A 115,343-nucleotide genomic window follows, 5' to 3' on the forward strand; every position below is an offset into this window, starting at 1 on the left:
GGCAGGCCACGCAGGATCTCGGTTTCTGGAGCCGTCTGAATCTGCGCGGGAAAACGTCTGAATACCTGAGCCGTACCTCCATGGCGCAGGGCACCCCGTCCTATACTCAGGTCGATGTTGGTTTGCGCTATTATGCAAACAAAGATCTGCTGATGACCGCTGGCGTGTATAACGTGCTGGATAAGCAAATCGATTACGATACCTACGACACTGTTCTCGATGGTCGTCGTTACACGGTTGGCCTGACTTACAGCTTCTAAGTCTGGCGCAATAAAAAAACCCCGGCACTCATCATGCCGGGGTTTTTGTTATGCTTTTTATACTGTTATTTCTTCACGCGATCCGGGAATTTCATTTCGCTGTAGCGCACAAAATGAGTTCCTTTCGCCAGCTTATAGCCAAACCAGATAATCAGGAACAGCGGGATACCGATATAGGTTGCCATCACGCCGCCCCAGTCAATGCTATCTTTCAGGAACGCTTCGTAGTTCTGGCCCAGAGTGATAATCAGGCACAGCACAAAGGCGAAGATCGGACCCAGTGGGAAGAAGCCAGAACGGTACGGCAGATCCTTCACATCGCGCCCCTGCAGCACATAACCGCGACGGAAGCGATAGTGGCTAATCGCGATCCCCAGCCAGGCGATAAAGCCCGTCATCCCGGAGGTGTTCAGCAGCCAGAGGTACACGGTCTGGTTACCAAACATAGAGGTCAGGAAACACAGCCCCGCCACCACAGTCGTCGCATACAGCGCGTTACGCGGTACGCCGCCACGAGACAGTTTGCCGAAAATACGCGGCGCTTTACCGTCGCATGCCAGGGTGTAAAGCATACGCGTGGAGGCATACATCCCGGAGTTACCCGCTGACAGTACCGCCGTCAGGATAACCGCGTTCATTACTGCTGCGGCTGACAGCAGACCCGCATGCTGGAATACCAACGTGAACGGGCTAACGCTGATGTCTTTCACATCGTTGCGCAGCAGGCTCGGATCGGTGTATGGGATAATCAGGCTGATAATCAAAATCGCGAACACATAGAACAGCAGGATTCGCCAAAACACCTGACGCACCGCACGTGGAATGTTCTTTTCAGGATCTTCAGATTCGCCTGCCGCGATACCGATCAGCTCAGTTCCCTGGAAGGAGAAGCCGACGATCATCGCCACACCAATCATAGCGGCAAAACCCCCGGCAAACGGTGCATCACCGGTCGTCCAGTTGCTCCAGCCCACTGGCTGAGTGCCTTTGAAGATACCGAAAATCATCATCACGCCAACCACGATGAAGATAATTACAGTGGTAACTTTGATCAGCGAGAACCAGTATTCCGCTTCACCAAATCCGCGAACGGAAATGTAGTTCAGCAGGAAGATAACGCCGAGGAACAGTGCGCTCCAGATCCAGCCCGGCGTGTCCGGGAACCACCAGCTCATCACCAGCTGTGCGGCCACCAGGTCAACGGCAATCGTTACCGCCCAGTTGTACCAGTAGTTCCAGCCCAGCGCGAAGCCAAAGCCTTCTTCTACGTAGTTTTGACCGTAAGTGGAGAACGAGCCGGAAACCGGCATATAGGCAGCCAGTTCACCGAGGCTGGTCATCAGGAAGTACACCATCAGACCGATCAGGATATAAGAGAACAACGCGCCGCCAGGACCCGCCGCAGAAATAGTTGCACCAGATGCAACGAAAAGACCTGTACCGATGGAGCCTCCAATGGCAATCATCGTCAGGTGACGCGCCTTCAGTTCACGACGTAGCGTGGGCGCTTCTGTGGTTTTAGTTTCGGAAACCATGTGAAAATGCTATCCATCCAAAAAATGAGGCGCGATTGTAGCAGACGAAATGGCATTCTTCCGGCACAAATGCGCTGTTATAAGAGACCTTCATGACTGGCCGCGGATTATAAGTAAAGCAGAAAACGGGCGGCACAAGGCGGTTAAGACGTAACAGCCATTATGGATAGGGTGGCCTGACGAGAGTTAGCGCGCTATTCGCCCTACTCAACCTGGTCGCTGTAATATAAAAAACGCGTAATGGCATTGGAGATATGTTTTTGCCGGTGATGAACGCGCCAGAGAGTGCGCACTAAACGCGGCAGTGGCACGGTAACTTCGCTCAGCGTCCCTGCCTGTAACTGCTCCGCAATGACCCGACGCGACAAACAGCTGATCCCGAGACCATGGCGCACCGCATGCTTAATGGCCTCGGAGTTCCCCAACTCCATCGCCATCTGAAATCTTGGCAGATGAGACAACAGCAGGTAATCCACCAGTTCACGCGTACCCGATCCTCGCTCACGCAGGATCCACGGCGAAGCAGCCAGCTGTTCCAGCGTAACGGGCCCCTTTGTGAGTGGTGACGACGGTGCGGCAAACACCACCAGTTCGTCCTCCAGCCACGGTTCAGAGATGATTTCCGTACTGTGACACGGCCCTTCTATCAGCCCGATGTCTACCCGAAAATCCAGCACCGCATTGATCACGTCCTGGCTGTTGCCCACGCTAAGTTCCAGCGGCAAATCGGGGAAGTCCTGGCGATAACGGGCGATCATGGCGGGCAGAATATAATTACCGATGGTGCTACTGGCATAGACCCGAATGGCGCCATTATCTTTGCGAAAAAGCTGTTCGATTTCGGTCGTTTGCTCAAGTAACGCCAGCGCGCGCGGATAAAGCAAGCGTCCGTGTTCGTTAACCACCAGCCGTTTGCCGACACGGTCAAACAGCTGCACGCCAAGTTGCCCTTCCAGATCGGTAAGCGCCGCACTCACCGCCGACTGCGACAATGCCAGCATGACAGATGCCTGGGTCGTTGAGCCGCTTTTTAGTACCTCAGCAAACACTTCAAGTTGTCGCAGGGTGATATGCATAGTCGTTTTCCACCGGATAGCCGTTACTTATACCCTAAATAATTCGAGTTGCAGGAAGGCGGCAAGAGAGAGCATCCCCCGGAGCGTACTTAAGTACGTGACTGGGGTGAACGAGCGCAGCCAACGCACATGCAACTTGAAGTATCACGGGTATACCACTTATATAGATTAATTATAAATATATAATCAATTTTATTTTTAAACCACTTCGCCTTACTCTTTTACCCAGATAAAGGAGAAGGATATGACAGAACTCACCTTACAGACTCATCGTCGTACAGCGTGGCATTTTATTCCGGGGCTTGCCCTGAGTGCAGTTATCACTGGGGTCGCCTTATGGGGAGGATCCATTCCCGCCGTCGCAGGTGCCGGGTTCAGCGCCCTCACCTTAGCCATCTTATTGGGGATGATTCTCGGCAACACCGTCTATCCGCACATCTGGAAAAGCTGTGACGGCGGCGTGCTGTTCGCGAAACAACATTTATTACGTCTGGGGATTATCCTCTACGGTTTCCGCCTCACCTTCGCGCAAATTGCTGACGTCGGCGTCAGCGGTATCGTGATTGATGTGTTAACGCTAAGCAGTACCTTTATGATTGCCTGTTTCCTGGGGCAGAAAGTATTTGGTCTGGACCGTCACACCAGCTGGCTGATTGGCGCGGGGAGCAGCATTTGTGGTGCCGCCGCCGTGCTGGCAACCGAACCAGTGGTAAAAGCAGAAGCCAGTAAAGTGACCGTCGCTGTCGCCACCGTGGTTATCTTCGGTACTATCGCTATCTTCCTGTATCCGGCGATGTATCCGTTGCTTTCACACTGGTTTAGCCCAGAAACCTACGGCATTTACATTGGCTCCACCATGCATGAAGTTGCACAGGTTGTGGCTGCCGGGCACGCCATTAGCCCGGATGCGGAAAACGCCGCGGTTATTGCCAAAATGCTGCGCGTCATGATGCTGGCACCGTTCCTTATCCTCCTGGCCGCACGCGTTAAACAACTGTCTCCGGCCACGGGCTGTGAGAAGAGCAAAATAACCATTCCATGGTTTGCCATCCTGTTCATTGTGGTCGCAATTTTTAACTCGTTCCACCTGCTGCCACAGTCAGTAGTGAACATGCTGGTAACGCTGGACACCATTTTGCTGGCAATGGCGATGGCGGCCCTGGGGCTGACCACGCACGTTAGCGCGCTGAAAAAAGCCGGTGCCAAACCGTTACTGATGGCCCTGCTGCTGTTTGTCTGGCTGATTGTGGGTGGCGGTGCGATTAACGTCGCTATCCACGCGCTGATGGCATAAACGATCACGACTCACCTCTATTAACCCGCTATACTCTCCCTTTTTGTATTTGAGTATGGCGGGTTAAATTTATGAAATATATCGGAGCGCACGTAAGCGCCGCTGGCGGTCTGGCTAACGCCGCTATTCGAGCCGCAGAAATCGAAGCGACCGCATTCGCCCTGTTCACCAAAAATCAGCGCCAGTGGCGTGCCGCGCCGCTGACCACCGAAATCATTGATGATTTTAAATCTGCCTGCGAGAAGTATCATTATACTGCCGCCCAGATCCTGCCTCACGACAGTTACCTGATTAACCTCGGTCATCCGGTTAGCGATGCGCTGGAAAAATCACGTGATGCGTTTATAGATGAAATGCAGCGCTGTGAACTGCTGGGCTTATCCTTGCTGAACTTTCACCCGGGCAGCCATTTGATGCAGATCCCGGAAGATGAATGTCTGGCGCGCATTGCCGAATCCATCAACATCGCCCTTGCTGAGACCCAGGGCGTTACGGCAGTTATCGAAAATACCGCCGGACAAGGCAGCAACCTTGGATTTAAGTTTGAGCACCTTGCCGCCATTATCGACGGCGTCGAAGACAAGTCCCGCGTCGGCGTCTGTATTGATACCTGCCATGCCTTCGCGGCCGGTTACGATTTGCGCTCCGTCGAGGAATGCGAAAAGACGTTTGCGGAATTTGAACGTATTGTCGGCTTCAGGTACCTACGCGGTATGCACCTGAACGACGCCAAGAGCGCATTTGGCAGTCGCGTTGACCGTCACCACAGCTTAGGTGAAGGCAATATTGGCCACGATGCCTTCCGTTGGATCATGCAGGACAATCGTTTTGACGGCATTCCGCTGGTGCTGGAAACGATTAATCCGGATATCTGGGCAGAAGAGATTGCCTGGCTGAAAGCCCAGCAAACAGAAAAAGCGGTGGCATAATCATGAACGACAGGGAAAAGCAGATCCTTAAGATCCTGCGTCGCAATCCATTGATTCAGCAGAATGAAATCGCCGATATTTTGCAGATCAGCCGTTCACGCGTTGCTGCGCATATTATGGATTTGATGCGTAAAGGCATGATCAAAGGTAAAGGTTATATCCTTACCGAACAGGATTATTGCGTGGTTGTCGGGGCGATCAATATGGATATTCGTGGTGTTGCTGACATCCACTATCCTCAGGCTGCCTCTAACCCTGGTAACATTCACTGCTCGGCAGGCGGCGTGGGACGCAACATCGCCCACAACCTGGCGCTGCTGGGCCGTGACGTCCACTTAATTTCCGCTGTTGGCAGTGATTTCTATGGCGAAACATTGCTGGAACAAACGCGTCAGGCCGGTGTTAACGTTTCCAGTTGCATACGCCTGCATGGACATAACACCTCAACTTACCTGTCGATCGCTAATCAGCAGGAAGAGACCGTACTGGCAATTAACGATACCCATATCCTGCAACAATTGACGCCGCAGTTACTGAACAGTTCGCGAGATTTGATCCGCCATTCCGGTGTCGTACTGGCAGATTGCAATCTGACTGCCGAAGCCATTGAGTGGGTCTTTACTATTGCTGATGATATTCCGGTATTCATTGACACCGTTTCAGAGTTCAAAGCGGCAAAAATGAAGACCTGGTTTACGCGTATTCATACGCTAAAACCAACGCAGAAAGAGCTGGCGATTTTGTGGGGTCAACCTATTCATTCAGATGCCGATCGCGTACTGGCCGTTAATAGTCTCCATCAGCAAGGGGTAAAACGAATCTTTGTTTGCCTGGAAGATGAATCCGTTTTTTGCAGCGAAAAGGACGGAGAACAGTTTTTACTGACGCCTCCTGAGCATACGGTTGTAGACAGTTTTGGCGCCGACGATGCTTTTATGGCGGGATTGCTGTACAGCTTTCTGGAAGGTAGTGAATTTCGTGAAAGCGCTCACTTTGCCATGGCCTGCGCGGCATTATCGCGAGCCAGCGTCAGCATCAACAACCCAACCCTCTCAGCAGATAACGCCTTGTATTTGCTGCAAACTGCTTAAATGTAATGCCGGATGGCGCTACGCGTATCCGGCATTATTTTCGCTATGCCAGCCCGATAAAGAAACCGGCTATAGTGGCGCTCATCAGGTTTGACAACGTTGCTGCTGCCAGCGCGCGCATGCCAAGCTGCGCGATTTCCGGGGCACGCTGTGGCGCTATCGCCGAAAATGCCCCGACGACAACGCCAATCGAACCAAAGTTAGCGAAACCGCACAGCGCAAACGAGATAATCGCAATGGTCTTCACATCCAGCGTTCCACCCGTTTGCAGATACGGCGAGAAGTTGAGATAAGCGACAAACTCATTAATCGCCAGCTTCTGTCCGATCAGGCTGCCTGCCAGCGTCGCATCGCCCCAGTCCACACCCATAATCCACGCCAGCGGGGCTAGCGCATAGCCAAAGATCCCTTCCAGAGTGGCATGACCATAGCCAAACCACCCACCAATTCCGCCAATAATGCCGTTAATCAGCGCGATAATGGCAACAAATGCCATTACGACCGTCGCCACGCCAGCAGCAATTTTCAGCCCGGTCATCGCTCCGCTCGCCGCTGCTTCGATGATGCTTTTCGGTGGCGTTTCAGTAAATGACAGGTTCTCAAAGGTGACGCGAGATTCTTCAGTAGCCGGACTCAGCATACGCGCGAACAAAATACCGCCAGGGATTGCCATCAACGATGCCGCCAGCAAATAGTCAATCGGAACGCCCATTCCGGCGTAACCAATCATCATTGAGCCAGCAATCGAGGCCATCCCGCTACAAATAGCGGTAAACAGCTCATTGCGATTCAGGCGGTCAATAAACGGCTTCACGATCGCCGGGATCTCGTTTTGCCCGAGGAAAATCGTCGTTACGGCGACAAATGACTCGATCTTACTGATGTTCAGCGCTTTCTGGAAAATACCGCCGAGGATGCGGATCAACAGCCCCATCACGCCAATGTAGTAGAGAAGACTGATCAGTGCGGTCACAAAAATGATGGCCGGAAGCACCCGAAAAGCAAAGATAAACCCGGCTCCGTCAAACAGCACATCCATTTTTGGCCCTACCAGGGAGCCAAAGATAAATGCGCTTCCCGCGTCACTGTATGACATTACCTTGTGGACACCGAGCGCAGCCTGTTCAACCAGCCATTTTCCCGGCGGGAAGTACAGCATAATGCCGCCGATTGCGATTTGCAGTACCAGTGCAGCCCCGACCGTGCGCAGACTGATACGTTTTTTATTTACTGACAGCAGAAACGCGATGGCCAGTAATACCACCATACCCACAACACTTCTCATTATATCCATAATGAAATTCCCTTCATGCCAGGAAACCCGGCGTTATCGCCAGGTTTTGGTAGGTTTGATATTCGCGGGCGACCGCATTCTGCCCGGGAAACTCTGTCAGACGAGGCGCTGATACTCCTTCGCAATTTCACAGGCCAGTACCGCATTGTTGAACACCAGCTGAATATTTGATTTCAGGCTGTCACCACCGGTCAGCTCTGCAACCCGCGCTAACAGGAACGGCGTACTCTCTTTGCCCACGACGCCCTGATCTTCCGCTTCTTTTACCGCCCGATCGATTGCCGCATTAATTTTCTCTTCGGCCATCGCAAACTGCTCTGGGATGGGGTTCGCAACAACCAGACCGCCGTCGAGACCCGTTTGCCATTTCACCGCCATGGCACGGGCAATCTCTTGCGCACTGTCCAGACGGATACTGACCTCAAACGGACTGGTACGGCAGAAAAATGCTGGCAACGCGTTGGTTTGATAACCAATTAACGGCACACCAAAGGTTTCTAAATATTCAGTAGTTAAGCCGAGATCAAGAATAGATTTCGCCCCGGCACAAATTACCGTGACATTGGTATGCGCCAGTTCTTGCAGATCCGCGGAAATATCAAAGGTATGTTCAGCACCACGATGAACCCCACCTATTCCCCCTGTCGCAAATACTTTAATTCCCGCCAGGGCGGCAATAATCATGGTTGAGGCAACAGTCGTTGCACCATTTTTTCCTGCCGCGACCACAAACGGCAAATCACGACGACTTACTTTCGTAACGCTATGACCTTCTCGCCCAAGCAGCTCAATTTCATCTTTGCTTAAACCAACTTTCATTATTCCGCCAATAATAGCAATGGTCGCAGGAACAGCACCGTGTTTACGAATAGTTTCTTCTACTTCAATCGCTGTCTGGGCATTCTGCGGAAATGGCATACCATGAGAAATAATGGTTGATTCAAGTGCAACAATCGGCTTCTTACTGTTTAATGCTTCCTGTACTTCTGGAGATATTTGTAATAATTCAGAGGAAAGAGTTAATTCAGACATTCTGTGTTCTCCACTAATGAGCTTACATTCGCAACAGACAAATCAGGGTTATTGGTATATTCACAGGCTAACGCCATTGATGAACAACCCTGCGCAAATCGAACCGAATCAATAAAGGGCATGCCGTCTACCCAGCAGGAAGCCAGTCCAGCCATCATCGCATCGCCAGCCCCGGTAACATTAATGACGTGAGTTTTAATCGGCAGCGACCAACCACGACTTCCCGCAATATCACTGTAATAAACACCGTCACCGCCCATGCTGAGCACCAGCCTATTTAAGCCGCGATCATGAAACCAGGCGGCGACTTTACCCACGTCATCACGCCCGGAAAGCGCAATACCGCTTAGCGTTTCGGCTTCAAGCCGGTTGGGTTTAAGAGTGTGAATTTGTCCAAGCCGCTCGCGAATTTTGACGCATTTCCATGCCGATACCGGGTCAACAAACACCGGAACCTCTCCGGCATTTTCCAGCACCCATGCCAGGGCATCTTCGCTGATATTGCAATCGGCGACGATGACTTTCGCCTGCCGAATAAAATCATGATGCTGTGATAAAAAATCTGCTGAAATATGTTCGGTAATGCTCATATCATTAATGGCAACCAACATTTCACCGGTGTTATCAAGCAATGATAAATAACTGGACGTATTCTCTCCGGGAACGATAAGACACTTATCAACATGAACTCCGGATTGATTGGTTTGCGCCAATAACGATTGTCCATAAAAATCATTACCAACCGCCGTCAGTAACCATGAATTTTTCCCCAGCAGCGCGAGATTATGTGCAATGTTACGTCCAACTCCGCCGGGGGTGAATTTTATCTTTCCTGGATTCGAATCCGCATAATTTAGAGAAGCATGCGAATACCCAGCAACATCCATATTGGCCGAGCCAATAGTTACTATGTATTCCTTTTCACGCATAGCACGTCCCCTGGCAATTAACTTGCCACAAATGAGTTCGTTAAAAATAACCAACGCCACACATCAGGTTATTAGAGCACATGTTCACTATCAAACATGTGTTCATAGTAAGCGTGTTTTTGACAAAGTAAATCCATATTCAAGATCTAAACTCAATAGATATGAACAGAATCACAATTTTTTATAGATACAGTCTGTAAAGGAAAGAGAAAATGAGAGGTAGTACACAATTCAAGCAGTCTAAAGAGTTTAACTCCGGCATAACCGGAGATTTTTCAGATGCGACAGGCGATCCGGTTCGTATCAACTGAGCGAAACAAGGTCCTCTGGCATATGGTTGTACAAAATCCGCCAGAAGTGCTCAGCCGTTTTATTCAACCGGGTATCCATTCGGTAAATGTAAGCCTGAATAGGCACCATCAGTTCCGGCGTCTGCAGACAAACCAGCCGCTTTTCGCGCAGTTCGTTTACGATTGTCCACGCCGGCAGCCAGGCGATACCATGCCCATCCAATGCCATATTTTTTAATAACTCACTCATTGAAGACATAAACAGCGTACGGGCTGAAATGCCACCTACTTCCGCCAGATGACGGTTTACCAATCTTCCCATGTAGGATGTGCTGGTATAGTTCAGAATCGGCGCCTGCGACTGATAGATATCAAACAACGCCTTACCCTGCGCATCAGCAGCACACACGGGGTACAGTTCAGACTCAAAAACCTTCAAGCCGCAGAAAGGTGACTGCATTAAGTCTTCATCCCGAAAGGAGATAATAAAATCGCTTTTACCCTCGCGCAGAGTATTCACCGCCTGAACAACATCAATAGCTTCAACGTGATAGACAAACTCCTCACCCCAGGCCGCCATTGAGTGCACCAATCTGGGCAACATCGTCAGCGACAGAGAATGTGCCGCCGCTATTTTGATATTGGGTACACCCAGTAAATTGTGGCCGCTTAGCTCATCCAGATTACATTCCAGCTGTTGCAACAAACTACGGGTTTGCGAATGAAATAGCTTGCCCTCCTCCGTGAGTTGCAGTGGGCTCGTTGTGCGATCAAAAAGCAGCACACCCACGGCTGATTCGAGCGCCTTGATCCGCCGACTAAATGCCGGTTGGGATATGTTGCGCTCCTCAGCCGCCTGGGAAAAATGACGGCATGCCTCCAACGTCAGAAAGTCATATAACCATTTTGTCTCAATATTTTTCATGCTTATCACGCGGATATTTAAATATGCCTATTAGCCTTAAAGCATCATGCCTGAATAGTTCCGAAGATGACATTCATCATTAGCGCCTGGTGATTCGTTTTTTGCATCAAGGCTTCATTTTTAACATTAACATACTTCTCTCCCTATCGGTTACGACCGCTTGTCCGCCGCGTAACGCGGAGCCTCTGGCCGAATACCGGCCTGCTGAGGTTACACAATAAACCACAGTCATGCGGTTTTTGCATTGAACCATACATTATTGCATTTCTCCTCACCTCTCACTGCTGTTAAACATTATCAGCAGACACAACCCGGCTCTGAATATTAATCATCGGTGAATTGAGGTATATATCGTGAAAGGTTTAATTGGCGTGCTTGGTGGTATGGGACCTGCTGCAACGGTCGATCTGTTTAATAAATTCGTCACTTTTACCGCTGCGCAACGTGACCAGGAACATATCCCCTTAATTATTTCATCTATTCCTGACATTCCTGACAGAACCGACGCGTTAATGCATCATGGTCATTCCCCACTTCCGGCAATGCGCGATTATATGCATAAACTCGAAGATGCTGGCGCCGAGTGTATTGTGATCCCCTGTAACACCGCCCACTTTTGGTTTAATGAATTAAAAGCGTGCTGCCATACAGAGCTGCTCAGTATCGTTGAAACGACCATCAATGAAGTTAAAAACTGCGGGAAATCGCAAATCGGATTACTCGCCACCAACGCCACTTTATACATGGGCCTCTATCAAAAAGGCATAGAATCTCTTGGGTTAACCTGCATCAGCCCTGACTCATCCAGTCAGGAAAAAGTGATGGAAAGCATCTATTGCTTAAAAGCTGGTGATGCTAACCGGGCGCAAACGCTGATGAATGAACAGGCTGAAGCACTCTTCTCACGCGGGGCACAAGTCATCGTGCTCGGATGTACTGAAGTTCCTGTCATTCTTGCTGAAGCCGTCAAAAAGTCACCTGAAAAATATATTGATTCAACCGGTTCGTTGGTTCGTGCCGGTATTAAATGGTACGAGAAACGCGTGGGTAAAAATCACCTTTTAGCACAATGAATGTCCATACCAGTTTAATTGTTGCATTAAATAAAAATCCATTTTAATTACAAATTACTCTCTGGCGGAGGCCATTATGATTTGGCTAGAAATTATCGTAGTGTTGGGCGCAATATTTTTCGGTATCCGCCTTGGCGGAATTGGTATTGGTTTATGTGGCGGGCTGGGGCTGGCTATTTTAACGCTGGGATTTGGGCTGCAAATTGGTTCACCACCCGTTGACGTTATTCTTATTATTATGACGGTGGTGGTGGCGGCATCGGCGCTACAGGCCGCCGGAGGCATGGATTATCTGGTTCGCATTGCCGGTAATTTTATGCGCCGTAACCCTAAATATATCAATATTATTGCGCCGATTATTACCTGGTCGATGACGATTATGGCGGGAACAGGGTTCATCGTCTTTTCTACTCTGCCAGTGATTGCCGAAGTTGCCAAAGAGTCAGGTATTCGCCCTTCCCGTACGCTCGCAGGCTCCGTAGTCGCTTCTCAGGTGGCGATATCCGGTTCGCCGATCAGTGCCGCAATGGCCGCTATGCTGACTATTATGGAAGGCAACGGTATCAGCTTTATTCAGGTCATGGCGGTTTGTCTGCCTGCCTCATTTGTCGCCGCGATGGTCGCCGCTTTTATCGCCTCACGTCAGGGATGTGAGCTACAGGATGATGAAGTCTATCTGGAACGCCTGCAAAAAGGACTGGTGCGTAAATATGCAGGGCAAAACAGCACAACGCCAGGTGCCAGACTGTCAGTCGCCCTGTTTATGCTGGCAACGGTGGTCATCGTTATTCTTGCCGCATGCCCTCAATTGCGCCCTGGATTCGATGCAGGTAACCCCATGAATACCCGGGATATTATCATTATCTGCATGCTAGCTGCCGCGTGTCTGATGGTGGTGCTATGTAAAACATCAACAGACGCGATTGTCCTGACATCCACGTTTCGGGCGGGTATGAGTTCGTTGGCAGTGATTCTGGGTATTGTTACGCTGGGCACAACTTTCATTGATGCCCACTTAACGGGGATAAAGGATATCGCGGGCGATATTCTACGGGCTTATCCGATGCTGTTGGCGCTGGTGCTGTTTGGTACCTGCGCGCTTCTCTATTCGCAGGGAGCCACCACGCCGCTGATTATCCCTCTTGCCGTCGCGCTCGGCGTACCCACATGGGCCATTCTGGCTTCCTATGTCGCAGTGACCGGCGTGTTTGTTCTGCCAACTTATCCGACTTCGCTGGCGGCAATGGAGTTCGACACCACCGGGACAACGCGCGTGGGTAAGTATGTCTTAAACCATCCGTTTATGTTGCCAGGGCTTGGCGGGATCATTGCTGGCGTTGCCTTTGGTTTTATCATCGCGCCAATGATTGCCTGAACCGGTTTAACACTACCAGGCAGATCTTATGGATAAAAAAAGGGGCAGAGAAATCTCTGCCCCGGATGTCAGCGTTAAATCAGGCCGCCTTTGCCACAACCTCTGCTTCCGGGCGTTTCAGCACCGCGTAGGAGAGACCGGCTACCAACGTACCGGCAATAATGGCCAGCAGGTATCCAACCACCGGAGTGATTGCGCCAGGGATTAACAGCACGAACAGACCGCCGTGCGGCGCCATCAGCTTAGCACCCACCGCCATAGAGATAGCCCCGGTAATCGCGCCGCCAACGATACAGCAAGGCAAAACGCGCATCGGGTCACGGGCAGCGAATGGGATAGCCCCTTCGGTAATAAAGCACAGGCCCAGTACCAGCGCAGCTTTACCGCCTTCCTGCTGCGCTTTGTCGAACTTACGACGCGCCACCAGCGTTGCCAGCCCCAGGGCCAGCGGAGGCACCATACCCGCCGCCATAATCGCCGCCATCGGCGCATAGGTTTGCGTACTAAGCAGCCCCACACCGAAAGCATACGCCGCTTTGTTAACCGGACCGCCCATATCGGTACACATCATGCCGCCCAGAATCGCCCCAAGCAGCACCGCGTTCGCGGTTCCCATTGTTTGCAGCCAGTGGGTCAGACCTTCCAGAATGCCCGCCACTGGTTTACCGATCAGGTAGATCATGGCCAGACCAACCACCAGGCTTGAGAGCAGCGGAATGATCAGGATCGGTTTCAGCGCTTCCATACTCTGCGGGAGTTTCAGCTTCGTGCTGATGAGCTTCGCCACATAACCGGCAAGGAAACCGGCAATAATCCCGCCAATAAAGCCGGAACCGGTGCTCACCGCCAGCATACCGCCGATAAGACCAGGCGTCAGACCCGGACGATCAGCGATGGAAAACGCGATGTAGCCCGCCAGAACCGGCACCATCAGCGCGAAAGCTGAACCACCGCCAATCTGCATCAGCGCGGCCGCCAGCGTACCCTGCTCCTTGAACGCTTCGATACCAAAAGCGAATGAGAGTGCAATACACAGACCGCCAGCAACCACCATCGGCAGCATGTAGGATACGCCCGTCAGCAGGTGACGATACGCGCCAGCGCTCTCTTTCTTACCTTCAGTGGTTGCAGACTGCGCTTTGCCGGCAGGCTGGTACGGCGTTGCTTCTTCCAGCGCTTTATCCAGCTCCTGCTTCGTTTTCTTCAGCGCAAGGCCAGTAGAAGTACGGTACATTGGTTTTCCGGCAAACTTCGCCAGATCAACTTCAATGTCAGCCGCCACAATCACCAGATCCGCCTGAGCCACCTCTTCCGGCGTAATGGCATTGCCTGCGCCAACAGAACCACGGGTTTCAACCTTCACCCACCAGCCACGTTTTTTCGCTTCCGTTTCAATAGCTTCAGCGGCCATAAACGTATGGGCAACGCCAGTTGGACAAGCCGTCACCGCCACCACGCGTTTTGGACCACTACTGGCCACGGACGCTGTCGCAACCGGAGCGCTATAAGGTTTTGCGTGGCCTTTCGCTTCGCTGAGGAAAAGTTCAGGATGCGCAACCGCACGACCAATATCGCCCAGCCAGACTTTTTTGCCGTTCAGCGAACTGTCGGCAGGCAGCGTGTCGCCCAGAACAATTGCCAGTTCGGCATCATTAGGATTATCAATAATTTCCAGATGTGCTTTCTGCGCCGCCGCTCCAAGCAGGGTTTTCGCCATATAAGCGCGAGCCTGGCCGAGATTAGCGTCAATAATCAGCAGCGTTTTCATTATGCCTCTCCTGCTGTCAGTTAAACGGTTTTAAGTCGACACGCGCCATCATTGCGGCCAACTGAGGACGATCGGTAATGCCCACATTGCTTTGGCTTACCGCCAGGGCGGCAACAGCGGTTGCCAGACGCAGGGTGTGTTCACTGGATTCACGCATCAGCAGGCCGTAAATCAGGCCACCAACCATTGAATCACCCGCGCCTACGGTGCTTACCACCTCGACTGACGGCGGTTTAGCAATCCACTCACCCGAAGCGTTAACCCACAGCGCACCTTCCGCGCCAAGTGAAATCACCACGTGAGCAATACCCTGCTCGCGCAACGCATGTGCAGCTTCAATCACATCTTTCATTTCTGGCAGCTTACGGCCTGCCCAGATTTCCAGTTCACGACGGTTTGGTTTCACCAGCCACGGTGCCGCTTTCAGACCGGCCACTAATGCTTCACGACTACTATCAAAGATAATGCAAGGACACTGACTGCGCAGGCGCGTCATCCAGTCGGTGAATGCTTCCGGGCTAACGCCGGTCGGCAAACTGCCGCTGACGCACACCATGTCGAACTGGCCCAGCCAGCTCAGCGAGTCATTCACAAAGCGTTCCCAGTCAGCCGGGGTGACTTCAAAGCCGGAGAAATTGAAATCGGACACTTCGCCGTCTTTTTCGGTCAGCTTGACGTTGATACGCGTACGCCCCTGTACAACCTGAAAACGGTTGGCGATACCCAGCTCGCTGAACAACTGCTGAAAACCATCCTGGTTGTCTTTACCGAGGAAACCGCCCACCGTTACATCGATACCTAAATCTTTCAGAACCTTAGCGACGTTAATCCCTTTCCCTGCCGCGTGCAGACCGGTCGTTTTAACCAGGTTCACTTCACCGCGTTCAATTTCAGGGCAGAAACCCACCAGATCGTAGGCTGGGTTAAGGGTGATAGTAGCAACACGTCTGCTCATTACGCGCCCTCCCCAAGACCCGCCGCGATGGCTTCGCCAATCGCTTTCAGCGCCTGTTCAGCATCTTCACCCTGGGCGGTAAAGCGCAGGTGATGTCCTTTCTTCACGCCTAATGCCACAACTTTCATCAGACTGCGTCCATTCGCCGGCTTGCCGGTTCCATCAAGATTTGTCACGGTAATTTCACTGTTAAATTGTTTAATCGTATTCACCAGCATGGTGCCCGGGCGGGCGTGTAAACCATGCTCATTGCGCACAATAAATTCGGCGCTCAGTACATCATCAGTTAAGGCATCATCGCTGGTCAGCAGCGCCAGCACCGTTGCCGCATCGGCTTTCAACAAACGGTCAGCTTTATTATTCAGCAGCAGATCGCCAAGGCGCTTCAGCACCGCAACCGGTTGTTCGTCATTCATGGCGACGGTCACCAGCAGGGCTGCCGCTTCACCTTGTACATCGAACGCTGTTGCTGCGCGGCTGACCGCAACGGCGCTGCGCACATTGCCTTCAGCACAGTCATTCAGCCAGATCCCCTGACCGAGATTCATCGGTTGCTCATTAATGGCTCTGGCCACAAAGGTGGCGTCAACCGCGCCGACCTCTTTCAGCCGTGCGGCGTTGAGCGCCTGCAGCGTGACCAGCGAGTTGGCAACGACGTCCAGCGACAGCGTTTCGTTATCAAGCTTCAGCTGTTCGCTTTGCTTTTCCCCCATCAGCAACGCGCGCAACTCTTCCGCCGTGGTCGCAGATTTCAGCTGTTCAGCGACGGAGTCATCGCTCAGCACATGCGTCAGCTGACGCAGTAAACCGAGGTGCTCATCAGAGCTGGCGGCGATGCCGATTGCCACATAAGCAACCTGCCCTTCACCCCAGATCACACCCTGCGGAAACTGAAACACCTGCACGCCGGTTTTCAGCACCCGATCGCGCGTGTCCGTCGTACCGTGAGGAATAGCAATACCGTTGCCGAGGAACGTGGACGTCTGTTGTTCACGCGCCAGCATGCCATCGACGTAGCCTTCCGCTACGTTACCTGCCAGCACTAAGGCAGCGGCAACCTGGCGAATAGCCTCTTCTTTATTCCCGGCCTGTTCGCCCGGGTGAATATCCTGAACAGATAACTGGAACATGGTTCTCCTCTCCCGCTGATTTGAAACGATTCAGCTAACATGAGAAAAAAGGCGTCACCTGACTCAATCAGTTATGGCGAGATGACGCTGAAACGTTTCAAGAAGTCTTGCTCTTTTTTCTTCAGCACACAAGTAAAGTTGACAAATTACTTGCTGAATTTAGAGATAACGCACATTTTTTCCGCGGAGGAGAAAAAATTGCTGACGCAAAAACGGCGTCAGCCTGTCAGATTCAGCAGCGTCAGCAAACTGCTTTCTCTGACTGAAATGCTATTTTGATTTTTGATGCCGATTTTGATTTGGCTCCCTGTTTATTTTCTGACAAGCAGCGTAAACTCCGCGTCTCTTCACATTATTGATATCAAAACATGCACAACCCCCCCGTAGCCGCCACACCCAAGGCGTTTGATTTAACGTCTTCGGCGTTCCTGCTTGTCGCATTTCTGACGGGTATCGCCGGTGCGTTGCAGACGCCAACGCTCAGCCTTTTTCTGACGGATGAAGTCCATGCCCGTCCCGGCATGGTCGGGTTCTTTTTTACCGGTAGCGCCGTGATCGGCATTTTGGTGAGTCAGTTTCTGGCCGGACGTTCAGATAAAAAAGGCGATCGCAAAAACCTGATTGTGTTTTGCTGCGTGCTGGGGATGTTGGCCTGCGTGCTGTTCGCCTGGAACCGTAACTATTTTATTCTGCTGTTTGTCGGGGTATTCCTCAGCAGCTTCGGTTCGACCGCCAACCCGCAAATGTTTGCTCTCGCCCGCGAGCACGCCGACCGTACGGGTCGGGAAGCCGTCATGTTCAGTTCAATATTACGTGCGCAGGTTTCGCTGGCCTGGGTGATTGGCCCGCCGCTGGCCTACGCGCTCGCCATGGGGTTTAGCTTTACGGTGATGTACCTCAGCGCGGCGGTGGCGTTTGTTGTCTGCGGCGTAATGGTCTGGCTGTTCTTACCCTCGATGAGTAAAAACGTGCCTCTCGCGACAGGCGCGGTAGAAGCCCCGCGCCGCAATCGACGCGACACGCTGCTACTGTTTGTTATCTGCACATTAATGTGGGGGACTAACAGTCTCTATATCATTAATATGCCGTTGTTTATTATCAACGAACTGCATCTGCCGGAAAAGCTGGCGGGCATCATGATGGGAACTGCCGCGGGGTTGGAAATCCCAACCATGTTGATTGCCGGATACTTCGCGAAGCGTCTGGGCAAACGCCTGTTGATGAGAATCGCCGTTGTCGCCGGATTTTTCTTTTATGCCGGCATGCTGTTGGCCCACTCTCCGGCGATATTGCTTGGGTTACAGCTGCTGAACGCGATTTACATCGGCATCCTCGGCGGGATTGGCATGCTCTATTTCCAGGATCTGATGCCGGGACAAGCGGGTTCAGCCACAACTCTTTATACAAATACCATTCGCGTGGGCTGGATTATTGCCGGATCGTTGGCGGGTATTGCCGCTGAAATCTGGAACTATCACGCGGTATTCTGGTTTGCGTTGGTGATGATCGTCGCCACCGTCGCGTGTCTGACGCGCATCAAAGACGTTTAAGGTGCGGTCAGCGCCTCGAGCTCGATGAGATAGACCATGGCCTGGTGCGTCGTCTGTCCGCACATTTCCGCACTGGGCTGTAAACCGGCGCACACTTTTGGCCGCAGAGGCGAAGCAAAAATTTTACAGCGCAGGGATTCATCCAGCTGAACGCATGGTGTATTAGCGGGCTTGCCATCAGGCATGCCGGGGATGGGACTGGAAATTGAAGGCGCGGTGCAACATGCACCACAATCCGGACGGCATTCCATACAGTACTCTCTTTATCGTAAACCATCGGATTGTGCAGGAAGCGCACAGTAACACCTTTTGGGCACCAGCAAAAGCATCAATTCCGCTTGCCTGAATGCCCCGGCGCGAGTAGTTTTACGCGATATTTTAGACACTCCTCATTACAGGATTTTTTCGATGCCAAGAGCGAACGAAATTAAAAAAGGTATGGTACTGAATTACAACGGCAAACTGCTGATTGTAAAAGATATTGATATTCAATCACCAACCGCACGTGGCGCCGCCACGCTGTACAAAATGCGTTTTTCTGATGTTCGTACCGGTCTGAAAGTTGAAGAGCGCTTCAAAGGTGATGACATCGTTGATACCGTCACCCTGAGCCGTCGTGGCGTTGATTTCTCCTATGTCGATGGCAACGAATACGTCTTCATGGATAAAGAAGACTATACCCCGTATACCTTCACCAAAGACCAGATCGAAGAAGAATTGCTGTTCATCCCGGAAGGCGGAATGCCGGATATGCAGGTACTGACCTGGGACGGCCAGCTGCTGGCGCTTGAACTGCCGCAAACGGTAGACCTGGAAATCGTTGAAACGGCACCAGGCATTAAAGGCGCGTCAGCAAGTGCGCGTAACAAACCAGCGACCATGAGCACCGGTCTGGTTATCCTGGTTCCTGAATATCTGAGTGCAGGCGAAAAAATCCGTATCCATATCGAAGAACGTCGCTACATGGGCCGCGCAGACTAATTTTTCTGCTGCGACAGCGGTGAAAAGGGACAGCATTTGCTGTCCCTTTGTTCTTTTCAGCCCTGGCTGCTGAGGTAAAAATCATCCACCAACAGAGATTCCAGATACAGCTCATCCTCACGCATAAAATGCGTTATGACGTTAACCGCCTGAGGATAAACCCCCTCTTCGTCCCGCTGTAAACAACTTTCCCGTAGCAGGGGTGCCCAGCACATAATGTGATGATGCAAAAAGTAATATTGCGCCGATAACGTCTCCTTTTTGGTAACCATTCTCGCCATCAGTGCCAGCTGTACAGCAATATGGTCGGCAGGCTCGTTGTCCTGCGGGGTCAGCCCATACTCGACTAACAGCACATTCATTTCCTTGCGTTCATCAGGCGCGGTCGTATGCGGATAATGCCCCGCATAGGGAGAAACGCCGCCGGGAGGTGCCAGCAAAAACAACGAGGCATAGTCCGCCGCCAGCTCCAGCTGTCGGCTTTCACGGCGCAGCGCCCGAACGAGACTACGTTCCAGGTTTTTGACATCAACGGATAACCCAGGGATAGCCGTCAACGACGCCAGCCACTTTCGGCTTTCCCCACTTTCAAGGCGGATGAGTTGCTCCTCGTCCAGCTCACGGAACAGCAGTTGCGAAAACCACTGGTACACCGCCGCCCGCTGTCGATGAATATGATTATGCTGCACTTGCCCCCTCCTCTTTCACAACCTCCGGCCCGCCAAAGCCCGTGACCTGTGGGGCATTCTCCTGGTACCGCTCCACCTCGACCAGCACCGTATGCGCCGAAGGCCCCTGCGCCAGTTGCGATGTACCGATATCCGCACTCAGCACATTCGGATCGCCATAAGTGCATAGTGTGCCCGCTTTCCCACCTTCCTGCGGCGAATACCACGCGCCTTCATGAATCCGGACGACGCCAGGCGCGTAATCCGGACTGATCACCACCCCGGCCAGCACCTGGCCTCTGGCGTTAAACACGCGCGCAATATCCCCGGCTTTCAGGCCACGTGCGCGGGCATCCGACTGGCTCATGTACAGCGGCTCTCTTCCTGCCACCGCATAGGTGTTGCGAAACGCCTCGCTTGAGCACAGCTGGGAGTGCAGACGTTTATCAGGATGGCAGGACTGCAGATGCAGCGGATATTTATCTGTTTTGCTGCCATGGGTACGCTCAAAGGGTTCCATCCACACCGGATGCCCCGGGCAGTCCTCGTAGGCAAAGCCCGCGATGGTTTTGCTGTAAATTTCAATCAGACCAGAGGGTGTTCCTAACGGGTTGATATCCGGCTGTTCGCGAAATTCTCCATGACGCACCCACGGCTTCCCGGCAGGATATTCAATGTATCCTTCGCCCTGCCAGAAGCTCTCGAAGTTCGGCATACTCACGCCAAGGGACGCTCCCGTTTTCGCGCCCTCATCATAAATGGCTTTTATCCACTGCATTTCATCCCGCTTTTCGCGGTATGTCTCTTCCTGACCAAAGCGTTTGCACAGACCGGCAAAAACATCAAAGTCATGTCGCGCTTCAAACTGCGGTTTAACCACCTGATGTATCGCCATCAGCCCTTTATTCGAGTGTGTACCGAACTGCTCAATGTCATTACGCTCAAAGCGCGTGGTCACAGGCAGGACGATATCGGCAAAACGACAGGATGCTGTCCACAGATGATCCAGAACGACCACGGTTTCCAGCTTCTTCCACGCTTCGATCATGCGGTTACGATCCTGCTGCGCATGGAACGGATTGGCGGCGCTGAAAATCGCCATTTTGATATCAGGGAAAGTTAATGTTTCACCGTTGAAAGCGATCTTTTTGCCTGGCGCCAGCAGGCAATCGATCATCCGCGAGGTAGGAATATGCTCTGAAGCGCCGCGGAAATCCGCTTTGTATTTCGCGGCCGGGGGATTGTTGATGCTCCCGAGGCCGGACAGGACGGGACCGCCAGAGGTGACCGTCCCGCCGCCGTTATAGTGCCAGCCAAACCCTACTCCGCCGCCCGGCAAGCCAATTTGGCCAACCATGCTGGCCAGCACCACCAGCATCCACGGATACTGCTCGCCATGGTGCATACGCTGCACGCACCAGCCGCCCATAAACTGTGTCCGGCCTTTGACCAGCAGGCGGGCGAAGTCGCGGATCTGCTCCGCCGTCAGGCCGCAGATTTCCGCCGCCCATTCGGCGTTTTTCGGCTGCTTGTCGCTTTCCCCAAGCAGATACGGCAAGAACTGTTCAAAGCCCACGGTATAATCGTTAGTGAACGCCACGTCATACAGTTTTTCTTCGTACAGGGTATGCGCCAGCGCCAGCAATAACGCGACATCCGTTTGCGGTCGCAGCGCCAGCTGCTCACAGCCAAGATAGTTTTGCGACTTGCTACGCACCGGATCAACGCTGATAACGCGCATCTTACCCTGCGCAACCGCTTCTTTAATCTGCTGCCAATAACCAAACGCATCGTGATCGGGAACCAGGAACTCGATCTGCAGATTCTTGATAGGATCGCAGCCCCACAGCACGATGGTTTGGGTATTTTCGATAACCAGCGGGAGTGACGTTTGCTGCTCATAAACTTCCAGCGAACCAATCACATGCGGTAAAATCACCTGCGCTGCGGCTGCCGAGTAGTCGCCGACGGTCGTTACATAGCTACCGTGCAAGCCGAGTCCCCGATCCATCGCGCCGCCGGCCTTATGATATTTGCCAACAATTTGCCAGTCCGCCAGCCCGGTAAAGACACCAGAAGATCCGTAGGTCTTTTGTACCCGCTCCAGCTCTTCATAAACCAGATCCAACGCCTGATCCCAGCTCACACGGACAAAGCGATTATCGCCGCGCTGGTTGCGATCTGACTTTTCACGCTTGCGCAGCCAGTCCAGCCGCACCATCGGGTAGCGTACGCGCGATGGGTTGTAGACCACTTCACGCACCGCATTCAGCATATCGCAGGGGTATTTGTCATGTTTGAAGGGGCGGGTATCGACCCATTCACCGTTCACGACTTTGGCTTCAAAAGCGCCAAAGTGCGAGCCAGACTGGATCCATTGCTCCGGGTTTTCACCCGCTGCCCAGACCTTTGAGATCAGTGGATTTGGCCCTAAAGCGCTGACGGCACCGACTGCCAGCATTCCGCTTAAAAACCGTCGACGTGACGGATTAAAATCATGAATATCCATAAATTATCCTTTTGAATTGTTAGGTTGAGGTATATCGCTGGCGTGAGTCTGGAGATATTTCAACAACGTACGGTCTTCCACCGGATTAAGCCGGTAGTAGGTGGACATGGATTTCAGTCCGGCGATCCAGCCATTCGCGGAATAACGAGTCGGCGGCGGCGTGCTGTGGCAAGCGCTACAGGTGGATTGCAACATCTGATCGGCGTATTGCCAGAGGGGGTCAATATTGTCGGTAAACCCCTCCGCTGAACTCCAGGCCATCACGCTTACCTGCTGCCACTCCTGATGTGACTCAGGATCAACCTGTGTTTGCTCAACCTTCACATTGCTCATCAGCGAGGCATCTAATACGGCAGCAAAAACGCGTTTACCCATATACTGGGTAATCACCCGTCCACGTCCTTTGCTTTCCCGCCAGCCGGTCAGCTCTATCTGAACGTTTTTTCCTTCTTTTTTCAGCACACGCACTTGCGTTGCCGGGTACAGCATGGCTTTACCTGCCGGGCTCTCTGCTGTCGCAGTCAGTGATTTTTCGCCTAACGAATACAGCGTCGTCGCCGTGGGTAACTGCTCTCCCTGACGCTGCAACTGCTTGTAACGATCGCGAAAACCGCTGCTCATATCGGGTTTGTGATGGGCAATGCCTTTGTGACAATCGATACAGTTACTGTCTTTTGCCGCCGCCGCGGTCATTTGCTCCGCTGCATTTGCCGATTGCTTGCCGTGATCCATCGCCTCGTAGCTATGGCAGGATTTACACGCCGCTGAATTATTCGCGCTCATGCGCGCCCATTCTCGCTGGGCCAACTCCGCCCGCTTTGCGGCAAATTTTTCCGGGGTATCGATCGAAGGAGAGATAAAGGTGTGGTAGAGGTCGTTTAAGGCTTGCGTTTTACGAACCAGCGTTGGGACGATGCCTGGCGGAATATGACAATCCTTACACTCCGCACGCACACCAGAAGCATTACGAAAATGCACGCTGGTTTTATACTCCTCGCCAGATGTGCGCATCGAGTGACACGATAAACAAAACTCGGTAGAACTGGTGTAATGAACGCCTTGCCACGTTCCCCAAATAGCCAGGGCCATTGCTACCGCCCCGGCGAATGCGCACCATAGTGCGTTTTTTCTTATCCACGACATGCTTGCCTCCATTTTTTTAATAGCGACACGCTAAGGGATAATAAAAATCAAAAATAGAGACAGCGAAGGCAGATTATAGGAACAGCATCCACTCTATGAGGTTCGTCAAATAGTAAAGAGCAGAAGTCCGTAATATAATTACCATCTATAAATAAGGAATTTATCATGCTCAAACTGACTCTCGATAGAGAAAGCCGGACTCCGCTGCAGTTGCAGATATTTCAATTTTATTTACAGGCCATTCAGCGGGGTGATTTGCTGTGTGGAGATAAACTCCCCTCTATTCGCGAGCAGGCTCAGGCATTGAACATTGCCAAAATAACGGTAGTGATGGCCTATGATAAGCTGATGGCGGCAGGATTAATTAAGAGCCGACACGGCATTGGCTATGAGGTGATATTCACCACGCCTGTACGTGTAACCCCAGCGCATGTGTCCGTACCCCAGGGCTCTCCGCCAGTAACACCAAAAGCGGCCGGGGTCTCTACCGATGTTTACGCAGAGCCTGGGCGGGAGTGCTACTGCCGGATGGGCGTCCCCGATCCCAATGCTTTTCCCTGGGCAAGCTGGCGAAAATGGAATAACGCGCCAAGCGTGCTTAAAGAGCAATTGTTTACCCGATATCATTCATCAAATGGATTATTTTCACTGCGTGAGCAACTAGCCAGGTACCTTAATTTATCTCGCGGCATTAATACCCGGGCGGAGAACATCATCATTACCAATGGGATTCAGGAAGGATTGTCGCTGCTCAGTCAAATATTTATTGTTCATCATGCCGTCAGTCAGAAAAAAAAGTGCCACGTTGTGGCCGAATCCCCTTGCTATTCTGGCGCATGGCATCTGTTTAATTATTACGGTGCAGACATTACGTCAATTGCTGTAGATAACCACGGGCTGCAAACAGATAAATTACCCGAATATGAAACCCAGCTTTGCTATGTGACTCCGGCTCACCAGTATCCAATGGGAAGCGTCCTTTCGCTGGAGCGCCGTCAGTCATTATTGACGTGGGCGCAGCGCGTCGGCGCTTATATCCTTGAAGACGACTACGATGCTGTTTTTACTTATGGCGAGAACCCCCTTCCTGCCCTGAAAGCTATGGATTATCACAACCGGGTTATCTACATGGGGACATTTTCCAAAACGCTGGGGCCGGGAACGCGTCTTGGCTATCTCATTTGTCCTGATGAACTGCTCCCGGCAGTAAAGAATATGAAAGCGCTCAACAACAACGGCAGTCAGTGGCTATTGCAGCAATTTTTAGCCGAATTAATGCAAAATCAGGTGTTTTATTCGCACATCAGCAAGCTGGCCTGCAACTATGCGGCGCGCCTCAATCTGTTACGTGATGGCCTTTCTGTTCTGTTTCCGTCAGGGAAAATCGCTGGCGCAACGGCGGGTCTGCACCTCTCGTTACGCGTTGACAGACACCCAGATATGATAGCCAGGCTGCAACAGTGCTGCCTGCTGGCAGGGATCCGCTTTGACACTCTGCCAGATATAGAAAATGGCTCAGGAGCCGCATGGCGTCGGGAGAACAGCGATGCTGTTATGTTTTTCGGGTTTGGCGGATTGCAGATACAGCAGATCAAAAAGGTGCTGTCGGTACTGGAGCAGGCGCTAGCGCAGCCTTGATGAATTTCAGGGATCGCGCCTGCGGCACAATCCCTGTTGTTAACCTTACAGCAGATCGCGGAACTGCGTTTGTTTTAACGCCAGTTCAACGCCGCGAACTTCCGCCAGCCCTTTCAGGCGACCAATCGCGGAGTAGCCTGGGTTGGTTTTCTTGTGCAGGTCGTCAAGCATCTGGTGTCCGTGATCCGGACGCATCGGGATAGGACGCAAATCGCCCGCCTTTTTACGGCGCTGTTCTTCGCTCAGGATGGCAGCAACCACCGATACCATATCCACATCGCCTTGCAGGTGCGCACCTTCGTGGAAGGTTTTCGGGTTATCTTCACGGCAGGTGGAGCGCAGATGCGTGAAGTGGATTCGATCGCCAAAGGTTTCGATCATTTTCACCAGATCGTTATCGGCGCGCACGCCGTAGGAACCGGTGCACATGGTGAAACCGTTATTGATGCTGTCGACGGTTTCTTTCAGCCACTGCATATCTTCGATAGTCGAAACAATGCGCGGCAGGCCGAGGATCGGACGCGGCGGATCGTCAGGGTGGACAGCCAGACGCACGCCGACCTCTTCCGCCACAGGCACAATCGCCCGCAGGAATACCGCCATATTATCGCGCAGATCGTCTTTGCTGATGCCGTCATATTCAGCGAGGCGCGCACGGAACTGATCCAGCGTATAGCCCTCTTCCGCACCGGGCAGGCCGGCAATGATATTGCGGGTCAGCTTTTCGATATCGGCATCGCTCATAGCATTGAAGTAATTCAGCGCCTGGCGTTGTTCTTCTGCGGTGTAATCCGCTGCGGCGCCAGGGCGCTGAAGAATATGCAGTTCGAAGGCTGCAAAAGCAATCTGGTCAAAACGTAGCGCTTTGGAGCCGTCCGGCAGCTGATATTCGAGATCGGTACGCGTCCAGTCGAGGATCGGCATGAAGTTATAGCACACGGTATCGATGCCGCAGGTCGCCAGATTACGGATACTCTGCTGATAATTGGCAATCCACGTTTGGTACTGGCCTGAACGCGTTTTGATATCTTCGTGGACAGGAATACTTTCCACCACCGACCAGGTCAGCCCTTTTTCAGCCAGAATAGCCTGACGCTGTTGAATCTCTTCTACCGGCCACACTTCACCGTTGGGAATGTGGTGCAAGGCGGTCACAACACCCGTTGCGCCAGCCTGACGCACATCATCAAGCGATACCGGATCGTTAGGTCCGTACCAACGCCAGGTTTGTTCCATTGTTTCACCTCACAAGTTGTTATACCAAATTAAACTACCTGAATGACGACTACCATACAGCCATCCCGTAGATGTTCAACAGATGGCCTATCATTGATTGATCCAGCTCACATTCCCCGGATAAATGAGGCACACCAATTCAATTTGCTGTCATATAACTTTATACTGCCATTGTTAATTAATGGTTAATCAGGTGTATTTAATGAAAACTATTGCCTCAGCGCCACTGGCGGAAAATGTCATGATGCCGCAGTACGACCGCCAACAATTAAAAACGCGGATTGTACATTTTGGTTTCGGTGCTTTTCATCGCGCCCATCAGGCGTTATTAACCGACAGGGTGCTGAATGCGCAGGGCGGAGACTGGGGAATTTGCGAGATCAGTCTGTTCAGTGGCGATCGGCTGATGCGTCAGCTTCGCGAACAGGATCATTTATTTACCGTGTTAGAAAAAGGGGCTAACGGCAACCAGCCTATTGTTATCGGTGCCGTTAACGAATGCCTGAACGCCACGCTGGATTCGCTGGCGGCCATTATTGAAAAATTCTGCGAGCCTCAGGTCGCGATTGTCTCGTTAACCATCACGGAAAAAGGCTACTGCATCGATCCGGCAACGGGTTCGTTAGATCTCTCTAATGCGCGTATTATTCACGATCTGCAGACACCGGCTGAACCGCACTCCGCCCCCGGTATAATCGTAGAAGCGCTGCACCGCCGACGTGAACGTGGACTGCAGCCGTTTACCGTCCTTTCCTGCGATAACATCCCGGACAATGGTCATGTGGTAAAAAATGCCGTACTGGGGATGGCGGAAAAACGCTCTCCTGAGCTGGCGCACTGGATCCAGGAACACGTCAGTTTCCCGGGTACTATGGTGGATCGGATTGTTCCCGCCGCCACCGAAGAGTCGCTGGCTGAAATCGCCCACGAGCTGGGCGTTGCCGATCCTTGCGCAATCAGCTGCGAGCCGTTTATTCAGTGGGTGATTGAAGACAACTTTGTCTGTGGTCGTCCGCAATGGGAAACCGCGGGTGTCCAGATGGTCGAAAACGTCTTGCCGTGGGAACAAATGAAACTGCGGATGCTGAACGGCAGCCATTCGTTTCTCGCTTATCTCGGCTATCTGGCCGGATTCCAGCACATCAGCGACTGTATGCAGGATAGCGCATTTCGTGAAGCCGCTTACCGGCTGATGCTCACCGAACAGGCCCCCACGCTGCAAATTACCGATGTTGATTTAAATCAGTATGCCTTAAGCCTGCTGGACCGCTTTGCCAATCCGGCGCTGAAACACAAAACCTGGCAAATCGCGATGGATGGTAGCCAGAAATTACCCCAGCGAATGCTGGAAGGGATCCGCGTGCATTTAGCACGTCAAAGCGAGTGGCCGCTGTTGGCGCTCGGCATCGCAGGCTGGATCCGCTACGTGAGCGGTGTGGATGATTCAGGCGCTACGATTGATATTCGTGACCCGCTCAGTGAGAAAATTGCCTCTCTGGTGGCACAGAGCACTGAATCAGAACGCGTCAGCGCCCTGCTTTCGCTGCATGAGATTTTCGCCGCCGATCTCGTACAGAATCCGCAGTTTGTCGCGGTCATTCAGCAGGCCTGGCAACGTATTGCCCAATACGGTGCGCATCAGGCTGTCATTGAAACGTTAAAAAATTAACGATTTCTGCCATTAAACAGGACGAAGCACGTCTTCGTCCCCTCACCCCTTCTCTTTTTCCCCATTTTTCGCCAGGATTGTTAAATGCCATTACGGTAATTTATGATTCTGGAGTAATTGTGACTAAAACCAATCTCATCACTGGTTTTCTCGGCAGTGGCAAAACCACCTCTATTCTTCATCTATTGGCGAACAAGGATCCCGCAGAGAAGTGGGCCGTGCTGGTCAATGAGTTTGGTGAAGTAGGTATTGATGGCGCCCTGTTAGCCGACAGCGGCGCATTGCTAAAAGAGATCCCCGGCGGCTGTATGTGCTGCGTTAACGGTCTACCGATGCAGGTTGGCCTCAATACGCTGCTGCGTCAGGGAAAACCCGATCGATTGCTGATTGAACCCACTGGCCTCGGACACCCTAAACAAATTCTGGATTTACTCACCGCACCGGTTTACGAACCGTGGATCGATCTGCGCGCGACCCTCTGTATTCTTGACCCCCGGCTGTTACTGGATGAAAAAAGCGTCGCCAATGACAATTTCCGCGATCAGCTGGCCGCCGCAGATATCATTGTTGCCAATAAAGCCGACCGCGCCACAGCGGAAAGCGAAAACGCCTTGCAAACCTGGTGGCAACACTACGGCGGTAATCGCCAGTTGGTTCATGCCGACCATGGGCAAATTGACGGGCAGTTACTGGATTTACCCCGACTAAACCTGGCAGAGCTTCCTGCAAGCGCAGAGCACGCCCATAGCCATGCAGACAAAAAGGGACTGGCGGCATTGAGTCTGCCGTCACAGCAGCGCTGGCGGCGCAGCCTGAACAGCGGCCAGGGCCATCAGGCCTGCGGTTGGATTTTTGACGCCGATACGGTGTTCGATACCATCGGTCTGCTGGAATGGTCCCGTCTTGCCCCCGTGGGGCGCGTGAAAGGTGTCATGCGTATAAAGGAAGGGCTGGTGCGCATTAACCGCCAGGGAGACGACTGGCATATTGAGACGCAAAACGTCGCGCCACCGGATAGCCGTATTGAACTCATCGCCGATACTGAGACCGACTGGAATACGCTACAGAGTGCATTGTTGAGACTTCGTTTAGACGCTAACGCGTAAGGTTGCCTTCGTTTTTATAGCAATGGTAAACGATGATGAAAACCCGATACCCTCTTATTCTCCTACTCAATATTGCGGGGCTGGCGCTGTTTCTGTCCTGGTATCTTCCTGCCGGGCATGGGATCTGGTCTTCATTGGATACGGGCGTTTTCCGCTTCTTTAACCAGAAACTGGTGGAAAGCCCGCAGTTCTTGTGGATTGTTGCTATTACCAATAACCGGGCATTTGATGGTTGCTCCTTGCTGGCAATGGGCGCCTTGATGCTGCATTTTTGGCTGAAAGAGACGTCGGAAGGTCGCCGACGCATTGTCGCTATTGGCCTGGTTATGCTGCTCACCGCAGTGGTATTAAATCAGTTAGGCCAGGCGCTTATTCCCGTTAAACGCGCCAGCCCTACTCTGATGCTGGATAATATTTATCGCGTCAGCGAACTGTTGCATATTCCGACTAAAGATGCGTCCAGAGACAGTTTCCCCGGCGATCACGGTATGATGCTGCTTATTTTTTCCGCATTTATGCTGCGTTATTTCGGAAAAGTCGCCGGAATAATCGGCCTTATTATCGCTGTGGTTTTTGCCTTTCCACGCATAATGATTGGCGCTCACTGGCTCACCGATATCGTGATCGGTTCCATGACTGTCGTCTTGATTGGTCTTCCTTGGTGGCTAATGACACCGTTAAGCGACCGATTAGTCACTCTGTTTGCGAATTATCTGCCCGGTAAAAACAAACATTTTTTAAACAAATAACGCACAGTAATTAACATCATCAGGGAAAACTCTGATTCCCTGATGATGCTTGTCAATATTTCATCATTCTGGCTGTCATTCTCCCGTCATCTTATTCATCTTTAAAATGATTGGGTTGCGTCTTTTTTATCCCGATTGTTCTTAATTTAGGCAATGCCGGTTATTCACTTTCTGTATCAATTTTTCTTATAAGAAATCACGTAAATTCACTCGCAATGACCGGACCGATCGGGTAATCTCGAACTCGTTTTGCCTCGCGGGATAATTATTCTCTTCAGGAATAAATTTGTGCGTTCTGCCACAGATTTGACCTTAAAGAATTGTCTCATCGTGCGATGGTAATTAGTCTCGTCACGTTTGGCATTTTTTATAACGATATTTATCGTTAAGGACTTCAAGGGAAAACAAACAAAATGGTCAAATCTCAACCGATTTTGAGATATATCTTGCGGGGCATACCCGCGATAGCAGTTGCGGTTCTGCTTTCTGCATGTAGCACAACGAACACCGCCAGGAATATGCATTCTGAGACGCATGCTGTGGGCAATGGAGATAACTCTTCACTGCAAGCCTCTCAGGATGAATTTGAAAATATGGTCCGTAATATCGATGTTAAATCACGTATTATGGACCAGTATGCTGACTGGAAAGGCGTGCGTTACCGCCTTGGCGGCAGCACCAAAAAAGGTATTGATTGTTCAAGCTTCGTACAACGTACGTTCCGCGAGCAATTTGGTTTAGAGCTTCCTCGCTCAACCTACGAACAACAGGAAACGGGTAAATCCGTTTCGCGCACTAACCTGCGCACAGGCGATCTGGTTCTGTTCCGTGCTGGCTCCACTGGCCGTCACGTCGGTATTTATATCGGCAACAACCAGTTCGTACACGCCTCGACCAGCAGCGGCGTTATCATTTCCAGCATGAACGAACCTTACTGGAAAAAACGTTACAACGAAGCTCGCCGGGTCCTGAGCCGAAGTTAATTTCGTTTGGCAGCTATCCCTTGGCTATCCTGATGAGACATTTTGAAAAGCACTGCTTCGGCGGTGCTTTTTTTTTGCTTTGTCTTGTGACTAAGAAAAATCTCACAAGGTGAGTCATTTCAGGTTATATTCATACAGAATAAGCGGTTAACTCAGGTAAACATAAGGAACTATGTTTAAACGCTCCTCTTCATCCAATCAGAAAATCCTGCTTTCCTGTATGTTAACGGGGCTTATCGTCGCGCTCCTGGTGAGTACCCTGCAATTTTTCGTGACCTGGCATAAACGAGACATTAAGTACGACACGCTCCTTTCCGATATCCAGAATTATGTCAGCAGCTACTTCGCCGATCTCAAATCCACCACAGATGACCTTCAGCCACTGGTCGCCAACAGTTGCCAACAAGTCGCTGCTCAACTGACCTCCAGCGCGGCCTTTAGCCTCAACGTTCGCGCATTTTTACTGGTCAAAAACGGCATTGCTTTCTGCTCCTCCGCAACGGGCGCAATGTTCACCCCGATTTTAGATCTGGTCCCAAGCCTCGATATCAGCAGAAATATTGATGTGGAATTACTCCCCGGTACGCCCATGATGCCGAACAAGCCGGCGATAATGATTTGGCACCGGAACCCATCGTTCACTGATAGCGGCGTGTTTACCTCACTGAATATTAATCTGGCCCCTTATCTGCTTTATACCGCCCGACAGGATGATTTTAACGGCATTGCCATAGTCGTCGGTGATAACGCGATTTCAACATTTTCATCACGGATTATTGATGCCTCCGCTCTGCCCCACTCTCACTGGCGGCAGGCGACCGTGGAAGGTATTCCGCTACAGATTCGTTTATATGCCGATGAGTGGACCTATACCGATGTCTGGTATTCGATTATGTTGGGATGCATGGCGGGGATTATTGCTGCGCTTCTTCTCTGGTACTACATCTACACCATCCGTTTACGTCCGGGCAAAGATATCCTCAACGCTATCAAACATAACCAGTTTTATGTGGTGTACCAGCCCGTGGTAGAGGTGCAGACACTGGAGGTGAAAGGTGTAGAGGTGTTATTACGCTGGAATCATCCGACAACGGGTGAGATCCCACCGGATGCTTTTATTCACTACGCCGAATCCCAGAAAATGATTGTCCCGCTGACCCAGCATCTCTTTAAGTTGATAGCCCAGGACGCACCGATGCTGCAAAAAGTGTTACCCGCTGGTGCAAAATTGGGGATCAATATCGCGCCAACGCATCTGCACGGCGAGACATTTAAAGACGACATTCATCACCTGCAGACCTCGCTTCCCGCAAACCATTTCCAGATGGTGCTGGAAATCACCGAACGGGATATGCTTAATCAACACGAAGCCACAAAGCTTTTTGAATGGCTTCATTCCGCAGGTTTTGAAATTGCCATTGATGATTTTGGCACCGGTCATAGCGCGCTGATTTACCTGGAACGCTTTACCGTTGACTACCTGAAAATCGATCGCGGCTTTATTAACGCCATTGGAACAGAGACCCTGACCTCTCCGGTTCTGGACGCCGTGTTGACACTCTCTAAGCGTCTTAATATGCTGACGGTTGCTGAAGGGGTTGAAACGCCTGAGCAAGCCCGTTGGCTGCGCGATCGTGGAGTGCATTTTTTCCAGGGATACTGGATTAGCCGACCATTAAAACTTGCTGATTTCGTGCGTTGGATGGCGCAGCCCAATAAGCCGACGTGGTGATCGCAGTATGCGAATCATATACTCTCACTCGCCGCCACATCCCTTATCTTTCAGGCATGATGCCCGTCGGGTTGTGGCAGGAAAAGGAAATCGCATTTAATGATCCCTCGCGTATTGCTGCTGTTTATCGCCCTCATCGGGTTTAGCGCCGAGGCGCAGTCCATCAAAGAAAGCTATGCTTTTGCCGTACTGGGCGAACCGAAGTACGCGTTTAACTTTAATCACTTTGATTACGTCAACCCTGCGGCCCCCAAAGGCGGGCAAATCACCCTCTCCGCCATCGGCACGTTCGATAACTTCAACCGCTATGCGATGCGCGGTAACCCCGGAGCACGTACCGAAACGCTTTACGATACGCTGTTTACTACCTCTGACGATGAACCTGGCAGCTATTATCCGCTCATCGCCGACAGCGCACGCTATGCTGATGACTATTCCTGGGTAGAAATCGCCATCAATCCGCGGGCGCGTTTTCACGATGGCTCCCCCATTACCGCCAGCGATGTCGCATTCACCTTCCACAAATTTATGACTGAAGGCGTGCCGCAATTTCGCCTGGTCTACAAGGGAACAACGGTAAAAGCGATCGCGCCATTAACCGTACGTATTGAATTAGCCAAACCGGGTAAAGAGGACATGCTCAGCCTGTTTTCATTACCCGTGATGCCAGAGAAGTACTGGAAAGATCATAAGCTCAGCGATCCCTTATCATCGCCTCCGCTCGCCAGCGGTCCTTATCGCATCACGAAATGGAAGATGGGTCAGTACATTGTCTATTCGCGCGTCAACGATTATTGGGCCGCTAATCTGCCCGTCAACCGTGGCCGCTGGAACTTTGATACCATCCGCTACGACTACTATCTGGATGACAACGTCGCCTTTGAAGCGTTTAAGGCCGGAGCGTTTGACCTGCGTCTTGAAAACGATGCCAAAAACTGGGCGACACGTTATACCGGTAAAAATTTCGCGAATCATTACATCATCAAAGATGAGCAAAAAAACGAATCCGCCCAGGATACCCGTTGGCTGGCGTTTAATATTCAGCGCCCGGTGTTCAGCGACCGACGGGTGCGAGAAGCCATCACCCTGGCCTTTGATTTTGAATGGATGAATAAAGCTCTGTTCTATAACGCCTGGAGTCGGACCAACAGCTATTTTCAGAACACAGAGTATGCCGCTCAAAATTACCCCGATGCGGATGAACTGGTAATACTTGCGCCCTTGAAAAAAGATCTCCCCCCTGAGGTCTTCAGCCAAATTTATCAGCCGCCGAAATCAAAAGGCGATGGCTACGATCGTGACAACCTGTTGAAAGCCGATGCCTTACTGGAGCAGGCCGGATGGGTACTTAAGGGACAACAGCGCGTAAACAGCGCCAACGGTAAACCTCTGAGCTTTGAACTGTTGCTCCCGGCGGGCAGTAACAGTCAGTGGGTGCTGCCGTTCCAGCACAACCTGCAGCGCTTAGGCATTACAATGAACATCCGCCAGGTTGATAACTCACAAATTACAAACCGGCTGCGCAGTCGTGACTATGACATGATGCCGAGATTGTATCGCGCAATGCCGTGGCCAAGTTCGGACCTGCAAATTCTCTGGGCCTCTGAATATATTGACTCCAGCTATAACGCCCCGGGCGTGCAAAGCCCGGTGATTGATAAACTGATCAACCAAATCATCGCGGCGCAGGGTGATAAAGCCAAACTAATCCCACTCGGTCGGGCACTGGACAGGGTATTAACCTGGAACTACTACATGTTGCCGATGTGGTTTATGGCAGAGGATCGCATCGCCTGGTGGGATAAGTTTTCGCATCCAGCTATTCGCCCCATTTATACCATTGGTCTCGACAACTGGTGGTACGACGTTAACAAAGCGGCGAAACTGCCAGCAGCCAGACGGCAGGGAGAATAAATGGGCGCTTATCTGATTCGACGTCTGCTACTGGTGATCCCAACGCTTTGGGCCATCATCACCATCAACTTTTTTATCGTGCAGATTGCCCCCGGTGGTCCGGTTGAGCAGGCCGTCGCCGCCATTGAGTTCGGGCAAAGCGGGGCATTACCCGGCGCGGGTAGTGAAGGCATTCGCGCCAGCCACGCGCAAACCGGCGTCGGCAATATCAGCGACAGTAATTACCGAGGCGGCCGTGGTCTTGACCCGGAAGTGATCGCCGAAATCACTCGCCGTTACGGGTTCGATAAGCCTATTCATGAGCGTTATTTCAAAATGCTCTGGGACTATATTCGTTTCGATTTCGGCGACAGCCTGTTTCGTAGCGCCTCAGTGCTGACGCTTATCAAAGACAGCCTGCCTGTTTCCGTCACGCTGGGGCTATGGAGTACGCTCATTATCTATCTGGTGTCGATACCGCTTGGGATCCGCAAAGCCGTTCACAACGGCAGCCGATTTGATGTCTGGAGCAGCGCATTCATTATTATTGGCTATGCCATACCGGCCTTTTTGTTTGCGATTTTACTGATCGTCTTTTTTGCCGGGGGCAGCTATTACGACCTGTTCCCGCTTCGCGGACTGGTTTCCGCCAATTTTGATTCCCTGCCCTGGTATCAGAAAGTGACCGACTACCTTTGGCATATTACCCTGCCAGTGCTGGCGACGGTGGTTGGGGGTTTTGCCGCGCTAACCATGCTGACCAAAAACTCATTTCTGGATGAGGTACGCAAACAGTATGTCGTCACCGCGCGCGCCAAAGGGGTCAGCGAGAAAAACATTCTGTGGAAACATGTGTTTCGCAATGCCATGTTGCTGGTAATCGCTGGCTTCCCGGCAACGTTTATCAGCATGTTTTTTACCGGTTCGCTGCTGATTGAAGTGATGTTTTCACTTAACGGTCTGGGACTACTGGGTTATGAATCCACCGTATCACGTGACTACCCGGTAATGTTTGGCACGCTCTATATCTTCACCCTGATCGGTCTGCTGCTGAATATCCTCAGCGACATCAGCTATACGCTGGTCGATCCCCGTATTGATTTTGAGGGACGCTAATGTCGCGATTAAGCCCCGTCAATCAGGCCCGCTGGGCGCGTTTTCGCCATAACCGTCGCGGCTATTGGTCGCTGTGGATTTTTCTACTGCTCTTCGGCCTTAGCCTGTGTTCAGAACTGATTGCCAATGATAAGCCGCTACTGGTGCGCTACGACAGTAGCTGGTATTTCCCCCTGTTCAAAAACTACAGTGAAAGCGACTTCGGCGGACCATTGGCGACCCAGGCTGATTATCAGGATCCGTGGTTACAGCAGCGCCTGGAAAACCGGGGCTGGATCCTGTGGGCGCCGATACGCTTTGGAGCCACCAGCATTAACTTTGCCACTGATAAGCCCTTCCCTTCCCCGCCTTCTGCACAAAACTGGCTGGGAACGGACGCCAACGGTGGTGATGTGCTGGCACGGATCCTCTACGGCACACGTATTTCTGTCCTGTTCGGATTAATGCTAACCCTGTGCTCCAGCGTGATGGGGATCATGGCTGGCGCAATCCAGGGCTATTATGGCGGCAAGGTGGATCTGTGGGGGCAACGATTCATTGAGGTTTGGTCAGGTATGCCAACGCTGTTTTTGATCATACTGCTGTCGAGCGTGGTCCAGCCAAACTTCTGGTGGCTACTGGGCATTACCGTGCTGTTTGGCTGGATGAGCCTGGTTGGCGTGGTACGCGCGGAATTTTTACGTACCCGAAACTTTGATTACATTCGTGCCGCTCAGGCGCTTGGCGTGAGCGATCGCAGTATTATTCTGCGCCATATGCTGCCCAATGCGATGGTCGCCGCCCTGACCTTTTTACCGTTTATATTATGCGCCTCGATCACCACTCTGACCTCGCTGGATTTTCTTGGCTTCGGCTTACCGCTTGGCTCGCCATCGCTGGGAGAACTCCTGTTACAGGGTAAAAACAACCTGCAGGCACCGTGGCTTGGCATCACCGCGTTCATCTCCGTTGCCCTGCTATTATCGCTACTGATATTTATTGGTGAAGCGGTACGCGACGCGTTCGATCCCAACAAGGCGATTTAAGATGACACAACCACTGTTAGCTATTGAAAATTTATCGGTAGGTTTTCGCCAACAGGAGACCGTGCGCACCGTGGTCAATACCCTCTCACTGAGGGTTGAAGCCGGGCAAACTCTGGCGCTGGTGGGCGAGTCCGGTTCGGGTAAAAGCGTGACCGCACTTTCTATTCTACGGTTATTACCGACCCCTCCCGCAGTCTACCTTTCCGGCGACATCCGTTTTCATGGTGAATCATTGCTTCATGCCGATGAGCAGACGCTTCGCGGCGTTCGCGGGAATAAAATCGCCATGATTTTCCAGGAACCAATGGTGTCGCTAAACCCGCTTCACAACCTGGAAAAACAGCTGTATGAAGTGCTGTCGCTGCATCGGGGAATGCGTCGGGAGGCCGCGCGGGCAGAAATACTGACCTGTCTGGATCGGGTCGGCATCCGTCAGGCGGCCAAACGTCTCGCAGACTATCCGCACCAGCTGTCCGGCGGCGAACGCCAGCGCGTGATGATCGCCATGGCGCTGCTTACGCGACCGGAGCTGCTTATTGCCGATGAACCGACCACCGCGCTGGATGTCTCCGTACAGGCGCAAATCCTACAGCTGCTGCGGGAGCTACAGCGCGAGCTGAACATGGGATTACTGTTTATCACCCACAACCTCAGCATTGTGAAAAAACTCGCCGATACCGTTGCGGTGATGCAAAACGGCCAGTGCGTTGAGCAAAATCGAGCAGCACAGCTGCTCACTGCGCCAACACATCCCTACACGCAGAAATTGTTAAACAGCGAACCTTCCGGCGATCCGGTGCCTGTACCTGCCGGGCAAGCGCCATTGCTGGAAGTGGAAAAACTCTGCGTTGCCTTCCCCATCCGTAAAGGTATCCTGAAGCGCGTGGTGGACCATAACGTTGTGGTTAACAACGTCAGTTTTTCCCTGCGGCCCGGTGAAACGCTGGGGCTGGTCGGGGAGTCAGGATCGGGGAAAAGCACTACCGGGCTGGCGCTACTGAGGTTAATCACCTCACAGGGAAGCATTGTGTTCGATGGCCTGGCGCTGCATACCTTAAATCGCCGCCAGCTGTTACCAGTACGTCACCGCATTCAGGTCGTGTTTCAGGATCCCAACTCCTCGCTGAACCCGCGCCTGAGCGTGCTACAGATTATTGAGGAGGGACTGCGCGTTCATCAGCCAACCCTGTCAGCCGAGCAGCGCGAAGCGCAGGTGAAAGCGGTAATGGCGGAAGTGGGACTGGATAGCGAAACGCGGCATCGTTACCCGGCGGAGTTTTCCGGCGGTCAACGTCAACGCATAGCCATTGCCAGAGCCTTGATTCTCAAGCCTTCCCTGATCATTCTGGATGAACCAACATCGTCGCTCGACAGAACCGTACAGGCGCAAATCCTGACGTTGTTAAAGTCTTTACAGGAAAAGCATCGCCTGGCTTATATCTTTATCAGCCATGATTTGCACGTAGTACGCGCGTTATGCCATCAGGTTATTGTGCTAAGGCAGGGAGAGGTCGTGGAGCAAGGACAATGCGAGCACGTATTTAACGCGCCACAGCAGGCATATACGCGTCAGCTGCTCGCGCTAAGCTGACGCTCAAAACGGATTGTTATTTGAAAACGGCTCTGCGATGGCCACGCCGAAGTTTTTCAGTCTGCAGGTCGCGGCAAATTCATCCTGACGATTCACAAACAGGCACGGCTCCCCTTCGCATTCCAACACGGAACAAGGTACCTCAATGTCGCTGAGGGCCTGGCTGAGTTTATGCATGACTGACCACGCGCTGTCACCATCAGGGCTAAGCAATTTGAGCGCCACCAGGCTGTTCTCATTGCTCTGACCGTTTTGCGGAATCGGTTCAACCTTTGAACCTGCGAAACCCACCGACCAACGATAGCACTGTGGCAGACGATGAACGATTGAGAGTTGTAATGTCATCACTTTCTTTCCCTGGAAGTACAATCACTTCACAATTATTTTACATCAATATTAACACATCATTGACAATACGTCTTTAAACAGTTCGTAAACGTTTACACCCTGACTTTATGCCACTTTCCGAACCAAATATTTAAATTTATTCAACGGTTCTGGCATATTTCCGCGCTATATGTACTCGTTTCTGCGATCTAACTCAACCTTTTTAACTACAATGATGTGACTTTTTACATAAATTGATTTTACATAAAATAAACATAAACGGGGAAATTGATAGATTTTCGGTTGATGTACATCAACTCTGGAGGCCCTATCGCCCCCAGGTTGTGTAATAGATCACCGTTTTTTGGCGCGGCTGGCGTAGAGATAGAAGAGAATTGAGCAGGTAGCGCAAAATGCTATCGACCAGATCATCGGCCAGGCCGAGTTAAAGGTCGCCAGTGACAGCAGCGCCCCAACGATGGCGCCAATGCCAAAACGGAACGTCCCTGCCAGCGATGACGCCGTTCCCGCCATATGCGGAAATTCATCCAGAATGACCGCCATGGCGTTGGATGACACCATCGACACGCAGCCAACAAACGCCGCAACGCCCACCACCAGCGCCCAGAAACCAACCCCGAACAGCGCGCTAAAGACCATCCAGCCCGCCATCACGAACTGGATCCACAGGCCAGTACGGAACATATTCAACGCCCCAACCCGACGAACAAAGCGGCTGTTGATGATGGTCATCACGAACAGGAAAACAATGTTCAGCGCGAAGTAATAGCCGAAATGCTGCGGTGAAACGTGGTTAATCTCAATGTAAACAAAAGGTCCGGCGCTCAGGAACGAGAACATCCCGGCAAAACTAAACCCACTGGCCAGCATATAGCTCAGTACACGCTTGTGGCGAAACAGCGAGGCAAAGTTGCCGAGAGTAGTACGCAAGCGAAACGGCTGGCGGCGCTCAACCGGCAAGGTCTCTTTGATCAGCGTAAAGCTCATCACCGACGCCAGAATAGCCGCCACGGCGAGGATCCAAAAGATGTAGTGCCAGCTCAGCCATACCAATACCCAGCCGCCCACGATGGGTGCCAGTAAGGGTGCAATTGTCGTGACCAGCATGACAAAGGACATCATGCGCGAAAACTCTTCCTTCGGATAGATATCGCGCATCAGGGCGTTGATAACCACGCTCGCCGCTGCCGCAGCCAGACCATGGAAGAAACGCATCACGATCAGTTGATCGATAGTTTGTGCCAGCGCACAGGCAACTGCCGCCGCCGCAAACACCAGCGTCCCGCCCAGAATCACCGGCTTGCGCCCAATGCTGTCAGCCATTGGACCATAGAGTAACTGCCCCACCGCGAACCCAAGAATATAGGTACTGAGGGTCATCTGCGCGCTACCTGCAGGCACACCAAACTGTTCAGAGATAACAGGTAGCGCCGGAAGATACATATCAATCGACAACGGCATCAGCATGGCTAACAAGCCAAGGATAAAGACAATGGCAATTGACGAGTTCTGCCGGGTGGTCACATTTAGCTCCTGAAATTAACGCGGGGTTAAGTTAACGCTGGCGATTTCTTCTTCGGTCAATGGACGGTATTCACCCGGCTCCAGATCCTCATCAAGCTTGATGTCACCAATCCGTTCACGGTGCAGTTCCACAACGTGGTTACCGACGGCGGCAAACATACGTTTAACCTGATGATAGCGCCCTTCGCTGATGGTCAATCGCACCTGAGTTGGCGTAATAACCTCCAGCACGGCCGGTTTGGTCAGGTCTTTCTCATTATGCAGTTGTACGCCATGGGCAAACTGTTCGGCGGTGTCATCTGCCACCGGCGACTCCAGCGTCACCAGATAGGTTTTCTCACAATGGTGACGTGGCGAAGTGATGCGATGCGACCACTGTCCGTCATCGGTCATCAGCACCAGTCCGGTGGTGTCGATATCCAGGCGCCCTGCCGCATGCAGTTTGTAGGCAACCGGCTCATCAAGGAAATAGAGCACTGTCGGGTGATCCGGGTCATCCGTTGAGCAAACATAGCCCTGAGGTTTATTCAGCATAAAATAGCGCGGGCCATTTTGTTGAATCAGGGAATTGCCGTCATATTCTACGTCGTGTTCTGGCAGCAGCTTAAAGGCACTGTTTTTGACGATTTCACCGTCGACGGTAACGCGGTTAGCACGGATCTCACGCCCGGCAATAGCGCGGCTGACGCCGAGTTGCTGAGCGATAAATTTATCAAGTCGCATGAGTGTGATTTTTGCCTGTAAAAAACAAGAAGCGGGATTGCGCCCGAAAAGTGGGACGATTATCCGCCCAGTATAGCGGCGTTACACCATCCCTCAAGGGAAATGATTCATGGCATACTATACATTGTTGCTGCTTACCTTAATGAGCCCATGATTTTTACTCTTCGCCCGTACCAAAAAGAAGCCGTGGATGCCACGCTCAACCATTTCCGCCACCACCGCACGCCAGCGGTTATCGTCCTGCCAACCGGTGCGGGAAAAAGCCTGGTGATTGCTGAACTGGCCCGCGTGGCGCGTGGTCGCGTGCTGATACTGGCGCACGTTAAAGAACTGGTCGCGCAAAACCATGCCAAATATCGCGCGCTGGGGCTGGAAGCCGATATTTTTGCCGCAGGTCTGAAGCGTAAAGAGAGCCACGGGAAAGTGGTATTTGGCAGCGTACAGTCGGTGGCGCGTAATCTTGACGCCTTTCAGGGAGAGTTCTCGCTGCTTATCGTCGATGAATGTCACCGTATTGGTGATGATGACGAGAGTCAATATCAGCAAATCCTCACTCACCTGACCAAAGTAAATCCCCACTTACGCCTGCTCGGGCTTACTGCCACTCCTTTTCGTTTGGGCAAAGGCTGGATTTATCACTTTCATTATCACGGTATGGTGCGCGGCGATGAAAAAGCGCTGTTTCGTGACTGCATTTATGAATTACCGTTGCGTTACATGATTAAACACGGCTACCTGACGCCGCCAGAACGCCTCGACATGCCGGTAGTGCAGTATGACTTCAGCCGCCTGCAGGCGCAGAGTAACGGCCTGTTTAGCGAAACGGATCTGAATCAGGAACTGAAAAAGCAGCAGCGAATAACGCCGCATATCATCAGCCAGATTGTCGAGTTTGCCCAGACGCGCAAAGGGGTGATGATTTTCGCTGCTACAGTGGAGCACGCCAAAGAAATTCTGGGCCTGCTGCCTGCTGACGATGCCGCGCTAATCACCGGAGACACGCCAGGCGCAGAGCGTGATGTGCTGATTGAAGAGTTCAAAGCCCAGCGCTTTCGCTATCTGGTGAATGTGTCGGTCCTGACCACTGGCTTCGATGCCCCGCACGTCGACCTTATCGCCATTCTGCGCCCGACGGAGTCAGTTAGCCTTTACCAACAAATTGTCGGTCGCGGCCTGCGCCTGGCGCCGGGTAAAACCGACTGTCTGATCCTCGATTATGCCGGTAACCCGCACGATCTTTACGCGCCGGAAGTGGGGGCGCCGAAAGGGAAAAGCGATAACGTTCCGGTGCAGGTGTTCTGTCCCGCCTGCGGGTTTGCAAACACCTTCTGGGGCAAAACAACGGCAGACGGCACGCTGATTGAACACTTTGGCCGCCGCTGTCAGGGGTGGTTTGAAGATGATGACGGCCATCGCGAACAGTGCGATTTTCGTTTTCGTTTTAAAAACTGCCCACAATGCAACGCGGAAAATGATATCGCCGCCCGCCGTTGTCGGGAGTGCGACACGGTGCTGGTTGACCCGGATGACATGCTGAAAGCCGCGCTCAGGCTCAAAGATGCGCTGGTCCTGCGCTGTAGCGGCATGGTGTTACAAAACGGCCAGGATGAAAAAGGCGAATGGCTAAAAATCACCTATTACGATGAAGATGGTGCCGACGTTAGCGAACGCTTTCGCCTGCATACTCCCGCGCAACGTACGGCTTTCGAGCAACTGTTTATTCGCCCGCACACCCGAACGCCCGGTATTCCCTTACGCTGGATAACCGCCGCCGATATCCTCGCCCAGCAGGCGCTGTTACGTCATCCTGATTTCGTGGTGGCGCGCATGAAAGGTCAGTACTGGCAGGTCCGTGAAAAGGTCTTCGATTATGAAGGACGCTATCGTCGGGCACATGAATTACGCGGTTAATCGTACTTTTGATTGATGTACCAGCCGTTTAAGTATAGAATCTCGCCCGCTTTTGCATACGCAAAGCAGATCACTTACCTGTTGCTGGGTCGCCTGTAGCAGGAATTATTAAAGAGAGATTTAAATGTTTACTATCAACGCTGAAGTACGTAAAGAGCAGGGTAAGGGTGCGAGCCGCCGCCTGCGTGCCGCTAACAAGTTCCCGGCAATCATCTATGGTGGCGCAGAAGCCCCGGTTGCTATCGAACTGGATCACGATGCAGTTATGAACATGCAAGCTAAAGCTGAATTCTACAGCGAAGTTCTGACCATCGTTGTTGACGGTAAAGAAGTGAAAGTTAAAGCTCAGGCAGTACAGCGTCACCCGTTCAAGCCGAAGCTGGCACACATCGACTTCGTTCGCGCGTAATCGCTTACAAGTTGAAGAAAACCCCGCCTCGGCGGGGTTTTTTTATGGGATTTTGTTGGCGGTAAAGATGAATCACGCAGGCCGGATAAGGCGTTAACGCCCCCATCCGGCAAACGGCTTTATTTCCCGCCCGAGGTACGACGCTGTAGCTGATCGCGCAGGTTCGGCGGCGTACCTTTGATGGTCAAAGTATCTGTGGCTGGATCCCAGAAAATACGCTCACCCAGTAACATGGCGTCGAAGTTGATGGTTAACCCGCCGCCGCTTCCGGCAAATTTGGTTAACTGGCGCAGCGTGCTGCGATCTGCCGGGAAGCTCTCTTCCAGTTCGTAGCCTTTATCAGCGGTAAATTCGCTGAAGCTGACTTCACTGACGCCGGAAAGCTCTTTGGACAGCGACTCCAACTCGATCTCTTCACCGGCCTGCAGTTGCTCGTTGCAGTAGCTGTACACCTGCTGACGCACGTTCTGGCGTTCTGCTTTATCGAGTTGCGCCTCGGCGGTAAAGTCATCGACCGCCTGCAACAGGCCGCGGTTTTGCGCTTTGGCGTTAAGCCCCTCGCTGGCACCCAGGAAGTCCATAAAGAAATCGGCGACTTTGCGCCCTACCCGCCCTTTCAGGAACGTCAGATAGCGCGTGGACTCCGGGTTGGTTTCCCACTCGGTTAAATCAATACGCGCCACGATATCCGCATGATTGATATCCAGATAGTGCGTCGGGTTGATATCCAGATTTTCATTGACGCGCATACTGCTTAAATTGTTCAGCACGGCGACCAGCAGATACTCTACCGCCAGATAGCGGTAATGGCAGAACAGGACAATGCCGCCATCGGCAAAAGGATATTTCGCCAGTTCGTCCCGCAAGCGCCCTGTCGCTGCACGACTAAAGGCCAGAAAATCCTCTTCGCCCTGACGCTGTAAACGCAGCGTTTGCGCCAGTTCACTCTCTGCGCTAAACAGGCCATAAGCTTTATTCTTGGCGCTGTACACCCGATGCAACTCAGCCATCATATCGACAACGGTCGCTGTCGGTTCCAGTAATGAATCGCGCAAGACCAGCTCAAGGTTCTGCTCGTCACGTTTGATAAGCTGGTGCAGGGCAATCTGGTTGATATCCAGACTCATGATAAACTCTCCTTTTAGACTGGGCGGTATTCAACCACCTGCCGGGCAGTGACGCAATAGAAGATAAAAAAGCAGAAAAAAAACTGTCTGTACGGTAATATGTTGCCCTTTCATGAACAGACTGATTTCGATTTATGCCACAAATTTCCCGCTATAGTGACGAACACGTTGAACAACTGCTGAATGAGATGCTCAACGTACTGGAAAAACATAAGGCGCCGACCGACCTTTCCCTGATGGTACTGGGAAATATGGTGACTAACCTTATCAATACAAGCATCGCACCGGCCCAGCGCCAGGCGATTGCCAACTCTTTTGCCCGCGCATTGCAGTCTTCGGTAAACGACGACCAAGCGCATTAAGAGCCTGCTCCGGGGAAACGAACAACAGTTTATGGTAACTCATCGTCAACGCTACCGTGAGAAAGTCTCCCAGATGGTTAGCTGGGGGCACTGGTTTGCCTTGTTCAACATTCTGTTGGCCATGGTGCTCGGTAGCCGTTACCTGTTTGTCGCCGACTGGCCGACAACCCTTGCAGGTCGTGTTTATTCCTACCTGAGCGTTGTCGGGCATTTTAGCTTTCTGGTGTTCGCCACCTATCTGCTGATCCTGTTTCCCCTGACGTTTATCGTCATGTCCCAGAGGCTGATGCGATTCTTATCAGCTATTCTGGCGACGGCTGGCATGACGCTGTTGCTAATCGACAGCGAAGTTTTCACCCGCTTCCACCTGCATCTCAATCCGATCGTCTGGGAACTGGTCATCAACCCAGACCAGAATGAAGCGGCGCGTGACTGGCAGCTGATGTTTATCAGCGTACCGGTTATTCTGTTAATTGAAATGCTGTTTGCGACCTGGAGCTGGCAAAAGCTGCGCAGCCTGACGCGTCGTCGCCATTTTGCCAAACCGTTAGCAGCATTCTTCTTCGTTTCCTTTATCGCCTCGCACGTGGTGTATATCTGGGCGGATGCCAATTTCTATCGCCCGATTACCATGCAGCGTGCGAATCTGCCGCTCTCCTACCCGATGACGGCACGTAAATTCCTGGAAAAACATGGCCTGCTGGATGCGCAAGAGTATCAGCGTCGCCTGATCGAACAGGGCAATCCGGAAGCGGTTTCCGTGCAGTACCCGCTCAGCGAACTGCGCTATCGCGATATGGGCACCGGTCAGAACGTGCTGCTGATTACCGTCGACGGTCTGAACTACTCACGCTTTGAAAAACAGATGCCTGCGCTGGCTGAATTCGCCGGGCAGAATATCTCGTTTACGCGTCACATGAGCTCAGGCAACACCACGGATAACGGCATCTTTGGCCTGTTCTATGGTGTCTCGCCAAGCTACATGGACGGCATTTTGTCGACCCGTACGCCTGCGGCGCTGATTACTGCACTGAACCAGCAGGGTTACCAGTTAGGGCTATTCTCCTCGGATGGCTTTACCAGCCCGCTGTATCGCCAGGCGCTGCTGTCAGACTTCTCCATGCCAAGCGTACAAACGCAATCTGACGAACAAACCGCAAGCCAGTGGATTAACTGGCTGGGACGCTACGCGCAGGAAGATAACCGCTGGTTCTCGTGGGTCTCCTTTAACGGGACGAACCTTGATAACAGCAACCAGAAGAACTTTGCCAAACGCTATGCCAGCGCCGCTCAGGATGTGGATGCCAATATTAACCGTATTCTTAGTGCCCTGCGCGACTCCGGTAAACTGAACAACACGGTGGTGATTATTACCGCAGGTCGGGGCGTGCCTCTGACTCCGGAAGAGAACAATTTTGCCTGGTCGCGTGGTCATCTGCAGGTTCCGCTGGTTATTCACTGGCCGGGAACGCCTGCCCAACGCATCAATAGCCTGACCGATCATACAGACCTGATGACAACGCTCATGCAGCGCCTGCTGCACGTCAGCACGCCTGCTAACGAATACTCGCAGGGGCAGGATCTGTTCAATGCAAACCGCCGCCATTACTGGGTTACCGCCGCCGACGGCAGCACGATGGCCGTTACCACACCAGAGATGACGCTGGTGCTGAACAACAACGGTAATTATCAGACCTATGATTTACGCGGCGAAAAAATAAAAGATCAGAAACCGCAGCTAAGCCTGCTGCTACAGGTTCTGACGGATGAGAAACGATTTATTGCTAACTGATTAATTATAAATCACTTAGCGATGCTTCCCCTTGCATTCGCAGCGGAAAGCAGTAGTATTAGCAGCTATAGCGTCGGCACGTAGCGCAGCCTGGTAGCGCACCGTCATGGGGTGTCGGGGGTCGGAGGTTCAAATCCTCTCGTGCCGACCAAAAATCCCAGAAAAACCAACCTTCATGGTTGGTTTTTTTATGCCCGCGATTCCACGTTCCTTATTATTACCCCGGCCTTTAGCACAGGTTTTACTACTTACCCATGCACAAATTGGGGTAAAATTTACCCTCTCATCAGCGCGATGAAACTAGACGAGTGATGCGCTGAAAACAATAATGATACTAATAAAAACTCAGGAGAATAGTATGCCTGAAGCAACGCCTTTTCGGGTGCTGATTGTCGACGACCACCCACTAATGCGGCGAGGAATTAGTCAATTATTGCAACTGGATCCCGCATTTAACGTAGTCGCGGAAGCAGGTGACGGTGCCAGCGCTATCGATCTGGCTAACCGTCTGGACCTGGATGTGATCCTGCTGGATCTCAATATGAAAGGCATGAGCGGACTGGACACCCTGAACGCGCTGCGCCGGGATGGCGTCACCGCGCAAATTATTATTCTTACCGTCTCGGATGCAGCCAGCGATGTGTACGCCTTAATTGATGCCGGCGCGGATGGTTATTTACTCAAAGACAGCGATCCTGAAGTCTTGCTGGAGGCCATTCGCAGCGGCGCCAAAGGCGGTAAAGCTTTTAGCACACGCGTCAGCGAATATCTGCGCGAACGCGATCTGTTCGGTGCACAAGAAGATCCCTTCAGCATTCTCACCGAACGTGAACTGGATGTATTGCATGAACTGGCTCAGGGGCTGTCGAACAAGCAGATTGCGTCAGTGCTGAATATTTCCGAACAGACCGTGAAAGTGCATATTCGCAACCTGCTGCGCAAACTCAATGTGCGCTCTCGCGTTGCTGCCACCATCCTGTTTTTACAAACGCGCGGGATGCAGTAATCCATGAAGAGGCCGGATAGCCCCGATATGCGAAGCGCTATCGGGGCTATTCTGGATACTTATTTCTCCTGCGGCGTTAGCTGCTCCATCGCCTGCTTAATGCTCCGTTCTATTACCGCCCGACGGGTATCGTTGGCAGGTAATAGTTTCAGCATCATCTCCCACGCCGCAACCGCCTCGCCGAAGCGCTGCTGTTCAAAGGCGTTGAAAGCGTACATGCTGAGAACCCGAACGTTGGCATGTTCGCCACGCACCAGTTGGCGTAGCAGCTCCCCTCCCCGACGGTTATCATCAGGATCGGAAGAACGGGTCAGCGCTTCCGCATAGCCCAGCGCCGCATCGCTGTTTTTAGGATCCAGTCGATAGGCATTGGCATAGGCTTCAGTGGCCGTACTGGCGTTACCGAGAACCATGCCAATGCGTCCAAGCATGATCCAGCCTTCAACATTTGCGGGATCGGCTTGTAAACGCGTGCGCAGCCCCAGCGCCAGACGCGCCATATCTTCTTCATTGAGCGGTTCCGCTTTCGGATCCAACGCCCGCTCCAGCAGCGCCGGAGCCTGAGCGGTGGCCTGCTGCCAGACCTGAACCTGCTTATAGCTGCCGATTTGGTAATAGCTTACTGCGCCAACCACCAGCGCCACCACGATCCCAGGCACAAACAACCCGAATCCACCGCGCTTGCCATTCGGAATAATATCGTCAGGAAACGCTTCCTGTTTCACCCGGACGCGTCGGCGAGTACGGGCGAAAATAATCCAGCCCCCCAGACCAATCGCTACCACCGGCATCACCCACAGCAGCACGGTGAGCGGCGTTAACGGCGGATCGTACGTGACGAAGTTGCCGTAGCGCGCCACCATGTAATCGACAATTTCTTTCTGGCTTTTTCCTTCCTGCATCAGTTCGTACACTTTCTGACGCAGGTCGGTAGCAATCATCGAGTTAGAATCGGCAATGCTGTTGTTCTGGCATTTAGGACAACGCAGTTGTTCAGTAAGCTGGCGGAACTGCTGCTCCTGCGCTTCGTCCTTAAACTGCATCACGTCGATAGTCGCAAGCGCGGATCCCGAGATAACCAGCATTAGCAGGCCCAGTAAAAATCTCATTGCGCAGCCTCCTTACTGTACTTGTCCCATAACGGTTTGATCTCGCTCTCCCACACCCGGGCGTTCAGATCGCCGGCATGGCGATAGCGAATAATGCCTTTGCCGTCGATCAGGAACGTCTCCGGAGCACCGTACACGCCAAGATCCAGACCGAGCATACCGTCGCCGTCAAACAGACTTAATGAGTAAGGATTACCCAGCTCTTTCAGCCAGACAATGGCTTTCTGACGATCATCTTTATAGTTCAGACCCACTACCCGCACGCCTTGCGCAGACAGCTGATTCAGATACTGATGCTCGGCGCGACAGGTTGGGCACCAGGTCGCCCAGACGTTCAGCAATACCGGTTTGCCCTGCGTCAGCACATCGGCCTGATAGTGCTGACCCGGATTTTCCAGTGACTCCAGGCGGAATGTCGGAACAGGTTTGCCGATCAGCGCCGATTCCAGATTAGTGGGATCGTCCCCCTGAGCGTTACGCGCGAGCTGCCACAACAGCGCCGCCGCAATGATGAGAAAAATAATAAACGGAATTAACAGTGCGTTGCGCTTCATACAGCCTCCGACGCATTTTTTTGCACCGCGGCGCGAGGTCGCGTCCGCTGGCGATAGCGTGGATCAAACAGGCAGAACAACCCGCCCAGCGCCATCAGCAATCCTCCGGCCCAAATCCAGCGAATAAACGGTTTGTAGTACAGGCGTACAGCCCATGCGCCATTATCCAGTTCTTCACCCAGCGCAGCGTAAAGATCGCGCGTGAATCCGCCGTCAATTGCCGCTTCGGTCATCATCGAACTGGTGCTGTTATAGAAGCGTTTTTCCGCATGCAGCGTGGCTTCTGGCTTACCATCTCGGGTAACGCCAATAATGGCAACGCCACCCCGGTAGTTTGGCCCGGTAATATCTTTCACTTCGCGGAAAGTGAACTGATAGTTATGGATACTAACGCTATCACCCGCTTTCATGCGCACATCGCGTTCAACGCTGTAGTTCTGGCTAAAGGCAATACCAACAATGGTAATCGCCAGCCCGACGTGACCCGATACCATGCCCCAGTAGCTTGGCGTTAGCTTTGTCCCACGGGAAATACGCAGGAACGCTTCGGACATCGCCAGTACGAATATCCAGCACGCCATCGCCAGCCCCACCACTGTCATGGCGGCAATGCGATCCTCAAGCAGCCACGGCAGCAGCAGTGACAGAACAAGGGTGGTGACAAACGCGATAAGCAATAACGTTTTCAGTTTACGCGGTCGGTCACGGCCCCAGCGCACTAATGGCCCAATCCCCAACAACAGTGCGAACGGCGCCATCAGCCAGGTGAACATGGTGTTGAAAAACGGCTCGCCAATCGAAATGCTGCCCAGCCCCAGCTGTTTGTGCACCAGCGGCAGCAGTGTGCCCAGTAGCACCACCAGCATGGCGGCAATCAGCAGGACGTTATTCCCCAGCAGCAGCGATTCACGCGACCACAGCGCGTTGTTCACCCGTGAGCGAACCTTGTGACCGCGCACCGCAAACAGCAGCAGGGAGCCGCCAATTACCAGCACCATAAAGGCCAGAATAAACATTCCGCGCGACGGATCGGAGGCGAAAGCATGCACCGACACCAGTACGCCGGAGCGCACCAGGAAAGTACCTAACAGACAAAGTGAGAATGCGCAGATTGACAGCAACAGCGTCCAGGCTTTAAAGCTGGCGCGCTGTTCGGTTACCGACAACGAGTGCATCAGCGCCGTTCCCACCAGCCATGGCATAAACGAGGCGTTTTCAACCGGATCCCAGAACCACCAGCCGCCCCAGCCCAGCTCGTAATAGGCCCAGGCCGAACCGAGCACAATGCCCAGCGTCAGAAACACCCACGCCGCCAGCGTCCACGGACGCGAAAAACGGGCGAATGTGCTGTCCAGTCGTCCGCTCATCAGCGCAGCAATCGCAAACGCAAAGGCGACCGAGAAGCCGACATACCCCATGTACAGCAGCGGCGGATGGAAAATCAGCCCCGGATCCTGCAACAGCGGGTTCAGGTCACGTCCTTCAATCGGGAAGTTCGGCAACGTGCGGGCAAACGGGTTGGAGGTAAACAGAATAAACAGCAGGAAACCGACGCTGACCATTCCCATGACCGCCAGCACGCGGGCGACGATATCCAGCGGCATGCGCTGGCTGAACGCTGCAACGGCGAACGTCCAGCCGCTCATCAGCAGCACCCACAGCAGCAGCGAGCCTTCATGCGCCCCCCACGTCGCCGCCACCCGATACCAGACCGGAAGCTGGGTATTGGAGTTGCTGGCGACGTAGGTCACGGTAAAGTCATTAACCACGAAGGCGTTGACCAGAATCAGGAACGCCCCCATCACACAGATAAACAGTACCCAGGCAAAGGGACGCGCGGAGGCCATCATCCGCACGTCGCCGCGCGCTACGCCCCACAGAGGATAGACCGACAGCAGTAATGCAACGCCAAGCGCAAGGCACAACAGCGCATTGCCAATTTCAGGCATCATGACGTTTTATCCTTATAAACACTTTCCGGGCGACGGTGGTTTTCCTGCATCGCTTTTTCGACTTCCGGCGGGGTGTAATTTTCATCATGTTTAGCAAGCACTTCTTTAGCCTGCACATGATTTCCCCCGTCCAGTTCGCCCTGAACGACGACGCCCTGCCCTTCGCGGAACAGATCCGGCAGAATGCCTTCATAGGTGACATCCACCACACCTTCGGCGTCATAGATGCTGAAATTCACCTTCAGCGACTGCGGATCGCGCTTTACGCTGCCAGGCATAACCATACCGCCCACGCGCAGGCGCTGGCCGACTTCAGGCATTTGCTGCGTTTCGCGCTTCCCGTAGAGTATCTCTCCCGGCGTATAGAACAGATCGATATTGGAACGCAGCGCGTAGAGCACCAGCGAAATGGTCAAAGCCAGACCTGCCAGGACCGCGCAGGCTATCCATAACCGATTTTTACGTCGAATATTCACGCCGCCTCCCGTTGCACTTGCGCCGCGCGCATGCGCGCTTCTCTCGCCCGCTGCTGCGCGACACCGCGTAAGATTGCACGATGCTGTAACGCAGAATGCAGCACCAGCGCCACCAGCGGGACAATGCTCATCGCCACAGCCAGCCAGACATACAAGGCGTAACCGCCCATCGCGAAAAAATCACTCCATGATGCAAATGCAGGGGTCATTGGCGGCCTCTTTTTAAGATCAGTTCGCTCACCCACGGGCGGCGTTTTTCCATCATCAAAATCAGGTTACGCATGCGCATCAGCGCCAGCGTGACAAACAGTAACAGGTAGCCGACGATCGCCAGACGCAGCGGCGCGCGCATTGCCGGATCGATACTCTGCTGCATACGAGTCGACCCCTGATGCAGCGTATTCCACCACTCGACCGAGTAGTGAATAATCGGCAAGTTGACCACGCCAATCAGCACCAGAATGCCGGCAGCGCGACCAGCCAGACGGCGGTCGTCAAAGGCATGCCACAGCGCTATGGCGCCAACGTAGAGAAACAGCAGCACCAATTCAGAGGTGAGTCGGGCATCCCAGACCCACCAGGTGCCCCACATCGGTTTGCCCCATGCAGAGCCAGTCACCAGCGCAATAAAGGTAAACACGGCACCAATGGGCGCCATCGCGGCCAGCGCCAGATTGGCCATTTTCATCTGCCAGACCAGGCCAATAAACGCGGCAACGGCCATCGATGCATAAATACCCATCGACCAGATTGCCGCCGGAACGTGCAGATAAATAATGCGATAGCTCTGCCCCTGCTGATAATCCGCAGGCGCGAAGCCAAAGCCCCAGATCAACCCGGTTATCAGTACCACCGCGCTGGCAATCGCCAGCCACGGGATAAACCAGCCGCAGATCTGATAGAGCCGAGGAGGCATCGCCAATTGATGAAGTGTTTTCCACATAGTTCAGTCACCAGACTCCGTAAATTAATATCCATTGTGCCGGAGCGCCTTGCCCGGCCTGCATATCTCAACTGCGCTACTGCACGCTTATCCGTAACGCCGCAGCTGTGGCAAACGGGCTTAGCGTGGCGCTGCCGACCAGCAACGCGCCCAGAATCGCCATGTACCCTTCAACCGGTAAATGCATGGAAGCCGCATCCATCGCCGCGGTCGCAAAAATCAGTAAGGGTATGGTGAGCGGGAGTACCAGCACGCTTAACAGCACGCCGCCGCGCTTTAAGCCCACCGTCAACCCCACGCCCGGCGCACCGAGGAAGCCCAGCGTCGGCGTCCCGAGTAACAAGGTCAGCGCCATAATTTTCCAGCCGTACATGTCCATGCCGAGCAGCAACGCCACCAGCGGCGAGAGGATCAGCAGCGGCAGGCCGGTCACGACCCAGTGCGCCATCACTTTCGCCAGCACCACTGCCGGCAGCGGCAACGGCAGCAGCATCAGTTGCTCAAGGCTGCCGTCCTGCAGATCATCACGAAACAGGCGCTCCAGCGCCAGCAACGACGCCAGCAGCGCCGCAACCCAGATGATGCCCGGTGCAATACGTGCCAGCAGTTGCGGCTCCGGCCCAATGCTCAGCGGGAACAGCGTAATAACAATCAGGAAGAACCATAAAGGATTGGCGATTTCCGCACTATGACGAAACGCAACTCGTAGTTCTAAACGGAAGATTCGCCACATCATTGCGTTGCCCTCTCGCTGTTCAGCGCAATACGTCGCACTTTATCGGTCTCGACATTGAGCGGTTGGTGGGTGGTGAGAATAACAATACCGCCCTGCTCCGTATGCTGCGCCATACGCTGAGTCAGTCGCTCAACGCCGTTCACATCAATGGCGGTAAAGGGTTCGTCGAGGATCCACAGCCGGGCGCGGGTCAGCCACAAACGGGCCAGCGCCACGCGGCGCTGTTGTCCGGCGGAGAGTTGATTCACCGGGATGTCTTCATATCCGGCAAGCCCCGCCTGCGCCAGCGCAGCCAGACACTGTGCGACGTCGCCGTCATGGTGAAAGAAACGCAGGTTTTCCAACGCCGAAAGCCGGGTTTTTATCCCCGGCTGATGTCCGATCCACAGCAGTTGTTGATGGTAGCTGTCCCGCACGTGATGCAGCGGTTGCTCTTGCCAGCAAACCTCCCCTGCGTCGGGACGCGCCAGCCCGGTAAGTAACCGCAGCAAAGTGGTTTTCCCTGCGCCGTTGCTGCCGGTAATTTGTACCCATTCCCCTGCGTTGACGCGAAATGACAAATCGCTGAACAGTATTCTGTCATCCCGCTCGCAAAGTAATTCTCTGGCTTCAAGCATACCTGGTTATCTACATCCTGTTAAAATCCCGGTTTGACTTCGCGCATATCAGGCAGTTTGTGCGCTATCCCTTTATGACAGTCAATACAGGTTTGCCCGTCTTTCACGGCCTGGTCGTGCATTTTGGCCGCAACGCCTTTCTGGGCGGTTAAATCCATAAACTCGAAGTTGTGACAGTTTCGACACTCTTGCGAATTGTTATCTTTCATACGCCGCCACTCATTTTGCGCCATCGTTAAACGATGGTCTTCAAATTTCTGCGGTGTATCTATCAACCCCAGTGCTTTCGCGTACAGCTCTTTACTGGCCTTGATCTTACGAATCATTTTCGGACCCCACTCATGTGGGACGTGGCAATCAGGGCAAGTCGCTCGCACACCACTACGGTTGTTGTAGTGTACGGTTTCCATGTATTCCTGGTACACCGTATTGCGCATTTCGTGACAGCTAATGCAGAACTCTTCTGTATTGGCCTTTTCCATACCGGTATTAAAGCCGCCCCAGAAAATAATGCCGCCCACAAAGCCGATTAACAACAGCGTGCCGAGCGCCAGACGGCTGGGGCGACGCCACCATTGCCAGACGCGCTTAATCCAGCCTGGTTTACGGTTAGAATTTTCCATAATGACCTCTTATTTCCCGTAACCTTTCGAGGGGGTGAAGGTATTTTCAACAATCGGCGCGGCGTCAGCCTGCGGCACGTGACATTGCAGGCAGAAATAACGACGCGGCGCGACTTCAGCCAATACCTTACCGTCGCTGTCCATAAAGTGCGTCGGACTGATGCGCGGCGCACCGGTGGTGCGATAGCTTTCCACACCGTGACATTGCAGGCAGCGGTTAGTATTAGTCGTCACCTGATACCCTTCAACGCTGTGCGGAACCATCGGCGGCTGATTCACATAGTTCAGCGGCATACGCACTTGCTCTTTCGGCATGCGAATCGCCCCTTCTTGTGTCCCTGAGACTTCCGGTGACTGACTCAGATCCACTCCGTTTGCAGCCCAAACGGCCCCACTGACTACCAGGGCCAGCGCAGCCGTCCATTGACTCAGCGCTTTAATCAGGTCATGGCTTTTCATGATTTCGCTCCCGAACTCCATCGTGTTGTTATTGTAAAAACATCCTCAGAACAGACATCCACACAGCGACCGCAGGCCATGCAATCGCGGCTGGTTACCTGCACCGGACTTTGCTCATCCAGCACCGGCGCACGTAGCACATGCGGTTCCGGGCAAACATGAAAACAATCCATACAGCGGTTACATCTGTTACGTTCTTTTGCCGAAACGGTTAATGCACCTTTACTCCCCACCACGCTATACAGCGCACCCAGTGGGCAAAGATGCCCGCACCAGCCATGCTCAACGACTAGTAGATCAAATAAAAACAGCGCGAGGATCAGCAGCGCCCCGCTGCCAAATCCCATGACCAGGCTCCGTCCGAGCAGAGAGACTGGGTTTATCCACTCCCACAGCAGCGTACCGGTCAGCGCGGAACCGACCAGGATAACCACCAGCAGGACGTACCGTATATGGCGCGGCAGGGTTGCAGACTGATTCAGGTCAAACCTTCTACGCAACCAACTGGCTAAATCGGTGACAGGGTTCATGGGACAAACCCAACTGCAAAACAGTCGCTTACCCGCCAGGGCATACAGCACTGTGATGATGACCGCCCCCGTTAACGCAACCGTCGCCGGCAGGTGTCCGCTGGCCAGGCTTTGCAGGGTAATCAGCGGATCGGTGAACGGGATGGAGTCCAGCAACAGGCTGCTACTGTAATTGCCATGCAGGATCCAGACGCCAAGCCACGGGCCGCTAAGGAACATCGCCAGTATCAGAAACTGGCTCAGACGACGCAGCACCAGCCAGCGATGACTCTTCCACCATCCTTTTTTTGCCTGCGCTTCACGCCCGGCGTCACGTTTACGATTTGCCATTGTTCCCCTCCAGCCAACCGAAGCGGTAATGGTGTCCTAACTCCCCTTTCGCCAACGACAGGGGCAGCACTTTTATTGCTGGCTGCTCCAGGACGCAGACTTTTTCGCATTTCCCGCAGCCGGTGCAGGCATCGCTGTGTACGGTCGGAATAAACCGCGCATGCTTGCCGGTACGCATGTTGCGGTCCAGCTCCAGGGTGATAGCCTCATCGATTTTCGGGCATTCGCGATAGCAAACGTCGCAGCGTAATCCCTGATAGTTGAGGCAGTTTTCGTGATCCAGCAGTACCGCCAGCCCCATGCGTGAATCGTCAATAGATTCAATGTCCCTGTCCAACGCGCCGCTGGGGCAAACTTTGGCGCACGGAATGTCTTCACACATTTCGCAGGGAATATCACGCGCGACAAAATACGGCGTACCGGCAGCCAACCCTGAGGCCAGCGTCGCCAGCTTCAGCGTGTCATACGGGCAGGCCTGAACGCACTGACCACAGCGCACGCAGGCACTGGCGAATGCCTCCTCGCTCAGTGCGCCTGGCGGGCGCAGCCGCACGCCGGTTGCACGTGCGGTTTGCTGTTGCAACCCCAGCGCCACGCCAACGACGGCCAGTCCGCCCGCTGCGCGAACCATATCGCGCAGAAAGCGGCGGCGGCCATTTTGGGGTTTTGCTGACCGGGACATAACGCGTTACACCTTCGCCAGTTTCACAGCGCACTTCTTGAAATCCGTCTCTTTGGAGAGCGGATCCGTCGCATCCAGCGTCAGGTTGTTCACCAGCTGTGCGGCGTCGAAGAACGGCATGTAGACCAGACCCTGCGGTGGACGGTTACGCCCGCGCGTTTCAACTATCGAGATAACTTCACCACGACGGGAAACCACCTTGACTTTGTCGCCACGGCGCAGATCGCGTGCTTTTGCATCCAGCGGATGGATAAACAGCACAGCTTCCGGGAAAGCACGGTGCAGCTCAGGTACGCGACGCGTCATGCTGCCGGTATGCCAGTGCTCCAGCACACGTCCGGTAGACAGCCACAGGTCGTACTCTTTATCCGGCGCTTCTGCGGCAGGTTCAAATGGCAGCGCGAAGATGACCGCTTTGCCGTCCGGCTTACCGTAGAACTTGTAGCTTTCACCCGCTTTCACGTAAGGGTCGTTGCCTTCGCTGTAGCGCCACTGGGTCTCTTTGCCCTCAACGACCGGCCAGCGTAAACCGCGCGCTTTGTGGTAATCGTCAAATGGCGCAAGGTCATGCCCGTGACCGCGGCCAAACCAGGCGTACTCTTCGAACAGCCCTTTTTGCAGATAGAACCCCAGCTCGCGGGATTCATCGTTCAGCTGATCTTCTGCCAGTTCAGCCACCGGGAATTTCGTCACTGCAGGCGTGGCAAACAGTACGTCATACAGCGTTTTGCCGCGCAGTTCCGGTTTCTGCGCCAACAGCGCTTCCGGCCACACTTCTTCTGTTTTGAAGCGACGAGAGAACTGCACCAGTTGCCACAGATCCGATTTCGATTCACCCGGCGCTTTAATCTGCTGACGCCAGAACTGTGTACGCCGTTCCGCGTTACCGTAAGCACCTTCTTTCTCTACCCACATCGCGGTCGGCAGGATCAGGTCGGCCGACAGAGCACTGACCGTCGGGTACGGATCGGAGACGATGATGAAGTTGCGCGGATCGCGCCAGCCCGGCATACGCTCTTCGTTGATGTTCGGACCGGCCTGCATGTTGTTGGTACACATCGCCCAGTAGACATTGAGCTTGCCATCTTTCAGCGCACGGTCTTGTGCCACGGCATGCAGACCGATTTTTGCCGGAATGGTCCCCGCCGGAATATTCCAGTGCTTCTCACAGATATCGCGGTGTTTTTCGTTCGTAACCACCATGTCCGCAGGCAGACGGTGGGAGAACGTACCGACTTCACGCGCGGTACCGCAGGCGGAAGGCTGACCGGTCAAAGAGAACGGACCGCAGCCTGGCTGGGAGATTTTACCGGTCAACAGGTGCAGGTTATAGACCAGGTTGTTGGCCCACACGCCGCGGGTATGCTGGTTGAAGCCCATCGTCCAGTAGGAGATGACTTTTTTCTTCGGATCGGCATACAGCTGCGCCAGCTGTTCCAGCTGATCTTTCGGTACGCCGGTCATTTCGGCGGTTTTATCCAGCGTGTACTCGGCAACAAAGGCTTTGTAATCCTCAAAGCTCATCGGCTCAGAGGCATCGGATCCCGGGTTTTTCGCCGCTTTTTCCAGCGGATGGGTTGGACGCAGACCGTAGCCGATGTCCGTCACGCCTTTACGCAGATTAACGTGCTTGCTAAAGAAATCCTGGTTGATCGCATTGTTTTGAATGATGTAGTTAGCGATGTAGTTGAGGATCACCAGATCGGTTTGCGGCGTGAAGACCATGCCGTTATCCGCCAGCTCAAAGCTGCGGTGCTGGAAGGTGGAGAGCACCGCGACATTAACATTGGGATCGGACAGACGACGGTTGGTGATGCGCGACCACAGGATCGGGTGCATCTCCGCCATATTCGCGCCCCACAGGACGAAAGCATCTGCATGCTCGATATCGTCATAGCAGCCCATCGGTTCATCCATACCGAAGGTACGCATAAAGCCGACTACCGCTGATGCCATGCAGTGACGCGCGTTCGGGTCGATGTTATTCGAACGGAAACCCGCTTTAAACAATTTGGCAGCGGCATAACCTTCCCAAATCGTCCACTGACCCGAGCCGAACATACCGATAGACTCCGGGCCTTTCTCTTTCAGGGACGTTTTGAATTTCTCTTCCATCACGTCAAAGGCCTGGTCCCAGCTAATCGGGGTGAACTCGCCTTCTTTGTGATACTTACCGTCCTTCATGCGCAGCATCGGCTGCGTTAAACGGTCTTTTCCGTACATGATTTTCGGCAGGAAGTAACCTTTGATGCAGTTAAGCCCACGGTTAACCGGCGCATCCGGATCGCCCTGGCATGCCACAACACGCCCTTGCTGCGTCCCGACCAATACGCCACAGCCCGTCCCGCAAAAACGGCACGGGGCTTTGTCCCATTTGATGGCTTCTTGCTGACCGACTACCGCACGGGCTACGCCCGGCACGCTTAACCCGGCAGCCGCCGCAGCGGCCGCAACGGCGTTAGCTTTCATAAAGCTACGACGACTGAGTTTCATGGTGTTTCCTCACCTTGCTCATCCTGCTGGTGATAAACCAGCGACACCGCCAGCACGCCCGCAACGTTGCGCACTGACTCAATAGTTTTCATTAACGTTTCGCTGTGCTCAGCTTCCACCACCACGATCAGTTGACCGCTTTCCACATCGCTGAGTGCAACTTCGCAACCGGGGAACGAACGCAACTGCGTGGCGATATCATTGATATGCTGACTTTTGGCCTGAACGACCAGGCTGCAGACCTGCCAGTTATTGTCCATGGTTGTACTCCGCGTTAATGGCTGATACCGGGCAGATAGCGACACATGCGCCACATCCGTTACAGTCCTGATTGTCGAGCTGCGGCTGATAAATGCCGGACAGCGTGGGACGAAAGGTTATGGCCATGGGTTCACAGCTATCCTGACAGCGATGACATTCAACGGACTGATGTGCGAGACAGTTTTCCCCAATCGTAAAATTCAGATCCCATGCCCTGGTGTGGCGCGGAAGAAAAAGGGATTCAGAACAGGCCTCTGCGCAGGCATAGCAAAAGCTACACTCGCCGCGTTTGAAATTTACGCTCGGGTAACCGCCCTGGCCTCGCTGCAGGATGTCGGTTTCACACGCCTGGATGCAGGCGTCACAACGAAGGCAATGGGCCAGAAAGTGAGAGTCTTCCTTGCTCCAGGGCGGACGGATCCCTGAGTTGGCGTTTCGCCAACTGCCTGTCAACATGCTTCGACGGGATAAATCAACCATGACATTGTCCTTCCATAATGACGCCCTTCCCTGGCGGGTTGAACGACATAAAAAACTGCACTATTTATGAGTAGTTATTTTTAGTCGTAAGATATTTCAGGATGTGTTAGAGGTGCATACCCCAATCGGGGTAAATGCTGTTGCCGGATCAAAGGAGTGTTGAGTTGGCGGGAAAAAATGCGCTTTTGCTCACATTTCAATGAGTTATATAACACTGTATATAACGAACCTCTCAAAAAGAGAATGATTTTATAATTAAGATTATTCTTAGAATATATCGCTAATCTGAAAGCAGACCTCTACCAAATACACTTAAAATATAAGTAAATCCAGATTAATCGATTATGTAAATATGTTAACCTGCCCCAGACTCGTTCATAAGACAGAAGAAAGGAAACACTGTGAACAATAAGATGAAAACAATTGTCCCTGCCGTACTTTTCGCCGCCTTTGCCAGCGCCTCTGCATGGGCTGCCAGTAACGATGCCGGCGCTCAGCCGCTGGAAAAAGTCGCCCCTTATCCTAAGGCGGAAAAGGGTATGAAGCGCCAGGTTATTCAGCTTACCCCTGAGAAAGATGAATCTACTCTTAAAGTAGAACTGCTGATCGGACAAACGCTGGAAGTTGACTGCAACCAACACCGCCTGGGCGGAGAACTGGACAGCAAAACGCTGGAAGGTTGGGGATATGACTACTATGTCTTCGACAAAGTGACGTCTCCGGTTTCAACCATGATGGCCTGCCCTGACGGTAAGAAAGAGAAGAAATTTATTACCGCGTATCTGGGTGATGACGGCATGCTGCGCTACAACAGCAAGTTACCGATTGTGGTCTATACGCCGGAGAACGTGGAAGTGAAATACCGTATCTGGAAAGCGGAAGAGAAGATTCAGGACGCAGTCGCGCGATAAGTAAGAATGTGCCGGAGGGCGGCGTACCGCCTTATCCGGCATTTTATTTACAGTGCGATATCCGCTACAGTTTTCTGCTCAGGCTGCGGTTGCGCCTGAGGTTTCAGCTGAGGTTTCGGCGCTTCATCAGCAGCCTGCGGCTTGTCATATTTCAGCCCCAGAACATCACTGGTGTATTGCAGCTCTTGTTCCGTAGCTTCAACGTTACCGTTCAGCTTGGTACCATAAGACGGAATAATGGTTTTCAGTTTCGCCTGCCATTCAGGGCTGGCCACTTTATCTTTAAACACTTTTTCCATCAGATGCAGCATAATCGGCGCCGCGGTTGATGCACCCGGAGAAGCGCCCAGCAGCGCGGCAATGGTGCCCTCTTTATCGCTGACGACTTCGGTACCCAGACGCAGCACACCGCCCTTCTCCGCATCACTTTTAATGATCTGCACACGCTGGCCCGCCTGCCATAAACGCCAGTCTTCTTTTTTCGCCTGCGGATAGTACTCTTGCAGCGCGGCAAAACGGTCGTCATCGCTGAGCATCACCTGGCTTACCAGATATTTCACCAGATCGAAGTTATCCAGACCCACGTTGACCATCGGCATAAAGTTCGAGGTGGTGGTCGAGCTGAGCAGATCCCACAATGAACCGTTTTTCAGGAACTTGGTGGAGAATGTCGCGAATGGCCCAAACAGCACGACGCGCTTGCCATCAAGGATACGGGTATCGATGTGCGGCACGGACATCGGCGGCGCGCCAACGGAGGCCTGACCGTACACTTTCGCCAGGTGGCGATTCACCACGTCCGGATTATCCGCAACCAGGAACTGCCCGCCAACCGGGAATCCGGCATAACCTTTCGCTTCCGGAATGTCGGTTTCCTGCAACAGCTTCAGCGCTGCGCCACCGGCACCGATAAAGACAAACTTCGCCTTGATATCGTGTTCCGCTTCGTTATTTTTCAGATCGGCGACCGTGACGGTCCAGCTATTGTCGGCATTGCGTTTAAAGCCACGCACTTCGGTACTCAGCTGCAGCGCAAAGTTGGGCTTTTTCTGCAACGAGGCAATCAGCTGGCGCGTGATTTCGCCGTAGTTTACGTCAGTACCAATCTCGGTACGCGTTGCCGCGACTTTCTGCTTCGGATCGCGGCCTTCCATGACCAGCGGCGCCCACTCTTTAATCTGCGCGTGATCTTCGGAATAACGCATGCCACGGAATAACGTGCTCTGCTGCAGTGCGGTGTAACGGGCACGCAGGAAGTTCACGTTCTCGTCACCCCAGACAAAACTCATGTGCGGAACGGTGGTGATAAATGAGCGTGGTTCATGCATTACGCCATTATTGACCTGATAGGCCCAAAACTGGCGGGAGATCTGGAAGGCTTCGTTGATTTCGACTGCCTTTTCAATGCTGATGCTACCGTCGGCCTTTTTAGGCGTGTAGTTCAGCTCCATCAGTGCGGAGTGGCCTGTTCCGGCGTTATTCCAGCCGTTTGAGCTTTCCTGCGCTACACCATCCAGTCGCTCAACCATGGTCATTGACCATTGCGGTTCCAGCTCCTGTAAATAGGTTCCCAGCGTGGCGCTCATGATGCCGCCGCCAATCAACAGTACATCCGTTTCCTGCTCTTCCGCCGCTTTCGCTTTTGCCGCCATCGAGACAACATTCAGCCCAACGGCCATGGTGAAGAGCATGGCAGTCACTTTTTTCATAATGTTAATGCCTTACTTTTAGTATCGCTTTTTTGCTTTTAATGCAGGTGAAAATCGAGCGGCATCAACGGTAACACTTAAGTAAAAATATTTAAATATTGTTTATAAATTATATTTAATTTTTAAAAATGTTATTAATACGTTGATAGTTTATACGGTTATTGACAATCATTTCTGGAAACCGGTCCGTCAGACAGGTACTATGCTGCGCTTTGCTATTCACCGCACGGATGCCTGTCGGTCTGCTGTATCGGGCCATTTTTGACCTAAGAGTAACGATGTCTGCCACTCAACCCTCCTCTGTCGCAGTAGCGGAGCACGCGACGCGCGCAGTGCTGCGCCAACCCCGTTTACTGGTTCGCGAAACGCTGGCCGGTGTGGTAACCGCCCTGGCGCTGATCCCGGAAGTGATCTCTTTTTCCGTTATCGCCGGCGTCGATCCTAAAGTCAGCCTGATAGCCTCAGTCGTACTGTGCCTGGCAATGTCATTTTTAGGTGGCCGTCCGGCAATGGTTACCGCAGCGGCAGGATCGGTCGCGCTGGTGATTGGCCCGATGGTGCATCAACACGGCGTCCAGTACATCCTGCCTGCGGTGGTGCTGGCCGGGATTATTCAGATCCTGTTTGGCGTATTGGGGATGGCGCGTCTGATGCGATTCATTCCTACAGCCGTCATGACCGGTTTTGTGAACGCGCTGGGTATTTTGATTTTCTTTGCCCAAGTCCCGCATTTCTGGGGTAAAAGCCCGCTAATCTGGGGGCTGTTTGTCCTGACCCTGTTGATTGTGCTGTGGGTTCCGCGGTTTATTAAAGCGATCCCCGCGCCGCTTATCGCCATCGTGCTGCTGACGGTGTTCACTGTCACCAGCGGACAACTATTACCGACCGTCGGTGACGAAGGTTCAATGCGCGGCGGCCTGCCGGGATTCACGCAGTTATTGGTACCGCTCAACCTGCAAACGCTGGCGATTATCTGGCCCTGCGCGCTGAGCATCGCTTTTGTCGGATTAATGGAGTCGCTGTTAACCGCCCGTCTGGTGGATGACCTGACGGTTACGCCGTCGAATAAGAATCGCGAGAGCGCCGGGCTGGGGATAGCCAATATTCTGGCCGGTTTTTATGGCGGCATCGCTGGGTGTGCGATGATTGGTCAAACCATCGTTAACGTCGAGATGGGCAAAGGACGCAGCCGCATCTCGACGGTCGCCGCCGGGCTGGTGCTGTTGTTGCTGGTCACCGCCTTAAGCGAAGTAATGGCGAAAATCCCCATGTCGGTGCTGGCGGGAATTATGGTGATTGTGGCGGTGAAAACCTTCAGTTGGCACAGCATCCAGCCCGCTACGCTGCGGCAACTCCCCGTTACTGAAACGCTGGTGATGCTGATGACCGTCGCGGCAACGGTGTCAACCGGCAACCTGGCGCTTGGCGTGGTTGCCGGGGTGATGACGATGCTCATTCTGCCGCGTATCGTCAGAGGCAAACGTGCGGCTACATCAGAAACAGCGTTGCCAGACCGAGAAAAATAAAGAAACCACCGGTATCGGTGATTGCCGTAATCATGACGCTCGAGCCGACCGCCGGGTCGCGCCCGAGCTTCACCATCGTCATCGGAATAATAACGCCCATCAACGCCGCCATCAGCAAATTGAGCATCATCGCCAGGGTCATTACGCCGCCGAGCGCCATGTCATCGTACAGCCACCAGGTAATGCCGCCCATAATTCCGCCCCACACGAGGCCATTAATCAACGCCACGCCCATTTCGCGCAGGATCAAAAACGTCAGGTTTCCCGGCTGAATATTTTGTAGCGCCAGCGCGCGAACAATCATGGTGATGGTTTGATTCCCGGTGTTGCCGCCGATCCCCGCCACAATCGGCATCAGCGAGGCCAGCGCGACCAGTTGCGAAATTGTATGTTCAAAGCCGTCGATCACTCGCGAAGCGATAAAGGCGGTACAAAGGTTAACGGCCAACCACGCCCAGCGGGTTTTTACCGCTTTCGTGACGGGGGCAAACACATCCTCTCCGGCGCTTAAGCCGCCCATTCGACGCAGATCGGTATCAGTTTCTTCATAGACCACATCGACGATCTCATCGATGGTTAAACGGCCCATCAGTTTACCTGAAGAGTCAACGACCGCGGCACTGACCAGGTCGTCACGTTCAAAGGTTCGCGCGGCGTGTTCGGCGATATCTTCCGGAGAAAAGGTGAGCGGATCATCTTCCATCACCTCGCTGACTTTTCGCTGCACGTCATTGAGCAGAATACAGGTGAGCGTCAGTTCCCCGACCAGCACTTTATTGCGGTCGGTCACGAAGAGTTTATCGGTGTTCTCCGGCATTTTACCCAGCCGCCGCAGGTAGCGTTGTACCACTTCCAGCGTCACGTCCGGACGCACGGTGATAACTTCGAACTCCATAATCGCACCGACGCGATTCTTCTCGTAGTGCAGCACTTGGCGGACGCGCGCCCGCTCCTCGGCCGGTAACGTCGCCAGCAGTCGACCCGTGAGGTTACGAGGGAGGTGCTGAACCAGATAAATCTGTTCGTCGATATCAAGGTATTGCAACGCATCCAGCAGCTCACGGTCGCTCATCTCATCGATCAGGTCGTCCCAGACGTTTTCTGACGCCTCAAGCAGGACGTTACCGCGCTTTTCACTTTCGACCAGTCGCCACAGGGCGTGACGCTCTTCAGAAGGTAATGCTTCGAGGGTATCCGCCAAATCGGGCGGCGGCAGGTGGGCGACCAGCGCCCCTACCTCAGCAATATCGTCGGCTAACGTGCCGACGTCATATTGCTCAGCCAGGGTAAGCTTGCCCAATAGCGTTGAAACAACGGCTTTATCAGTGGTCAGCAGCCAGATAAGACGCGCACGCTCTTCATCACGCAGTCTGGCGCTGTTTTTGTTTGTTACAGGCATTAATCATAAATCCATGATATGAAATATCATTAATCATGATGCCGATTTATGTAAATAACAATAAACAGTGCCGCCGGGTGGATAAAAAACCGGCGGCATGTGGGATCATGCGGTGCGGGCCACCGCGTCACGCGAGGCGGCATCACGCTCATCGCCCAGCAGTTCACTCAACTGTCCGTTACGCATTTCCAGCAGACGATCGGCGTGAATAAAATAGTGATCGTCATGGCTAATGGCGAAGATAGTTTTACCCATTTCTTGCATCAGCGGTAACAGGACCTGATAGAACTCACGACGGAAATGGGGATCCTGATCGGCAGCCCATTCATCCAGCAGAATGATGTCGCGCTCCTCCGCCAGAGCCAGCAGCAGCGCCACGCGTTTCTTCTGCCCTTTCGACAGCTTCAGATTGAGGATGCGGCCATCGTTCATCTCCAGCTTGTGACCCATCTTCAGATGTTCCAGCCACTTCGCTACCAACTGCGGATTGGCTTCTTTACCTTCCGGCCCCAGCAGTTTGTCGAACAGCCAGACGTCGGTAAACACGGCGGAAAACAGCTTGCGATAATCTTCCGGCTTTTCAACGGCCACGGCCTTACCATCAAGCAAAATTTCACCTGACTGCGGCTGGTATAGCCCGGTCAGTAACATCGCCAGCGTAGATTTCCCGCTGCCGTTGCCGCCAATCAGGAAGATCAGTTCACCGCGATGAATCGTCAGATTGACCGGCCCTACGGAAAACGCATTATCCTGATAGTGGAAAACCACGTTACGCAGTTCCAGCGTTTGCCAGTTTGGAAAAGCGGTTGGGCGCGGGAATTCGGCCTTAAAAGGTGCCAGTGCGAATTTATTCAGCTTGTTGAAAGCCACCTGCGCAGTGAGCAGGGTTGGTAGCGCGCCAACGGCAGAGAGCAGCGGTGTACGCAGGAATAACAGCGTCAGTGAGTAAGTCGCCGCCACGGCGGTATCCGCCCAGCCCAGACTATTCGCCATCCAGAACACCAGACCAATGGCGCCCAGCATCATAATGTTTGACCAGTTGACCGCGCTCAGGTGGAAGGTATCGGCGCGAATAATATGGTGACGGTACTCTTTGGCATCCGGGACGTACATCTGATTAAAGATATGCTCGGCGCGCTCGCGGTTGAGCGTCAGCTCTTTGCGCCCTTCCAGCACCGTCTGATAATCGTTGTACAACTTGTCTTCCGTTTCGCGCAGGGTAGCCATGTGCTTATACACCCGCGCCACCAGCACAAATCCCCCCCAGATGGTGATTGCCATCCAGATTGCCGTCACCAGCAGCATTTTGGTCGACAGCATCGCCAGATACGCCGCCGATCCGATGGTCAGGATAATCCCCTGCACCAGCTCAGGCAGACGAACAAAGGCGATGGTGATGTTACGAATATCGCTGGTTAAACCGGCCAGCAACGAGGCGCTGCCAAGCTGTTCAATACGCTCGACGTGGGTATCCAGAATACGTTTGATAAATTCGCTACGCAGGCGGTAGACAAAGTGGTGGCCGAGCGTGGTCAACGCCAGCTGAGAGCCGAGAGTGACAACCATCAATAGCAGCAACAGGCCAAGAAACTCCGGCAGCACCATCAGCGTGGTGTCGACCGTTTCAATCAGACGCTGGTTGATAAACGCAATCAGCCCAATCCCCAACGCAGCGCTGGCGAGGCTGAGCGCCATGACGCTGATAAATGGCCAGCGATACTGCCGCCAGACAAGAAGTAAAAGTTCCATGCGAACAACCCGGACAAGTAATAACAGCCCGCAGTTTAAACATCTCTTCGCTGACAGCAATAATAATTCTTATTTTTATTCCTTTTTACCCGCCTGACGAAACGTCAGATTGTAGCGACAGTCTCCGGTCAACGGATGATACCCCGTCTTAAGCGGCTGGATCCCATGATAAAACAGCCGCGAAGTACCGCCCCACACCACTACATCGCCATGTTCCAGCAGCAAACGCTTTAAGGGGTCATTACGGCGCAAGCCGCCAAATTGAAAGATGGCCGGCAATCCTAGCGACACCGAGACAATCGGCGCCCGCAGGTCGGGCTCGTCTTTATCCTGATGTAAGGACAGTTTTGCCCCTGGCGTGTAGCGGTTAATCAGACAGGCATCGGGTTGAAAATCAGCATAGCCCGCCGCCGTCGCTGCCTGTTGGCACAGGTCAGCGAATGCATCCGGCAGCGGCGGCCAGTGCGCGCCGGTTAGCGGATCAAAAGGAGAATAAAGGTAACCATGTTGATCCGTCGTCCAACCCAGACGACCGCAGTTGGTCATTGCCACCGACATCGTGTAGCCGCCGGGCGTCACCATCTGGCGAAACGGCGACTGTCTGGCGATAGCCGCTATCGCCTGCAGCAGAGACGGTGCGCAGTCAAAAGCGAAGCGTCGCAGAATAACCGCGCCTGACGCCAGCGGCTCCTGCCAAGGTTTCGCATCCGCAAAGAGATCGAGCATTATGTTTCCTCGCCAGTCGTTTCACGTTGCAGTAACTGTGCTTTGCGCGCAATGCCCCACCGGTAGCCCGAAAGCGCGCCATCGCCGCGGATCACCCGGTGACACGGGATGACGATTGCCAGTTTATTCGCCCCACAGGCGCTGGCCACCGCACGCACCGCCTTCGGTTTGCCGATGGCGCTGGCCAGTTGCTGGTAGCTCATCGTTTCGCCGCACGGAATTGCGCGCAACGCCTGCCACACCTGCTGCTGAAATGCGGTTCCGCGGATATCCAGCGGCAGCGATAACGGCGCGTCACGCGCATTGATTGCGGCGATCACTTCGCGCACGCGCTGCTGAAAATCGGCATCTGCTGGCACATCCTGAGCGGCGGGAAACAGCTCATGCAGATCCGCAACCAACGTAGCGTCATCATCACCTAGTAAGATCGCGCAGATACCACGTTCGCTTTCCGCCACCAGACAGCGACCCAGAGAGCAATCTGCCAGGGTATAGCGTACAGAAACGTTGTCGCCACCTTTACGAAATTGCTTTGCGGTCATGCCTAACGTCTGATCCGCTTTTCGGTAGTAGCTGCTGCTGTCGGGAAATCCGGCGTTGAGAATTGCCTGCGTTACCGGAACGCCTTTCGCCAGGGCATCGCGCAGACGGCGGGCGCGCCAGGACTGCTGCCACGCTTTGGGGGTCATGCCCGTTGTGGCTTTGAACAGGCGATGTAAGTGATACGGGCTCATCGCCACCTGCTGCGCCAGCTCGTCCAGCGTGAGGGGAGATTCCTGCTCCAGTAACTGGCAGGCGTGGGCTATTTTCTCCAGCCGATGCTGGTGGGCGCTGTCTTTTTCCGGCTGACAACGTTTACAGGGACGAAAACCGGCGGCCAGCGCCTGCCGGGCATCGGCAAAGAAACTGACATTTTTGCGCAGCGCATGTTTCGCCCGACAGGACGGACGGCAGAAAATGCCGGTGGTCTGCACGGCGAAAACAAACTGACCGTCAGCGTCGGCGTCACGATCCACAACGGACTGCCAGCGGTCATCATCAGTTATGTGTAAACGATTTTTCATTATGGACTCCTTTGTTAAGCATAGCGCTTAGCCTCAGTGTGTCCCCATAGCCGGATACGAAAACCCGCAATCTTGCTTTTTAATTTTTTTCGCTGAGCAGGAAGCTTTTAAACTGCGGCGACATCCAGGTTTTAAACCCCTCGCCCTCTTTTATAATCATATAGACCGCGAGTCCTTCACGACGCACCACCTCTTTGGCCTTTTCCGGACCGAGAACCATCAAACCGGTATCCCAACCGTCAGCCTCCAGCGCCGTTGGTGCGATTACCGTTACAGATACCAGGTTGTGTTCAATCGGACGACCAGTTTGCGGATCAATAACATGGGAAAGGCGCTTACCGTCCAGCTCATAATAGTTACGGTAGCTGCCGGAGGTGCTAATGCCATGCCCGTTAATGTCGACGATCGCCTGCACCGCGTTTTCGCGATCGGTCGGTTTCTGAATCGCGACTCGCCACGAAAGCCCGTCTGCATTCATACCGCGGCTGTTCAATGCTCCACCAACGGATACCAGATAACGGGCGATCCCTTCCTGCTCCATTAATCGTGCCAGATGATCGGCGGCATAACCTTCGCCAACGGTCGAGAGATCCATGTACAGCTCGGGCAAATCTTTTTGCAGGTAGTTCCGATGCGCCTCATTAACAACCTTCAGATGTGAAAGCCCGGTTTGCGCTTTTGCGACGTCAATTTGCGCCTGAGTGGGAATATGCACCGGTTGCTGATCCGGGCCAAAGCCCCACAGATTGACCAACGGACCCACGGTAATATCCATGGCCCCACCGGTTTTTGCGCCAATGCGTAGCGCTGAAGTCACGATATCGGCCATAGCATCATTAACCGGCCATGGCGACAGGCTTTTCGACAGGTTAAAGCGCATTAACGCAGAATCATTTTTATAGGTAGAGAGAAGCTGATCGTCGGCATCCAGCTGAGCCTGGATCTTCGCCTGCAGTTCCCCGGCGCGTTTGGCATCTACGCCCACCGCACTGACCCGCCAGAAAGTGCCCATGGTTTTACCTTCCAGAACGGTGGCAGGTTGTGTGGTCTGGGCAGGTTTCGGGGCTTCATCGCACCCGACAAAAAAGATCGTCACAGCCAGTAGTGCTGCGCGATAGAAATTCACTTCCATACGTAATTATCCTCATGCGAACGGGCGCAAGAGTACACCAAAAATCGTTGTTTGTACGACGAAAAAACGGCATTAAAAAAGGCCCCGCAGGGCCTTTTAACGACATGAGCGCAGATTAGAACTGGTAAACCAGACCCAGCGCTACGATATCATCGGTAGAGATGCGAGCATCACGGGTGAACTGGTTGTCATCCAGCAGGTTGATTTTGTAATCAACATAGGTAGACATGTTTTTGTTGAAGTAGTAGGTCGCGCCAACATCAACATATTTCAGGATATCCTGGTCGCCGTAACCATTGTTCAGGTCTTTACCTTTGGACTGCAGGTAAGCCACGGACGGACGCAGACCGAAGTCGAACTGGTACTGCGCAACAGCTTCAAAGTTCTGTGCTTTGTTAGCCCAGCCCAGGTTGCCCGCACGCGTTGCGTTGTAGGTCTGGGTGTACTGTGCTGCCAGGTAAACGTTATTCGCGTCGTATTTCAGACCGCCAGTGTAGGTTTCAGCACGGTCACCGGTACCGAAGTTCAGACGGTTCTGCTCGTCAGTACGTTTGGAGCTGGTGACTGCAGTACCCAGCGCGAAGCCTTCACCGATATCATAAGTGATAGATCCGCCAACGCCGTCGCCATTCTGACTCAGCGCATCACGACCGTTGCCGGTCACACCAGTCATACCTTCGCCTTCCGGGCTACCGTTTTTACCCTGGTACTGCAGGGCAAAGTTCAGGCCATCAACCAGACCGAAGAAGTCGGTGTTACGATAGGTCGCGAAGCCGTTACCACGCTGCTGCATGAAGTTGTCAGAACCGTAGGTGTCGCCGCCGAATTCCGGCAGAACGTCGGTCCAGGACGTTACGTCGTAAACTACGCCATAGTTACGACCGTAGTCGAAAGATCCTACGTCAGCGAATTTCAGACCAGCAAACGCCACACGGGTCCAGGAGTTGTTTTCGTTTTCAGAGGAGTTACCCTGAATCTGGTATTCCCACTGGCCGTAACCGGTCAGTTGGTCGTTAACCTGGGTTTCGCCTTTGAAGCCGATACGCATATAGGTCTGATCGCCATCTTTAGTGGAGTCATCAGAGAAATAGTGCAGACCGTCTACTTTACCGTACAGGTCTAATTTGTTGCCGTCTTTGTTATAAATTTCAGCCGCATTTGCTGCGCCTGCTACCAGCAGTGCTGGTACCAGGAGGGACAGTACTTTAACTTTCATGTTATTAACCCTCTGTTATATGCCTTTATTGCTTTTTTATGCCACTGCATACTGATTAAGCTCATTAACCAGTCGGCAACTTCATTCTCCGCAAAAACACAGAATAATCCAACACGAATATGATACTAAAACTTTTAAGGTGTTTCATTTATCTGCATAGATGTTTCAAAATATTAATACGAGGGAACTTTTTTAAAATCAAAAAACAGGCAAAATAAGCACAAATAATCAAGAACTGTTTTAATTAAATTTAAAATCAATAAGTTACATTGAAAATAGTTATAGCACTGAATGACAAAACAAAATCTTCACTCGCAACTAAAATAGACCCGCTATCATCATTAACTTTATTTATTACCGTCATTCATTCATGAATGTCTGTTTACCCCTATTTCAACCGAATGCTTCGCGTTCGGTTTTTTTTTACCCTTCTTTACACAAAACTTACCGTTCTGTGCTACCGATGCAAAACTATAACAACTATTAACTATCTCATTGCGTCGTATTCAGATATAAATCTGATTAATAATTTCTTGTTATTTAATGCTAAATGTATACGTTCCGTACAAATATTTGTACCCGCCTTTATCCACTGTACACCTTTGCATTGTCATAGCTGCAACAGAATGGAGCGTAAAAAATGCGGGCCATCCGGCGTGGTGTAAGTGTGGCAATTCATATATTACCCTTTATACTGCCCCATCATCTTTCGCGTCGTTTAACAGGTCATAAACACGAATGAGTCAGTCTGACACAACGGCTTCTACCCGATTCTCCCTGCTACCGGGAAGTATTACCCGTTTCTTCTTATTACTGATCGTTGTGCTGTTGGTGATGATGGGCGTTATGGTCCAGAGCGCCGTCAACACCTGGTTAAAGGATAAGAGCTATCAGATTGTCGATATCACCCATGCCATTCATAAAAGGGTCGATACCTGGCGATACGTGACCTGGCAAATCTATGACAATATTGCCGCCACGGCCAGTTCACCTGGTGCAGAAGGACTGCAGGAAACGCGTCTGAAACAAGACGTCTATTATCTTGAGAAACCGCGCAGAAAGACCGAGGCGCTGATTTTCGGTTCCCATGACAGTTCTACGCTGGAGATGACCCAACGCATCTCAACCTATCTTGATACGCTGTGGGGCGCGGAAAATGTTCCGTGGTCTATGTATTACCTGAATGGTCAGGACAATAGCCTGATCCTTATTTCAACGTTGCCGCTAAAAGATCTGACTTCCGGTTTTAAAGAGTCGACGATTGGTAATATTGTCGATTCACGGCGCGCGGAAATGTTACAACAGGCCAATGCACTGGATGAACGTGAAAGCTTCTCTTCACTGCGCCGTCTGGCATGGCAGAACGGGCATTACTTCACGCTACGCACGACCTTTAATCAGCCTGGACATCTGGCAACGGTTGTCGCCTTTGACCTGCCGATTAATGACTTGATCCCACCCGGCATGCCGCTGGACAGCTTCCATCTGGTTCCAGATGCCACGTCAACAACCGAGCATCTGAATGAAAAAGAGTCGCCTGACAGCGTCAGCATTAATTTCAACAACAGTAAAATTGAGATCTCTTCGGCGCTAAACTCAACGGATATGCGGCTGGTGTGGCAGGTTCCGTTTGGCTCATTGCTGCTCGACACCTTACAAAGCATTCTGCTGCCGCTGTTACTCAACATTGCTTTGTTGGCCCTGGCGCTGTTTGGCTATACCACCTTTCGCCACCTCCCTGCCCGTTCCACCGAAGTGGCACCAAACCTTGCGGCAAATAATGAACTGCGTGTTCTGCGCGCCATCAATGAAGAGATTGTTTCTTTGCTGCCTCTGGGCTTGCTGGTGCACGATCAAGAAGCAAACCGCACGGTTATCAGCAATAAAATTGCCGACCACCTGCTACCGCATTTAAATTTGCAAAACATTACCAGTATGGCGGAGCAGCATCAGGGGGTGATTCAGGCCACCATCAATAATGAGCTGTATGAGATCCGGCTGTTCCGTAGCCAGATCTCATCGAGAACGCAGATCTTTATTATTCGTGACCAGGACCGCGAAGTGCTGGTTAATAAGAAGCTGAAGCAAGCGCAGCGACTGTATGAGAAAAACCAGCAGGCCCGGGCGGCCTTTATGCAGAATATCGGCAGCGCACTGAAAGACCCGGCGAAAACACTTGCCGCTAATGCTGCCGCACTGAATAGCCCGGACAGCCAGAAACTGGCCAATCAGGCAGACGTTCTGGTGCGTATGGTAGATGAAATCCAGTTGGCCAACCTGCTGGAAAGCGACGCCTGGAAAAGTGAATCGACGCTGTTTTCCGTGCAGTCGTTAATTGATGACGTGGTTCCGGAGGTTCTGCCAGCCATTAAACGTAAAGGGCTGCAGCTACTGATTAAAAATCACCTTAGCGCCCATGATGAACGCCGCGGCGACCGCGATGCCCTGCGCCGTATTTTGCTGTTGCTGATCCAATATGCGGTAACCACCACGCAAATTGGCAAAATCACGCTGGAAGTCGACCAGGATGAGTCGGAGACTGAACGCCTGACCTTCCGCATTCTGGATACCGGGCAAGGTGTCACGTTGAATGAAGTTGATAACCTGCACTTCCCGTTCATCAATGACACCCAGGGCGATCGGTATAGCAAGGCCAACCCGCTGACGTTCTGGTTATGCGATCAGCTCGCCCGCAAGCTAGGTGGACACCTGAACATTAAAGCGCGGGAAGAACTTGGAACACGTTATATAGTCCATGTTAAAATGCCGCTGCACGATCAACATGCTGAAAGTGAAGAGCGTTTGTTAGATGACGTCTGCATAATGGTTGATGTCACCTCTAATGACGTACGCAGCATCGTATTACGCCAACTGGAGAACTGGGGAGCAACCTGCATCACGCCTGATGAGCGGTTGAATAGTCAAGAATATGATCTCTTTTTAACAGATAATCCGTCTAATCTTACTGCCTCAGGCCTTCTTTTAAGCGATGATGAGTCTGGCGTGCGGAAAATTGGCCCTGGTCAGCTGCGCGTCAACTTTAATATGAGCAATGCTATGCAGGAAGCTGTCCTCGAGCTGATAGAAGAGCAGCTGGCACAAGAAGAGATCCAGGAACTCCCCCTCGGCGGAGATGAAAACGCCGAACTTCATGCCAGTGGTTACTATGCACTCTTTGTAGACACAGTACCGGATGATGTTAAGAGGTTGTATACTGAGGCAGCAACCAGCGATTTCGCTGCGTTAGCCCAAACGGCCCATCGCCTGAAAGGCGTGTTTGCCATGCTTAATCTGGTACCCGGCAAGCAGTTATGTGAAGCGCTGGAACATCTTATTCAAGAGAAAGATGCTCCAGGTATAGAAAAATACATCAGCGACATTGACGATTACGTCAAGAGCTTGCTGTAGCAAGGTAGCCCAATACATGAACACTATGAACGTAATTATTGCCGATGACCACCCGATTGTACTGTTCGGTATTCGTAAATCACTTGAGCAAATCGAGTGGGTAAACGTTGTCGGCGAATTTGAAGACTCCACTGCACTGATCAACAATTTGCCTAAGTTAGATGCTCATGTGTTGATTACCGACCTCTCCATGCCGGGAGATAAATACGGTGACGGGATCACGTTAATTAAGTATATCAAGCGCCATTTCCCGAGCCTGTCGATTATTGTTCTCACCATGAACAACAACCCGGCAATCCTGAGCGCGGTGCTGGATCTCGATATTGAAGGAATTGTCCTGAAGCAAGGCGCGCCAACAGATCTGCCGAAAGCGCTTGCCGCGCTGCAGAAGGGTAAGAAATTCACCCCAGAAAGCGTTTCTCGTCTGCTGGAAAAAATCAGCGCCAGCGGCTACGGCGACAAACGTCTGTCACCGAAAGAGAGCGAAGTTCTGCGCCTGTTTGCCGAAGGTTTCCTGGTTACTGAAATCGCGAAAAAACTCAACCGCAGTATTAAAACCATCAGCAGCCAGAAAAAGTCGGCAATGATGAAACTCGGTGTGGAAAACGATATCGCCCTGTTGAATTACCTTTCTTCCGTCACGCTGAGTCCGTCAGACAAAGAGTAATTCTTTTAACATCGACGTGCCTGATGGCACGGCGTTTATCAGGCCTACGAATGACACGATGTTGTGCGTGTTACGTAGGCCGGATAAGGCAAACGCCCCATCCGGCCTCTTTTATTCCCGCGCCTTTCTCACTCTTTCCGCATAGACCGTCAGCGTTTGCTTCAATACATCTAACGTCACCGGCTTAGACAGACAGCTATCCATACCTGACTCCAGACAACGCTGCTTCTCTTCAGCCAGCGCGTTGGCCGTCACGCCGACAACCGGCAGGGTTAATCCTAACTGGCGAATACGCTGGGTCAGACGATAACCATCCATGTTCGGCATGTTAACGTCGCTCAGCACGATGTCGATATGGTTTTTACTCAGTACATTGAGTGCGTCCACGCCGTCATTCGCGGTTTTACACTGATACCCCAACGATCCCAACTGATCGGCCAGTAAACGCCTGTTGATAGGATGATCGTCGACCACCAGAATCATCATGTCATCGTTAGTTGCAGCAACTTTATCCGGGGCTGGCAACGCCGTTGAAAGCTCTTCACTGCTCAGCTCAAGGCTGTAGATATGCGCCAACAGCGCGGGCAATTCGTGAGGCGATGCCACGCTGTGCACCCACTCCCCAGGCCCCCTTTCCAGCGGAATACCGATATGACGACGGCAGAAAATCACCGCGGCGCGTCCCTGCCACGCCTGCTCCAGCACATCGTCGGCAATCAGCAGGTCATCCGCATCCGGTTGCTGTCCCTCATAGCACTGCACCGTCATCCCGTTACGCGCCAGACTGGATTCAATAAACTGGTACAGCGACGCGTTACGCACCGCCAGCCAGCAACGTTTGCCGACAAGCCCTTCGATACCTTTTTTCAGCGGGTACTGCGCGCCATAAAGCGGAATACGCAGCATAAACTGGCTACCCATTCCCGGTTCAGAATCGACGGAAATATCCCCATCCATCATGCTGATCAGTTTTTCACAGATAGCCAAACCAAGCCCGGTTCCCTGGAAATTACGCTGTACGCCGGTTCCCACCTGGAAGAAAGGATCGAACAAGCGGACGACCTCTTTAGCTGGGATCCCAACCCCGGTATCACGCACGCGAATACTGAGATAGTCTTCGTTACACTGCACGTGCAGCACAATGCAGCCGGTATCGGTAAACTTGATAGCATTACTCAGCAGATTGGAAATCACCTGCTGCAAACGCATAGGATCACCATTGAGCGCCACCGGTACATTCGGGTCGATAAAGCAGTACAACCCCAGCTGTTTGCGAACCACCAGCGGCAAATAGTTAGCCGTAATATGATTCATTACTTCACGCGGTGAAAACTCGCGCGGTTCAATCTTCAGCTGTTCAGATTCAATTTTCGAGAAATCGAGAATATCGCTGATAATCTTCAACAGCAGGCTGGAAGAGTTGTTCATCGCCGTCACCAGGCGATCCACTCCGTTGGGTAACTCTTTGGTTTGCAACAAATCAAGGTTACCGATAATGCCATACAGCGGCGTACGCAGCTCGTGGCTTACCGTCGCAAGGAACATCGATTTGGACTGGCTCGCCTGCTCCGCCGCCTGCGCCATCTCCTGCAACGACTCTTCCATTTTAACGCGCGCGCTGATGTCAACCAGCACACAAATTGCCACGTTTTCATTACGATAGCGCGAGTGCACAAAGCTGATTTGCAGATTGGTATTGTTGCTGGTCAGCACATCAACAAAATTGACCTGCTGGCCGCAGATAATTTGCGTTAACCGTTGCCGGTCTTCATGCGTTAGCATGTTGAGATAGGTGTGCGCCAGCTCATTACTCAGGATGTTAATGCCATCTATCGTACGCAGAATACAAATCCCAACCGGCGCGGAAGCCACGATTTTACGGTTAAACTGCTCGTGCTCTTCCAGACGCTGGGCATCGCTTTCCGCAGGAATAAAAATGCGTCGCTCATACATGCGCGTGAGCATAAATAACGCCGCGCCAACCAGCACATTCAGCAGAATAGCGTTCAGGATCATCATGCGGATCCGCTCCAGTACCAGGTCAACCGGTACGGAGTACACAATGCTTAGCGATGACGGTGGCAGGTTTTTCTTCAGCACCAGTTCGTGAAAACCCGACGTATAGCCAAACCAGGAGCGCTCCTGCATCCAGCGAGGTTCAGCCTTAATATTCCCCTCAGGGCCGGTGAGCGAAATCAGCGCATGACCATTTTCATCAAGGATGGTCACTCCCATCGGCAAACTGCCCGGCGTGAAAAAGTTCTCCATGCGGATAGGCTGTTCCACACCCAACAGCGCCTGCAGGCGATTAGCGAGATAAACCGGCGTCAGCGCATAGAAATAGCCTATCCCCGGCCGCGGCCCCTGGCTAATCCAGAACAGGTTATTACCATTTTCGTCCTGCGGTGCATTGCGATACTTAATAATGCGCTCATGCAGCGCCTTCAACGCCCCGTCACGTTCGACAGGCATATCACGCAGACCGAAATTGGCCATGCAAAGGTTGTCGCTGCCGATCAGGAACACACGATTCAAATCATAGGCCGCGGAAAAGTTATCCCGCCAGTAGCGCATAAACCACGCCAGCGATTCCAGCGAACCTCGCCAGGCGTTGCCCATCACCGAGCAGTCGGAGTCGGCAAACAGCGGCTCGAAGTTTGGCACGGCGGTTTTATCATCCCGCGCGCGCAACGACATCACGCCGTTTTCCGCCGTTAAGCGATTCTCCGCGATATATTTCAGCTCTTTAATCACATCAGAGGTGCGCTGAATGTAACGTTGGGCCTGATCGGAACTGAGGTTAAGCTCCTGGTGAATCTCGGACTCTCTCTGGTGCAGCGCATTCACGATGTAGAAAACGGAGGCAAATGCGATTAGCCCCCAGATCAGGAGCGCCAACGCCCTGAACAGATAGCGTGAGACTTTTAGCGTTGAATGAACGGAAGCAAGGTATTTCAAAGGGGCGAAGCTCCGCCTCAGGGCATTAATAGAGTGTGGTTAAGGTAGCGGTAAATGTCCGGCGTCGCAATGCCCTCTCTTTACGGGAATATGATACACCGCTCTGAAACCATTGTCTTAACCCGTGATAATCGTCGTTTGCCTGAAAAACACTGCACGGATGTCAGAATGCGCGACCTGAGATGGCTGGCTCGTCGGTTATACCCACGACGATTACGCAACCAAATGATCATGATGGCCATCCTGATGGTCATCATTCCGACGATATCTATAGGTTATATCGTAGAAACTGAAGGCCGTTCAGCAGTCTTATCTGAAAAAGAGAAAAAACTGTCATCGGTGATAACCCTGCTAAACGATGCGCTGGGCGACCGCTTTAGTCACTACCCAAATTTGCCGCGTGAAGCACGCATTCGCGCGCTTAATCAAGAGTTGGCCCCCATCACCGAGCGCATTACGCAAGCGTTTCCCGGCATTGGCGCCGGGTATTATCACAAAGCGCTGGATGCCATTATCACCTACGCCCCCTCCGCGCTTTACCAAAGCAACGTAGGTATCACCATCACCGAGGATCATCCCGGACGCGAAGTGATGAGTAGCAACGCGCCTGTGGTCTATTCCGGGCGACAGGTTCGCGGCGACATACTCAATTCGATGATCCCAATAGCGCGCCAGGGAGAGGTTATTGGGTATATCTGGGCCAATGAGCTCACCGAAGATATCCGCCAGCAGGCCTGGAGAATGGACGTCAGGATTATTGCCGTACTGGTTGCCGGGCTCATCTGTAGCCTGCTGCTCATCGTGCACTTCTCACGTCGACTCAGTGCGAATATCGACATCATCACCGATGGGCTTTCCACGCTGGCACAAAAAACCCCTACCCGATTGCCTGAACTCCCCGGCGAGTTAGGACAAATCAGCCGTAGCGTCAATGCGCTGGCACAAACGCTACGGGAAACCAAAACCCTTAACGATCTGATCATTGAAAATGCCGCAGATGGCGTGATCGCCATCGACAGGCAAGGTGACGTTACCACCATGAACCCGGCGGCAGAGCAGATAACAGGCTACACGCTGCATGAGCTGGTCGGACAGCCCTATGCGACGCTCTTTGCCAATACGCAGTTTTATAGCCCGGTACTGGACACCCTTGAGCACGGTACTGAACATGTGGCCCAGGAGATTAGCTTTCCAGGACGAGAACGCACCATTGAGATCAGTGTAACCACCAGTCGGATCCATAACGCACACGGCGAGCTGATTGGCGCGCTGGTTATTTTCTCCGATTTAACCGCCCGTAAAGAGACCCAGCGTCGACTGGCGCAAACCGAAAGGCTTGCCACCCTGGGTGAGCTGATGGCCGGCGTCGCGCATGAAGTGCGAAACCCGCTGACCGCAATTCGTGGGTACGTCCAGATCATCCGCCAGCAAACCTCGCTGCCGGAACATCAGGAATATTTATCTGTTGTGCTGAATGAAATTGATTCCATCAATAAAGTTATTCAACAACTGTTAGATTTCTCACGACCACGACAAAGCCAGTGGCAACAGATTCGGCTCAATGCGCTCATTGAAGAGACGCTAATCCTGGTGCAAACCGCTGGCCTGCAGGCACGGATCGCCTTTACAACGGAATTAGATCCCAGCCTGCCGCCGATCGTCGCCGATCGCGAGCTTCTCAAACAGGTGATCCTCAATATTTTAATCAATGCGGTGCAGGCGATCGCTGCGCGAGGCGAAATTCGCATCCGTACCTGGCAATACTCGGCCTCGCAACAGGCCGTGATGATTGAAGATAATGGCAACGGTATCGATCTCGCCATACAGAAGAAAATATTCGATCCCTTTTTTACGACAAAAGCATCAGGCACCGGTCTTGGACTGGCGCTGAGCCAGCGCATCATCAACGCGCATCAGGGGGATATCCACGTAACCAGCCAGCCTGGCTGCGGGGCGATATTCACTCTGATTTTACCTCTTAACCCGCAGGGAAATCCGTCAGAATGAAAACGACCTATCGTATTCTCATCGTTGATGATGAAGAAAATGTTCGCCGTATGCTTGCCACCGCATTTTCCCTGCAAGGGCATGAGACACATTGCGCCAGCGACGGGAAAGCCGCGCTGAGCCTGTTTAGCGAAACGCAGCCAGACGTGGTGCTGATGGACATTCGCATGCCGGAGATGGACGGTATCGACGCGCTGAAAGTTATGCGCACGCAGCAACCACGGATCCCCGTCATTCTGATGACCGCTTACGCTGAAGTAGAAACCGCAGTAGAAGCTTTACGTAGCGGCGCATTCGACTACGTGATTAAGCCCTTTGATCTCGACGAGCTAAGCATGGTGATTCAACGCGCATTGCAACTGCAGGAGATGAAACAGGAAATCCGCAATCTGCATAAAGCGTTGACCACCAGCTGGCAGTGGGGACATATTTTGACCACCAGCCCGCGTATGATGGATATCTGTAAAGACACGGCGAAAATCGCCCTCTCCCAGGCAAACGTGTTGATTAGCGGTGAAAGCGGCACAGGAAAAGAGCTGATCGCCCGCGCCATTCACTACAACAGCAAACGCGCCAATGGCCCCTTTATCAAAATTAACTGCGCGGCCCTGCCGGAGTCGTTGTTGGAAAGCGAGCTATTTGGTCACGAAAAAGGCGCGTTTACCGGGGCACAGACATTACGCCAGGGATTGTTCGAACGCGCTCATCAGGGAACTTTATTGCTTGATGAAATTGGCGAGATGCCGCTGGTGCTGCAGGCCAAGCTGCTGCGCATTTTGCAAGAGAGGGAGTTTGAACGCATCGGCGGGCACCAGACCATTCGCGTTGACATTCGAATCGTCGCCGCCACCAACCGCTGTCTGCAAACGATGGTGAAGGAAGGAACGTTTCGCGAAGACCTGTTTTACCGGCTCAACGTTATCCATCTGACTTTGCCGCCCTTACGCGAGCGTCGTGAAGATATTGCCTTATTAGCAAACCACTTTTTACAAAAATTCAGCTCTGAAAATCAGCGGGATATTATCGAAATCGACCCGACGGCGATGTCGATCCTCACCGCCTGGCCCTGGCCCGGTAACATTCGCGAACTGTCAAACGTCATCGAACGTGCAGTCGTTATGAATACCGGTGCGGTGATCTTTGCCGACGATCTCCCCGACCCGTTGCGCAACCCGGTTAGCGCCACAACAGAAACAAAACCGACTTACTCCGGGGAACGCAATCTGAAAGAAGAGATTAAACGTGAGGAAAAACGAATTATCCTCGAAGTCCTCGACAATCAGGACGGCAATCGCACCCGCACGGCGCTGATGCTGGGAATTAGCCGTCGCGCTTTAATGTATAAATTACAAGAGTACGGCATCGACCCATCGGGTTCCTGATACGCAAATTTGCTATGCAGAATTTTGCACACTGCGCAAAATTCTGCATAACCCCTCGTGGTCTCCTTTCACCAGGACCACAAAAACAAACCAATAAATTCAATCAATTAAACATTAATACGTTTCTTTAGTCATTCTGGCACCCTGCTTGCAATTCCCTGAGCGTACCCAAAATGGAGTATGCAAAAAGGGAAACATAATGAAAACAAAACTGATTACCTTACAAGACGCTGCGGGCTTCTTTCGTGACGGCATGACCATCATGGTCGGTGGTTTTATGGGCGTTGGCACACCACCTCGTCTGGTTGAAGCCCTGCTGGAGTCCGGCGTCAGAGATCTGACGCTGATTGCTAACGATACCGCCTTTGTCGATACCGGTATCGGCCCCCTGATCGTCAATGGGCGGGTGAGCAAAGTGATTGCCTCGCACATTGGTACAAACCCGGAAACAGGTCGTCGCATGATTGCCGGCGAGATGGATGTACAGCTGGTTCCGCAAGGTACCCTGATCGAGCAGATTCGCTGCGGCGGCGCGGGTCTTGGCGGCTTTCTGACCCCCACTGGCGTTGGCACCATCGTGGAAGAAGGCAAGCAAACCATGACGCTTGAGGGTAAAACCTGGCTGCTTGAACGCCCATTACGCGCCGATTTAGCGCTTATTCGCGCCCACCGCTCTGACATGCTTGGCAACCTCACCTACCAGCTCAGCGCCCGTAACTTTAACCCTCTGATTGCCCTCGCCGCTGACATCACGCTGGTCGAACCGGACGAAATGGTTGAAACAGGGGAGCTGCAGCCTGACCAGATTGTGACCCCCGCCGCCGTTATCGACCATATCGTCATTCCACAGGAGAGCTAATCATGGATGCTAAACAACGTATTGCGCGCCGGGTGGCGCAAGAACTTCGCGATGGCGATATCGTCAACTTAGGTATCGGCCTGCCAACGATGGTAGCCAACTACTTACCTGCTGATATTCACATTACGCTGCAATCTGAGAACGGTTTTCTGGGGCTGGGCCCAGTCACCACCGCCCATCCTGACCTGGTGAACGCGGGCGGCCAACCGTGCGGTATTTTGCCGGGCGCGGCGATGTTTGATAGCGCCATGTCGTTCGCGTTGATTCGCGGCGGTCATGTTGATGCCTGTGTGCTTGGCGGGTTGCAGGTCGATGAGCAGGCAAACCTCGCCAACTGGGTGGTTCCCGGCAAGATGGTGCCCGGCATGGGGGGCGCAATGGATCTGGTGACCGGTGCGCGTAAAGTCATTATCGCCATGGAGCATTGCGCAAAAGACGGCTCCGCAAAAATCCTGCGTCAATGCACCATGCCGCTCACCGCGCAGCATGCTGTGCATATGCTGGTCACCGAGCTGGCTGTATTCCGCTTTATAGATGGCAAGATGTGGCTGACTGAAATCGTCGAAGGATGCGACATCGCCACGCTATGTGAAAAAACCGAAGCACAGTTTGAAATTGCCGACGATCTGCGCATCCTGCGAGGTGACGCATGATTGGCCGCATCGCTCGCTTTATGACACGGGTAGTCAGCCGCTGGCTGCCCGACCCACTGATTTTCGCCATGTTATTAACGTTGCTGACCTTTGGCATCGCGCTGTGGTTAACGCCGCAGACCCCCATCAGCATGGTGAAATTCTGGGGTGACGGTTTCTGGAACCTGCTGGCGTTTGGTATGCAGATGGCGCTGATCATCGTAACCGGCCATGCGTTAGCCAGTTCCGGGCCGGTGAAAAGCCTGCTGCGTACGGCGGCATCCGCCGCCAAAACCCCCGCTCAGGGCGTCATGCTGGTGACTTTTTTTGGTTCAGTTGCCTGCGTTATTAACTGGGGATTTGGTCTGGTGGTCGGGGCGATGTTCGCCCGCGAAGTTGCTCGTCGGGTACCGGGTTCCGATTATCCGTTACTGATTGCCTGCGCCTACATCGGGTTCCTGACCTGGGGCGGCGGCTTCTCCGGCTCAATGCCTTTGCTGGCGGCAACGCCTGGCAACCCGGTCGAGCACGTAGCGGGCCTCATTCCTGTCGCGGATACCCTGTTCACCGGCTTCAATATTTTCATCACGCTCGGCCTGATTGTGGTGATGCCGTTTATCACCCGGATGATGACGCCAAAACCTTCAGATGTGGTGAGCATCGATCCGAAACTGTTACTGGAAGAAGCTGATTTTCAGAAGAAACTGCCGCCAGATGCGCCGCCATCTGAAAAACTGGAAGAGAGCCGCATTCTGGCGCTGATCATCGGTGCATTAGGGATTGCCTATCTGGGTATCTACTTTGCCGAGAAAGGTTTCAACATCACCATCAACACCGTCAACCTGATGTTTATGATTGCCGGTTTGCTGCTGCACAAAACGCCGATGGCCTATATGCGTGCCGTTAGTGCTGCCGCACGGAGTACCGCTGGGATTCTGGTGCAATTCCCCTTCTATGCCGGCATTCAGTTGATGATGGAGCACTCCGGCCTCGGTGGGCTCATTACTGAATTTTTCATCAACGTTGCCAACAAAGATACCTTCCCACTGATGACTTTCTTCAGTTCAGCGCTGATTAACTTTGCCGTGCCATCCGGCGGTGGCCATTGGGTTATTCAGGGACCGTTCGTCATGCCTGCCGCTCAGGCGCTGGGTGCCGATCTTGGCAAATCAGTCATGGCCATTGCCTACGGTGAGCAGTGGATGAACATGGCACAACCGTTCTGGGCGCTACCCGCGCTGGCCATCGCCGGTCTCGGAGTACGCGACATTATGGGCTACTGCATCACCGCCCTGCTCTTCTCCGGCGTCATTTTTGTTATTGGATTGACCTTGTTCTGACGGCAACAACTTAATTAAAGGAACTGAAAAATGAAAAACTGTGTCATCGTCAGTGCGGCACGTACCGCAATCGGCAGTTTTAACGGCGCACTGGCAACTACGGGTGCCGTCGAGCTTGGCTCAATCGTCATTAGAGCCGCTCTTGAACGCGCGCACCTTGACCCACAGCGCGTGGACGAGGTGATTATGGGCAACGTGCTGCAGTCAGGACTCGGGCAAAACCCAGCGCGTCAGGCATTATTAAAAAGCGGCCTGTCCGACACCGTTTGCGGCTTTACCGTCAACAAAGTGTGCGGCTCTGGCCTGAAAAGCGTGGCGCTTGCCGCCCTCGCTATCAAGGCCGGACAAGCCCAGGCGATCGTCGCGGGTGGGATGGAAAACATGAGCCTGGCCCCCTACCTGTTAGACGCAAAAGCCCGCTGGGGCTATCGCCTCGGTGACGGGCAATTATCCGACGTGATTCTGCGCGATGGCCTGATCTGCGCCGAGCATGGTTACCACATGGGGATCACTGCAGAAAATGTTGCCAAAGAGTATGGCATCAGCCGCGAAATGCAGGATGAACTGGCTCTACAGTCGCAGCGTAAAGCCATTGCCGCAATCGAGTCTGGCGCATTTGAGGCTGAAATCGTGCCCGTCAGCGTGTCATCACGGAAGAAAACCATCATCTTTGAGCGTGACGAATTCCCCAAAGCTGACTCGACGGCCGAAGGCCTCGCCGCATTGCGTCCAGCCTTTGATAAAGCAGGAACCGTCACCGCAGGTAACGCCTCGGGGATCAACGACGGTGCAGCGGCATTAGTGATAATGGAAGAGTCCGCAGCACTGGAGGCTGGGCTGAAGCCACTGGCGCGAATCAAAGCCTGGGCCAGTGGCGGCGTAGCACCGGCTATGATGGGCATGGGGCCGGTTCCCGCCACGCTGAAGGCACTGCAACTGAGCGGCTTACAGCTTTCTGATATCGATCTGATCGAAGCTAACGAGGCATTTGCTGCTCAGTTTCTTGCCGTTGGTAAAACGCTGGGGTTTGATCCGCAAAAGGTTAACGTCAACGGTGGGGCAATTGCTCTGGGACACCCTATCGGCGCCAGCGGCGCACGAATACTGGTGACGCTGCTGCATGCGCTACAGGCACGGGATCAAACGCTTGGACTGGCCACGTTGTGCATCGGCGGCGGTCAGGGCATTGCGATGATAGTGGAGCGAATGAATTAAAAAAAAGGGCCGGATATTTCCGGCCCTTTTTATCACGTCTTAATTACTCTTCAGCGTCGTCCGCTGCATCGTCATCGCTTTCCGCTTCAGGCGCGATATCCTCGTCCCCTTCAGCAGCGCTACCGTCGATGGAGTCGAGCTCTTCATCATCAACCGGTTCAGCAACGCGTTGCAGACCCACAACGTTTTCATCTTCCGCAGTACGGATGAGGATCACGCCCTGGGTGTTACGTCCTACCACGCTGATTTCCGACACGCGAGTACGCACCAGCGTACCTGCATCGGTGATCATCATGATCTGGTCGGTATCTTCAACCTGCACTGCGCCGACAACGGAACCGTTGCGCTCGGTGACTTTGATGGAGATAACGCCCTGGGTCGCACGAGACTTGGTCGGATACTCTTCCGCCGCCGTACGCTTACCGTAGCCGTTCTGGGTAACGGTCAGGATAGCACCTTCACCGCGCGGAACGATCAGCGATACCACGCTGTCGCTTTCCGCCAGTTTGATACCGCGTACGCCGGTCGCGGTACGTCCCATCGGACGAACAGCCCCCTCTTTGAAGCGCACCACTTTACCGGCAGCAGAGAACAGCATAACTTCGTCACTACCAGACGTCAGGTCAACGCCAATCAGCTCATCGCCTTCGTTCAGGTTAACCGCAATGATACCGGCAGAACGCGGACGGCTGAACTCGGTCAGCGCTGTTTTCTTCACGGTACCGCTGGCGGTTGCCATGAAGACGTTGACGCCTTCTTCGTACTCACGTACTGGCAGAATTGCGGTGATACGTTCGTTAGCTTCCAGTGGCAGCAGGTTGACGATAGGACGTCCACGCGCACCACGGCTTGCTTCCGGCAACTGATAAACCTTCATCCAGTACAAACGACCGCGGCTGGAGAAGCAGAGGATCGTGTCATGGGTGTTGGCCACCAGCAGGCGGTCGATAAAGTCTTCTTCTTTAATTCGTGCTGCAGATTTGCCTTTACCGCCACGACGCTGCGCTTCGTAATCGGTTAACGGCTGATATTTCACGTAGCCCTGATGAGACAAGGTCACGACAACATCTTCCTGGCTAATCAGATCTTCGATGTTGATGTCAGCGCTGTTCGCGGTGATTTCGGTCCGACGTGCGTCGCCGAACTGTTCACGAATCAGCTCCATCTCTTCACGGATGACTTCCATCAGACGATCGGCGCTGCCCAGAATGTGCAGCAGTTCAGCGATCTGCTCCAGCAGCTCTTTGTATTCGTCGAGCAGTTTTTCGTGCTCAAGGCCGGTCAGTTTCTGCAAACGCAGATCCAGAATGGCCTGGGCCTGCTGTTCAGTCAGGTAGTACTGACCGTCACGCACGCCAAATTCCGGTTCCAGCCATTCAGGACGCGCGGCATCATCGCCGGCACGTTCCAACATGGCAGAAACGTTACCCAGCTCCCACGAACGCGCGACCAGCCCTGCTTTCGCTTCTGCCGGGGTCGGCGCACGGCGGATCAGTTCGATGATCGGATCGATGTTCGCCAGCGCAATCGCCAGTGCTTCAAGGATGTGCGCACGGTCGCGGGCTTTACGCAGTTCAAAGATAGTACGGCGGGTTACGACTTCACGGCGGTGACGTACAAACGCAGCAATAATATCTTTCAGGTTCATGATTTTCGGCTGTCCATGGTGCAACGCAACCATGTTGATACCGAAAGAAACCTGCAGTTGGGTCTGGGAGTAGAGGTTATTCAGAACCACTTCCCCGACTGCGTCGCGTTTCACTTCAATCACGATGCGCATACCGTCTTTGTCAGACTCGTCACGCAGCGCGCTGATACCTTCAACGCGTTTGTCTTTTACCAGCTCGGCGATTTTCTCGATCAGGCGCGCTTTGTTCACCTGATACGGAATTTCATGGACGATGATGGTTTCACGGCCAGTTTTGGCATCCGCTTCGACTTCCGCGCGCGCGCGGATGTACACTTTGCCACGGCCGGTACGGTAGGCTTCTTCAATACCACGACGACCGTTGATGATCGCGGCGGTCGGGAAGTCCGGACCCGGAATATGTTCCATCAGCCCTTCAATGCTGATGTCTTCATCGTCAATGTATGCCAGGCAGCCGTTGATCACTTCCGTCAGGTTGTGCGGCGGAATGTTGGTCGCCATACCTACCGCGATACCGGACGAGCCGTTCACCAGCAGGTTAGGAATTTTGGTTGGCATGACGTCAGGAATTTGTTCGGTGCCGTCGTAGTTATCGACGAAATCCACCGTTTCTTTTTCCAGGTCAGCCATCAGCTCATGGGCGATTTTCGACATACGGATTTCCGTATAACGCATCGCCGCTGCGGAGTCGCCATCGACAGAACCAAAGTTACCCTGACCATCTACCAGCATGTAACGCAAGGAGAATGGCTGCGCCATACGAACAATGGTGTCGTAAACGGCGGTATCACCATGAGGGTGGTATTTACCGATTACGTCACCAACGACACGGGCAGATTTTTTATAGGCTTTATTCCAGTCGTTGCCCAATACGTTCATGGCGTAAAGTACGCGACGGTGAACCGGCTTCAGGCCATCTCGGACGTCCGGCAGCGCACGGCCAACAATGACCGACATCGCATAATCCAGATAGGAGCTCTTCAGCTCTTCCTCAATGTTGACCGGTGTAATTTCTCTCGCAAGGTCGCTCATCTAACCGCTATCCCTCTACTGTATCCCGGATTCAAAGGTCGCAAATTATAACACATCCGTGCAGATTCAGGTAAATGGATTCCCCCTGACAGAGGCTTTATTCATCCCGTCAGGCTGATATACTCATTTGCATCGCAAATTTAGGAGTAGAAGCCCCAATGAATGCCGAAAAACCTCCGGTAACTCACAACGTTGATCAGGAAGAAATTGCCAAGTTTGAAGCAGTCGCGTCACGCTGGTGGGATCTTGAGGGTGAATTTAAGCCACTGCACCGTATTAACCCGCTGCGCCTGGGCTATATCACGGAGCGCTCAGGCGGCCTGTTTGGTAAAAAGGTACTCGACGTCGGCTGCGGCGGCGGCATTCTGGCAGAAAGCATGGCGCGCGAAGGCGCAACCGTCACCGGTCTGGACATGGGCTTTGAACCGTTACAGGTAGCAAAACTGCATGCGCTGGAGAGTGGTATCCAGGTGGAATACGTTCAAGAAACGGTTGAAGAACATGCGGAAAAACATGCGCATCAGTATGACGTTGTGACCTGCATGGAAATGCTGGAGCACGTACCGGACCCGCAGTCGGTGGTCAGGGCATGCGCCAGACTGGTCAAACCGGGCGGCGAAGTGTTTTTCTCCACGCTTAATCGCAACGGCAAATCCTGGCTAATGGCGGTGGTCGGCGCGGAATATATTTTGCGTATGGTGCCGAAAGGCACGCATGATGTGAAAAAATTCATTAAGCCGGCTGAACTGTTAGAGTGGGTTGACCAGACCGTACTGAAAGAGCGTCATATGACCGGCCTGCACTACAACCCGATCACCAACAGTTTTAAACTCGGCCCCGGCGTTGATGTGAACTATATGCTACACACTACCGCGCAAGCAGATTAACCCCCTCCACCCGGCCGGATAAGGCGTGCAACGCCGCAATCCGGCACAGTGCCTGATAGTGCGCAGCTTTCGGGCCTGCGCATCGCCTACCAATCCTGAGTAGGATCGTCAGGGCAATTTTTGCGCCAGGTCATAAGAACTTACCTTGCCTTAGATGAAGAAATCAGCACTCGATCAAATTTTCTATTTTTTTTCTCAATTATTGACATCCTCGCCAGGCCTTATAAGACGCGCACTTAGCGATTATTACCCTTTTGCAACCTCAATTTAACCTCAAAATCAACTCTTGTACTGAAAAGAATCCCTACTAGAATACTCACCATATAGCGTCTACTTTATCAAACAACCCCTACATATAGTATTTATCCACAGACTTAGTCACAACATGACTTTGTGGATAATATGGGGGATATTTTTTCTTTCACGGACAGGTAAAAAACCACATGAATCAGAGTCTGCTGGTGACAAAGCGTGATGGTAGTACAGAGCGCATCAATCTCGACAAAATCCACCGAGTTCTGGATTGGGCGGCAGAAGGACTGAATAACGTATCGATTTCTCAGGTCGAGTTGCGCTCCCACATTCAGTTTTATGACGGTATCAAGACATCCGATATCCATGAAACAATCATCAAAGCTGCCGCCGACCTGATCTCCCGCGAGGCACCGGATTATCAGTACCTGGCTGCTCGCCTGGCGATTTTCCATCTGCGCAAAAAAGCCTACGGCGAGTTTGAACCGCCGAAACTGTTCGACCATGTCGTGAAAATGGTTGAAATGGGCAAATACGACAATCATCTGCTGGAAGACTACACGGAAGAAGAGTTCAAGCAGATGGACTCGTTCATCGTACACGACCGTGATATGACCTTCTCCTACGCTGCGGTGAAGCAGTTAGAAGGTAAATACCTGGTACAAAACCGTGTTACCGGTGAGATTTATGAAAGCGCGCAGTTCCTCTACATTCTGGTAGCGGCCTGCCTGTTCTCTAACTATCCGCGTGAAACGCGTCTGCAATACGTAAAACGTTTCTACGACGCCGTTTCTACGTTTAAAATTTCGCTGCCGACGCCGATTATGTCCGGCGTGCGCACCCCTACCCGTCAGTTCAGCTCCTGCGTACTGATCGAGTGCGGCGACAGCCTGGACTCCATCAACGCCACCTCCAGCGCGATTGTGAAATACGTTTCCCAGCGCGCCGGCATCGGTATCAACGCCGGTCGCATCCGTGCGCTGGGTAGCCCGATCCGCGGCGGAGAAGCGTTCCACACCGGTTGTATTCCGTTCTACAAGCACTTCCAGACCGCGGTAAAATCCTGCTCCCAGGGCGGCGTACGCGGCGGTGCTGCAACGCTGTTCTACCCAATGTGGCACCTGGAAGTTGAAAGCCTGCTGGTCCTGAAAAACAACCGTGGCGTCGAAGGCAACCGCGTGCGTCACATGGACTACGGCGTACAGATCAACAAACTGATGTACACCCGTCTGCTGAAGGGCGGCGACATCACGCTGTTCAGCCCGTCCGACGTCCCGGGCCTGTATGATGCGTTCTTCGCTGACCAGGACGAATTCGAACGTCTGTACACCAAATATGAAAACGACGACAGTATCCGCAAGCAACGCGTGAAAGCCGTTGAACTGTTCTCTCTGATGATGCAGGAACGTGCCTCTACCGGGCGTATCTATATTCAGAACGTTGACCACTGCAACACCCATAGCCCGTTTGATCCAATTGTCGCTCCGGTGCGCCAGTCTAACCTGTGCCTGGAAATCGCCCTGCCGACCAAACCGCTGACCGACGTTAACGACGAAAACGGCGAAATTGCGCTGTGTACGCTGTCCGCATTTAACCTCGGTGCTATCAACAGCCTGGACGAGCTGGAAGAGCTGGCCGAATTGGCGGTGCGCGCGCTGGATGCGCTGCTCGATTATCAGGATTATCCAATTCCTGCCGCCAAACGCGGCGCGATGGGTCGCCGTACGCTGGGTATTGGCGTGATCAACTACGCCTACTGGCTGGCGAAAAACGGTAAGCGTTATTCTGACGGCAGCGCGAACAACCTGACTCACAAAACCTTTGAAGCCATTCAGTATTACCTGATGAAAGCCTCTAACGAGCTGGCGAAAGAGCAAGGCGCGTGCCCGTGGTTTAACGAAACGACTTACTCCAAAGGTATTCTGCCGATCGATACCTATAAAAAAGATCTCGATGCTATTGTCAACGAGCCGCTGCATCTGGATTGGGAACAACTGCGTGAATCCATCAAAACGCACGGTCTGCGTAACTCCACGCTGTCAGCCCTGATGCCCTCGGAGACCTCTTCGCAGATCTCTAACGCCACCAACGGTATTGAACCACCGCGCGGCTATGTGAGCATCAAAGCGTCGAAAGACGGTATTCTGCGCCAGGTCGTGCCGGACTACGAACACCTGCACGACGCGTACGAACTGCTGTGGGAAATGCCGAACAACGATGGCTATCTGCAACTGGTAGGTATCATGCAGAAATTTATCGATCAGTCGATTTCCGCCAACACCAACTATGATCCGTCGCGCTTCCCATCCGGAAAAGTACCGATGCAGCAGTTGCTGAAAGACCTGCTCACCGCCTACAAATTTGGTGTCAAAACGCTGTATTATCAAAACACCCGTGACGGTGCGGAAGATTCTCAGGACGATCTGGTGCCGTCCATTCAGGACGATGGCTGCGAAAGCGGCGCATGTAAGATCTGATGAACGATGCCGGGTGGCACCAGGCTCACCCGGCCTACAGTAGCTTGGTTTGTAGGCCGGAAAGGGTGCTTGTAACGCCATCCGGCACTCATCCCACAAAGGATTCACATCAATGGCATACACCACTTTTTCACAGACGAAAAATAACCAACTTCTGGAACCGATGTTCTTCGGCCAGCCGGTGAACGTCGCCCGCTACGATCAGCAAAAATATGACATCTTCGAAAAACTGATCGAAAAGCAGCTCTCTTTCTTCTGGCGTCCGGAAGAAGTTGATGTTTCTCGCGATCGCATCGACTTCCAGGCGCTGCCGGAACATGAAAAGCATATCTTCATCAGCAACCTGAAGTATCAAACGCTGCTGGACTCCATTCAGGGACGTAGCCCGAACGTGGCGCTGCTGCCGTTAATCTCGATCCCTGAGCTGGAAACCTGGGTGGAAACATGGGCGTTTTCAGAAACGATCCACTCCCGTTCCTACACCCACATCATTCGTAACATCGTGAACGATCCGGCGGTGGTGTTTGATGACATCGTCACCAACGAGCAGATCCAGAAACGCGCGGAAGGCATTTCCAGCTATTACGACGAATTGATTGAGATGACCAGCTACTGGCATTTGCTGGGCGAAGGCACGCATACCGTTAACGGTAAAACGGTTGTCGTAAGCCTGCGTGAACTGAAGAAGAAGCTGTATCTGTGCCTGATGAGCGTGAACGCGCTGGAAGCGATCCGCTTCTACGTCAGCTTCGCCTGCTCCTTCGCCTTCGCCGAACGCGAACTGATGGAAGGCAACGCGAAAATTATTCGCCTGATCGCCCGTGATGAAGCCCTGCATTTGACCGGGACCCAGCATATGCTGAATCTACTGCGCAGCGGCGTGGACGATCCGGAAATGGCGGAAATCGCCGAAGAGTGTAAACAAGAATGCTACGACCTGTTCGTACAGGCCGCGCTGCAGGAAAAAGAGTGGGCGGATTATCTGTTCCGTGACGGCTCAATGATTGGCCTGAACAAAGACATTCTGTGCCAGTACGTTGAGTACATCACCAACATCCGTATGCAGGCTGTCGGACTCGACTTGCCGTTCCAGACCCGCTCTAACCCAATCCCGTGGATCAACACCTGGCTGGTGTCTGATAACGTGCAGGTTGCGCCGCAGGAAGTGGAAGTCAGCTCTTACCTGGTCGGCCAGATCGATTCGGAAGTCGATACCGACGACCTGAGTAACTTCCAGCTCTGATGGGCCGCGTTACTCTGCGCATCTCTGGCACACAACTGCTGTGCCAGGATGAACACCCTTCCCTGCTTGCCGCGCTCGAATCGCACAATGTTGAAGTTGAATACCAGTGCCGCGCAGGTTATTGCGGCTCCTGCCGTACCCGTCTGGTAGCGGGACAGGTCGACTGGATTGCCGAACCTCTGGCCTTCATTCAGCCAGGTGAAATTTTGCCCTGCTGCTGTCGGGCCAAAGGTGATATTGAAATAGAGCTGTAACGCGTGGCGGGATAAAAATTAGGACTAAAAAAGAGCCGCCGATGGACGGCAGCTCTTTATTTCTCCTGGAGGCAGGTATGGCCACGTTGACGGCAGACGGCCTTATCTAGCCGTTAATAACGTTTGATCCAACCAGGCCTGTGACCGGAGGTGCATCACAGACCTTGTGCCATTACTCTTTATTCAGGAATGTCACTGCTTTGTCGGGGAAGTCGGTGAACAGCCCGTCAACGCCCGCCTTGTCATACAGAATGTCATACAGCTGGTTTACGTCAGTGGTGTAATCCGGCAGTTGATCGGCACGAACGGTATAAGGATGCACCACCATCTTATTCTGATGCGCGTCCTGTACCATACCCGTTAACGAGATATTGCCTTTCTTCGACTTCTCATCAATCAGCATGTGATAGTCCGGCCCTATGCCGTCCGCATACTGCGCAACCTGCTTCATGGCACCCGGTTTAAACATCCAGTCGTAGTTGTAATTAACCCAACTACCGTCCGGCTTTTTCTCCTGAGTTTCATTCCAGTCAGTGTACGCAATCAACTGTACCAGATTGAGATCCATCCCCATCTTCGGTTCCAGTTCATTCTTAATGCGCTTTAACTCTGCGACATCAAAACACTGTAGATAAACCTTGTCATTCTTGTCGGTGTACCCGTACTTTTTCAGCACTTCCAGCGTTTTAGCCGCAATGTCCTTCCCTTCCTGATGATGGAACCACGGCGCTTTCATTTCTGGGTAAATGCCAATGTTTTTACCGGTTGAATGATTTAATCCCTGAACAAACTCAATCTCTTCTTCGAAAGTGTGCACACGGAAATCAGATTTACCCATCGGGAAACGCCCCGCCCAGGTCTGGACCTTTTTGCCATTTTCGATATCAAAGCCTTCGGTAAATTTCAGCGATTTAATCTCATCCAGCGTAAAGTCGATAGCGTAGTAGCGCCCATCTTTTCGCGCACGATCCGGGAAACGCTCGGCAACATCGGTGACGCGGTCAAGGTAGTGGTCATGCAGGACAACCAGATGGTCGTCCTTGGTCATCACCAAATCCTGTTCCAGGTAATCAGCCCCCTGAGCATAAGCCATCGCTTTTGCTGGCAGCGTATGCTCCGGTAGATAACCGCTGGCGCCACGGTGCGCAATCACGATTTTTTCTGCGGCAACCGCCGCGCTGCTCACCACAATACCTGTCAGCATTAGCGCCACGCTGAGACTTTTCAATGTGGTTTTCATCTATTAGCCCCCGTTACGCTTCAGTGCGATCTCTTCGTGATGGCGTTTTTCGCCAATCATGACGACCACCAGCAGAATAACCGCCAGCACGCTACCGCCAATCATCACCATAAAGCCGCCGTCCCAACCGAAGAAGTCAACGGTATAGCCAACAATGGCGCTCGCCGCTACGGAACCGCCGAGATAACCGAACAGACCGGTAAAGCCAGCCGCCGTACCCGCCGCTTTTTTCGGTGCCAGTTCCAGCGCATGCAGACCAATCAACATTACCGGACCGTAGATCAGGAAGCCGATGATAATCATACAAGCCATATCCACGTTCGGGTTGCCTGCCGGGTTCATCCAGTAGACGATAGTCGCGATAGTCACCAGCGTCATAAAGAACACGCCGGTCGCACCACGGTTGCCACGGAAGACTTTATCCGACATCCAGCCGCACAGCAGCGTGCCCGGAATACCCGCATACTCATACAGGAAGTAGGCCCAGGATGATTTATCCAGCGCGAAATGTTTCACTTCTTTCAGATAGGTCGGGGACCAGTCCAGGATGCCGTAGCGCAGCAGATAAACAAACACGTTGGCGATAGCGATGTACCACAACAGTTTGTTCGGCAGTACGTATTGCATGAAGATCTGCTTCGCAGTCAGCTCTTCTTCCGCTTTCTCGTTGTAATCGTCCGGATAGTCGTTCTTGTACTCTTCGATAGGCGGCAGGCCACAAGACTGCGGCGTATCACGCATCAAAGCAAAAGCAAACAGCGCGACGACGATCGCACCGAAAGCAGGCATGTACAGCGCCGCTTTCCAGTCATTGAACCAGGCCATACCCAGCAGGAACAACAGAGGAGGCAGACCACCGCCCACGTTGTGCGCACAGTTCCAGACGGAAACAATGCCCCCACGCTCTTTCTGCGACCACCAGTGCACCATGGTACGACCACACGGCGGCCAACCCATTCCCTGGAACCATCCGCAGAGGAACAGCAGCACAAACATAACCGCAATACTCGAAGTCGCCCACGGCACAAAGCCCATGAACAACATGACTGCGGCGGCCAGAATCAGACCCGCTGGCAGGAAAACGCGCGGATTCGAGCGATCCGAAACGGACCCCATGATGAATTTCGAAAATCCGTAAGCAATGGAGATACCGGATAACGCAAAACCCAGATCGCCACGCGAGAAACCTTGCTCAACCAGGTACGGCATCGCAAGGGCAAAGTTCTTACGTACCAGATAGTACGCGGCATAGCCAAAGAAAATCCCCAGAAAGATCTGCCAACGTAATCGACGATATGTCGGGTCGATCTCCGCTGCAGGCAAACGCGCCGTGTGTGACGCTGGTTTAAAAATGCTCAACATAGTGTAGCCTCCGTGGCCGTCTTTCATTCGAAGTAAACACTGCAGTTCGTCATTACTACCCTACCGCTCCCAGTGTGGCCGCGATGTTAAGGAAAGATACATAACAAAAATGTGAAACGCTGCACATATTGTTACAGATTTATGACAAATGTTCATAAAGGCGCACGAAATCACGTTTCATTTTCGAATAATGAGCGATTATGCGCGAAATCAAACAATCCATGTTTTTTATGTGGCTAAATGATAAAAAACGAACTGTGAGGAAAAACAATGAAAATTCGCGACTCGCAAACAAGTGACGTGATTATCATTGGTGGAGGAGCAACAGGTGCAGGGATCGCACGCGATTGTGCGCTGCGCGGGTTGCGCGTCATCTTAGTGGAACGCCACGATATCGCCACAGGGGCGACCGGACGTAACCACGGTCTGCTGCACAGCGGTGCACGTTACGCCGTCACCGACGCTGAATCTGCCCGGGAGTGCATCAGCGAAAACCAAATTCTCAAACGTATCGCCCGTCATTGCGTTGAGCCGACGGACGGTCTGTTTATTACCCTGCCGGAAGATGAACTCTCCTTCCAGGCAACCTTTATTCGCGCCTGTGAAGAGGCCGGTATTCGCGCAGAAGCAATTGACCCTAAGCAGGCGCGCATTATCGAACCTTCCGTCAACCCACAGCTGATTGGCGCGGTAAAAGTGCCGGACGGCACGGTTGATCCTTTCCGCTTAACCGCCGCCAACATGCTGGATGCGCGTGAGCATGGCGCAGTAATCTTAACGGCGCATGAAGTGACGGGACTGATTCGTGAAGGGGCAACGGTTTGCGGCGTGAACGTACGCAATCATCTGACAGGTGAGATGCAGTCCCTGCATGCACCGGTAGTCGTCAACGCCGCCGGGATCTGGGGCCAGCGCATTGCGGAATATGCCGATCTGAGCATCCGTATGTTCCCGGCCAAAGGTTCGCTGCTGATTATGGATCACCGCATTAACCAACATGTCATCAACCGCTGTCGTAAGCCGTCTGACGCCGATATCCTGGTGCCCGGTGATACCATTTCGCTGATTGGCACCACCTCACAGCACATCGATTACGATGATATCGACAGCAACCGCGTCACCGCAGAAGAGGTCGATATACTGCTGCGTGAAGGCGAGAAACTGGCGCCGATTATGGCGAAAACGCGCATTTTACGCGCCTACTCCGGCGTGCGTCCTCTGGTAGCCAGCGACGACGATCCAAGTGGCCGTAACGTCAGTCGTGGGATTGTACTGTTCGATCACGCCCAGCGTGACGGACTGGACGGGTTTATCACCATTACCGGCGGCAAATTGATGACCTACCGCCTGATGGCAGAATGGGCCACCGATGCCGTTTGCCGTAAGCTGGGCAATACCCAACCTTGCACAACGGCAGACACGGCGCTGCCTGGCTCACAAGAATCGACCGAGCATACGCTCAAACGCGTGATCTCGTTGCCCGCGCCACTGCGCGGCTCAGCGGTCTACCGTCACGGCGATCGCACCCCTGCGTGGCTTAGCGAAGGTCGTCAGCACCGCAGCCTGGTCTGTGAATGCGAAGCGGTCACTGCAGGTGAAGTGCAGTACGCCGTCGAGAATTTGACCGTCAACAGCCTGCTGGATTTGCGTCGCCGTACCCGTGTTGGAATGGGGACCTGCCAGGGCGAATTGTGTGCCTGCCGCGCCGCAGGTTTGCTGCAACGTTTTAATGTCACCACCGCCGCGCAATCTATCACCCAGCTTTCCGATTTTCTCAATGAACGCTGGAAAGGCGTGCAGCCTATCGCCTGGGGAGATGCGCTGCGCGAAAGCGAATTCACACGCTGGGTTTATCAGGGATTGTGCGGTCTGGAAAAGGAGCACCAGGATGAAATTTGATACCGTCATTATCGGCGGCGGCCTGGCCGGACTACTGTGCGGCCTGCAACTGCAAAAAAGCGGTTTACGCTGCACGATTGTCACTCGCGGCCAAAGCGCCCTGCATTTCTCCTCCGGCTCACTGGATTTGCTCAGCAACTTACCCGATGGCCAACCGGTGACGGATATAGAAGCAGGCCTGAATGCGCTGCGCACTCAGGCCCCCGCGCACCCGTACAGCACCATCGGAACGCACAACGTCCTGGAGCTGGCCCAGCAGGCGCAAAATCTGCTGGAAGAATGCGGAACGCATTTGCAAGGCAAGGTACATCAGTCACATCAACGCATCACCCCGCTGGGAACGCTGCGCTCAACCTGGTTAAGTTCCCCGGAAGTTCCGGTCTGGCCGCTGTCCGCGCAGCGTATCTGCGTTGTAGGTATTAGCGGTTTACTGGATTTTCAGGCACATCTCGCCGCGGCGTCGCTGCGTCAACGCAATCTCAGCGTCGAGACGGCAGAAATCGATCTGCCTGAGCTGGATGTCCTGCGTGATAACCCGACCGAGTTTCGCGCCGTCAATATTGCGCGCCTGCTGGATAACGAAGATAAATGGTCGCTGCTCTATGACGCTTTACTGCCAGTAGCAAAAACCTGCGACATGATAATTATGCCGGCCTGCTTCGGTCTGGCGGATGAACAGCTCTGGCAATGGCTTAACGAGCGCCTCCCCTGCTCGCTGACGCTGTTACCGACCCTACCGCCTTCGGTACTGGGTATGCGTTTGCATAACAAATTGCAGCGCCAGTTTGTGCGCCAGGGCGGCGTCTGGATGCCGGGTGATGAAGTGAAGAAAATCACCTGTCAGGACGGCGTGGTCAGCGAAATCTGGACCCGTAATCATGCCGATATTCCTTTGCGGCCACGTTTCGCCGTGCTCGCCAGCGGCAGCTTCTTCAGCAGCGGGCTGGTCGCCACGCGTGAGGCCATCTACGAACCTATCCTGGGGCTGGATGTACAGCAAACCGCCACGCGCGCCGAGTGGTATGAGCGTGACGTCTTCGACCCACAACCGTGGCAGCAATTTGGCGTTACGACCGATGCCGGGCTGCGCCCGTCGCTGGCGGGACAAACGATAGAGAACATGTATGCCATCGGTTCCGTTCTCGGCGGATTCGACCCTATCGCCCAGGGTTGCGGAGGCGGCGTGTGCGCTGTTAGCGCCTTACACGCCGCACATCATATTGCGAAACGTGCAGGAGGCCAGCAATGAGCGACACACGTTTTGAAAGTTGTATCAAATGCACGGTGTGCACCACGGCCTGCCCGGTAAGTCGCGTCAATCCGAACTACCCTGGTCCTAAACAGGCCGGACCGGACGGTGAGCGTCTGCGCCTGAAAGATGGCGCGTTATATGACGATGCGCTGAAATACTGCATCAACTGTAAGCGTTGCGAAGTAGCCTGTCCGTCAGATGTGAAGATTGGCGATATCATCCAACGCGCGCGCGCCAAATACGACACTACGCGTCCGTCGCTGCGTAACTTTGTCTTAAGCCATACTGATTTGATGGGTAGCGTATCCACACCATTCGCCCCGATAGTGAATACCGCCACCTCACTCAAACCGGTGCGTCAGTTGCTGGATTACGCGCTAAAAATCGATCATCGCCGTACGCTGCCGAAGTACTCTTTCGGCACCTTCCGCCGCTGGTATCGCAGCGTTGCCGCACAGCAAGCGCAATATCAGGATCAGGTTGCCTTTTTCCACGGCTGTTTTGTGAATTACAACCATCCGCAGCTCGGCAAAGACCTGATCAAAGTGTTGAATGCGATGGGAACCGGGGTGCAACTGCTGAGCAAAGAAAAATGCTGCGGCGTACCGCTGATTGCCAACGGCTTTACCGATAAAGCGCGTAAGCAGGCGGTGAGCAACGTGGCCTCGCTCAGAGAAGCAATTGACGGTAAAGGCATTCCGGTGATCGCCACCTCATCAACCTGCACCTTTGCGCTGCGTGATGAATATCCGGAAGTGCTGGACGTCGACAACTCAGGTCTACGCGAACACATTGAACTGGCAACCCGCTGGCTGTGGCGCAAGCTGGATGAAGGCAAAACGCTGCCGCTGAAAACGCTGCCGCTGAAAGTGGTCTACCACACGCCATGCCACATGGAGAAAATGGGCTGGACGCTCTACACGCTGGAACTGCTACGACAAATTCCAGGGCTGGAGCTAACGGTGCTGGACTCGCAATGTTGCGGGATTGCCGGGACATACGGCTTTAAAAAGGAAAACTACCCGACATCGCAGTCCATTGGCGCACCGCTGTTCCGCCAGATTGAAGACAGCGGCGCTGATATCGTCGTCACCGACTGCGAAACCTGTAAATGGCAGATTGAGATGTCGACAAGCAAACGCTGCGAACACCCCATCACCCTGCTTGCCAAAGCGTTAGGTTAATTCTGTTGCCCGGTGGCGTTGGCTACCGGGCATTTTTGCGAATGCCGTTGTACATAACTGAATACGTTGCAACCGGACGTATTTATCTCTGACTCCTCCACGCAAAAAATCAATTCCTCAAATGCAGCCCGCGTCATCCGTGGGTACCGTCACGCCATCTTCTTCCTCTGGTGACGGACTACCATGGGTAAATCAGCAACATCAACACCGCATGATGCGGTTTTTAAAAAGATAATTTCTTATCCTGAGATGGCTCGCGATTTTCTTGAAATTCACCTTCCCGTCGCATTACGCGAGATATGTGACCTGCAAACGCTGAAGCTGGAGCCTACCAGTTTTATCGAAAAGGATCTCCGTGCTTACTATTCCGACGTATTGTGGTCGTTAAAAACCCGCGAAGGTGAAGGCTACATCTACTGCGTTATCGAACATCAGAGTACAGCGGTACAACACATGGCATTTCGCCTGATGCGTTATGCCACTGCCGCCATGCAATATCACCTGGATGCCGGATACAGAACGCTACCTCTGGTTATCCCCATGCTTTTTTATCACGGGCAACAGAGCCCGTATCCGTGGTCGCTCAACTGGCTGGACGAATTTGATTACCCACAACTGGCGCGCCAGCTTTACTCAGAAGCATTTCCGCTAGTGGACATCACTGTGGTATCTGACGACGAGATTATGCAGCATCGGCGTATCGCTCTACTTGAACTGATGCAAAAACATATCCGCGATCGCGATTTGATGGGACTGGTGGACAGGCTGGTCGCGCTTTTAGTTACTCGTACCGTTAATGACAGCCAGTTGCAAACGCTGTTTAATTATATGCTACAGCGCGGTGAGGCTTCTCATGTCAGCGAATTTATCCGTGAAATTGCCGGGCGCTCACCCCATAACAAGGAGAAATTGATGACGATCGCAGAGAAACTACGCCAGGAAGGCCATCACAATGGATTGCAGGAAGGCTGGCTAAAAGGAACACGAGAAGAAGCATTACGTATTGCCCGCATGATGCTGGAGCGAGGCATCGATCATGAGACAGTCCTGACCATTACCGGATTTTCTGCTGACGACGTGACAGAACATCACCATTAGGAGCTATTTCAGGCCCGATGGCGCTACACCACCGGGCCCGATATTAATAACTACTTTTCAACGTTTGCTTACTCTGGTCTGGCTTAAACATTGCCAGCCTGCGATCCAGCGCTTCGGTATAAAGCATGGTATCCACGCCTACCGCGACAAAATTTGCTCCCCATTGCAGACATTTCTGCGCCATTGCTGGGTCAACAGCGAGGAAACCGGCTGCTTTTCCGGCTGCGCGAATACGGCGAATGCTTTGCTCAATGATCCGCTGCACCTCCGGGTGTCCGGCATTATCCGGATAGCCCAACGACGCAGAAAGATCCGCCGGGCCAATAAAGACACCGTCAATACCGTCAACGTCCAGAATGGCATCCAGATTATCCAGTGCCGCTTTGCTTTCGACCTGTACCAGCAGGCAGAGTGATTCATTAGCCTGGGCCATATAATTGTCGATACGTCCCCAGCGCGCCGCCCGTGCCACGCTGGCGCCGACACCACGCTCGCCGAGCGGTGGATAACGAGTCGCGGAAACCACCTGAAGCGCCTGCTCTGCGCTGTCGACCATCGGGACAAGCAGCGTCTGCGCGCCGATATCCAGCACCTGCTTGATCAACGCTTTACTGCCTTCCACCGGTCGAACCACAGGCTGGCTGGCATAAGGCGCAATCGCCTGCAACTGATGGTAAAGATCCTGCACCGTGTTCGGCGCGTGTTCTCCATCAATCAGCAGCCAGTCATAGCCCGACGTCGCGGCAATCTCCGCCATGTAAGAGGTGGTCGAACTGAGCCACAGGCCGACCTGGACTTCCCCTTTGCGTAATCCTTCTTTGAAGGGATTTGATAACAATGCGTTCATAACGATCCTTACAACGTAGATAAGATTAATGATGCGCAGCGCCTGCTTGTGAAACTGAACGGTTCACACTCAGCGTAAAGATGATTAGCGAGCCAATAATCGCGACGCCCGCGAGGACCAGCAGACCCGCCGCATCGCTGGCAAACACCGTTTCGGCTTTGACGCGCAGAATGGGAGCAATAAAGCCGCCGACGGCACCAAACAGGTTGACGAAGCCGATCCCCGCCGCCAGAGCAGTCCCGGAAAGAAGTTGCGTTGGCATCGTCCAGAACACCGGCTGTACCGCAATGAAACCGACCGCCGCGACGCAGAGCGCCACAATCGCCAGTACCGGTGAAACCAGCCCGGAAAGGCCAATGCCGATTCCTGCCGCCAGCAGCGTCAGCGCGGCAACATTACGCCGGTCGCCGGTGCGATCGGAGTAGCGGGGAATAAGCCAGGTACCAAACAGCGCCGCCACCCACGGTATTGCCGCCACGACCGAAGCCGTAAAGCCCACTTTTGTCCCTAACAACGCAGCAACCTGGGTTGGCAGGAAGAAGATCAGGCCATACACCGCCACCTGGATCGTCAGATAGATAATCGCCAGTTGCCAGACACGGCCATTACGCAGCGCATCCGACAGGCGTGAAGTGACCTTTTTTTCCTCTTCACTTGTCAACTGGCTAATGAGCATCGCCTTTTCCTCCGCGCTCAGGAAACGCGCCTGCTGCGGGGTATCATCCAGCCAGAAGAAGGTGAAAACACCCGCGCCTACCGCCAGTAAACCTTCGATAACGAACATCCAGAACCATCCCGGATGCCCCATAAACCCGTGCATCTCCAACAGCGCACCGGAAAGCGGCGATCCCAGGGTTAACGCCAGCGGCGCCCCCATGTAGAACAGCCCCATGATGCTGGCGCGGTTACGCTGGGGGAACCACTGGGACGTCAGGTAGATCATACCGGGGAAGAAGCCCGCCTCTGCCGCCCCCAGCAGAGTACGGATAATCAGAAATTTCGATTCAGTATCCGCCCATGCCATCGCCGCAGAGAGGAATCCCCACAGCAACGTGGTGGTACCAATCCAGGTTCTGGCACCAAATTTACGCATCAACAGGTTGGCAGGAACCCCCAGAAAGGCGTAAACCACAAAGAAAATCCCCGCGCCCAACGCATAAGCTTCGTTGCTCAGACCGGTATCAATCTGATAGGTCTCTTTGGCAAAACCGATGTTCGAGCGGTCAAGAAACGCCAGCACATACAGCGCCAGCATAAAGGGAATCAAACGGGCGCGGTTTTTCTTCACCACACCATCAAGTAACGTGGTACTCATAGCAAGATCCTCAAAGAAATGAGGGCGTTGCCGTGGCATTGGCAACGCACTGGTCATTAGTGGCTATAAGGGCGCTTCAGATTGCAGTCGCGGTTAAGCTCGACGCCAAATCCTGGTTTGTCGAGCACCGACTTATGAATGCGGCCATTGACGGGTACCGGTTCGTCCAGAAGGATCGGATCAAACTGTGGACGCATCGTTGAACAATCCGGGCTGGTCATCAAAAACTCGCTGAACGGGGTATTGGTGAACGTGATCACCGCATGGTGCGAATAAACCGAGGAACCATGCGGCACTACCAGCTGTCCGCGCGATTTAGCAATAGCGGCAATTTCCACCAGCGTGGTTAACCCACCGCACCAGCCCACATCAGGCTGCATGATATCGATGCCGGTTTCTGAGAGCGTGCGGAAGGATTGCAGCGTCCCGTGGTGTTCACCGCTGGTGACCATCATCCCCGCCGGGGCGTTACGTTTCAGCTCGCGATAGCCTTCATACTGCTGCGGCGGCAGACACTCTTCGATCCACTTCAGATTAGACGGTGCGCAGGCATGGGCCAGTTTGGTGGCATAGTTCACGTCCTGACTCATCCAGCAGTCGAGCATCAACCAGAAATCCGGACCGCATTTCTCACGCATGTCGGCTACCATTGCCGCATCTTTGCGGATCCCCGCATCCCCATCGTGCGGCCCCCAGTGGGTCGGCATTTTGCCGCCAATAAAGCCCATCTCTTTCGCCAGATCAGGGCGCGCACCGGTCGCGTAGAATTGAATTTCGTCGCGTACCGCGCCACCCAACAGTTTGTAGACCGGTAAACCCACCACCTTGCCAAACAGATCCCACAGCGCCAGATCCACGCACGAGATGGTGTTCATCACCAGACCGCCGGAGCCGGAGTAGTACATCGTTGCGCCCAGCATCTGGTCGTGAATGAGTTTGATATCGCTGACGCATTTCCCTTCAATAAAACGATTGAGATGCTTTTCCACAATAAAGCACCCCATCTCCCCTGCCGTGGAAACAGCAAAACCGGTCTGTCCGTTTTCAGCTTCCACTTCAACAATCAGTGTCCCTAATACGTTGATGCCAAAGGACTGGCGCGATTGCTCATATTCACGATATTTGCTCATTGGCGTGGCGATATGATCGTCAATCCAGTGGTTAGCGCCCTGATCGTGATAATCGCCGCCGCCAGCGCCTTTATCCGCCGTAGCACCACCGGTAAACCAGGCACGAACGTGTTTAATTTTAGGTAGGGTCATGGTGTTCTCCTTTTTATGAAGCGAGTGAGTCGAAGGGACTTTTCCATCCCAACAGGCGTGAAATATCCCTGGCGCAGGCAATCGCTTTACCGGCCAGATAATCACGGTTCTCTTCGTTAATTTGCAGACGAGTGCCGACCACTGAAATCGCGGCGGTCAGTTCATTGTTAGCGTTAAAAACAGGCGCTGCGACGCAGCGAACATCGGGATAATCTTCGCCATTATCAAAGCTCCATCCACGCTGTCGAATACGCTCCAGCTCGTCATTCAACTGCTGTGGCCTGGTGATAGTGGTCGGCGTTGCCTGTTCCCATATCAGCTGTTCAATAATGGCTTTTCGTGCGGCTGCCGGTTGCCAGGCCAGCAGGCATTTGCCGATACCCGAGCGATAGAGCGAAAGACTTTTCCCTTCGTGGGAGCGCACGCTGATAGTGGATGACGATTCCACTTTCAGAATGTAATACGCGCTTTCGTGGTCGATGATCCCGAGATGGCAAAGTAACCCTGTCTCATCCATCAGTTGTGTCAGCCGCGGACGCGCCAGTTCACGTAAATCCATCTTGCTCAGCGCATGCCCGGACAACTCAACCAGCTTGGTCCACAGGCAGTAATTTTCCTGATGATCCATGCTGATAAAGCGCTGACGCTTCAGTTCGTTAAGTAACAGGTACGCGGTGCTTTTTGGAATACCCAGCGTCTCTATGATGGTGGCGGCGCTACATGGGCCGATACGCGCAATGAGATTGAGTATTTCGATCGCCCTGGTGAGCGCGGGAACTTTGCTTGATTCCAACATACTGGACTCCAGTCTGAGATACTGGAATCAGTGTGGTAGGTTAAGGGGGTTAAAATTGTGAAGCGCATCAAATCCTCTCGTTCTTCCAGCTGGCTGGAGAAAAAACGAGCACAATTGTGAACTAACGCACGGATTTTTTTACAGAGTGTACAACAGGTTGGACTGATAACGGGAAGGCCAGAATGCCTTCCCATAACAAGCGCGTGAGACAGTGCAAGTCAGGAAGGCAGCGTCAGGGATTCAACCACTTCTATCCAACCGTGTTCGGTGGCAATATCCTGCCCGTTGAGCCAACGGCGCAGCATATTGAGCGCCATCATTGCGCACACTTCCTGACGCACCGACAAACTATAACGATTAGCGTTCAGCCGTACGCGTAAGGCATGCGTTCCATCAGGCGTTGCCAGCGCAAAGTTAATATGTTCGTTTTCGAAAGCCGATACCGCCAGCGCCAGCCCGGCATAATGGTTGCCGCGTCGTTCGGTTATCCAGTGTGCCGTTTGCGCCAGCGTTTCTTCCTGGGGCGGAACCACTTCGCTCGCCAACAGCGGAGCATTCGCGCGCGAAAGCTGCAGCGCCACCAGACCACCGGTGAATTGTTCGCTTAGCGTCAGGCTGTATTGCCGTTCCTGCAACGTACGGGCGATTTGCGCGGGTAAACCTTCCGTACCTTCGAAAATCATATTCTGCCCGGCAACCCGCTTAACTTCTGGCCACAGCGCCAGCATCGCTTCCCGTTGGGAATCCGGCCCGGTCAGCTTTAGTTCGATAATCGGCATTGACGAGCGGTAGCCCATTGTCACTCCCGGAGGCAATTGCAGCGGATCCAGGCTCTGCGCCAGCTCGCTTTCAGAACGACCAAAGGTGGTTAATCGCAGGCATAGCGGGGGTTGAGACAGCGAAAAACGCTCACGCAAACGCGGCAGGATCTCATGCTCAACCATGACTTTAAATTCTGATGGCACTCCTGGGGTAAAGAACATCAGGCAGCGGTTAAGCTTCAGGGCAAACCCACACGCGGTTCCTACGGGATTATTGATGAATTCCGCGCTGGCAGGTAGCTCAGCCTGTTTGCGGTTACTCGGTGCCATCACGCGTCCACGATCGCGGAAATAACGCGTCATCTCGGCGAGCCATGCTTCATGCAGCACCAGCCCTTCACCTTTTGCCGTTGCCGCCGCCAGCGCGCTCAAATCATCGCTGGTTGGTCCCAGACCGCCGTTAACGATCAGTACATCGGCATGTTCGCTACGCTCACGCAAAACGGCGACCAAATCATCAAGATTGTCACCTACCGTGTTGCGACGGGTTAGTGGTAACCCCTGATTAAAGAAAAAATCGGCCAGCCAGGCGGCATTCGTGTCGACGATTTGTCCGTGCAACACTTCATCCCCGGTGGATAGCATCTCCACGTTTAACATCGTGTTCTCCTGCTTTTATGATGAAAACACTATAACGCATGGAGGGGGGAAGGCGCGACTGAACGCCGCGCCGGAAAAATCAGAAACTCGCGTTAACCCCAACGTACGGGCCGTCAGCAATCGCGTTATCGCGGTTACCGTCTTTGCCTGCCAGGTTCAGGTAGCGATAACCGGCTTCAATGCTCAGCGGACGCATAATGGTCAGACGCGCACCTGCATTCGCTTCTTCATAGCTGTCGATACCGCTGGAAAGAGAATCGGGAGAGTAATAATACTCGCCAAACAGGCGGAGGCTGTCGCCAATCGGCCACTGCAAACCGCCACCGACCGCCGCCGCGTAACCCTCGTCACCATCATTCGGGTTAGTATAAATGCCTTTCCCACCGACCGTTGCCAGCAGCGGACCGAGAGGAATATTCAGACCCAGACCCAGACCGGCCGCATCGCCGTCGTCATCGTTATGCATCCAGTTACCGCTGACGGCCAAACCGGTGGTCTCAGTACCCATACCGAACCCCAGGTTGGTGTAGTCTTCGCCAGCCTGGCCGCTGATGCTAATCGCGCTCGCCGACGCGGAAACAAACAGCATTCCGGCAAAACCCAACATTAAACTTTTTTTCATTTTCTATCCTTTCCAGCAAGAATCAAAACATAGCCCCAAAACCGGTGAATTGTACTGTTAGATCACGAGGAATCAATGCACTAAAAAAGCGATGCAATAACATATTGTAAGCAAATACTACTCACAAGATTTAGATAAGGTTAAATTCTTGTAGCAATTACGCCACTGATGGCAGCAGAATGCCATTTTCTACAAACATCCTGTTTTCCCTGGCAAAGCGGCGTTATTCGTCGATGAAGCGTTTTTTCTACCGCCAGCAAAAGGTAAGATGCGTGCACGATGGAATTTTCTATACCTCCCCTACAAGGATTCGACTTATGCGCCAAAGAACAATTGTTTGCCCATTAATTCAAAACGATGGCTGTTATTTACTGTGCAAAATGGCTGACGACCGCGGTGTGTTCCCCGGTCAGTGGGCGCTTTCTGGCGGCGGCGTTGAACCGGGTGAACGTATTGAAGAAGCTTTGCGCCGTGAAGTAAGAGAAGAGCTGGGCGAACAACTGGTGTTATCAGATATTACGCCATGGACCTTCAGTGACGATGTTCGCACCAAAACGTACGCCGATGGCAGTCAGGAAGAGATTTATATGATTTATCTCATCTTCGATTGTGTGGCGGCTAATCGTGAAGTGAAGATTAACGAAGAATTCCAGGCATTCACCTGGGTTAAAGCGGAAGATCTCGGCTCTTACGATTTAAATATCGCCACGCGTAAAACGTTAACCTTGAAAGGGTTACTGTAAATCATCATTTTAATAACGGCATATAATTAGCATTCTTAATAGCGACATTGCGCTCATCAGTCTGCAGATAACAGCAATGTCGCCCAAACTACTCAAGAAACTACATGATCTTTTTTCATTAAGATAAATAAAAAATACGCTATTCCTCTCTCTTTCCCAAACCTTAAACTCTTAAGGATAAATTAACCTTCCGTCATTACCCTTTGAAGCCTGATGAAATAATTAACGACGCCCCTGTTTATCACTAAAAATAAAACGTCGGTGGCGTTAAATGGCTTGAAGGAATAATGATGTCTGACTTTTTGCCTTTCTCTCGCCCGGCAATGGGGGCTGAAGAACTTGCTGCTGTGAAGACGGTTCTGGACTCTGGATGGATAACCACCGGCCCGAAAAATCAACAGCTGGAAGAAGCCTTCTGCCAGCTCACGGGAAATCAACACGCCGTCGCCGTCTGCTCCGCTACGGCAGGAATGCACATCACGCTGATGGCGCTGGACATCGGTGCAGGCGATGAGGTCATTACACCGTCAATGACGTGGGTTTCTACTCTCAACATGATTGTCCTGTTGGGTGCGACGCCAGTCATGATCGACGTCGACCGCGATACGCTCATGGTCACACCGGAGCAAATTGAGGCCGCCATCACCCCGCGAACCAAAGCCATTATTCCGGTACATTACGCAGGCGCCCCCGCCGACCTGGACGCGATTTATGCCATTGGCGAACGCTATGGCATTCCGATTATAGAAGATGCGGCCCACGCCGTAGGGACGTTGTATAAAGGTCGTCATGTCGGCGCGCGCGGCACGGCAATATTCTCGTTTCACGCCATCAAAAATATTACCTGCGCCGAAGGCGGGTTGATCGTTACCGACGACAGCCAGCTTGCCCAACGGCTTCGCAGCCTGAAGTTTCACGGTCTGGGCGTTGATGCCTTTGATCGACAAACCTATGGCCGGGCGCCGCAGGCCGAAGTGCTTGCGCCAGGGTACAAGTACAACCTCACGGATATCAATGCCGCCATTGCGTTGGTACAGCTAAATAAACTGGAACACCTGAACTCACGCCGGGCGCAAATTGCCCGCGAGTATCAACAGGCGCTGGCCGATACGCCATTTCAACCACTGAGTCTCCCCCAGTGGGCGCACGTTCACGCCTGGCACCTGTTCATCATCCGCGTTGACGAAGCCCGCTGCGGTCTGAGCAGAGATGCCTTAATGGAGGCGTTAAAGGCCAAAAATATCGGCACCGGTCTGCATTTTCGTGCGGCCCATACGCAAAAATATTACCGCGAACGCTTCACTACCCTTTCGCTCCCCAATACAGAATGGAATAGCGCGCGCATTTGCTCACTGCCGTTATTCCCCGATATGACCGCCGATGACACCCAGCGGGTAATTACGGCACTTCACGAGATTGCAGGACAATAACCATGTTTGAAGCAGCACCGATCAAAAAAGTCTCGGTGGTCATTCCCGTTTTTAATGAGCAGGAAAGCTTACCGGAGTTAATCAGACGTACCAGCGCTGCCTGCGAAAAATTGGGCAAAGACTATGAAATTTTGCTAATTGATGACGGCAGCAGCGACCATTCCGCACAGCTGATGATGGACGCTTCCCAGGCACCGAACAGCCACATTGTTTCTATTTTATTGAATCGCAATTACGGGCAACACTCGGCGATTATGGCCGGTTTCAGTCATGTCACCGGCGACGTGATCATCACACTGGATGCCGATTTGCAAAACCCGCCGGAGGAGATCCCACGGCTGGTCGCCACCGCAGATGAAGGCTTCGATGTGGTCGGCACGGTACGTCAGAACCGTCAGGACAGCGTATTTCGTAAGACCGCCTCACGAATGATTAACCATCTGATTCAGCGCACCACCGGTAAAGCGATGGGCGACTACGGTTGCATGTTACGCGCTTATCGCCGCCACATCGTCGATGCCATGCTGCATTGCCAGGAGCGCAGTACCTTTATCCCGATTCTGGCCAACATTTTTGCCCGGCGCGCTACGGAAATCCCGGTACACCATGCAGAGCGAGAATTTGGTGACTCCAAATACAGCTTTATGCGTCTGATCAACCTGATGTATGACCTGGTGACCTGTCTGACCACAACGCCACTTCGTATGTTGAGCCTGTTGGGCAGCGTAATCGCCGCCACTGGCTTTACCTTGTCTATCCTGCTTGTGGTTCTGCGTCTGACGCTCGGTCCACAGTGGGCCGCGGAAGGGGTATTCATGCTGTTTGCCGTCCTGTTTACCTTTATCGGCGCACAGTTTATTGGCATGGGTTTACTCGGCGAATATATCGGTCGCATCTATAACGATGTCCGCGCCCGCCCCCGCTATTTTGTTCAACACGTTATCCGCCCACAAACCACGCAGCCAACCGAGGAAAACCGCGCATGAAAGCCATCGTATTTGCCTATCACGATATGGGATGTCAGGGTGTCCAGGCTTTGTTGGATGCCGGTTATGAAATCGCTGCCATTTTTACGCACACTGATAATCCGGGCGAAAAAGCATTTTTTGGATCGGTTTCCCGCCTTGCCGCCAGCGCCGGAATTCCGGTTTACGCCCCGGACGAGGTCAATCATCCCTTGTGGATTGAACGCATTAGCCAACTGGCGCCGGATGTTATCTTCTCGTTCTACTATCGTCATTTACTGAGTGATGAGATCCTCAGTCTTGCGCCTGCCGGGGCTTTTAATCTGCATGGTTCGTTGCTGCCGAAATACCGTGGTCGCGCGCCGCTGAACTGGGTATTGGTCAATGGCGAAACCGAAACCGGCGTCACGCTTCACCGCATGGTCAAACGCGCGGATGCTGGCGCCATTATTGCCCAGCAGCGCGTCGCTATTTCGCCAGATGACGTGGCGTTAACGCTGCACCATAAATTGTGCCAGGCTGCGCGTCACCTGCTGGAACAGGCACTGCCCGCGATTAAAACCGGGGATTATGCAGAACGCCCCCAACAGGAAGCAGATGCTACCTGTTTTGGTCGCCGTACACCGGAAGATAGCTTCCTCGACTGGAACACACCTGCCGCGGAGTTGCATAACCAGGTCCGCGCCGTCAGCGATCCGTGGCCGGGCGCATATAGCTATGTCGGTACACAAAAGTTCACCGTCTGGTCATCGCGCGTTTGCGTAAATAACTCAGCGGCCCAACCGGGTACCGTCATCTCCGTTTCTCCTTTGCTGATCGCTTGTGGCGATGGCGCCCTGGAAATTATTACCGGACAAGCTGGCGATGGTATTGCAATGCAAGGGTCGCAACTGGCGCAGGTTCTGGGCCTGGTACCAGGTTCTCGCCTGAACAGCCAGTCGGTTGCCACCACTAAACGTCGTACACGCGTGCTGATCCTCGGCGTTAATGGCTTCATTGGTAACCATCTGACCGAACGCCTGCTGCAAGAAGATCATTACGAAGTGTATGGTCTCGATATTGGCAGTGACGCCATTGGGCGTTTTCTGCAGCATCCGCGATTCCACTTCGTCGAAGGCGACATCAGCATTCACTCCGAATGGATTGAATACCATGTTAAAAAATGCGACATCGTGCTGCCGCTGGTGGCGATCGCAACGCCAATCGAATATACCCGCAACCCGCTGCGCGTATTTGAGCTCGATTTTGAAGAGAACCTGAAAATCATTCGCTACTGCGTGAAATACCGTAAGCGCATCATTTTCCCGTCAACGTCTGAAGTCTACGGCATGTGTACCGACAAAGTCTTCGATGAGGACAGCTCGAATCTGATCGTCGGTCCGGTGAATAAACCACGCTGGATCTACTCCGTTTCCAAGCAGTTGTTGGACCGCGTAATCTGGGCATACGGCGAAAAAGAGGGATTGCGTTTCACCCTGTTCCGGCCATTTAACTGGATGGGACCGCGTCTGGACAGCCTTAACGCCGCGCGTATCGGCAGCTCACGCGCCATTACCCAACTGATCCTCAATCTGGTGGAAGGTTCACCGATTAAGCTGATTGAAGGCGGCAAGCAAAAACGCTGCTTTACCGACATTCGGGATGGTATCGAAGCCCTGTACCGCATCATTGAAAACGAAGGCGGACGCTGCGACGGTGAGATTATCAACATCGGTAATCCGCAGAACGAAGCGAGTATTCAGGAACTGGCAGAAATGCTGCTTACCTGCTTTGAAAAACATCCATTGCGTAACCACTTCCCGCCGTTTGCCGGTTTCCGCGACGTCGAAAGCAGCAGCTACTATGGTAAAGGTTATCAAGACGTTGAACATCGTAAGCCCAACATCCGCAATGCGAAACGCTGCCTGAACTGGGAACCCACCATTGAGATGCAGGAAACGGTAGAAGAGACGCTGGACTTCTTCTTACGCAGTGTGAATATCACGGAACACACATCATGACCCAAGTCGGCTTGCGCATAGATGTCGATACTTTCAGGGGGACGCGCGAAGGCGTACCCCGCCTGCTGGAGTCATTGAACCGACATAACGTGCGGGCAAGTTTTTTCTTTAGCGTTGGACCGGACAACATGGGACGCCATCTCTGGCGTCTTGTGAAACCACAATTTCTGTGGAAGATGCTGCGCTCAAACGCCGCATCACTTTACGGATGGGATATATTGCTGGCGGGAACCGCCTGGCCGGGAAAAGAGATCGGCCTGGCCAACGCGGCGATCATTGCGCAAACCGCCCTGATTCATGAAACTGGTTTGCATGCCTGGGATCACCATGCCTGGCAGGCGCGAAGCGGAAACTGGAATGATAAACAGCTGATTGATGATATTTCACGAGGCATCACGGCCCTTGAAACTCTTATCGGACAACCCGTCACTTGTTCTGCCGTTGCCGGATGGCGTGCCGACGATCGCGTCGTCCACGCCAAAGAAACGTTCCATCTGCGTTATAACAGCGACTGTCGGGGAACGTCGTTATTCCGTCCGGTGCTGACATCCGGGAAAACAGGTACGCCGCAAATTCCCGTCACGCTACCCACCTGGGATGAAGTGGTTGGTCAGGAAGTCCAGGCGGTGGACTTCAACGCTTACATTCTCTCCCACATCCAGATGAGCAGAGGAACACCGGTGTATACCATTCATGCGGAAGTTGAAGGCATCGCCTTTCAGCAGAATTTTGACGAGCTGCTTACTCGCGCCGCAGACATGGGGATAACATTTTGCCCGCTCGGCGACCTGTTACCGGACGATGTCAGTTCGCTGCCAACAGGGCAGATCGTGCGTGGCAAAATACCCGGCAGAGAGGGATGGGTCGGCCGCCAACAACCGGTGAGTATGACAAGATGAAATCTACTGTCCGCTACACCCTGGCATTTATCGCTTTTATTGCGCTGTATTTTATTCTCCCCATCAACAGTCGCCTGCTGTGGCAGCCTGATGAAACGCGCTATGCCGAAATCAGTCGGGAAATGCTGACCTCTGGCGACGGGATCGTTCCGCACTTTTTAGGGCTGCGGTATTTTGAAAAACCGATTGCCGGATACTGGTTAAACAGCATCGGGCAATGGCTGTTTGGCGCCAATAATTTCGGCGTCAGAGCAGGAGCCATCTTTGCCACTTTGCTGACGGCGCTAATGGTAGCCTGGCTTGCCATGCGGTTGTGGCGGGATAAGCGCACCGCCGTACTCTCTTCGGTTATCTTTTTAACGTTTTTTTCGGTTTACAGCATCGGCACCTACGCGGTACTTGATCCCATTATTGCGCTCTGGCTAATGGCGGGCATGTGCTGCTTTTGGGAGGGGATGCAAGCCACCAGCAGAACGCGCAAAATTACCGCCTTTCTGCTGTTAGGGTTAACCTGCGGCATGGGCGTGATGACCAAGGGTTTCCTGGCACTCGCCGTTCCTGTGCTCAGCGTACTGCCGTGGGTTTTCGTACAAAAGCGCTGGAAAGATCTCATTATCTACGGTCTGCTGGCAGTAGTCGGTTGCATCGTGACTGTGCTGCCTTGGGGAATAGCGATTGCCCGGCGTGAGCCGGATTTCTGGCATTACTTCTTCTGGGTCGAACATATTCAACGCTTCGCGCAGGAGGATGCCCAACATAAGGCCCCCGTCTGGTACTACATTCCGGTATTGGTAGCTGGCGCATTACCGTGGCTCGGGCTGCTCCCCGGTGCGCTGCGTACGGGCTGGCGTGAACGGGATGTTCCGCGCAGCGCACTGTACCTGTTAAGCTGGATTATCATGCCAATCCTGTTTTTCAGCATCGCGAAAGGAAAACTGCCGACCTATATTCTTTCCTGCTTCGCACCGCTGGCAATATTGACGGCGCGTTTCGGCCAGCAGGCCGCGCAAAAAGGTGCAACCGCGCTGCGCGTGAATGGCTGGATCAACGTTCTGTTCGGTGTAACCGGCATTGTCGCCACGTTTATTGTTTCTACACTGGGTCCATTAAAGACGCCGGTCTGGTCGCATATCGAAACCTATAAGGTATTTTGTGCGTGGGGCATTTTTATCATCTGGACGCTCTTTGGCTGGTATACGCTAAATAACCGCGAGAAGAACTGGACGTTCGCAGCGTTGTGTCCATTAGGCCTGGCACTGTTGTTTGGCTTCTCCATTCCTGACCGGGTGATGGAATCTAAACAGCCACAATTTTTTGTCGAGA

97 protein-coding genes and 1 tRNA gene (2 of these 98 cut by a window edge) are annotated in these 115,343 nt (G+C 53.1%); 48 read left to right on the forward strand and 50 right to left on the reverse strand.

Features of this window, described 5'->3' with window-relative positions:
• Positions 1–260, forward strand: partial view of a ligand-gated channel protein gene (locus OGV65_RS21615; RefSeq protein WP_016156980.1) — the end only. Its footprint begins 1,726 nt before the window's first position; 260 of the gene's 1,986 nt are visible here — the last part of the coding sequence; its start codon lies off the left edge, out of view; it ends in the stop codon at positions 258–260.
• A gap of 65 nt (positions 261–325) precedes the next feature.
• On the opposite strand, the gene lysP is transcribed toward OGV65_RS21615, so the two are convergent.
• Positions 326–1,795, reverse strand: a complete 1,470-nt coding sequence (lysP, locus tag OGV65_RS21620) for a lysine-specific permease (RefSeq protein ID WP_047500979.1) — start codon at positions 1,793–1,795, stop codon at positions 326–328.
• A 203-nt stretch (positions 1,796–1,998) separates the two neighbouring features.
• On the reverse strand, positions 1,999–2,871 hold the full coding sequence (gene yieE / locus OGV65_RS21625) for a DNA-binding transcriptional regulator YeiE (RefSeq protein WP_016153725.1): 873 nt from the start codon (positions 2,869–2,871) through the stop codon (positions 1,999–2,001).
• 244 nt (positions 2,872–3,115) lie between these two features.
• Between yieE and OGV65_RS21630 the strand changes: the two genes are divergently transcribed.
• The 3 genes from OGV65_RS21630 (at position 3,116) to OGV65_RS21640 (ending at position 6,185) form a co-directional block, all read left to right on the forward strand.
• On the forward strand, positions 3,116–4,165 hold the full coding sequence (locus tag OGV65_RS21630) for a YeiH family protein (protein WP_286455403.1): 1,050 nt from the start codon (positions 3,116–3,118) through the stop codon (positions 4,163–4,165).
• Between the two features lie 71 nt (positions 4,166–4,236).
• The gene (gene nfo, locus OGV65_RS21635) at positions 4,237–5,094 is read left to right on the forward strand and encodes a deoxyribonuclease IV (protein WP_286455404.1); all 858 of its coding nucleotides are present in this window, start codon (positions 4,237–4,239) and stop codon (positions 5,092–5,094) included.
• Between the two features lie 2 nt (positions 5,095–5,096).
• Positions 5,097–6,185 (forward strand): sugar kinase, encoded by a 1,089-nt coding sequence (locus tag OGV65_RS21640; protein WP_047359177.1) that lies wholly within the window; start codon positions 5,097–5,099, stop codon positions 6,183–6,185.
• A 43-nt stretch (positions 6,186–6,228) separates the two neighbouring features.
• On the opposite strand, the gene OGV65_RS21645 is transcribed toward OGV65_RS21640, so the two are convergent.
• The 4 genes from OGV65_RS21645 to hypT all read right to left on the reverse strand — a co-directional run bounded on the left by OGV65_RS21645 (position 6,229) and on the right by hypT (position 10,655).
• Positions 6,229–7,479, reverse strand: coding sequence for a NupC/NupG family nucleoside CNT transporter (locus OGV65_RS21645; RefSeq protein ID WP_286455405.1), 1,251 nt, complete (start codon positions 7,477–7,479; stop codon positions 6,229–6,231).
• 96 nt (positions 7,480–7,575) lie between these two features.
• Positions 7,576–8,511, reverse strand: coding sequence for a pseudouridine-5'-phosphate glycosidase (locus tag OGV65_RS21650; protein WP_016156984.1), 936 nt, complete (start codon positions 8,509–8,511; stop codon positions 7,576–7,578).
• On the reverse strand, positions 8,499–9,440 hold the full coding sequence (locus OGV65_RS21655) for a pseudouridine kinase (RefSeq protein WP_016153731.1): 942 nt from the start codon (positions 9,438–9,440) through the stop codon (positions 8,499–8,501). The genes OGV65_RS21650 and OGV65_RS21655 overlap by 13 nt, the downstream gene beginning before the upstream one ends.
• Positions 9,441–9,743: 303 nt before the next feature.
• Complete coding sequence (gene hypT / locus OGV65_RS21660; RefSeq protein WP_019077233.1) at positions 9,744–10,655, reverse strand: hypochlorite stress DNA-binding transcriptional regulator HypT; 912 nt, start codon at positions 10,653–10,655, stop codon at positions 9,744–9,746.
• A gap of 353 nt (positions 10,656–11,008) precedes the next feature.
• On the opposite strand from hypT, the gene cuyB reads away from it, so the two are divergent.
• Both cuyB and OGV65_RS21670 read left to right on the forward strand, forming a co-directional pair.
• Positions 11,009–11,728, forward strand: coding sequence for a cysteate racemase (gene cuyB, locus OGV65_RS21665; RefSeq protein ID WP_286455406.1), 720 nt, complete (start codon positions 11,009–11,011; stop codon positions 11,726–11,728).
• Between the two features lie 76 nt (positions 11,729–11,804).
• Positions 11,805–13,103, forward strand: coding sequence for an anaerobic C4-dicarboxylate transporter (locus OGV65_RS21670; RefSeq protein ID WP_047500971.1), 1,299 nt, complete (start codon positions 11,805–11,807; stop codon positions 13,101–13,103).
• A gap of 79 nt (positions 13,104–13,182) precedes the next feature.
• Here the strand turns inward: OGV65_RS21670 and fruA are convergent, their stop codons facing one another.
• The 3 genes from fruA to fruB are packed head-to-tail and all read right to left on the reverse strand — an operon-like array spanning position 13,183 to position 16,956.
• A complete protein-coding gene (gene fruA / locus OGV65_RS21675; protein WP_016153736.1) occupies positions 13,183–14,871 on the reverse strand; it encodes a PTS fructose transporter subunit IIBC in 1,689 nt (562 codons plus the stop codon).
• A gap of 16 nt (positions 14,872–14,887) precedes the next feature.
• Positions 14,888–15,826, reverse strand: a complete 939-nt coding sequence (fruK, locus tag OGV65_RS21680) for a 1-phosphofructokinase (RefSeq protein WP_003834544.1) — start codon at positions 15,824–15,826, stop codon at positions 14,888–14,890.
• Positions 15,826–16,956 (reverse strand): fused PTS fructose transporter subunit IIA/HPr protein, encoded by a 1,131-nt coding sequence (gene fruB, locus OGV65_RS21685; protein ID WP_016156988.1) that lies wholly within the window; start codon positions 16,954–16,956, stop codon positions 15,826–15,828. The genes fruK and fruB overlap by 1 nt, the downstream gene beginning before the upstream one ends.
• A 368-nt stretch (positions 16,957–17,324) precedes the next feature.
• Here fruB and setB point away from each other — a divergent pair, with 368 nt between their 5' ends.
• Positions 17,325–18,506: a sugar efflux transporter SetB gene (gene setB / locus OGV65_RS21690; RefSeq protein WP_137380889.1), complete on the forward strand. Its 1,182-nt coding sequence runs from the start codon at positions 17,325–17,327 to the stop codon at positions 18,504–18,506.
• On the opposite strand, the gene OGV65_RS21695 is transcribed toward setB, so the two are convergent.
• Positions 18,503–18,757: a YkgJ family cysteine cluster protein gene (locus OGV65_RS21695; RefSeq protein WP_016153739.1), complete on the reverse strand. Its 255-nt coding sequence runs from the start codon at positions 18,755–18,757 to the stop codon at positions 18,503–18,505. The genes setB and OGV65_RS21695 overlap by 4 nt on opposite strands.
• Positions 18,758–18,914: 157 nt before the next feature.
• Between OGV65_RS21695 and yeiP the strand changes: the two genes are divergently transcribed.
• Positions 18,915–19,487, forward strand: coding sequence for an elongation factor P-like protein YeiP (gene yeiP, locus OGV65_RS21700; RefSeq protein WP_016153740.1), 573 nt, complete (start codon positions 18,915–18,917; stop codon positions 19,485–19,487).
• Between the two features lie 56 nt (positions 19,488–19,543).
• Here yeiP and torD read toward each other — a convergent pair whose 3' ends face one another.
• The 3 genes from torD to torC are packed head-to-tail and all read right to left on the reverse strand — an operon-like array spanning position 19,544 to position 23,807.
• Positions 19,544–20,176 (reverse strand): molecular chaperone TorD, encoded by a 633-nt coding sequence (gene torD / locus OGV65_RS21705; protein ID WP_286455407.1) that lies wholly within the window; start codon positions 20,174–20,176, stop codon positions 19,544–19,546.
• Entirely contained in the window at positions 20,166–22,664 is a 2,499-nt protein-coding gene (gene torA / locus OGV65_RS21710) for a trimethylamine-N-oxide reductase TorA (RefSeq protein WP_286455408.1), read from the reverse strand. Before torA ends, torD begins: the two co-directional genes overlap by 11 nt.
• Positions 22,665–22,667: 3 nt before the next feature.
• Complete coding sequence (torC, locus tag OGV65_RS21715; protein ID WP_286455409.1) at positions 22,668–23,807, reverse strand: pentaheme c-type cytochrome TorC; 1,140 nt, start codon at positions 23,805–23,807, stop codon at positions 22,668–22,670.
• 165 nt (positions 23,808–23,972) lie between these two features.
• Here torC and pdxR point away from each other — a divergent pair, with 165 nt between their 5' ends.
• Positions 23,973–25,445: a MocR-like pyridoxine biosynthesis transcription factor PdxR gene (pdxR, locus tag OGV65_RS21720; RefSeq protein WP_286455410.1), complete on the forward strand. Its 1,473-nt coding sequence runs from the start codon at positions 23,973–23,975 to the stop codon at positions 25,443–25,445.
• 45 nt (positions 25,446–25,490) lie between these two features.
• Here the strand turns inward: pdxR and uxuA are convergent, their stop codons facing one another.
• Positions 25,491–26,681 (reverse strand): mannonate dehydratase, encoded by a 1,191-nt coding sequence (uxuA, locus tag OGV65_RS21725; protein ID WP_016156994.1) that lies wholly within the window; start codon positions 26,679–26,681, stop codon positions 25,491–25,493.
• 202 nt (positions 26,682–26,883) lie between these two features.
• Here uxuA and OGV65_RS21730 point away from each other — a divergent pair, with 202 nt between their 5' ends.
• From OGV65_RS21730 to yejF, 9 genes are all read left to right on the forward strand, one after another.
• Positions 26,884–28,350, forward strand: coding sequence for a mannitol dehydrogenase family protein (locus OGV65_RS21730; protein WP_200080084.1), 1,467 nt, complete (start codon positions 26,884–26,886; stop codon positions 28,348–28,350).
• A gap of 119 nt (positions 28,351–28,469) precedes the next feature.
• On the forward strand, positions 28,470–29,456 hold the full coding sequence (locus OGV65_RS21735; RefSeq protein WP_016153747.1) for a CobW family GTP-binding protein: 987 nt from the start codon (positions 28,470–28,472) through the stop codon (positions 29,454–29,456).
• A 35-nt stretch (positions 29,457–29,491) separates the two neighbouring features.
• Positions 29,492–30,205 (forward strand): phosphatase PAP2 family protein, encoded by a 714-nt coding sequence (locus tag OGV65_RS21740; RefSeq protein WP_019077242.1) that lies wholly within the window; start codon positions 29,492–29,494, stop codon positions 30,203–30,205.
• Between the two features lie 413 nt (positions 30,206–30,618).
• Positions 30,619–31,188: a bifunctional murein DD-endopeptidase/murein LD-carboxypeptidase gene (gene mepS / locus OGV65_RS21745; RefSeq protein WP_003027474.1), complete on the forward strand. Its 570-nt coding sequence runs from the start codon at positions 30,619–30,621 to the stop codon at positions 31,186–31,188.
• A gap of 172 nt (positions 31,189–31,360) precedes the next feature.
• Positions 31,361–32,920, forward strand: coding sequence for a cyclic di-GMP phosphodiesterase (locus tag OGV65_RS21750; protein WP_235116891.1), 1,560 nt, complete (start codon positions 31,361–31,363; stop codon positions 32,918–32,920).
• Between the two features lie 99 nt (positions 32,921–33,019).
• The gene (locus OGV65_RS21755; protein ID WP_016153750.1) at positions 33,020–34,834 is read left to right on the forward strand and encodes an extracellular solute-binding protein; all 1,815 of its coding nucleotides are present in this window, start codon (positions 33,020–33,022) and stop codon (positions 34,832–34,834) included.
• Entirely contained in the window at positions 34,835–35,929 is a 1,095-nt protein-coding gene (locus OGV65_RS21760) for a microcin C ABC transporter permease YejB (protein ID WP_016153751.1), read from the forward strand.
• Positions 35,929–36,954, forward strand: coding sequence for an ABC transporter permease (locus OGV65_RS21765; protein WP_016153752.1), 1,026 nt, complete (start codon positions 35,929–35,931; stop codon positions 36,952–36,954). The genes OGV65_RS21760 and OGV65_RS21765 overlap by 1 nt, the downstream gene beginning before the upstream one ends.
• Before the next feature lies 1 nt (position 36,955).
• Complete coding sequence (yejF, locus tag OGV65_RS21770; protein WP_047500955.1) at positions 36,956–38,545, forward strand: microcin C ABC transporter ATP-binding protein YejF; 1,590 nt, start codon at positions 36,956–36,958, stop codon at positions 38,543–38,545.
• Between the two features lie 3 nt (positions 38,546–38,548).
• On the opposite strand, the gene OGV65_RS21775 is transcribed toward yejF, so the two are convergent.
• The 3 genes from OGV65_RS21775 to rsuA all read right to left on the reverse strand — a co-directional run bounded on the left by OGV65_RS21775 (position 38,549) and on the right by rsuA (position 41,140).
• Positions 38,549–38,893, reverse strand: coding sequence for a YejG family protein (locus tag OGV65_RS21775; RefSeq protein ID WP_029139605.1), 345 nt, complete (start codon positions 38,891–38,893; stop codon positions 38,549–38,551).
• Between the two features lie 333 nt (positions 38,894–39,226).
• Positions 39,227–40,417 carry a Bcr/CflA family multidrug efflux MFS transporter gene (locus OGV65_RS21780; RefSeq protein WP_286455411.1) on the reverse strand — a complete coding sequence of 397 codons (1,191 nt, stop codon included), beginning with the start codon at positions 40,415–40,417 and terminating at the stop codon, positions 39,227–39,229.
• 15 nt (positions 40,418–40,432) lie between these two features.
• Positions 40,433–41,140 (reverse strand): 16S rRNA pseudouridine(516) synthase RsuA, encoded by a 708-nt coding sequence (gene rsuA, locus OGV65_RS21785; protein ID WP_016153756.1) that lies wholly within the window; start codon positions 41,138–41,140, stop codon positions 40,433–40,435.
• Positions 41,141–41,290: 150 nt separating this feature from the next.
• Between rsuA and radD the strand changes: the two genes are divergently transcribed.
• Together radD and rplY are read left to right on the forward strand one after the other, a co-directional pair.
• Complete coding sequence (gene radD / locus OGV65_RS21790; RefSeq protein ID WP_032931694.1) at positions 41,291–43,051, forward strand: DNA repair helicase RadD; 1,761 nt, start codon at positions 41,291–41,293, stop codon at positions 43,049–43,051.
• Between the two features lie 124 nt (positions 43,052–43,175).
• A complete protein-coding gene (gene rplY / locus OGV65_RS21795; RefSeq protein ID WP_016153758.1) occupies positions 43,176–43,460 on the forward strand; it encodes a 50S ribosomal protein L25 in 285 nt (94 codons plus the stop codon).
• A 119-nt stretch (positions 43,461–43,579) separates the two neighbouring features.
• On the opposite strand, the gene yejK is transcribed toward rplY, so the two are convergent.
• Complete coding sequence (yejK, locus tag OGV65_RS21800; RefSeq protein ID WP_016157002.1) at positions 43,580–44,587, reverse strand: nucleoid-associated protein YejK; 1,008 nt, start codon at positions 44,585–44,587, stop codon at positions 43,580–43,582.
• Positions 44,588–44,721: 134 nt separating this feature from the next.
• Between yejK and OGV65_RS21805 the strand changes: the two genes are divergently transcribed.
• The 4 genes from OGV65_RS21805 to narP all read left to right on the forward strand — a co-directional run bounded on the left by OGV65_RS21805 (position 44,722) and on the right by narP (position 47,747).
• A complete protein-coding gene (locus tag OGV65_RS21805; RefSeq protein ID WP_003027506.1) occupies positions 44,722–44,949 on the forward strand; it encodes a YejL family protein in 228 nt (75 codons plus the stop codon).
• A 31-nt stretch (positions 44,950–44,980) separates the two neighbouring features.
• Positions 44,981–46,741: an LPS biosynthesis-modulating metalloenzyme YejM gene (yejM, locus tag OGV65_RS21810; RefSeq protein WP_200046870.1), complete on the forward strand. Its 1,761-nt coding sequence runs from the start codon at positions 44,981–44,983 to the stop codon at positions 46,739–46,741.
• Between the two features lie 74 nt (positions 46,742–46,815).
• Positions 46,816–46,892: transfer RNA gene (locus OGV65_RS21815), tRNA-Pro, on the forward strand.
• A gap of 207 nt (positions 46,893–47,099) precedes the next feature.
• Entirely contained in the window at positions 47,100–47,747 is a 648-nt protein-coding gene (narP, locus tag OGV65_RS21820; protein WP_016153764.1) for a nitrate/nitrite response regulator protein NarP, read from the forward strand.
• A 59-nt stretch (positions 47,748–47,806) separates the two neighbouring features.
• Here narP and OGV65_RS21825 read toward each other — a convergent pair whose 3' ends face one another.
• From OGV65_RS21825 to napF, 15 genes are all read right to left on the reverse strand, one after another.
• The gene (locus tag OGV65_RS21825; protein ID WP_286455412.1) at positions 47,807–48,856 is read right to left on the reverse strand and encodes a cytochrome c-type biogenesis protein CcmH; all 1,050 of its coding nucleotides are present in this window, start codon (positions 48,854–48,856) and stop codon (positions 47,807–47,809) included.
• Positions 48,853–49,410 (reverse strand): thiol:disulfide interchange protein DsbE, encoded by a 558-nt coding sequence (gene dsbE / locus OGV65_RS21830; RefSeq protein WP_003834613.1) that lies wholly within the window; start codon positions 49,408–49,410, stop codon positions 48,853–48,855. Before dsbE ends, OGV65_RS21825 begins: the two co-directional genes overlap by 4 nt.
• Positions 49,407–51,362 (reverse strand): heme lyase CcmF/NrfE family subunit, encoded by a 1,956-nt coding sequence (locus tag OGV65_RS21835; RefSeq protein WP_016153766.1) that lies wholly within the window; start codon positions 51,360–51,362, stop codon positions 49,407–49,409. Before OGV65_RS21835 ends, dsbE begins: the two co-directional genes overlap by 4 nt.
• On the reverse strand, positions 51,359–51,838 hold the full coding sequence (gene ccmE, locus OGV65_RS21840) for a cytochrome c maturation protein CcmE (RefSeq protein ID WP_016153767.1): 480 nt from the start codon (positions 51,836–51,838) through the stop codon (positions 51,359–51,361). Before ccmE ends, OGV65_RS21835 begins: the two co-directional genes overlap by 4 nt.
• Complete coding sequence (ccmD, locus tag OGV65_RS21845) at positions 51,835–52,047, reverse strand: heme exporter protein CcmD (RefSeq protein WP_016153768.1); 213 nt, start codon at positions 52,045–52,047, stop codon at positions 51,835–51,837. Before ccmD ends, ccmE begins: the two co-directional genes overlap by 4 nt.
• Complete coding sequence (locus tag OGV65_RS21850) at positions 52,044–52,781, reverse strand: heme ABC transporter permease (protein ID WP_016153769.1); 738 nt, start codon at positions 52,779–52,781, stop codon at positions 52,044–52,046. Before OGV65_RS21850 ends, ccmD begins: the two co-directional genes overlap by 4 nt.
• 76 nt (positions 52,782–52,857) lie before the next feature.
• Complete coding sequence (gene ccmB / locus OGV65_RS21855) at positions 52,858–53,517, reverse strand: heme exporter protein CcmB (RefSeq protein ID WP_003027542.1); 660 nt, start codon at positions 53,515–53,517, stop codon at positions 52,858–52,860.
• Complete coding sequence (ccmA, locus tag OGV65_RS21860) at positions 53,514–54,134, reverse strand: cytochrome c biogenesis heme-transporting ATPase CcmA (protein WP_286455413.1); 621 nt, start codon at positions 54,132–54,134, stop codon at positions 53,514–53,516. Before ccmA ends, ccmB begins: the two co-directional genes overlap by 4 nt.
• 20 nt (positions 54,135–54,154) lie before the next feature.
• Complete coding sequence (gene napC / locus OGV65_RS21865) at positions 54,155–54,757, reverse strand: cytochrome c-type protein NapC (RefSeq protein ID WP_003027548.1); 603 nt, start codon at positions 54,755–54,757, stop codon at positions 54,155–54,157.
• Positions 54,758–54,766: 9 nt separating this feature from the next.
• The gene (gene napB, locus OGV65_RS21870) at positions 54,767–55,216 is read right to left on the reverse strand and encodes a nitrate reductase cytochrome c-type subunit (RefSeq protein WP_016153772.1); all 450 of its coding nucleotides are present in this window, start codon (positions 55,214–55,216) and stop codon (positions 54,767–54,769) included.
• Positions 55,213–56,076, reverse strand: a complete 864-nt coding sequence (gene napH, locus OGV65_RS21875; protein ID WP_019077252.1) for a quinol dehydrogenase ferredoxin subunit NapH — start codon at positions 56,074–56,076, stop codon at positions 55,213–55,215. The genes napB and napH overlap by 4 nt, the downstream gene beginning before the upstream one ends.
• Complete coding sequence (napG, locus tag OGV65_RS21880; protein ID WP_016153774.1) at positions 56,063–56,758, reverse strand: ferredoxin-type protein NapG; 696 nt, start codon at positions 56,756–56,758, stop codon at positions 56,063–56,065. Before napG ends, napH begins: the two co-directional genes overlap by 14 nt.
• Positions 56,759–56,764: 6 nt before the next feature.
• Entirely contained in the window at positions 56,765–59,251 is a 2,487-nt protein-coding gene (gene napA / locus OGV65_RS21885) for a nitrate reductase catalytic subunit NapA (protein WP_016153775.1), read from the reverse strand.
• On the reverse strand, positions 59,248–59,511 hold the full coding sequence (napD, locus tag OGV65_RS21890; protein WP_016153776.1) for a chaperone NapD: 264 nt from the start codon (positions 59,509–59,511) through the stop codon (positions 59,248–59,250). Before napD ends, napA begins: the two co-directional genes overlap by 4 nt.
• On the reverse strand, positions 59,501–59,992 hold the full coding sequence (napF, locus tag OGV65_RS21895; protein WP_153690196.1) for a ferredoxin-type protein NapF: 492 nt from the start codon (positions 59,990–59,992) through the stop codon (positions 59,501–59,503). Before napF ends, napD begins: the two co-directional genes overlap by 11 nt.
• Positions 59,993–60,405: 413 nt before the next feature.
• On the opposite strand from napF, the gene eco reads away from it, so the two are divergent.
• Positions 60,406–60,903 (forward strand): serine protease inhibitor ecotin, encoded by a 498-nt coding sequence (gene eco, locus OGV65_RS21900; protein WP_029139607.1) that lies wholly within the window; start codon positions 60,406–60,408, stop codon positions 60,901–60,903.
• Positions 60,904–60,950: 47 nt separating this feature from the next.
• Here the strand turns inward: eco and mqo are convergent, their stop codons facing one another.
• On the reverse strand, positions 60,951–62,612 hold the full coding sequence (gene mqo, locus OGV65_RS21905) for a malate dehydrogenase (quinone) (RefSeq protein WP_047500935.1): 1,662 nt from the start codon (positions 62,610–62,612) through the stop codon (positions 60,951–60,953).
• Between the two features lie 278 nt (positions 62,613–62,890).
• Here mqo and OGV65_RS21910 point away from each other — a divergent pair, with 278 nt between their 5' ends.
• Positions 62,891–64,138, forward strand: a complete 1,248-nt coding sequence (locus OGV65_RS21910; RefSeq protein WP_286455414.1) for a SulP family inorganic anion transporter — start codon at positions 62,891–62,893, stop codon at positions 64,136–64,138.
• Here OGV65_RS21910 and mgtE read toward each other — a convergent pair.
• From mgtE to OGV65_RS21940, 6 genes are all read right to left on the reverse strand, one after another.
• Positions 64,101–65,537: a magnesium transporter gene (gene mgtE / locus OGV65_RS21915; RefSeq protein WP_016153782.1), complete on the reverse strand. Its 1,437-nt coding sequence runs from the start codon at positions 65,535–65,537 to the stop codon at positions 64,101–64,103. The genes OGV65_RS21910 and mgtE overlap by 38 nt on opposite strands.
• Before the next feature lie 105 nt (positions 65,538–65,642).
• Positions 65,643–67,286: a multidrug ABC transporter permease/ATP-binding protein gene (locus tag OGV65_RS21920; protein ID WP_016157011.1), complete on the reverse strand. Its 1,644-nt coding sequence runs from the start codon at positions 67,284–67,286 to the stop codon at positions 65,643–65,645.
• A gap of 75 nt (positions 67,287–67,361) precedes the next feature.
• Positions 67,362–68,012, reverse strand: coding sequence for a DNA oxidative demethylase AlkB (gene alkB, locus OGV65_RS21925; protein ID WP_016153784.1), 651 nt, complete (start codon positions 68,010–68,012; stop codon positions 67,362–67,364).
• The gene (ada, locus tag OGV65_RS21930) at positions 68,012–69,076 is read right to left on the reverse strand and encodes a bifunctional DNA-binding transcriptional regulator/O6-methylguanine-DNA methyltransferase Ada (RefSeq protein WP_141875445.1); all 1,065 of its coding nucleotides are present in this window, start codon (positions 69,074–69,076) and stop codon (positions 68,012–68,014) included. Before ada ends, alkB begins: the two co-directional genes overlap by 1 nt.
• 79 nt (positions 69,077–69,155) lie before the next feature.
• Entirely contained in the window at positions 69,156–70,208 is a 1,053-nt protein-coding gene (gene apbE / locus OGV65_RS21935) for an FAD:protein FMN transferase ApbE (RefSeq protein ID WP_286455415.1), read from the reverse strand.
• A gap of 115 nt (positions 70,209–70,323) precedes the next feature.
• The gene (locus OGV65_RS21940) at positions 70,324–71,424 is read right to left on the reverse strand and encodes a porin OmpC (protein ID WP_016153787.1); all 1,101 of its coding nucleotides are present in this window, start codon (positions 71,422–71,424) and stop codon (positions 70,324–70,326) included.
• 738 nt (positions 71,425–72,162) lie between these two features.
• Between OGV65_RS21940 and rcsD the strand changes: the two genes are divergently transcribed.
• Together rcsD and rcsB are read left to right on the forward strand one after the other, a co-directional pair.
• On the forward strand, positions 72,163–74,832 hold the full coding sequence (rcsD, locus tag OGV65_RS21945) for a phosphotransferase RcsD (protein ID WP_016157016.1): 2,670 nt from the start codon (positions 72,163–72,165) through the stop codon (positions 74,830–74,832).
• A gap of 16 nt (positions 74,833–74,848) precedes the next feature.
• Positions 74,849–75,499 (forward strand): response regulator transcription factor RcsB, encoded by a 651-nt coding sequence (gene rcsB, locus OGV65_RS21950; protein ID WP_003027592.1) that lies wholly within the window; start codon positions 74,849–74,851, stop codon positions 75,497–75,499.
• Positions 75,500–75,610: 111 nt separating this feature from the next.
• Here rcsB and rcsC read toward each other — a convergent pair whose 3' ends face one another.
• Positions 75,611–78,457 (reverse strand): two-component system sensor histidine kinase RcsC, encoded by a 2,847-nt coding sequence (gene rcsC, locus OGV65_RS21955; protein ID WP_019077260.1) that lies wholly within the window; start codon positions 78,455–78,457, stop codon positions 75,611–75,613.
• Between the two features lie 168 nt (positions 78,458–78,625).
• On the opposite strand from rcsC, the gene atoS reads away from it, so the two are divergent.
• From atoS to OGV65_RS21985, 6 genes are all read left to right on the forward strand, one after another.
• A complete protein-coding gene (gene atoS, locus OGV65_RS21960) occupies positions 78,626–80,464 on the forward strand; it encodes a two-component system sensor histidine kinase AtoS (RefSeq protein WP_286455416.1) in 1,839 nt (612 codons plus the stop codon).
• The gene (gene atoC / locus OGV65_RS21965) at positions 80,461–81,846 is read left to right on the forward strand and encodes an acetoacetate metabolism transcriptional regulator AtoC (RefSeq protein WP_019077262.1); all 1,386 of its coding nucleotides are present in this window, start codon (positions 80,461–80,463) and stop codon (positions 81,844–81,846) included. Before atoS ends, atoC begins: the two co-directional genes overlap by 4 nt.
• A 199-nt stretch (positions 81,847–82,045) precedes the next feature.
• Complete coding sequence (atoD, locus tag OGV65_RS21970) at positions 82,046–82,705, forward strand: acetate CoA-transferase subunit alpha (RefSeq protein WP_016153792.1); 660 nt, start codon at positions 82,046–82,048, stop codon at positions 82,703–82,705.
• A gap of 2 nt (positions 82,706–82,707) precedes the next feature.
• Complete coding sequence (locus OGV65_RS21975; protein WP_016157021.1) at positions 82,708–83,358, forward strand: 3-oxoacid CoA-transferase subunit B; 651 nt, start codon at positions 82,708–82,710, stop codon at positions 83,356–83,358.
• Positions 83,355–84,677, forward strand: coding sequence for a TIGR00366 family protein (locus OGV65_RS21980; protein ID WP_016153794.1), 1,323 nt, complete (start codon positions 83,355–83,357; stop codon positions 84,675–84,677). Before OGV65_RS21975 ends, OGV65_RS21980 begins: the two co-directional genes overlap by 4 nt.
• Before the next feature lie 30 nt (positions 84,678–84,707).
• Positions 84,708–85,892, forward strand: a complete 1,185-nt coding sequence (locus OGV65_RS21985) for an acetyl-CoA C-acetyltransferase (protein WP_286455417.1) — start codon at positions 84,708–84,710, stop codon at positions 85,890–85,892.
• A 43-nt stretch (positions 85,893–85,935) separates the two neighbouring features.
• Here the strand turns inward: OGV65_RS21985 and gyrA are convergent, their stop codons facing one another.
• Positions 85,936–88,572: a DNA topoisomerase (ATP-hydrolyzing) subunit A gene (gyrA, locus tag OGV65_RS21990; RefSeq protein WP_046275481.1), complete on the reverse strand. Its 2,637-nt coding sequence runs from the start codon at positions 88,570–88,572 to the stop codon at positions 85,936–85,938.
• A gap of 158 nt (positions 88,573–88,730) precedes the next feature.
• Between gyrA and ubiG the strand changes: the two genes are divergently transcribed.
• The 4 genes from ubiG to yfaE all read left to right on the forward strand — a co-directional run bounded on the left by ubiG (position 88,731) and on the right by yfaE (position 93,685).
• Positions 88,731–89,459 carry a bifunctional 2-polyprenyl-6-hydroxyphenol methylase/3-demethylubiquinol 3-O-methyltransferase UbiG gene (gene ubiG, locus OGV65_RS21995; RefSeq protein ID WP_016157023.1) on the forward strand — a complete coding sequence of 243 codons (729 nt, stop codon included), beginning with the start codon at positions 88,731–88,733 and terminating at the stop codon, positions 89,457–89,459.
• A gap of 443 nt (positions 89,460–89,902) precedes the next feature.
• Positions 89,903–92,188 (forward strand): class 1a ribonucleoside-diphosphate reductase subunit alpha, encoded by a 2,286-nt coding sequence (gene nrdA / locus OGV65_RS22000; protein WP_016153798.1) that lies wholly within the window; start codon positions 89,903–89,905, stop codon positions 92,186–92,188.
• A 112-nt stretch (positions 92,189–92,300) separates the two neighbouring features.
• Positions 92,301–93,431, forward strand: a complete 1,131-nt coding sequence (gene nrdB / locus OGV65_RS22005; protein WP_016153799.1) for a class Ia ribonucleoside-diphosphate reductase subunit beta — start codon at positions 92,301–92,303, stop codon at positions 93,429–93,431.
• Entirely contained in the window at positions 93,431–93,685 is a 255-nt protein-coding gene (gene yfaE, locus OGV65_RS22010; RefSeq protein WP_016153800.1) for a ferredoxin-like diferric-tyrosyl radical cofactor maintenance protein YfaE, read from the forward strand. Before nrdB ends, yfaE begins: the two co-directional genes overlap by 1 nt.
• A 172-nt stretch (positions 93,686–93,857) precedes the next feature.
• Here yfaE and glpQ read toward each other — a convergent pair whose 3' ends face one another.
• Complete coding sequence (gene glpQ, locus OGV65_RS22015; protein ID WP_286455418.1) at positions 93,858–94,925, reverse strand: glycerophosphodiester phosphodiesterase; 1,068 nt, start codon at positions 94,923–94,925, stop codon at positions 93,858–93,860.
• A 3-nt stretch (positions 94,926–94,928) separates the two neighbouring features.
• The gene (gene glpT / locus OGV65_RS22020; protein ID WP_016153802.1) at positions 94,929–96,287 is read right to left on the reverse strand and encodes a glycerol-3-phosphate transporter; all 1,359 of its coding nucleotides are present in this window, start codon (positions 96,285–96,287) and stop codon (positions 94,929–94,931) included.
• 270 nt (positions 96,288–96,557) lie between these two features.
• On the opposite strand from glpT, the gene glpA reads away from it, so the two are divergent.
• From glpA to OGV65_RS22040, 4 genes are all read left to right on the forward strand, one after another.
• A complete protein-coding gene (gene glpA / locus OGV65_RS22025; protein WP_016157025.1) occupies positions 96,558–98,186 on the forward strand; it encodes an anaerobic glycerol-3-phosphate dehydrogenase subunit A in 1,629 nt (542 codons plus the stop codon).
• Positions 98,176–99,435 (forward strand): glycerol-3-phosphate dehydrogenase subunit GlpB, encoded by a 1,260-nt coding sequence (glpB, locus tag OGV65_RS22030; protein WP_046275944.1) that lies wholly within the window; start codon positions 98,176–98,178, stop codon positions 99,433–99,435. The genes glpA and glpB overlap by 11 nt, the downstream gene beginning before the upstream one ends.
• Positions 99,432–100,622: an anaerobic glycerol-3-phosphate dehydrogenase subunit GlpC gene (gene glpC, locus OGV65_RS22035; RefSeq protein ID WP_016153805.1), complete on the forward strand. Its 1,191-nt coding sequence runs from the start codon at positions 99,432–99,434 to the stop codon at positions 100,620–100,622. The genes glpB and glpC overlap by 4 nt, the downstream gene beginning before the upstream one ends.
• A 183-nt stretch (positions 100,623–100,805) precedes the next feature.
• Positions 100,806–101,720, forward strand: coding sequence for an Rpn family recombination-promoting nuclease/putative transposase (locus OGV65_RS22040; protein ID WP_286455419.1), 915 nt, complete (start codon positions 100,806–100,808; stop codon positions 101,718–101,720).
• A 43-nt stretch (positions 101,721–101,763) separates the two neighbouring features.
• On the opposite strand, the gene yfaU is transcribed toward OGV65_RS22040, so the two are convergent.
• The 6 genes from yfaU to OGV65_RS22070 all read right to left on the reverse strand — a co-directional run bounded on the left by yfaU (position 101,764) and on the right by OGV65_RS22070 (position 107,983).
• The gene (yfaU, locus tag OGV65_RS22045; protein ID WP_153690188.1) at positions 101,764–102,567 is read right to left on the reverse strand and encodes a 2-keto-3-deoxy-L-rhamnonate aldolase; all 804 of its coding nucleotides are present in this window, start codon (positions 102,565–102,567) and stop codon (positions 101,764–101,766) included.
• Between the two features lie 25 nt (positions 102,568–102,592).
• A complete protein-coding gene (locus OGV65_RS22050; RefSeq protein ID WP_047500910.1) occupies positions 102,593–103,882 on the reverse strand; it encodes an MFS transporter in 1,290 nt (429 codons plus the stop codon).
• A gap of 56 nt (positions 103,883–103,938) precedes the next feature.
• The gene (rhmD, locus tag OGV65_RS22055; protein ID WP_016153809.1) at positions 103,939–105,144 is read right to left on the reverse strand and encodes an L-rhamnonate dehydratase; all 1,206 of its coding nucleotides are present in this window, start codon (positions 105,142–105,144) and stop codon (positions 103,939–103,941) included.
• A 13-nt stretch (positions 105,145–105,157) separates the two neighbouring features.
• A complete protein-coding gene (locus OGV65_RS22060) occupies positions 105,158–105,940 on the reverse strand; it encodes an IclR family transcriptional regulator (RefSeq protein WP_141875450.1) in 783 nt (260 codons plus the stop codon).
• 218 nt (positions 105,941–106,158) lie between these two features.
• A complete protein-coding gene (locus tag OGV65_RS22065) occupies positions 106,159–107,361 on the reverse strand; it encodes a nicotinamide mononucleotide deamidase-related protein YfaY (RefSeq protein ID WP_075847736.1) in 1,203 nt (400 codons plus the stop codon).
• Positions 107,362–107,440: 79 nt separating this feature from the next.
• Positions 107,441–107,983, reverse strand: a complete 543-nt coding sequence (locus tag OGV65_RS22070) for a YfaZ family outer membrane protein (protein WP_016153812.1) — start codon at positions 107,981–107,983, stop codon at positions 107,441–107,443.
• A gap of 317 nt (positions 107,984–108,300) precedes the next feature.
• Between OGV65_RS22070 and nudI the strand changes: the two genes are divergently transcribed.
• The 6 genes from nudI to arnT all read left to right on the forward strand — a co-directional run.
• Complete coding sequence (nudI, locus tag OGV65_RS22075) at positions 108,301–108,726, forward strand: nucleoside triphosphatase NudI (RefSeq protein ID WP_200046878.1); 426 nt, start codon at positions 108,301–108,303, stop codon at positions 108,724–108,726.
• A gap of 290 nt (positions 108,727–109,016) precedes the next feature.
• Positions 109,017–110,156, forward strand: a complete 1,140-nt coding sequence (gene arnB, locus OGV65_RS22080) for a UDP-4-amino-4-deoxy-L-arabinose aminotransferase (RefSeq protein ID WP_200049403.1) — start codon at positions 109,017–109,019, stop codon at positions 110,154–110,156.
• Positions 110,157–110,158: 2 nt separating this feature from the next.
• Positions 110,159–111,142 (forward strand): undecaprenyl-phosphate 4-deoxy-4-formamido-L-arabinose transferase, encoded by a 984-nt coding sequence (gene arnC, locus OGV65_RS22085; protein WP_049281478.1) that lies wholly within the window; start codon positions 110,159–110,161, stop codon positions 111,140–111,142.
• Complete coding sequence (arnA, locus tag OGV65_RS22090) at positions 111,139–113,121, forward strand: bifunctional UDP-4-amino-4-deoxy-L-arabinose formyltransferase/UDP-glucuronic acid oxidase ArnA (protein WP_286455420.1); 1,983 nt, start codon at positions 111,139–111,141, stop codon at positions 113,119–113,121. The genes arnC and arnA overlap by 4 nt, the downstream gene beginning before the upstream one ends.
• The gene (gene arnD / locus OGV65_RS22095) at positions 113,118–114,020 is read left to right on the forward strand and encodes a 4-deoxy-4-formamido-L-arabinose-phosphoundecaprenol deformylase (protein WP_286455421.1); all 903 of its coding nucleotides are present in this window, start codon (positions 113,118–113,120) and stop codon (positions 114,018–114,020) included. Before arnA ends, arnD begins: the two co-directional genes overlap by 4 nt.
• On the forward strand, positions 114,017–115,343 hold the 5' portion of the coding sequence (gene arnT / locus OGV65_RS22100; protein WP_103766574.1) for a lipid IV(A) 4-amino-4-deoxy-L-arabinosyltransferase. Its footprint extends 332 nt past the window's final position; 1,327 of the gene's 1,659 nt are visible here — the first part of the coding sequence; its start codon is at positions 114,017–114,019; its stop codon lies beyond the right edge, outside the window. The genes arnD and arnT overlap by 4 nt, the downstream gene beginning before the upstream one ends.

It is taken from the genome of Citrobacter sp. Cb004 (genome assembly GCF_030337065.1).
GTDB classification, from domain to species: domain Bacteria; phylum Pseudomonadota; class Gammaproteobacteria; order Enterobacterales; family Enterobacteriaceae; genus Citrobacter; species Citrobacter braakii.

Bases quoted from the DNA above. Each gene is read 5' to 3' on its own strand.
- arnA (WP_286455420.1), top strand. From the start codon at position 111,139: ATGAAAGCCATCGTATTTGCCTATCACGATATGGGATGTCAGGGTGTC.
- yejM (WP_200046870.1), top strand. From the start codon at position 44,981: ATGGTAACTCATCGTCAACGCTACCGTGAGAAAGTCTCCCAGATGGTT.
- OGV65_RS21805 (WP_003027506.1), top strand. From the start codon at position 44,722: ATGCCACAAATTTCCCGCTATAGTGACGAACACGTTGAACAACTGCTG.
- OGV65_RS21640 (WP_047359177.1), top strand. From the start codon at position 5,097: ATGAACGACAGGGAAAAGCAGATCCTTAAGATCCTGCGTCGCAATCCA.
- OGV65_RS21670 (WP_047500971.1), top strand. From the start codon at position 11,805: ATGATTTGGCTAGAAATTATCGTAGTGTTGGGCGCAATATTTTTCGGT.
- mgtE (WP_016153782.1), bottom strand. From the start codon at position 65,537: ATGCCTGTAACAAACAAAAACAGCGCCAGACTGCGTGATGAAGAGCGT.
- lysP (WP_047500979.1), bottom strand. From the start codon at position 1,795: ATGGTTTCCGAAACTAAAACCACAGAAGCGCCCACGCTACGTCGTGAA.
- OGV65_RS21835 (WP_016153766.1), bottom strand. From the start codon at position 51,362: ATGATGCCTGAAATTGGCAATGCGCTGTTGTGCCTTGCGCTTGGCGTT.
- rcsD (WP_016157016.1), top strand. From the start codon at position 72,163: ATGAGTCAGTCTGACACAACGGCTTCTACCCGATTCTCCCTGCTACCG.
- yfaU (WP_153690188.1), bottom strand. From the start codon at position 102,567: ATGAACGCATTGTTATCAAATCCCTTCAAAGAAGGATTACGCAAAGGG.
- glpA (WP_016157025.1), top strand. From the start codon at position 96,558: ATGAAAATTCGCGACTCGCAAACAAGTGACGTGATTATCATTGGTGGA.
- OGV65_RS22065 (WP_075847736.1), bottom strand. From the start codon at position 107,361: ATGTTAAACGTGGAGATGCTATCCACCGGGGATGAAGTGTTGCACGGA.
- OGV65_RS22050 (WP_047500910.1), bottom strand. From the start codon at position 103,882: ATGAGTACCACGTTACTTGATGGTGTGGTGAAGAAAAACCGCGCCCGT.
- ada (WP_141875445.1), bottom strand. From the start codon at position 69,076: ATGAAAAATCGTTTACACATAACTGATGATGACCGCTGGCAGTCCGTT.
- OGV65_RS21910 (WP_286455414.1), top strand. From the start codon at position 62,891: ATGTCTGCCACTCAACCCTCCTCTGTCGCAGTAGCGGAGCACGCGACG.
- atoC (WP_019077262.1), top strand. From the start codon at position 80,461: ATGAAAACGACCTATCGTATTCTCATCGTTGATGATGAAGAAAATGTT.
- OGV65_RS21920 (WP_016157011.1), bottom strand. From the start codon at position 67,286: ATGGAACTTTTACTTCTTGTCTGGCGGCAGTATCGCTGGCCATTTATC.
- glpQ (WP_286455418.1), bottom strand. From the start codon at position 94,925: ATGAAAACCACATTGAAAAGTCTCAGCGTGGCGCTAATGCTGACAGGT.
- fruB (WP_016156988.1), bottom strand. From the start codon at position 16,956: ATGTTCCAGTTATCTGTTCAGGATATTCACCCGGGCGAACAGGCCGGG.
- OGV65_RS21750 (WP_235116891.1), top strand. From the start codon at position 31,361: ATGTTTAAACGCTCCTCTTCATCCAATCAGAAAATCCTGCTTTCCTGT.
- nrdA (WP_016153798.1), top strand. From the start codon at position 89,903: ATGAATCAGAGTCTGCTGGTGACAAAGCGTGATGGTAGTACAGAGCGC.
- OGV65_RS21980 (WP_016153794.1), top strand. From the start codon at position 83,355: ATGATTGGCCGCATCGCTCGCTTTATGACACGGGTAGTCAGCCGCTGG.
- napC (WP_003027548.1), bottom strand. From the start codon at position 54,757: ATGGAAAATTCTAACCGTAAACCAGGCTGGATTAAGCGCGTCTGGCAA.
- OGV65_RS21730 (WP_200080084.1), top strand. From the start codon at position 26,884: ATGAAAACTATTGCCTCAGCGCCACTGGCGGAAAATGTCATGATGCCG.
- setB (WP_137380889.1), top strand. From the start codon at position 17,325: ATGCACAACCCCCCCGTAGCCGCCACACCCAAGGCGTTTGATTTAACG.
- napD (WP_016153776.1), bottom strand. From the start codon at position 59,511: ATGGACAATAACTGGCAGGTCTGCAGCCTGGTCGTTCAGGCCAAAAGT.
- ccmA (WP_286455413.1), bottom strand. From the start codon at position 54,134: ATGCTTGAAGCCAGAGAATTACTTTGCGAGCGGGATGACAGAATACTG.
- OGV65_RS21655 (WP_016153731.1), bottom strand. From the start codon at position 9,440: ATGCGTGAAAAGGAATACATAGTAACTATTGGCTCGGCCAATATGGAT.
- napA (WP_016153775.1), bottom strand. From the start codon at position 59,251: ATGAAACTCAGTCGTCGTAGCTTTATGAAAGCTAACGCCGTTGCGGCC.
- napG (WP_016153774.1), bottom strand. From the start codon at position 56,758: ATGTCCCGGTCAGCAAAACCCCAAAATGGCCGCCGCCGCTTTCTGCGC.
- rcsB (WP_003027592.1), top strand. From the start codon at position 74,849: ATGAACACTATGAACGTAATTATTGCCGATGACCACCCGATTGTACTG.
- apbE (WP_286455415.1), bottom strand. From the start codon at position 70,208: ATGGAAGTGAATTTCTATCGCGCAGCACTACTGGCTGTGACGATCTTT.
- gyrA (WP_046275481.1), bottom strand. From the start codon at position 88,572: ATGAGCGACCTTGCGAGAGAAATTACACCGGTCAACATTGAGGAAGAG.
- yfaE (WP_016153800.1), top strand. From the start codon at position 93,431: ATGGGCCGCGTTACTCTGCGCATCTCTGGCACACAACTGCTGTGCCAG.
- eco (WP_029139607.1), top strand. From the start codon at position 60,406: ATGAAAACAATTGTCCCTGCCGTACTTTTCGCCGCCTTTGCCAGCGCC.
- OGV65_RS21765 (WP_016153752.1), top strand. From the start codon at position 35,929: ATGTCGCGATTAAGCCCCGTCAATCAGGCCCGCTGGGCGCGTTTTCGC.
- OGV65_RS21695 (WP_016153739.1), bottom strand. From the start codon at position 18,757: ATGGAATGCCGTCCGGATTGTGGTGCATGTTGCACCGCGCCTTCAATT.
- OGV65_RS22040 (WP_286455419.1), top strand. From the start codon at position 100,806: ATGGGTAAATCAGCAACATCAACACCGCATGATGCGGTTTTTAAAAAG.
- yejF (WP_047500955.1), top strand. From the start codon at position 36,956: ATGACACAACCACTGTTAGCTATTGAAAATTTATCGGTAGGTTTTCGC.
- hypT (WP_019077233.1), bottom strand. From the start codon at position 10,655: ATGAAAAATATTGAGACAAAATGGTTATATGACTTTCTGACGTTGGAG.
- fruA (WP_016153736.1), bottom strand. From the start codon at position 14,871: ATGAAAACGCTGCTGATTATTGACGCTAATCTCGGCCAGGCTCGCGCT.
- nrdB (WP_016153799.1), top strand. From the start codon at position 92,301: ATGGCATACACCACTTTTTCACAGACGAAAAATAACCAACTTCTGGAA.
- OGV65_RS21975 (WP_016157021.1), top strand. From the start codon at position 82,708: ATGGATGCTAAACAACGTATTGCGCGCCGGGTGGCGCAAGAACTTCGC.
- OGV65_RS21740 (WP_019077242.1), top strand. From the start codon at position 29,492: ATGAAAACCCGATACCCTCTTATTCTCCTACTCAATATTGCGGGGCTG.
- arnB (WP_200049403.1), top strand. From the start codon at position 109,017: ATGTCTGACTTTTTGCCTTTCTCTCGCCCGGCAATGGGGGCTGAAGAA.
- torC (WP_286455409.1), bottom strand. From the start codon at position 23,807: ATGTCGTGGATAAGAAAAAACGCACTATGGTGCGCATTCGCCGGGGCG.
- OGV65_RS21985 (WP_286455417.1), top strand. From the start codon at position 84,708: ATGAAAAACTGTGTCATCGTCAGTGCGGCACGTACCGCAATCGGCAGT.
- narP (WP_016153764.1), top strand. From the start codon at position 47,100: ATGCCTGAAGCAACGCCTTTTCGGGTGCTGATTGTCGACGACCACCCA.
- OGV65_RS21630 (WP_286455403.1), top strand. From the start codon at position 3,116: ATGACAGAACTCACCTTACAGACTCATCGTCGTACAGCGTGGCATTTT.
- pdxR (WP_286455410.1), top strand. From the start codon at position 23,973: ATGCTCAAACTGACTCTCGATAGAGAAAGCCGGACTCCGCTGCAGTTG.
- atoS (WP_286455416.1), top strand. From the start codon at position 78,626: ATGCGCGACCTGAGATGGCTGGCTCGTCGGTTATACCCACGACGATTA.
- uxuA (WP_016156994.1), bottom strand. From the start codon at position 26,681: ATGGAACAAACCTGGCGTTGGTACGGACCTAACGATCCGGTATCGCTT.
- rsuA (WP_016153756.1), bottom strand. From the start codon at position 41,140: ATGCGACTTGATAAATTTATCGCTCAGCAACTCGGCGTCAGCCGCGCT.
- napH (WP_019077252.1), bottom strand. From the start codon at position 56,076: ATGGCAAATCGTAAACGTGACGCCGGGCGTGAAGCGCAGGCAAAAAAA.
- ubiG (WP_016157023.1), top strand. From the start codon at position 88,731: ATGAATGCCGAAAAACCTCCGGTAACTCACAACGTTGATCAGGAAGAA.
- OGV65_RS21650 (WP_016156984.1), bottom strand. From the start codon at position 8,511: ATGTCTGAATTAACTCTTTCCTCTGAATTATTACAAATATCTCCAGAA.
- OGV65_RS21850 (WP_016153769.1), bottom strand. From the start codon at position 52,781: ATGTGGAAAACACTTCATCAATTGGCGATGCCTCCTCGGCTCTATCAG.
- OGV65_RS22070 (WP_016153812.1), bottom strand. From the start codon at position 107,983: ATGAAAAAAAGTTTAATGTTGGGTTTTGCCGGAATGCTGTTTGTTTCC.
- napB (WP_016153772.1), bottom strand. From the start codon at position 55,216: ATGAAAAGCCATGACCTGATTAAAGCGCTGAGTCAATGGACGGCTGCG.
- OGV65_RS21940 (WP_016153787.1), bottom strand. From the start codon at position 71,424: ATGAAAGTTAAAGTACTGTCCCTCCTGGTACCAGCACTGCTGGTAGCA.
- glpB (WP_046275944.1), top strand. From the start codon at position 98,176: ATGAAATTTGATACCGTCATTATCGGCGGCGGCCTGGCCGGACTACTG.
- nfo (WP_286455404.1), top strand. From the start codon at position 4,237: ATGAAATATATCGGAGCGCACGTAAGCGCCGCTGGCGGTCTGGCTAAC.
- OGV65_RS22060 (WP_141875450.1), bottom strand. From the start codon at position 105,940: ATGTTGGAATCAAGCAAAGTTCCCGCGCTCACCAGGGCGATCGAAATA.
- nudI (WP_200046878.1), top strand. From the start codon at position 108,301: ATGCGCCAAAGAACAATTGTTTGCCCATTAATTCAAAACGATGGCTGT.
- yieE (WP_016153725.1), bottom strand. From the start codon at position 2,871: ATGCATATCACCCTGCGACAACTTGAAGTGTTTGCTGAGGTACTAAAA.
- yejK (WP_016157002.1), bottom strand. From the start codon at position 44,587: ATGAGTCTGGATATCAACCAGATTGCCCTGCACCAGCTTATCAAACGT.
- OGV65_RS21645 (WP_286455405.1), bottom strand. From the start codon at position 7,479: ATGGATATAATGAGAAGTGTTGTGGGTATGGTGGTATTACTGGCCATC.
- rplY (WP_016153758.1), top strand. From the start codon at position 43,176: ATGTTTACTATCAACGCTGAAGTACGTAAAGAGCAGGGTAAGGGTGCG.
- OGV65_RS21755 (WP_016153750.1), top strand. From the start codon at position 33,020: ATGATCCCTCGCGTATTGCTGCTGTTTATCGCCCTCATCGGGTTTAGC.
- OGV65_RS21825 (WP_286455412.1), bottom strand. From the start codon at position 48,856: ATGAGATTTTTACTGGGCCTGCTAATGCTGGTTATCTCGGGATCCGCG.
- glpT (WP_016153802.1), bottom strand. From the start codon at position 96,287: ATGTTGAGCATTTTTAAACCAGCGTCACACACGGCGCGTTTGCCTGCA.
- dsbE (WP_003834613.1), bottom strand. From the start codon at position 49,410: ATGAAGCGCAACGCACTGTTAATTCCGTTTATTATTTTTCTCATCATT.
- yeiP (WP_016153740.1), top strand. From the start codon at position 18,915: ATGCCAAGAGCGAACGAAATTAAAAAAGGTATGGTACTGAATTACAAC.
- radD (WP_032931694.1), top strand. From the start codon at position 41,291: ATGATTTTTACTCTTCGCCCGTACCAAAAAGAAGCCGTGGATGCCACG.
- atoD (WP_016153792.1), top strand. From the start codon at position 82,046: ATGAAAACAAAACTGATTACCTTACAAGACGCTGCGGGCTTCTTTCGT.
- fruK (WP_003834544.1), bottom strand. From the start codon at position 15,826: ATGAGCAGACGTGTTGCTACTATCACCCTTAACCCAGCCTACGATCTG.
- torA (WP_286455408.1), bottom strand. From the start codon at position 22,664: ATGGATATTCATGATTTTAATCCGTCACGTCGACGGTTTTTAAGCGGA.
- ccmB (WP_003027542.1), bottom strand. From the start codon at position 53,517: ATGATGTGGCGAATCTTCCGTTTAGAACTACGAGTTGCGTTTCGTCAT.
- mepS (WP_003027474.1), top strand. From the start codon at position 30,619: ATGGTCAAATCTCAACCGATTTTGAGATATATCTTGCGGGGCATACCC.
- alkB (WP_016153784.1), bottom strand. From the start codon at position 68,012: ATGCTCGATCTCTTTGCGGATGCGAAACCTTGGCAGGAGCCGCTGGCG.
- mqo (WP_047500935.1), bottom strand. From the start codon at position 62,612: ATGAAAAAAGTGACTGCCATGCTCTTCACCATGGCCGTTGGGCTGAAT.
- arnD (WP_286455421.1), top strand. From the start codon at position 113,118: ATGACCCAAGTCGGCTTGCGCATAGATGTCGATACTTTCAGGGGGACG.
- napF (WP_153690196.1), bottom strand. From the start codon at position 59,992: ATGGTTGATTTATCCCGTCGAAGCATGTTGACAGGCAGTTGGCGAAAC.
- rhmD (WP_016153809.1), bottom strand. From the start codon at position 105,144: ATGACCCTACCTAAAATTAAACACGTTCGTGCCTGGTTTACCGGTGGT.
- glpC (WP_016153805.1), top strand. From the start codon at position 99,432: ATGAGCGACACACGTTTTGAAAGTTGTATCAAATGCACGGTGTGCACC.
- arnC (WP_049281478.1), top strand. From the start codon at position 110,159: ATGTTTGAAGCAGCACCGATCAAAAAAGTCTCGGTGGTCATTCCCGTT.
- OGV65_RS21760 (WP_016153751.1), top strand. From the start codon at position 34,835: ATGGGCGCTTATCTGATTCGACGTCTGCTACTGGTGATCCCAACGCTT.
- ccmD (WP_016153768.1), bottom strand. From the start codon at position 52,047: ATGACCCCTGCATTTGCATCATGGAGTGATTTTTTCGCGATGGGCGGT.